Here is a 115,343-nt window from a genome sequence, read left to right as displayed (position 1 = left end):
CAGATCGTCCACCTCGATGGTGCACAACCGGTCGAGGTCGTCGACCAGCGCGTCGTCGTGACCGTCCAGTTCCGCGGCGAAATCGGGATCGTCCAGCAGCACCCAGTCGGTCACCGGGCCGTCCGCCGCGGCCGCCCGCAGCTGCTCGGCGTGTGCGGCGACGGTGACACCGACCCAGCAGCCCGCGTCGGTGAGCATGTGCCGGATCCGGTCCGTCGGGTAGGTGGGGTCGACCGGCACGAACGCGGCACCGGTCTTGACCACCGCGAGCACCGTGAGCACCGACTCGATCGAGCGGGTGAGCCCGAGCGCGACCCGATCGCCCGAGCCGATGTCGCGCGCGATGAGGGCGCGCGCCAACCGGTTCGAGCGGCGGTCCACCTCGGCGTAGGTCAGCGTGGTGGTGCCCGAACGCAGGGCGGTGCGGTGCGGGTGCATGTGCGCGGTGGCCGTGAAGTACGCGGGCAGCGTGCACTGGGGCATGGTCGCGCCGCCGGTGGCCGGGGCGAACAGGCGCCGTTCGCGCTCGGTGCGCGTGTCGATGTCGCGCACCAGCACTCGCGGGTCGGCGGTGACCGCCGCGAGCACCCGCAGGAATCGGTCGGCCAGCGTGTGGATCGTCGCTTCGTCGAACAGCTCTGCGGCGTAGACGAATTCGAAGGCCTGACCGGGTTCGCCCGGCCCCGCGTCGCAGCCGATGTGGGCGACCCGCAGCTCCAGGTCGAACTTGGCCAGCGCGATGTCGAGTTCCTCGGCGCGCAATGCCAGACCGGGCAACTCCAGCGTCGGGACGGGTCCGTCCTGCACGCTCAGTGCCACCTGGAACAGCGGGTGCCGCCCGGAACTGCGTGCCTCGCCGCCCAACTCCTCCACGATGCGCTCGAACGGAATGTCGGCGTGCGCCATCGCGGCCAGCTCGGTGTCCCGATCGGCGCGCAGCAGGCCCGCGAAGGTGCGATCCGGGTCGACGTCGGAGCGCAATACCAGCGTGTTCACGAACATGCCGACCAACTCGTCGAGTTTGGTGTCGGTGCGCCCGGCGACCGGGGTGCCGATCACGATGTCACGGCCGCCGGTCACCGCGCGAAGCAGCACCGCGAGCGCCGAGCGCAGCACCATGAACATGCTGACGCCCTGATCCCTGCCCAGTTCGGCGAGGGCGCGCTGAACCGGTTCCGGCACGGTGAATTTCACCGCACCCGCCTGCTGGGTCGGCTCCGCGGGCCGCGGGCGGTCGTAGGGCAGCGGCAGTTCGGCGGGCAGCTCGGCGAGCGCGGTCCGCCAGTATTCGAGCTGGTTGCCCGCGAGGCTGCCCGGATCGTTCTCGTCGCCGAGGCAGGCGCGCTGCCACAGCCCGAAGTCCGCGTACTGCACCGGAAGTGGCGCCCACCCCGGCGCGGAGCCCTCGTGCCTGGCAACGTAGGCGGCCGCCAAATCCCTGGTCAGTGGGCCGAGCGACCAGCCGTCGGCGGCGATGTGATGCACCACGATGCCGAGCAGGTAACGCTCGGCGCCGGTGCGCAGCAACGTCGTTCGCAGCGGGGTGTCGCGGATCAGATCGAAGCCGGTGTGCGCGAGGGTGCGCAACGCGGCCACCGCGCCCGCGTCGTCGGTGTCGATCGGCTCGACCGTCGGCAGCGCGCGAGCGGTCGGCAGCACCGACTGGTGTGCCCCACCGTTGTCTTCCGGGAACACCGTGCGCAGCACCTCGTGCCGCTCCACCAGGTCGGTGAGCGCCGCACGCAGCGCGGGCACATCCAGATCACCGGAGATTCGGATAACGAAAGCGATGTTATATGCGCTCGATTCGGGAGAATATCGATTGAGGAACCACAGTCGCTGCTGCGGCAGCGACAATGGGATGCGTCCCGGACGCGTGGTCTGCACAGCCAGCGCCAACCGCTGCGTCCGGGGCGCTTCCGTGAGCCGCTCGGCGACACCGGCGACGGTCGGCGCCTCGAAGATCGCCCGCACCGGCAGGTCGACGTCGAACTCCGCGTGCAGTGCCGCGGCCAGTCGGGTGGCCAGCAGCGAGTTGCCGCCGACATCGAAGAAACTGTCCTCCGCGCCGGTGACCGGGCGGCCGAGAATGTCACCGAACACCGCCGCGACGCGCAACTCCAACTCCGTGCTCGGCGCGCGGGACGAGCCGAGCGCGGCGAAAACGGGTTCGGGGAGCGCTTTTCGGTCCAGCTTGCCCGCCGGGGTGACCGGCAGCTCGTCCAGCACGGTGACCGAGGCGGGCACCATGTATCCGGGCAACCGCTGGCGCGCGGTCTCGATCACCTCCGCCGCCGTCACCGGCTCGTCCGCGGTCACGTACGACGCGAGCCGCGGCTGACCCTGCTCGTCGGTGTGCACCACGGTGAGCGCGAAGCTCACCCCTGGACGGGCGCGCAGCACATGGTCGATCTCGCGCAGCTCGATGCGGAAGCCGCGGATCTTGATCTGGTCGTCGGCGCGACCGAGGAAGCGCAGCTGCCCACCCGGCTCGACGACCACCAGGTCACCGGTGCGGTACATGCGCTCGCCCCGCCTGCCGTGCGGGTTGGCCGGGAAGCGCTGCGCGGTCAGGCTGTAGCGGCCGTGGTAGCCGCGCGCCAGGCCGGGGCCGGACAGGTACAGCTCGCCCGGCGTCCCCGGTGGCACCGGGTGCAGGCGGCCGTCCAGCACGAACAACCGCATGCCGCGGATCGGCCTACCCAGCGGCACCGGACGGCCCGGCACCAGCGGCCCGGTCGCGGTGGCCGCGACGGTCGCCTCGGACGGCCCGTACATGTTGTGCATGCGGTGCTCGACCGACCACGTCTGCACCAGTTCCTCGGCGCAGGCCTCACCGCCGACGATGACCGCCTCGAGCTCGTCGAGCCCCTCGGTGGGCACGGTGGCCAGCGCGGCGGGGGTGATGAAGGCGTGGGTGACCCGCTCCGCTCGCAGGAACGCGGCGAGCTCGCTGCCGCCGTACAGGTCGGCCGGGGCGACGACGATGGTCGCGCCCGCGGCGAACCCGAGCAGCAGCTCCAGCACCGACGCGTCGAAGCTCGGCGAGGAGAAGTGCAGTGTCCGTGCCGAATCCGAGACGCCGAACAGATGCCTCTGCTCGTGCGCCAGCGAGGCGAGCCCGGCGTGGGTGATCACCACCGCCTTCGGCGTGCCGGTCGAGCCCGAGGTGTAGATCAGGTAGGCCGGATGCACCGTGCACAGCGGGAGGTGCCGATCGGCGTCGGTGATCGGCGCGCTGGTGTAGTTCAGGGATTCCTCGGCCAGCTCCGCGGAGCCGAGCACCAGCCAGTCGACCGAGTGCTTGCGGTGCTTACCGCGCGGCGCGGGCCATTCGGGCATGGCCGCAAGGCATTTCGCGTCGGTCAGGCCGAGCATGGCGCCGGAGTCGCTGATCATGTGCGCGATCCGCTCGCCGGGGTAGCCCGGATCGATCGGCACATAGGCCGCACCGGTTTTCGCGACGGCCCACACCGCGGTGATGGCGTCCACGCCGCGCGGCAGCGCGATCGCGACGACCACCTCGGGCCCGGCGCCGTGCTCGATCAGGGCGCGCGCCAGCGTGTTCGACGCCTCGTCGAGCTCGCGGTAGGTGGTGTCGGTGCCGAGGTAGCGCACCGCCACCGCGTCGGGCAGCCGCTCGGCGGTGTCGGTGAGCAGCTGGGCGAGCGTGCTGAACGGCTCGGCGGGCGAGCCCGCGATCGGCACCAGGTTGGCGAGTTCGCGCCGGTCCAGGATGGTCAGGTCACCGATCGGCAGGCTCGGCGCCGCGACCACCGCGTTGAGCACGGCGACGAAGCGGCGGGCGAAGGACTCGACCGTCGACTTGTCGAAAATATCGGTGGCATAGCCGAATTCGGCGGTGAGCGGCCCGTCGGAGATGTCGTCGTGCACCACCAGTTGCAGGTCGAACTTGGCGATGTCGGAGACGATGGGCAGCACCTCGGCGCGCAGGCCGGACAGCTCGACGCGCAGGTCCGGTGCGCGGTCGTAGGACAGCATCACCTGGAACAGCGGGTGCCTGGCGGCGGAGCGCTCCGGGTTGACGACCTCGACCAGCCGCTCGAACGGCACGTCGGCGTTGGCGAAGGCGTTGAGGTCGGCCTCGCGCACCACGTCGAGCATGCGGTCGAAGCCCGCGGCGGGGTCCACCTCGGTGCGCAGCACCAGCGTGTTGACGAACATGCCGACCAGCTCGTCGAGCGCCGGATCGGAGCGGCCCGCGATCGGTGTGCCGATGGCGATGTCGGTGCTAGCGCACAGCCGCGCGAGCAGCGTCGCCAGCGCGGCGTGCAACACCATGAACATGCTCACGCCGCGCGAGGCCGCGAGTTCGCCTGCGGCACGCCGGATTTCCGGGGCGATGGTGAACTCGACCCTGGCGCCGGTGGTGGCGCGGCGGAGCGGGCGCGGGCGGTCCAGTGGCAGGTCGAGCTGGTCGGGCAGTCCGGCCAGGGCCGAACGCCAGTGGGTCAGTTGGGCACTGAGCGCACTGGCCGGATCGGCCTCGTTGCCGAGCAGTTCGCGCTGCCACAGCGCGAAGTCGGCGTACTGCACGGGCAGCGGTGCCCACCGCGGCGCGGCGCCCTCGGTGCGGGCCGAGACCGCGGTCATCAGATCCCGGGCCAGCGGCGCGATCGACCAGCCGTCGCCGCAGATGTGGTGCAGCACAAGCAGAAACACCCACTGGTCCGGCCCGGTGGTGTAGAGCGCCACCCGGATCGGCGCCTGGATGCGCAGATCGAAGCCGTAGCCGGCGAACTCGGTGGCCAGCGCCGCGACGTCGGCGCCGGTGGCGTCGATCGGGTCGAGGGTGAGCGGGATCTCGGCGGCCGGATGGATCAGCTGGCACGGTCCGTCCGCCGCCTCCGGGAAGGTGGTGCGCAGGCTCTCGTGCCGCTCGATCACGTCGATCAGCGCGGCGCGCAGCGCGTCGACGTCGAGGGCGCCCTCGATCCGGACGGCCAGCGGCATGTTGTATGCCGCGGCGTGTTCGGCGAACCGGTTCAGGATCCACAGTCGCTGCTGAGCGAGCGACAGCGGAATCCGGTCCGGCCGTTCGCCGGCAACCAGTTTCGGCGAGGCGACGTCGGTGGTGTGCGTGGCGAAGCACTCGGTGAGCGCGGCGATGGTCGAGGCCTCGAACAGGTCGCGGATGGTGAGTCCGGTGCCGAGGGCGGCGTTGATCCGTGCCACCGCGCGGGCGGCGATCAGCGAGTTGCCGCCGAGGTCGAAGAAACTGTCCTCGACGCCGAAGTCGTCGGTGCCGAGCACCTCGGCGAAGATGCCGGCGAGTACCCGCTCCACCTCGGTGCGTGGCTCGGCGGTGGACCTGCTCGCCGAGCGCGATCCGAGCACCGGGGCGGGCAGCGCTTTGCGGTCGATCTTGCCGTTGGCGCTGAGCGGCAGCTCGTCGAGCTCCATCAGCGCGGACGGCACCATGTACGCGGGCAGGGTGCGGCGCAGCGCGGTCAGCAGCGCGGCCGTGTCGATCCGGGACACCGGATGCGGGGCGCTGGCGGCCGGGGTCGGCGGCCGGTACTCCTCGGCGTCCGGGGTCGCGACGACATAGGCGACGAGTTCGTCGCCGTTGCGCCCGGTATGTGCCACGCAGACCGCCCTGGCCACCCGGTCGTCGGCGAGCAGTGCCGCCTCGATCTCGCCGAGCTCGATGCGCAGGCCGCGGATCTTCACCTGGAAGTCGCTGCGGCCCATGTACTCCAGCACGCCGGGGCGCTCGGCCGAGAGCTGCCAGCGGGCCAGGTCGCCGGTGCGATACATCCGGGCACCCGGGGTGAACGGATTGGCCACGAAGCGGTCGGCGGTGAGTCGTGGCTGGCCGAGGTAGCCGCGGGCCAGTTGCACGCCGGCCAGGTACAGCTCGCCGACGACGCCGGGTGGCACCGGCCGCAGCCTGGCGTCCAGTACGTAGGTCTGGGTGTTCCAGACCGGCGAGCCGATCGGCACGCTCGCCGGGTCGGCCGGGCAGGGCCAGTAGGTGACGTCGACCGCGGCTTCGGTCGGGCCGTAGAGGTTGTGCAGCGCGGGGTGGTGCTTGGGAGTGGCTGCAGCGTGCTGCGAAGCAACGATGGGTGAGCGCAGTGCGGCGTAGAAGTCGCGGACCGTCGCGGCGGGCAGGGCCTCGCCGCTACAGAACACCTGACGCAGCGCCGTGCAGCCGCGCACATCGGTGTCGGTGACGAACACCGACAGCATGGACGGCACGAAATGCGCTGTAGTGATGCGCTTTTCGGTGATGAGCCGGGCCAGGTAGCCGGGGTCCCGGTGCCCGTCGTGCTCGGCGACGACGAGCCGCGCGCCGATCTGCAAGGGCCAGAAGAACTCCCACACCGAGACGTCGAAAGTGGCCGGGGTCTTCTGCAATACCGCGTCGGTGTGGTCGAGCGGGTACTCGTGCTGCATCCAGCGCAGCCGGTTGACGATCGCCGCGTGGGTCACGCCGACGCCCTTGGGTTTTCCGGTCGACCCTGAGGTGAAGATGACGTAGGCCAGGTGGTCGGCCCGCAGAGCGGCGACGCGGTCCGCGTCGGTGATCGGGGCACCGTCGAAGCACGACAGGTCGACCGCGTCGATGGCGAGGCTGCTTACGGACAGGGTCAGCGCGTCCCGGTCCGCGGTGAGCACGCAGACGGGTGCGGCCTGCCGCACGATCTGCTCGACGCGCTCGGCCGGGTGCTCGGGGTCCAGCGGCAGGTAGGCCGCGCCCGCCTTGACGATCGCGTACACGCCGACGACGAGCTCGATGCTGCGCCGCAGGCACAGCGCGACCACCGTCTCGGGGCCCGCGCCGCGGGTGATGAGCAGCCGGGCCAGCCGGTTGGCGCGATCGTCGAGTTCGGCGTATGTCACCGACTCGTCGCCGAATTCGAGGGCGACGGCGTCGGGGCAGCGCGCGGCCCGTTCGGCGAACAGGCTCGCGAGCGTGCCGAGGTGCGGCGGGGTCTCGGTCGCGTTCCAGTCGTAGAGGACCCGGCTGCGTTCGGCCGCGGTGATCGCGGTGAGCGTCTCCGCGCGGGTGTCCGGCGCGGCGGTCAGGAAGCGGGTGAGGAAATCGAGGTAGCGGTCGTGGTGGGTGGCCACCTCGGTCTCGCTGTAGAGCCGCGCGTTGGCCTCGAAGTCGACGTGGATGCGGTTGCCGACACCGTTGTACAGGTTGATCGACAGGTCCTCGACCGGGCCGGTGGCCAGCACGTTCAGCGAGCCGACCAGGCTGCCGAACTTCAGCTCGTTGTGGAACAACATGATGTTGACCATCGGGCCGAAGAAGCCGCGCGCGTCGCGGGAGTAACCGCAGTCGCGGCGGATGTCGTCGTGACGGTAGCGCTGATGTCTCAACGCGCCGGTGATCTGCAGTTCGCAGGCCTTCGCCACCTCGGCGACGGTGGTGTCGGCGGTGAACTTCACCCGGATCGGCACCACATTGGACACCACGCCGGCCGAGCGCCGCAGCGACACGGTGGTGCGCGCGGATACCGGCAGGCTCAGCACCACATCCGGATTGCCGGTCACCGACCGCACATACGCGGCCAGGGCGGCGACGAACAGCGCCGAGTTGGCGGTGCCGAAGGCGGCGGTCGCCTCGTCCATCGCGGACTGGCACCGGTCGTCGAGCACACCGGTGGCGGTGCGCCTGCCCGCGTCGTGCGCCGCGGCGGTGACGGTGGCGCCGCTGAGGCTCATCGGCTCGCCCGCGCCCGCCAGCTGCTCGAGCCAGTAGTCCCGGTCGGCGCGGAACCGGCTGGAGTCCCGGTAGCGCAGCTCGTCGGCGTACATCTCGACCAGCGGGGTGGCCCGCGACGCCACCGGCTCGGTGTGGTTCTCCACCGCGGTGTAGATCTCGGCGGTGCGGGTGAGCGCGTTCATCGCGCCGTAGCCGTCGATCACGATGTGATGGGCACGCGCGTACCAGATGTAGTCCGAATCTCCGGTCCGCAGCACCACATTCGTGGTGAGCGGATCGTGCTCCAGATCGATCGGCGAGCTGGCGTGCTCGTTCATCCAGCGCAGCGCCGCCGCCTTCGGATCGGCCTCGGCCCGCAGGTCGAGCCGGGCCCAGCCCGGACGCCGGGTGGTATCGATGCGCTGATGCGGGATGCCATCGATCTCCAGCAGCCGCACCTGGCCCACCTGGGTCTCGGCACCGAAGCGCTCGACCGCGTAGAGCAGCCGCCCGACATCCAGGTCACCGTGGATCTCCACATACTGGGCGATGGTCAACGGCACATCCGGGCGGATTCGCTGCGCGTACCAGAGCGCCGTTTGCGCCGGCGACAAAGCGAACGGTTGTGCCGAAAATTCGCCGGATGAACATTGGTCGACGCGGTCCGTGGCCAATGAACTCATCAATCACTCCGTTCTGCCTCTGTTGACGCAACTCCCCGAGCAACCGCCGCACGGCAGGCGCGCAGGCGCCGATCATGGACGGGATCCACGACAGATGATTCGGAGCGTCGGAACGGGCGGATTGCCGCCGTGTTGGATTTGTTTCACATCCAACGCCGTTGGCACACCGTGACTTTGACTAGCTACATCCTCGCGAACCGGGCGATTGGGGCATGCGGCTCGGAAAAAGGCCAGGAAGATACGTGACGCGACAAGAAAACGGCCGCGTACCCCACCGGTTTCGGCGAATCATGCGCTACATCACAATATGGCTACAGCTACCACAGAAAATACCGAGTGTTCGGTCTGCATTCGGGTCGGTCAGGAGACGGGTTGTCCGATCTCGTTCCGTCCGGCAGCCGCCGTGCGCGCCCGCCGCCGACGGACCACCGCGGCCACGAGGGCGGCGGCGGTCAGCGCGACGAAGACGACCTCCGGTGCGGGACCGACGCGAGTCGCGAGTGTGTTGCTGGTTCGCAACGGTAGATCGGCGACCAAGGCGGCGGGCACGAACTGCGCGGTCTCCTGCCGCACACTGCCGTCCGCGGCGATGATCGCGCTGACCCCCGAGGTTGCCGCGACAACAAGGGCGCGGCCGTGCTCCACGGCGCGAATGCGCGACATGGCCAGCTGCTGGTAGGTCATCTCACTGTCGCCGAAGGTCGCGTTGTTCGTCGGCACCGTGAGCAACTGGGCGCCCGCGCGCATCGCGTCCTCGAAGGCGCGGTCGAAGGCGACCTCGTAGCAGGTCGCGACGCCGATATCGATGCCAGCGGCGTGCACAACGCCGTCGCCGTGGCCCGGCACGAAATATCCGGCGCGGTCGGCATATTCGGAGAACAGGCGGAAGAACGAGCGCATCGGCAGGTACTCGCCGAACGGCTGGATGATCTTCTTGTCGTGCCGCTCCCCCGGGCCCGCCACCCCGTTCCACACGATCACCGAGTTGGTCGTGGTGCGATCGCCGTTCACCAGCACCGCGCCGACCAGGATCGGCGCGCCGATCTGCTCGGACGCCTCGGTGATCAGTGTCGCGGCGTCGGCATTGCGCAGCGGATCGATATCGGAGGAGTTCTCCGGCCAGATCACCACATCCGGCCGCTTCGCCTGCCCCGCCTCGACCGCGCGCGCCAGTTCTTTCGTGCGGCGGACGTGGTTGTCCAGGACGGCGCGGCGTTGTGCGTTGAAGTCAAGTCCCAGGCGCGGGACGCTGCCCTGGATCGCAGCCACCGTGATGGTGCGATCGCCGCGATCCGGGTCGGGTAGCACCCCGTGAACCACCAGCCCCAGCACAGGCATGACAACCAAACCCACCACCGCAGCCACCAAACCGGCCCGCGAAGCAGTAGCGCCGCACACCTTTTGACTTCCCGAAGCCGGAATCGCATGCGATTCGGTGTGCGGGAGATCGGAAAGTGTGCGGCTGCCCTGGCCGACTTCGGTGGGCGGGTGGACAAGTCGAGATGGTCGCAGTCGCAGGATCAAGGCCGCGGCGCTGGTTCCGGTGAGGGCTACCGCGAAGCTGACCAGCGGTGCGCCACCGAGCGAGGCGAGCGACAGGAACCATCCGTCGGCCTGCCCGAATGCCAAACGGCCCCACGGGAACCCGCCGAACGGGAAGCTCGACCGAGCCCACTCCGCGGTCGCCCACGCCAGCGCCACCCACAGCGGCCAGCCCGGCAGGCTGCCCACAAGCCGCGCCGTCAGCCCGAACAACCCGATGTACACCGCGCATACCGCCGAAAGCGCCAGCCACGGCAGCGGTCCGACGTAGATCCCGGTCCACGGCAACAGCGGTACGAAGAACGCGAGGCCGGCCAGCAGCCCGTAGCCGAACCCACCGCGCAGCCGCCCGCTGCCCCGCACGGTCAACGTGAGCACCGTAATGCCGAGCGGCGCAAGGAACCACCACGGTCGGGGCGGAAAGCTGCCGAACAGCAACAGTCCGGCCAGCAGCGCCGCCACCGACCGCCACAGCACGGGGTACCGGTCCAGCGCGGCCGATAGTCGTTCACGCACCACGGGTGGTTACCTTTCGCCGCGGAGCACCGGAGGACAGCCCCGCGGCGTCAGCTCGATGGTCTGGTGTCCTGGGCATGCGGGAGGGGGTCGTTCCCACCGACCGCCGCAAGATCAGCGCTGCGAGTTCACGGTTCGTCCCAGACCCACGAGACGTGGGGGTCCCACGCTGCGGCACGGACATCATCGCATCGCGTTCACGCTTGATGCCATAACTCCACGGGGCGACGGCACAAGGCCACGGCGCCGAAACCTTCGCGGTGCGTTCACGCCTCGTGCAGGACCCGCACCCGGCAATCGCCCGACACCACGGCGGCGAAACCGGCACGGCGCGTTCACGCCTCATGGATGACGACTCCGCGGTGCACGGTGCGCAGGCAGTTCGGCAGCGGCGCGTCCGGTGCCAGCGAGGGCAGGCCGGGGACGCGGGATCTGGGATCGGTGGACCAGCGTTGGACGGTGTCGGCGGCGGCCGCGACGACGAGTTCGTCGGCGTCCCATACCGCGTAGGAGGCGGGCGCGCCGGGGACGAGGGTGCCTGCGATGCCGTCGCGGACGCCGCCCGCGCGCCAGGCTCCCCTGGTGGCGGCGGCGAAGGCGGCGCGGGGGGACAGCGCGTGGCCGGGGGTGCGGTGGTTGACCGCGGCGCGGATGGCGGACCAGGGATCCAGGGCGGTGACAGGGGCGTCCGAGCCGATGGCCAGGGAGATGCCCGCGGCGGCCATGGCGGCGAACGGATTCAGAGTGGCGGCGCGTTCGACACCGAGGCGGGCGGCGTACATGCCGTCGGTGCCGCCCCAGGCCGCGTCGAATCCTGGCTGCACGCTGGCGATTACGCCCCAGGAGGCGAGCTTGGCGATCTGGTCGGCGTCGAGAAGTTCGGCGTGCTCGACGCGGTGGCCGCGGGCAGCGACGGCGGGGCCGCCGAATTCGCTGACCACACGGTCGAATCCGGTGATGATCGCGTCCATGGCGGCGTCGCCGATCACGTGGAACCCGGCTTGGATGCCCGCCTCGGTGCAGGCGCGCAGGTGGGCGGTGATGGTGTCGGCGTCGAGGTAGGCGCGGCCGGTGCCCGGGTCGTCGGCGTAGGGGTCACGCAGCCGGGCGGTGTGGGATCCGAAAGAACCGTCTACGAACAGATCTCCGCCGAGGGCGTGCACACCGAGTTCGGCGACCAGAGCGCGCGCCTCGTCCGCGCCGGCGACAGCTTCACCCCAGTACGCCCGCACTTCCACACCGTGCTGGAAGTCGAGCAGTTCGCGAATGTCGGTGCGGCCCGCGATGTCCGGTCCCCCGCATTCGTGCACCGCGACGATGCCGTGCGCGGCCGCATGGTCCAGTGCTGCGGTTCTGGCCCGATCTCGTTGTGCCCGATCGAGTTCGGCCAGTACCGCGGTGCGCACGAGGTGGTGGGCGGTAGCCCGCACCGGCTCGCCGCGGGTGAAGCCGTCGGCTGCGGTGACCTGCGGCAAGGTGTCGAGCAAGGCGGAGGACACCACGGCCGAGTGCGCGTCCACTCTGGACAGGTACACGGGTCGTGCGCCCGCGGCCGCATCGATCTCCGCGATGGTGGGCGGTCGCCCCTCCGGCCAGGTGGTTTCGTCCCAGCCGTCGCCGAGGATCGCACCGGTGGGGTGCGCGGCGGCGAAGTCGCGCAGCAGCGTCAGGCAGTGCTCGAGGGAGCGGGCCGCGGACAGGTCGAGTCCGGTGAGCTTCAGTCCCAGCGCGGTGACGTGCACATGCGGATCGACGAAGGCAGGCGCCACGAACGCGCCGTCCAGGTCGATGACCTCCGCGTCCGGGTGCAGTGCGCGGCCCGGTTGCTCGGCGCCCAGCCAGACCACGGTTCCGTCGGTGACCGCCATCGCGGTCGCGTCCGGGGAACTGGAGCTGTAGAAGCGGCCGCCGATCAGCAACTGGGTATGCACGAGGCACCAGTCTGCCGTATGCCTGTTTCAGGCGTTCCGGTCAGCCGTTCAGTACGGGGTGCGGCACCGTGTCCTCGGGGCACGCCAGCACCGTCATCACCTCGGCGAAGCGCGACGACCCGGGATTCGGGCCGGGTCGACACCCCGCTTCGATGGCGATCAGTTCCAGCCGCAGCGCGGCGGCGGTGAATCCGGAGATCGACTGTCCGGCAGCAGCCGCAGCTTTCTTGACCGCTGCGGCTAGCTCCTCGCTCACCGTGATGGTGAGTTGCTCGGTGGCCATCGCGCCACCATAGCCCTGTTTCGCGCGGATCCCTAGCGCGCTGGCGTGCCTTTACTACCCGTTGGTAATAGGGAGACTAGGACTTGGTAATCGCGCGGTGCGCGTTGCCTTGCCCGTCGTCGTACCACTGCTGCACCACGACACCCTCGACCACCTGATCACCGTCGATCACCACGCCGCGGTACGGAGCCGCGGCCGCCAGCTTGCCGAACCGGCGCGCGGCGAACGCGGTGAGCAGCGGACGCACCAGCATCCGGGTCGGCGGCAACAGCAGCAGCAAGCCGAACAGCGAGGTGACCAGTCCGGGCACGAACATCAGCACCCCGCCCGCCGCGACGAGCGCGCCGTCGGCGACCGCGGTGCCCGGCGCGATCTCACCACGCCCGGCCCGGCGGAACTGTTCGAACACCCGCCGTCCCTGCGCGCCGACGAGCAGCATGCCCGCCGTCGAACCGGCGATCAGCAGCAGGATGGCGGGAAGCACGCCGAGCCACTGGCCGACGGCGACCAGCGCGGCGATCTCGGTGACCACGTAGAGCACGAATACCAGGACGGGCATGGCGATCCTTTCGGACGATCTACTGGATGCAACGTCCGGCGGCGCCATTTTTCTCCCGAATCCGCCTGAGAGCCCGCTGAGATCCGGTCCGGGTCACCCCGGGCCGACCGTCGACTTGCCCATCCCCGTGTCGAAGATGTCGTTGGCGATGTCGAGTCCGAGGGCCAGCCCACCGATGCCGAACAGCCGCGGCGCGAAGTCGAATTCCCAGTGCACGCCGAGCCACACCCGGCTGCGCCCGTTCTCCACGATCATCTGCCAGAGCCCCTCGGGGAAGCTGCGGACGTGACGTGGGCGCACGGTGCCGGTGTTGTCGGCGGTGACGCCGTTCAATTCGTCGGACACGAACGTGAGCCCGGCGGCGAGATCGTCCGGATTCCGGTCGTCCTCGGCGATGCCGTAGAACCGCCGGGTGATGTGCAGGGCGGCCGCGCCGAATGTCGCGTGCCCGGAGGGATACGCGGGGAAATTCGGTGTGAAATTCCTATTGGTCGAATTCGACGCCGGTGCGCCCATCGGCAACCAATCCAGCTGGGTATCGGTCCCGATGCCGTTGTCGCCTTCGACCGCACCCGGCCCCATCGCCGGCGCGTGTTCCCGAATACCGACCACCGGACGCCACAGGTCGTGCAGGTATTTCTGCTCCCAGGAAAGGATTCCCGCGTCGGCCATGGCGACATTGATCAGCGCGAACAATCGCGCGTTCTCCTGCGTCGAATTGTTCCGGGCTGCGGCGACGGTGCGCACGATCTGGTTGTAGAGACGCGGCGGTGTGCCGATGCCGTTCGCTCCGTCGTAGGCCCAGAAGAGGCCGATCAGCGTCCGTTCCTCGGTGCGGCGCCGACGGTCCGGCGGGAGGCCCTCGATGAGGAACGAGGGCAGCGTGCCCAGCAGGTCGGGGGCGATCCCGGTGACCCGGACGATCCGTTGCGTCTCGAGGTACTCCGCGCCGTCGCCGTCGGGTGGCGGCGCGTTCCGATGCCGTTCGGTGGCGGAGAACAGCTTGGATCGTGCGCCATAGAACGGACCGTGGAAGCCCTGACCAGGATTGAACGGGTCCACCCTGTGGTGGAAGCGCTCGGGCGAGGGCTGATATCCGGTGCCGCTCGCATCGGGGTCGTCGGCGCGGTCGGCCAGGATCCGTTCGGCGACGAGCCTGCCGAACGCCAGTCCTTCGGAGACGCCTGGCCCGCTGAGTCCCGCGTCGTCCAGCGCCTGATCGAGCGCCGTCCGCTGACTCGGGAACAACGACGTCAGCGTGGCATGCGCGCCACCGGCCACCGCCGCGTCGGCATTCGCACCGGGCGGCGCGGGCGGCAGATCGGGGAGGTACGGCGGGTATTGCGCGCTGTCGCCGAGCACACCGATGTAGCCGTCGTACATCGCCAGGTGCGCGATGCCCAACGCCCGCGCACTGAGCGGCGGGCCGGTCTGTTCGCCCGCGCCATTGCTGTGGCTGATGCGATTCGCTTCCAGCGCGACGGCATTCCAATAGAAAATAGAATCCATGATTTCCCCCTGAAGTTCGTACTGTTCAGTCCAGCACTCGGATACCTCAGGAGACAGCCCGAAATGGTCGGGGCATCGTGCGTTTTGCTACGGAGTTGACCGCGTCAGCCGCCGGGGCGGACCAATCCGGTCTCATAAGCCAGCACCACGGCCTGAACGCGGTCGCGCAGACCGAGTTTCGTAAGCACCCGGCCCACATGAGTTTTCACGGTGGCCTCGGAGAGAAAAAGTTGCTCGGCGATTTCGGCATTCGAGCGGCCCGCGGCGATCTGCTCGAGCACCTCGCGTTCCCGCGCGGTGAGCACCTCCAGGACACCGGGGTCGCGCATGCGCGCCGGGTCCTCGGCGATGAGCCGATCCAGCAGGCGCTTGGTCACTTTCGGCGACACCACCGCGTCACCCGCGGCGACACTGCGGATGGCGGAGATGAGGTCCTCCGGCGGCGTGTCTTTCAACAGGAACCCGCTGGCGCCCGCGCGCAACGCGCCGAGAGCGTGTTCGTCGAGATCGAAGGTGGTCATCACCAGCACCCGGCAGCCGTGGCCCGCGTCGACGATCCGCGCGGTCGCGGTCACCCCGTCCACCACGGGCATCCGCACGTCCATCAACACCACATCGGGGCGCAGCTCCGCCGCCCGGCTCACCGCGGCCGCGCCGTTGGCCGCCTCCCCGATCACCTCGATGTCGGGGTGCGCACCGAGCACCATCTTCAGCCCCATACGCATGAGTTCCTGGTCATCCACAACGAGAACGGTGATCGGCACGCCCCCCAATCTAACGTGCCCACCGCCGCGCGCCGTTTCGTGGCGCAACTACTCCGGAAGGCCGGGTTCGAGCGGAATGGTCGCATGCACCCGCCAGGCACCGTCGGCGGCGCGGCCGGTTTCCAGGGTGCCGCCGAGCACCGCGATGCGTTCGCGCATGCCGACCAACCCCATGCCGCCGCCTTTGATCCTGATGGACGGCTCGTCGAGCGGGACACCGCCGGTGTCGCTGATGTCGATGGTCACATCGGTGTCGCGGCGGCGAATCTGCACCCAGGCCTTGGGGTGCGGGCCCGCGTGCCGCAGTGTGTTGGTGAGTGACTCCTGCACGATGCGATGGACGCCGAGGCTCACCTCGGGTGCGATGTCGTCGAGTTCACCGGTCAGCTCGAGTTCCACGGCCAGGCCGGTGCCGCGCATCATCTCGACCACGCGCGCCAGCCCCGCGGTCCCGTGCTGCGGCAGCTGGTCGGGGGCGTGTTCGGTGCGCAAAAGCGCGACGGTTCTGCGTAATTCGCGCAGCGCCTCCCGCCCGGTGCTCGCGATGGTGCTGAGCGCCTGCTCGGCCGCGTCGGGATCGCGGCGCAACGCGTAGCGCGCCCCGTCCGCCTGCACGATGATCACGCTCACCGCGTGTGCGACCACATCGTGCAGTTCCCGCGCGATCCGGGTGCGTTCGGCGGAGACGGCGTCGTGCGCGCGACGCTCCTTGTCGTAGTCGGCGACCGCCAGCCGCGCCGCGACCTCGGTGTCGTAGGCGTGCCTGGCCCCGATGAACTCGGCCAGCGTCCAGCACAGCGCGAAGAACATGATCGTGAAGATGACGTCGCTGGCAGGCTTGAGAATGTCGGCCGAGTACGACAGCACCGTGTCCGCGACCAGACCCGCCGCAAACCACAGACCCTCTCGCCGCCCGACATAGGCGACCAGCGTGTACAGCATGATGCCGAGGCTGAACAACGTGATGTGCTCGACCTTTTCGTCGCCCACCACGTACTGCACGGCGCTCGCGGTGAACGACAGCAGCAACGACGCCACCGCCATCGCCCGCGGGTACACCCGCCGGAACACCACCGGAATCGGCAAGAACAACCCGATGGCGAGCGAGGCGACCTTGTGCTCCGCATTAGCGGCCCCCAGGATCTCGAGCACCAACAGGACAATCGCCAGCATCGAATCCGCAACGATGGGCTTCCCACGAAGCCACAGACTGAACCGGCGCACGCCCTCAGCCTAGGTCGACCGAGCGGTTTCGCCTGGCACCCGCCCCGCGCGACCCGACGCGAACCGGGCTTGCCGCTCGAGTCCGGCCGGAACCTCACCTCGAGCGATACGGCCGATCCGGGTCCGCCGCCACACCGGCCGCGCACTGGACTGCTCACTGGTCTTGGATATCCGATCTGGTTGGCTCGCGGACGTGCAGATCGGTGATTGGGCAGTTCTTTTGACCGCGGCGACGGCCGCGGGCTGGGTGGACGCGGTGGTCGGTGGCGGCGGATTGATCATCCTGCCGACGCTGTTCCTGGTCGCGCCGACCATCACACCGCAGACCGCGCTCGGCACCAACAAGCTGGCGGCGGTCGCGGGCACCGGTGCCTCGGTGGTGACGTTCGCCAGGAAAGTGCCGCTGCGCTGGCGGGTGCTGCTGCCCGCGGCCGTCATCGCCGCGGTCACCGCGGCGATCGGCGCCGCCGCGGTGTCGCTGATCGACCGTGAGCTGTTCATCCCCATCGTGATGGCGGTGCTCGTCGCCGTCGCCGTGTTCGTCACGCTGCGCCCGTCGATCGGCGTCACCCTCGCCACGCACCCGCCGACGCGTCGCAAGTTCATCCTCACCATCGCGCTGGCCGCCGGCCTGGTCGGCCTCTACGACGGCCTGCTCGGCCCCGGCACCGGCACCTTCCTCATCATCACCTTCGCCACCCTGCTCGGCACCGAGTTCGTCCGGGCCGCCGCGATGGCGAAGGTGATCAACTGCGGTTCCAACGTCGGCGCGCTGATCTTCTTCGGCGCCACCGGCAACATCCTGTGGGCGCTCGGCGCGGCCATGGCCGTCGGCAATGTGGCGGGCGCGATCGTCGGCTCGCACATGGCGTTGCGCAACGGCGCGAAGTTCGTCCGCGTCGTACTGCTCGTCGTGGTCGTCGGAATGGTGATCCGATTGGGCTGGCAGCAGTTCGGCTGAGCGATCGCGGGTTTCGACCTGTTGGGCCCGCCGATCAGCTCCGGGTCTCGACCTGGGAGGCGAGCCAAGGCTTGAGCACCCGCGAGGTCGTCTCGTGGATGCGCCGGTGCAGCCGCTCGCCGTCCTCCGCGCCGTTCAACGGCTGCTGGAACAGCACGGTGAGCGCGCCCGACACGGCACCGACGACCGCGCCGACCAGCGCGGCGGCGCCGACCTCGTCCAGCTCGCCAGGGAACGCGATGTGTAGCTGACGGGCGATCTCGCGCTGGGCGACCAGCTGCGCGTGCGCGGCCCGCCCGCTCACCGAGGGCACCGTGCGCGACACCTGCGCGCGCAGCGCGGCGATCCGGGCGTTGAGATCGTCGACGAGATGCTCGCCGGGATTGTCACCGGCCGCGCGCAGCGCACGCAGCAACACCTCGACCGGTCGCTCCCCCGGCCGCCTGCTGCCGATCGCGGCCACCGCGGCCCGCACCCGCTCGTCCGTCTCCGGGAAAAGTAGCTCTTCCTTGCTGGCGAAGTAGTTGAAGAAGGTGCGGGTCCCGACATCGGCTACCGCGGCGATGTCGGCCACCGTGGTTTCTTCATAGCCTCTCGTCTCGAACAGCTGTACGGCTGCCTCGAGCAGCGCTCGGCGGGTACGTTCGCGTTTACGGTCACGAAGGGCGGATGGCGGCACGCGGGCACAGTACGGCATTTCGCGAGGCAGGCGCGGTAGGCGCTGGTTTCGCGCGTGCCGTTCCCGGCGCCAACCCTCCGTTCTTGCACGCCGCGCCACCATGCATCACGTGCCGGTTTGCACGCGCTGCAAACTCGCACGGCGTGTAATCCCCGCAGGCGCAAGCCCTCTCGGAGGGAACCGACTAGGTTGGACCGGGTGAGCATCGCGACTTCCAAGGATGTGGACGCCGAGTTCCTCGACCTCCCACTGGCCGCGCTCGCCGAGGCCGCGTTGACCGCGGCGAAGGCGGCCGGCGCCCACCATGCCGACCTGCGGGTGCACCGGCTGGTCACCCAGTCGATCCGGCTGCGCGACGGGCGGGTCGAGTCGATCATCGACAACGCCGAGCTCGGCTTGGCGGTCCGGGTGATCGTCGACGGTACGTGGGGCTTCGCCTCGCATGCCGCGCTGACCCCCGCGACGGCGGTGGAGGTGGCCCGCCGCGCGGTCACGGTCGCGACGACATTGCGCGCGCTCAACCGCGAGCGCGTCGAGCTGGCCGACGAGCCGATCTACGACAACGTGCGCTGGGTATCGGCCTACGACCTGGACCCGTTCACGGTGCCGACGGCCGAGAAGGTCGATCTGCTGCAAGACTATTCGGGCCGACTGTCCAGCGCGGACGGCGTCGACCACGTCACCGCGTCGGTGCTGCAGGTGAAGGAGCAGACCTTCTACGCCGACACCGCGGGCTCGTCCATCACCCAGCAACGGGTCCGGCTGCACCCGCAGTTGGAGGCGACCACCGTCGACTCCTCGGCGGGCGTGTTCGAGACCATGCGCACGCTGGCCGCACCGGTGGGCCGCGGCTGGGAGTACGTCACCGGCGCCGACGGCACCTGGGACTGGGCGGACGAACTCGCGCACATCCCGCAGTGGCTCGCCGAGAAGGTGAAGGCGCCGACGGTCACCCCCGGCCCCACCGATCTCGTGATCGACCCGACCAACCTGTGGCTGACCATTCACGAATCCATCGGCCACGCCACCGAATACGACCGGGCCATCGGCTACGAAGCCGCCTACGCGGGCACCTCGTTCGCGACGCCGGACCAGCTCGGCAAGCTCCGATACGGCACGCCGATCATGCACGTCACCGGCGACCGCACCGAGGCGAACGGCCTGGCCAGCATCGGCTACGACGACGAGGGTGTCGCCGCGCAGCGCTGGGACCTGGTGCGCGACGGCATCCTGGTCGGCTACCAGCTGGACCGCGTCTTCGCACCGCGCCTCGGCCTGGACCGCTCCAACGGCTGCTCCTACGCCGACTCCGCGCACCACGTGCCGATCCAGCGGATGGCGAACGTCTCGCTGCAACCCGACCCCGAACGCGACACCAGCACCGCCGAACTCATCTCCCGGGTCGACAACGGCATCTACATCGTCGGCGACAAGTCCTGGTCGATCGACATGCAGCGCTACAACTTCCAGTTCACCGGCCAGCGCTTCTTCCGCATCCGCGACGGCAAGCTGGACGGTCAGCTGCGCGACGTCGCCTACCAGGCCACCACCACCGACTTCTGGGGTGCCATGGAAGCCGTCGGCGGACCGTCCACCTGGCAGCTCGGCGGCGCGGCCAACTGCGGTAAGGCCCAACCCGGCCAGGTCGCGGCGGTGAGCCACGGCTGCCCGTCGGTGCTGGTGCGCGGCATCAACATTCTCAATACCCGGACGGAGGCGGGACAATGACCGCGCAGACCACCCTTATCCCGGCGGGCGAGGTCGTCGAACGCGCGCTCGCCCTGTCCCAGGCCGACGAGGCGATCGTACTCGTCACCGACGCGCACGACGCGTCGCTGCGCTGGGCCGGAAACTCGATGACCACCAACGGATCCTCGGTTTCGCGTGGGTGGTCCGTTGTCTCGATCTTCCGCGACGAGGCAGGCGCGGCCCGCGTCGGCACCATCGGCTCGACCAGCGTCGACCCGGCCGAGATCGAAGCGGTGGTACGCAAGAGCGAGGCGGCGGCACGCACCGCCGAACCCGCCCGCGACGCGATGCCGCTGCTGGACTCGGACGTCCCCGCCGACGACTGGGCCGCCGCCCCCGGCAGCACCGACATCGAGGTGTTCACCGATCTCGCCCGCGACCTGTCCACCGGCTTCGACGGCGGCGACCGCCTCTACGGTTTCGCCCACCACACCGTGCAGACGATCTGGCTCGGTTCCTCGACCGGTCTCCGGCGTCGTTTCGTGCAGCCGACCGGTTCGGTGGAGATCAACGGAAAGCGCGGCACGGGAAACGATCTCGCCAGCGCGTGGGTCGGCGTCGGCACCCCGGACTTCACCGATGTCGACGTGCCGGGCCTGCTCACCGAACTGTCCCGGCGACTGGACTGGGCCAAGCGCAAGGTCGAACTGCCCGCGGGCCGCTACGAGACCTTGCTGCCGCCCTCGGCCGTCGCCGACCTGATGATCTATATGAACTGGGAGATGGAGGGTCGCGGCGCGCACGAAGGCCACACCGCGTTCTCCCGGGCCGGCGGCACCCGAATCGGCGAGCGGCTCACCGACATTCCGCTGACGCTGTACTCCGACCCGAAAGCCCCCGGACTCGAGTACTGCCCGTTCGTCGCGACATCGTCGTCCTCCCAAGCGGTGTCGGTATTCGACAACGGGCTGTCCGCCGACCGGGTCGACTGGGTGCGCGAGGGCGTCATCGAGTCGCTGGTCTACCCGCGCGCCGCCGCTGCCGAATTCGGTACCGCCCCTACGGTTCCCGGCGACAACCTGCTGCTCACCGGCGGCTCCGGCACCACGCTCGACGAGATGATCGCCCGCACCGAGCGCGGCTTGCTGCTCACCACGCTCTGGTACATCCGCGAGGTCGACCCGGCCAGCCTGCTGCTCACCGGGCTGACCCGCGACGGCGTCTACCTCGTCGAGAACGGTGCGGTGACCGCCGCGGTCAACAACTTCCGGTTCAACGAGAGTCCGCTGGATCTGCTGCGCCGGGTTACCGAGGCGGGCGCCACCGAGGTCACGCTGCCACGCGAGTGGAAGGACTGGTTCACCCGAACGGCCATGCCGCCCTTGCGGATTCCCGACTTCCACATGTCCTCGGTGAGCCAGGCGACCTGACGATCAACCGGGGAAGGTGATCTCGACGGCGACGGTGCCCTTCTTGCCGCGGCGCAGAGTGCTGCCGAGGATGGTGATCGGACCCATCATCCAGTACTTGCGCATGAGCAACTTGCGCACGCGATCGGTGCCGTCCTGGTCGAGGATGCGCCCGGTGCCCGCGACCACCGCGCCGTGCGGCTTGCCGCGCACGCTGCACGGCTGCACGGTGACATCGGGGTTGCGGCGCAGGCGCTTGACCTTCCAGCTGTCGGTGACCGTCCAGACGTAGAGCTTGTCGCCGTCGGCGACCGCCCACACCGGCGTGCCGACGGGCGAGCCGTCCTTGCGGAACGTGGTCAGCAGAACGTAATCGGATGCGCCGACGGCCCCGAGCGTGTTGGTCATGCACGCAGCGTAGGCGGTCTATTCCGACATTCGGTACTCGCCCGATTCCAGGCGGGCCAGTACACCGTCGGTCCAGCCCGCGAGGTTGCCGAAGACGCTGCTCCACAGTTCGAGTAGGTCCGTCGCGTGCGGCGGCTCGCCGCGGGCTGGGAAGTCGGGGATCATCTCGAGCAGGCCGGTGCGGACCTCCTCGCTGCGGCGGCGCTGTTCGCGCAGCTTCTCGATGACGTGCGCGCGGGGCAGCGCGTCCATGAACGCGATGCCCGCGCCGAGTTCCTCCATATCGATGCTGATCAACGCCTCGTCCATCAGCTTGCGGAACTCCGCTTCGCCCTCGTCGGTCAGCTGGAACAGCGTGCGGCCAGGGCCCTGGTTGCTGCCCTCGGTGCCATAGGCGCTCAGCTTTCCCTCCTGGGTCAGCTGTTTCAGCGCGTGATAGATCGAGCCCGGCTTCACGTTCGTCCACGTTTCCGCGCGCCAAGACAGCAATTCGCGCCGCACGGCGTAGCCGTAGGTGGGCTGACGCAGGCGCATCACCCCCAGCACCAACAGGCGCACAGCCGACATCGGCGACCTCCTTCAGATAGCAATTTTCTACAGTAGTCAAAGTTGACTTCCGGCTCGCGACGACCCTAACCTTGAGTAGTCAAAATTGATTACCGCAGGTAGTGGGAGGCTTTCATGGGCGACACGGCAGTACCGGTGATGTGGGGCGGCAACTTGGCCGAGACGCTCGCGTTCTATCAAGTCCTGGGATACAAGGTGACCTACGAGCAGACCAAGCCCTACGCCTACGGCTCGGTGGAGCGCAATGGCTACGGACTGGACTTCTACTGCGACGCCAGGGACACGCGCAGTGTGGCGGACATCGATGCGGGCTGCCTGGTCAGGGTCGACGAGGTAGCGCCCCTGCACAAGCAGTTCAGTGCCGCGCTGCGTGCGCACCTCGGCCGCATTCCGGTCAAGGGCGTGCCGCGCATCAGCCGGTTCCGGGCCGGCCAGACGCGCTTCACCGTCACCGACCCGGGCGGCAACAGCGTCACCTATCTGCAACGCGACGAACCCGACTTCGAGTACGGCGGATCACGGGAACTACAAGGGCTGCAACGAGTTCTGGACAACGCGCGGATCCTGCGGTTCTCCAAGGAAGACGACGAGGCGGCCCGCAAGACACTCGAATCCGGACTGCGCCGCTTCGCCGCCACCGCTTCGGTGCTCGACAAGGCGCACGCGTTGGCCGAACTCACCGAACTGGCGGTGGCGATGGGCAATCCGGAGCGGGCGACCGAATTGCGTAGCGAGATAGCGGGACTGGAGTTGTCCGACGCGGAGCGTGCTGAAATCGCGGAGCATCTCCAGATCGCGGCCGACTTGGAGCAGTGGTTGGCCGACGCCGAGTAATCGCGTCGACCGGTGGTCGGCACATACCCTGCCGACCACCGCGGGCCTCCATCGTCACCTCGCCGAAGTAAGTACCTCCGGACCGCTTTCGGTGATTGCGATGGTGTGTTCGGAGTGGGCGGTGCGGGAGCCGTCGGCGGAGCGCAGGGTCCAGCCGTCGGGGTCGGTGACGATGCGGTCGGTGGTGCGGGCGAACCAGGGTTCGATGGCGATAGTGAGGCCGGGGCGCAGACGGTAGCCGCGACCCGGCTTGCCGGAGTTGGGGATGTGCGGGTCCTCATGCATGGTGCGGCCGAGGCCGTGGCCGCCGAACTCGGTGTTGACCGGGTAGCCGTAGTCGCGTGCCACGGCGGAGATCGCGGCGGAGATGTCGCCGATACGGTTGCCCGGCAGCGCGACGGCGATCGCGGCGGCGAGGGCCTCCTCCGTTGCGCGGATCAGGCGGAGGTCTTCCGGGGCGGGCGTGCCGACCACGATGGTGGTCGCCGCGTCCGCCACCCAGCCGTCGATGCCGACGGCGAGATCCATGGTCAGCACGTCGCCGTCGCGCAGCGCGTAGTCGAACGGGAGTCCGTGCAGCACAGCATCGTTGACCGAGAGACAGACGGTGTTGCGGAACGGGCCGCGGCCGAAGGACGGCGCGTAGTCCCAGTAGCAGGACTGCGCGCCGCGCTGCCGAATCTTCTCGCGCACATGGGCTTCCAGCTCCAGCAGGTTCACGCCGACGCGGGCGCGCTCCCGCAACTCCCCCAGCACCTCGGCCACGAACTGGCCGGTCACCAACATGCGTTCGATCTCACCTGGCGTCTTCAACTCCACCATCGACAAACCCCTAATCTTGGTATTTTAATACCACCCTAACCTAGACGGTATTTTAATACCAACCCCTCCGTCCTGGCCGTTGTTGACCCTCTCGAACTGACGCACCCCACCCGCTGAGGCAACATTGATAGATGCGCATATCTACGTAGGAACATGTTGATTTGAAACTTGCGGTATTTAAATACCGCCCCTACCCTGTCCACATGGTCCGCCTTCCGTTGACACCGGCTCAAATCGACGCCGGACGCCGCCTCGGCATCGCCCTGCGCGCAGCCCGCGCCGAGCGCGATCTCACCGAAGTCGCCCGCGCGGCAGGCATTTCACCGGAAACCCTCCGCAAGATCGAGACGGGTCGCCTCCCCTCCCCCGCTTTCGGCACCGTCGTCGCTTTGAGCCTCGTCCTCGATCTCCCCCTCCAAGACCTGGCCGATACCTGGCGCGCCGCGGGACTAGCCGAGTCCGCCTGAACCATGTCCCGCCTCCGGGCGGGCTTCATGATCGACGGGGCACGGTAACGACGATCGCGCCACGGTGACGGGTCGAGCACTACTCGTCGGCGACGGGCCGCTGGGTGATGGCGAGACCAACGGAGCCCTCGGCGCCGCGGAACAGCTTGTGCGACTTGATGGCCACCGTGCCGATGACGCCGTACTTGCGGGAGACCAGGTCACGCACGCGTTGCGTGCCCTCGGCGTCCAAGATCGTCGCGGTCCCCGGGAATATCTCGTCGCCTTTCGGACGACCACGGCCATCGGACCGCTGCAACGTCACCTCGGCATTGCGCCTGATGCGCTTGACCTTCCACGTCTTCGAGTTGGTCCATACGACGATCCGGTCACCGTCCGGCGCCACCCACACCGGCGTCCCCACCGGCGTGCCGTCCTTCTTATAGGTGGTCAGCAGCGCGAACCTGCTCGCCCCCAGCTCATTCCATGTCATAGCGCATACGGTAGGCCGCCGCGCCCCGCCCGGCATCCGCTCACAGACACAATTCCGGCGTACGCGCGGCGACGTATCGGTGCGCCAGCAGCCCAACACAACCACCACCGCCCGAGCAGCCTTATCGCCCTTTCGGCCACCCGCCGCGGCGGGCTGACGCCGTTCGACGGTGGAGTGCGCCGGTCCGCGCACCCCACCCGCGCGATTCACCCTCGATGCTTGCGGAAGAACGTCCGCACATCTTCGAGGAACAGCTTCGGCTGTTCCAACGCCGCGAAATGTCCGCCCTCGGCGTACTCGGTGAAGTGCTCGATGGTGCCGTACGGGTTCATGACTCGGCGCATCAGGGGGCTCGTGTTGAATACCGCCATCCCCTGCGGGACGCCGGACGGCATCACCCAGCCCATGCCGGAATGCGCTGTCTCCCACAGGAACTGGGCGGCCGATGCACCGCTTCGGGTGAACCAGTAGATGCTGATGTTGGTCAGCAGGACATCCCGGTCGACCGCTTCGCCTGCGGGGCGCGCCGGATCGGTCCATACCTGGAATTTCTCGGCGATCCACGCCAATTGCGCGATCGGCGAGTCGGTCAATGCGGCGGCGATGGCATTGGGCTGGGTCGATTGCAGCACCAGGTAGCCCTTCTGCTCCGCCCACTGCGCCTGAGCGCCTTGGATGGCCGTCAGTTCCTCGTCGGTCAGGCCGTCCGGGATCGGCAGCTGCTCGCCGACCAACCCGAGCGAACCCTGATCGCTGTTGACGTGTGTGGCAATCACCCGCTCCGGGTAGAGCGCGGCCAGCCGCCCGGTCACCCCGGCACCCACATCCCCACCCTGGGCGACGAATTTCTCGTATCCGAGCCGAGTCATCAACTCCGCGAACGCTTCCGTGGTCCGCGCCAACTCCCACCCGGTCGCGGCCAGCGGCGTCGAGAAGCCGAACCCCGGCAGCGACGGAATCACCACGTGGAATGCATCCGCCGAATCACCGCCGTGCGCAACCGGATCCGTCAACGGCCCGATCAGATCGAGGAACTCGACCACCGATCCCGGGTATCCGTGCGTGAGCAGCAGCGGCACCGCTCCCGCCTCCGCTGATCGCACGTGAATGAAATGAATTGTCTGCCCGTCGATCTCGGTCGTGAACTGGTCATGCGCGTTCAGCTTCGCCTCCTGCGCCCGCCAGTCGAAGCCGTCGCGCCAATACTGCGCCAACTCCGCGAGGTAGGCGGGCGCGATGCCGCGGCGCCAATCGTTCTCGGTCCCCGGCACCGGATGCGGAATCCGAGCGTGCGCCAGCCGGTCGCGCAGCTCATCGAGGTCGGTCTGCGGGATGTCGATACGGAAGGGGCGGATGTCTGTGTTCGTCATGGGAACAACTCTCGCGGGCATTGCGGAAGACTTGCTTCCGCAATCCGAGTTCTCGTTCAAATTTTTCTGGATTCGATTCCACAGCTCTGCCCGGCTGGTAGCAGCCAGGTACCTGGCGCACGGTTCCGCAACAAACGGCGGTATTCGGCTGCCGCGTACCGGCCACGATGTGCTGACGAGCCGCGCCGACGACGTTCGTCTCGCGTGACCTGCTGCGCGTCAGTCAGTCCGGCAGCCAGTGCAGTTCGTACGCCAGGGTTTTGGCGGCGGCACGGATGCGGCGGTGTAGTGGTGACTGCTCGCGTGGGAGGACCAGATGGATCGTCAGGCTGGGTGCGCCATGCAGCGGCCGCCAGGTGAGACCGGCCGATTGTGTCGCGAGCGCGGCTTCACCGGCCGGGGCGAGGGTGAGTCCGTCGCGTAGGTCGCGCTGGGACATGTCGAAAGATACTGGGGGCGTGTTGAATCGGGGGTACGGCCGGATGTCGCGGAACAGGTCGGACAGCTGATCGTGGATCACGGGGTTGGCCGTACGGTCGGGAAGTCGCAGCGGATACGCGGCCGCATCGGCGACCGTGATCTCCGGGTGCTCGGCCAGCGGATGATGCTGTGCCAATTGGACCCCGACGCGCATTCGTCGCAGCAGGAACCGGCGCACGCCACGACCCGGTTGTTCGCCGCGCGTGATCCCCGCATCGATGCGACCGTCAGCGACCGCGGGGTTTATCTCCGGTGTCGCCATGGGGACCGCGCCGACCTCGAGTCCCGGACTGCTGCGAATGAGCCTGTCCACCACGGCCGGTACCGTCTCGGCCCCGGTGCTGAGGCTGTATCCGATGCGCAGCGTGCCCAGTTCACCGGCCGCCGCGCTCCGGGCGGTGTCCCATGCCCGATCCAGCGCCGCCAGCGCGGGCGGCGCGGACTCCGCCAAAGCCGCACCGGCCGTGGTCAATACGACGTTACGCGTGTTGCGGACCAGCAGGGCCGTGCCGAGTTCCGCCTCCAATCGGCGCATCCGGGCACTGAGTGCGGGCTGCGCGATACCGATCCGTGCGGCCGCGCGGGTGAAGTTCAACTCCTGTGCCAGCACCAGAAAGTACCGCAGACTCAGCGTATCCGGCGCCACCTGCCCTCCCCCTCGATTGATAACGATCCGTTCTGAGTCTATCCCGTATCGGTCTTTCCCTCGACCGCACATCCAGCCCTAACCTGCGCATATGACGATTCAACCGACCGAATCCCCATGTGCCGCACCTAGCGCTGCCGGAGGCAGCCATGCATAAGTTATTGGTTCTGTATCCCCAGCCCGCCGATCCCGACCACTTCCGCGACTACTACGTGACCACCCACCTTCCACTGGCCATACAGATGCCCGGCCTGCTTGCCTGGCGCTACAGCTTCGACGTGGCGGCCACCGACGGAGAAGCGCCGTATTTCGCGGTCTTCGAAGCCGACTTCGCGGACGCCGCCGCCGAGTCCGCGGCACGGTCGTCGCCGCAAGGCCAGCGGGCGGCCGCCGATGTCGTCAACTACGCCACCGGCGGTGTGGTCGTCATCCACTATCCGGTGCAGGACGGCATCGGCTAGGTCCAGTGGATCGCCCCGAGGCGGCGCGTGGCTACGCCGCTGAGTCCGAAACTCTCGACGCTATCGGCGATCTCGGTCTCGGTGAACAAATGCGCGCCGCCTGCACCGGGTGCGCAGCGGCCGATCAGTGCGAGCGGGCCGCTGCGCACGGTGGGCGCCACCACCGCGCGACAGCCGCCCGGTCGTAGCACGCGGATCGTCTCGGCGAGCGCGGTGCCCGGGTCGGGGATGAGCCGACGTTGACTGCGAGTATCGCGACAAGCACTGAGAGCTGCTGGCGCTCAGCCGAATTCAGGACACTGACCTCGGCCCGATCGGGTCTCGCATCAGTCACGGCGGCGGCAAGAGCTGTGCTACCTGCATCCGGTCGGCGTCGAAGTGTGTCGTCATTTCCAGGCCGCGCGCATCGATGATGCTGATCGTGTTGTTTCCTGTGAAGGACACCTGCGTCGGACATTGCTGACCGCGACCTTCACGCGCCGGCCACACATCGGTCTGTCTGCTGAAGAGGCCGCGACGCTCCCGCAGCCTGACGGCGCACAGGGTATCGATCCCGAAGTCCACATACTGCGTGACGGCATCGTGGCGACCGTCCGAGCTCACCTCGACGGCCACGACCTTGCTGTCACCCGAAGCGATTGCCGACAACATCATCAGTGGGAGGACGGGTAACACCGCTAGCGCCAGGACGGCGGCGGGCACCAGCCAGGCTCGCGTGCGCCGCCAACCCAGCTTCGGTACGAGGACAAGCAGCGCCGCCGTCGCGATCCAGCACAAAGGCGGAGCCCATAGGGGGATCTCCTGAAACCGATAGAAGCGCTCCGACAGGTAGAGCGCGGGTACTGCCGCGAGGGCCGCCATCAACAGCGCGGCGACCGTGAGCAGCCAGACGATCCGCCATCGGCGCGGCACCCTATCCGTCGCGCTCCCTTGTCCACTCGGCTTCGGAGTCGTCTCGTCAGTCGTCTGTTCCGTCAACAATCGGCCTAACTGGTGCAATCCGTGTGCGGCCTCCGGTAGCCGAACTCAACGCCAGCCTATCGGCGTTGTCCGCCCTCCCCGATCTCGTTGAACTGTCATCTGTTCGCGATTAGTTTCGGCACTGGCCGAACCGAAGCTCCCGACGCCCTGTCATTGCCGCGGAGCGCGCAGACAGCGGCCGACTCGGACCGGTCGGTCACCGACGCCCTTAGAACATCCGCAACTGCCGAATCGAGTGCGTTCGGCTGGTCCATCGTCCGAGACGGGCCAGTTAGTCGCAAATGCCCGAAGCCCGCGACGTCCAGTACACGTGAGGTCGATCAGCGGAACCGGGACTCCTCAGCCCGGCCAACTCCTGTTATGCGCGGACCTGAACTTTCACAGCCAGGCGCTGGCAGTTCGACGCCTGCCGACGGCGACACGACAGCACCCCCGCTTGATGAGGCGGGGCGCGGGTTCGAAACGCAAATATTCGTGCAGCCTGGGCCTCAACGCTGCCCGGCTCGGCGCGTGGTGTGCGGCGGTTACGGGCGCATTCACACCTGCGCGTATCCCGTCGGCGAAGAACTCGGCACCGTTGACGTAACTCGACGCGTCCGAGGCGAGGAACGTCGTGACAGCGGCGATCTCTTCAGGCTCGGCGAGCCGGCCAAGAGGGACGGCACCTTCGGCCTGCTCGAGCATCTCGGGCGTGATCAGCTCGAGCAGGCCGGGGGTACGTGTACCGCCTGGGGACACGACGTTGACCCGGAACCCGTGCGCGCGCGAGCTGAGTGCCCAACCGCGGGCGAGGGTGCGGACCGCGGCCTTCGACGCCGCGTAGACCTCGAGTCCCTGGTTGGGCCGTGTCGCGGCGGTTGAACCCGTCAGGATCACCGAGGCGTTTGTGCTGAGGAATGGCAGCGCTTGCTGCAGGGTGAAGATCGTTCCCTTGACGTTGGTGGCGAATACAGAGTCGATCAGATCCTCGGTCACCTCGCCGAACGGAGCCGCGGTGCCGACGCCGGCGTTCGCGACCAGCACATCGATGCGCCCGGCCCGATCGTGCACGGCCCCGTAGAACGCGTCGAGCTGCGAGGGCACCGAAGCATCACAGACCACGCCGGTCACGTCGGGTCCGAGCTCGGCGACCGCGGCGTCGAGCGCGTCCTTGCGGCGACCGGTGATGAACACCTTGGCACCCTCGTCGCGGAACGCGCGTGCGGTCGCGAACCCAATGCCGCTGCTGGCTCCCGTGACCACGGCGACCTTGTCTGCCAAGACGGCCATGCCGCCCTCCCTCCATGTTATGGACTATCCGGTCCATAACCTTCCCGGTTATGGACCGGATAGTCAAGATTCTTTCGACGGCAGGGATGGACCCCCGAGGTCGGTCGGTGAGTTGTTGCTACTGCGGCGGGTTGGGCAGCAACCGCGCCAGGGTGGACCGGGCCACCGTGGTGAGCACGTCGATGTCCATCCCGGTGCGCCCGAGCGCGATGACGCCGAGTTGGGCGACAAGGACCGCGCGGGCGGTCTCGGCGGGGTCGACGCCGGGGTCGATGTCGCCTTCGCGCTGGGCGCGCTCCAGCGCGGCGGCGAGGATGGTGGTGATCGCGTCGTAGCTACGGCGGGCCTCCGCAGCCACATCAGGCGTGCTGGTGGCGAGCTCGGCGTTGCTATTGGCCAGCAGGCAGCCCCGACGCGCAGTTGCTCCGGTCGGGTCGCCGGTCGAGCCGAGCACGAACTCACGGACCAGGTCGATCCCCCGCGCCGCGGACGCCAGGCGCTCGCGCAGCATCAGCAGGTTCGCGTCGTCGTAGGCGCGCAACACCCGCAGGAACAGGCTGCGTTTGTCCCCGAACGCGCCATAAAGGCTGCCTTTGCCCAGCCCGCTCACGCGCAGCAGGTCGTCCATCGACGTCGCCGCGTAGCCCTTGTCCCAGAACTCGTCGCGGATGGCGAGGACCACGCGATCTTCGTCGAACTCACGAGGGCGGGGCATACCTCTACGGTACTAGTTCTGGACCGCACGGGCCATAATGGGCGTCGACGACGCGATCGAACTCACCGCTATGCGACGTTGCACGCATAGAGTACTGCCTCCCACGTGACTCGAGCTGCGGCGAGAGAAGCGCGGAAACAGCGTGAACAGGGTGGCGCCGGAACAGAAAGTGATCGAACTCGGATACCGAGCGAGGAAAGGTGGCAGTCGTGACCTGGGAACTGCCGGAATCGGTGCAGGTCGACGGGGGCGCGGTGCGCTGGGCCCGACTCGGAGCCGGGCAGCGGTCGATAGTGCTGGTCCACGGCACGCCCTACTCCTCGTTCCTGTGGCGGGAGATCGCTCCAGCTCTGGCCGAGCGTTACACCGTGTACGCGTTCGATCTGCTCGGCTACGGATGTTCCGAGCAGGCCGACGGCCAAGACCTGACCCTGGCCGCGCAGGCACGCCGGTTCGCCGGGCTGCTGCGCTACTGGGAACTCGACACCGCCGAGTCGGCCCCGACCGTGGTGGCCAACGATATCGGCGGCGCGGTGGTGTTGCGTGCGCTACTGCTCGAGGGCGCACGCTACCGCGATCTGACCCTGTTCGACTGCGTCAGCGGCGGGCAGTGGGAGCGGGGATTGTTCGCGCTGATGCGTACCCACCACGAGGTGTTCGAGCGGTTGCCCGGATATGCCCATGAGGCCCTGGTTACCGCGCATCTGCGCAACGCCACCCACGCCGGGTTCCGGCCAGGGGTCCTGGAGTCCTTCCTGCAACCCTGGCTCGGTCCGGCGGGGCAGGCCGCCTACTATCGCCAATACCGTCAGCTGACCCAGTCGGACACCGAACCGTTCGAGGCGCTGCTGCCCGGCATCGACATTCCGGTCCGGCTGCTGTGGGGCCGGCAAGACCGGATCCTGCCCCCGGAGTACGGCCACTGGCTGCACGAGCACATCCCGCAGGCGCCGCTGCATTGGATCGAGGACGCCGGGCACCTGCTACAAGAAGACGCTCCCGCCCGTCTGCTCGCCCACCTACTCAGCTGATCGGTGCGTCGAGGTCCGTGACCAACTCATGGCCCGGAAGTCGGTTCCTCAGGTTCGCGATCAGCAAAGGTGCGGGCGGTATATGGGACCTATCGGGTTTCGGTCGCGGCTGTTGACTCCTGGAAGTCGACGAGCGCTTCTCCGTGCACCTGTGCCCACCGCGTCAACATCGCTATCGGCTCTCGGAGCGTCTCGCCGAGCGGAGTCAGGCTGTACTCCACCCGCGGGGGCGCTTCGGCGTAGCGCCGTCGATCGACGAGGCCGTTGCTCTGCAGGCGGCGCAGGGTCTGAGTCAGCACCTTGTGGGAGATACCGCCGGACAAGGCCACGAGTTCACTGTGCCGCTTGGGGCCGTCTGCCAGCGCGTACAGGGTGACTACCGACCACTTGTTCGCGATGACCTCCATCGCTGTGCGCGCGGGACAGTCGGTCATGAACATGATTCCGGCGGGGGGACGCACGACCCGAAGGTTACCAAAAGGTACCTATCGGATTTCTAGCGTTGCCATCATGCACATCACAGCCTTGATCTTGTCCGTCCTGCTCGCCGTGGCGATGCTGCAGTCCGGCGTGATGAAGTTCGTCCGCCCCGCGTGGATACGCCAATTCGCCGAAGCGGTTCACCTCACCACCGCCCAGCTCACCGCCCTCGGGAGCCTGCAGATCGCCGCGACGATCGGTCTCGTCGGGGGAATCCGGTTCCCGCCCTTCGCGATCGCCGCCGCGATCGGGCTGGTGCTCTACTTCGCCGGCGCGATCCTCGTCCACATCCGCACCGGCGACCGAAACATGATGGGCGCCATGGTCTTCCTCGCGTTCTCGATCGCGACATCAGTCGTGCTCGTTCTCGACGTTCGCCTCGCCTGAGCTCGCGTTCTCACCTCACCCAAGTCGATAGGGTCACCGCGCGTCGGCCCGAAACGCACTGCGGGGGCCTCAGCACATCGCTGAGGCCCCTGCGGTCGTGCCGACCGGTGTCCGAGTGATTTCCTCTGGGCCCCGGCCTCGATACATGAGGCTCTCATACTTGCGGGCATTCGGCGCACCGAGCGAGTCCGTGACCGGTGCGGATGCGTGCCCGTGCAGGTGTACGAGCAGGATGGCGCCGTGCTTGCACCCGAATCACCGCACGAAAGTCGTTCGCAGATAACGAAATAGCAACGCCGCCCGGTAATCGTGCTCGAACTGTTCCGCTGGCCGTTACCCGCTGCCCCTCGAGAATTCGCCGGGGAGTCGCCCTGCGGCCATGGTCCGCCCGCCGGTACCGAAAGCCCGCTCGGATAACCTGACCCGATGTTCCTGGCCCAGATCGTCGCCGCTCGGGTACCGAGCCGGATGCTGTCCACGTTCGTCCGCAACGCCGAGTTGCTGAAGTTCCTGACCGTCGGTGCGATCGCCTTCGTCACCACTTCGGTGCTCTTCTTCGGCTTGAAATGGACTGTGCTGGAAGGCAAGCCGGTCACCGCGAACGTGGTCGCCGTGCTGATCGCGACCGTGGTCTCCTACGTGTTGAACAGCGAGTGGGCGTTCACCGCGCGCGGCGGACATGCGCGCCGGCACGAAGCTACCCTGTTCTTCCTGGTGGCCAGCGTCGGCATGGTGATCAACCAGCTGCCGTTGGCGGTGTCGAGCTACCTCTTCCAGCTCCGCACGCCGCACGTCTCGATCCTGGTGGAGAACATCGCCGACTTCGTCAGCGCGACCATCATCGGCACCCTGCTCGCCACGGTCTTCCGCTGGTGGGCCATGCGCAAATTCGTGTTCCCCGACCCGGCCCGACCCGACCTGGAACTGGACGAGCCGCTGTCCGAGACGCGAGCCTGACTGTGCTGGTCGCTATTCCGGCGGGCACGGTGACGCTGTCGGATCGGCGAACCCAGCGCAGCTGGCCGGTCGAGGTCGCGCCGTTCCAGCTGGCGGCGGTCCCGGTCACCCAGGCGGAGTACGAGCAGGTCACCGGGCAGCGATCGAGTAGCGGCGACCGACGGCCGGTGGACAGCGTCTCGTGGTGGGACGCGCTGCGGTACTGCAACGCACGGTCGATCCAGGACGGGCTGACACCCGCGTACCGGATCGATGCCGAGAACGTCGACTGGGACATCGACGCCGACGGCTATCGACTGCCGACCGAGGCCGAATGGGAGCACGCGTGCCGCGCGGGCAGCACCGGCCCGCGCTACGGCGAACTCGACGAAATCGCCTGGTACCGAGGCAATTCAGCCGAGCACATGCACGACGTCGGCGGTAAGCGGCCCAACGCGTGGGGCCTGTACGACATGCTCGGCAATGCCTGGGACTGGTGCTGGGACATCTACGACGCGGAGATCTACGGCTCCTACCGGGTGCTGCGCGGCGGCGGTTGGTTCGACGAACACTGGAGCTGCCGGGCCTCCGTGCGCCGTCGCAGCCATCCATCTGTGCGCTTGGACGACGTAGGTTTCCGCGTCGCGCGCACACCGCGTTCCTGATTTCCGCGCAGTCGCCGGGCCGCCGGGCCGTTGCACCTCCGGATCGCCGGACCGACGAGCCGCACCATCCAATACCGACGGCACCGTCCACACACATCGAGATCTGGCCCCGGCGCGCTCGACGTCTATGAGATACCGCCGATTGGTCGGCAGCGATTCGCCCCGTTCCCAGCGGCCTTCGCCAGCAGCACTACCCCTCCGTGCAACGAGGCACAGGGCGGTCTCTCGCTGCGCTCCCCCGCAATGCACTCCCTGGCACCTGGGCGAGCTCGCCATCCGAGACGACAGCATCGTCCGGGCTACCGCTCGACGGAGTAGATCCGACCCACGAGAACGGCAGCATGGCCTTCGAGGTGAATGTGCGTCCCGTGCCCAATGTTCCGCAAGATTTCGAAATGGGAGCGGTTCCCTTCCTGCTCGCGCGCCTTTTCGAGCCCGGCGCGCCGGACATACCCCGATCCGCGGCAGTACACCCGCATCACTGATCGGACATTTCGGACAGGTTCTTCCGTATGCTCCACGAAATCGTCAGCGCCGCACATACTGTCCGGTACAAGCATGGCTATCACCCAGACAACGCGCCCGTGGCGCCAAGGTAGGTGCCACGCCGACCCCGAAGCGAGCGTATCCATGGTCATCATCGCTGTGCACGACGCCCTCCTCGCGCAGATCGGCAATCCGACCCCGGAACCGCCGCCGGTCTCGGACAAGATTTTGCAGATGGTCCGCTACCTCACCTGGCTGGTGCTGCTGTCCGGGGTCTGCGGGATCACCTTCGCGGGTGGACGATTCGCCTGGGAGAAATGGCAGGGCGGTCCGCTCGACTCGCCCAAGATGATCGCGGGCGGCATGATCGGCGGCGTTGTCGCCACGAGTGCGGGCACCATCATGAACGCGGTGATCGGCTGAGCGGACGCCGCTGGATCCGGAGTCGTTCGCTCGATCGCGGAAGATAACCTTCCGCGATTCCTGCGATGATCGACCCATGTTGGAGACCTCCGCGCGGCTACTTCGCCTGCTGTCGCTGCTACAACTGCACCGGGATTGGACCGGGCCGGTGCTCGCCGAGCGACTCGGGGTGTCCACGCGCACGGTGCGCACCGACATCGAGCGACTGCGGACCCTCGGCTATCCGGTGCACGCCACGCCGGGTGTCGCGGGCGGCTACCGACTGGGCGCGGGTTCCGCGCTGCCGCCGCTGCTGCTCGACGACGAGGAGGCGGTGGCGGTCGCGGTCGGCTTGGCCACCGCGGCCAACGGGGCGGTCACCGGCATCGAGGAGACCTCCGTGCGGGCGCTGGCGAAGCTACAGCAGGTGCTGCCCGCGCGGCTACGCGCCCGAGTGGCGGCGCTGACCTCGGCCACCGTGCACGCGCCGGACATCGGCCGGAGCACGGTCGACGCCGAGGTGCTCACCGCGGTGGCGGGCGCGATCCGGGCGAGCGAGCGGTTGCGCTTCGACTACGCGGCGCATTCCGGCGCGCCGTCGCGTCGCGACGTCGAGCCGCACCGGCTGGTGCACTGGCGCGGGCGCTGGTATCTGGTCGCGTGGGATCCGGACCGGGACGACTGGCGCACCTTCCGGGTCGATCGCATAGTGCCGAAGACACCGAACGGCCCGCGGTTCACTCCGCGCGAGGTGTCCGAGGCAGACATCGCCGAGCGGGTGCGGCGCGGTGTCGGCGCGGCGACCTGGCGTTACCGCGCGACGGTGCGCATGGCCGCGCCGGCCGAGCGAATGCGGGCCCAACTGCCGCCCGCCGTGTCGGTCGAGGCGGACGGGCCGGAGCACTGTGTGGTGCGGGCGGGTTCGGATTCACCGCGGATGCTCGCGTTCTATCTCGGTTCCGTCGACGTGGATTTCGAGATACTCGAGGGCGCCGAGCTCGCGGAGCAGCTGCTGGCGACCGCCGAGCGATTCCGCAGGGCGGCCGGTCACCGCTAAACGATTACGTACCGGAATTAGCGATAAACGGGCGAGCCCAGCCGGACCGGCATAAACACCGAACAGGCTGGGCTGCCACTGTTCTCGATTTCCTGTCAGGGCTGGTTGGCGCCCGCGATGCCACCGATGATTCCACCGATGATGCAGCCGGGGATGGCACCGATAATCGCGAAGATCAGGCCGATCAAGAAGCCGATGGCGCACCCGATCAATACACCGGCGACGGTGGTGCCCGCATCACCGATGAACTGCGGCGCCCCCGCCTCCGGGACCGCGGCCCCGACCGGTGTCAACGTCAAAGTGGTTGCGGCGGCGTCGACTTGCGGAGCGACCCGCACTTGCTGACCCGCCACCGACTGCAAAGTCGTCGGCACGCTTGCGATCACCGATCCGTCCGGTGCCAGCACGGAGATGCCCTGATCGGGCGTCAGCACGAACTTGCCGGAGGCGAGGGTGACCGTCGCGTTCGAGCGGTCCGGCGCGACGGCGGCCGTGTAGGCGACGCCCCGATCGACACCGCTGATCGCATCGGCCACTTGCACTTCACCGTGTGCGGTCGCCGCGGCGACACCGGTCGCGGCCACGGTGAGCGCGGCGGTAGCGAGCATTTTCCTGATATTCATAAGGCTTTCCAATCATCTAGCCGATTCGATTGGCGTTTCCCGGAAACGGCCGTGGAACACCATCGATCATGCTCTCTCGACAACGGGATTGTCGAGAGAAACGGGCAGATTGAATTACCTTGCAAGATCACACATTTCGCGCTTCCCCATGAAATTGGGGGGTTGATTTTCGCGCTATTCCAATTCCCCTTCGGTCTCCAAGTAGACCTGGCGCAGTCGATCAAGTGTGGCCTGCTCGGGGTGCTCCCACAAGTCCCGCTCGGCGGCTTCCAGCAGCCGCTCGGCAATGCCGTGCAGCGCCCATGGGTTGGACTGCTCCATGAACTTGCGGTTCACGTCATCGAAAACGTAGCTCTCGGCGAGCTTCTCGTACATCCAGTCGGCGACGACGTTCGTGGTGGCGTCGTAGCCGAACAGGTAGTCGACGGTCGCCGCCATCTCGAACGCGCCCTTGTAACCGTGCCTGCGCATCGCCTCGAGCCAGCGCGGGTTCACCACGCGGGCCCGGAACACCCGCGAGGTCTCCTCGGAGAGCGTGCGGGTGCGCACCGCGTCCGGTCGGGTGCTGTCGCCGATGTAGGCCTCGGGGTTCTTGCCGGTGAGCGCGCGCACGGTGGCGACCATGCCGCCGTGGAACTGGAAGTAGTCGTCCGAGTCCGCGATGTCGTGCTCGCGGGTGTCGGTGTTCTTGGCCGCCACCGCGATTCGGCGGTACGCGGTGCGCATGTCGTCGGCGGCGGGCGCGCCGTCGAGATCGCGACCGTAGGCGTAGCCACCCCAGGTGGTGTACACCTGCGCGAGGTCGTCGTCGGTGCGCCAGCTCTTCGAATCGATCAGTTGCAGCAGGCCGGCGCCGTAGGTGCCGGGCTTGGAACCGAAGATCCGGGTGGTGGCGCGGCGGGCATCACCGTGCTCGGCCAGGTCGGCTTCGGCATGCGCGCGAACGTAATTCGACTCCGTCGGCTCGTCGAGTTCGGCGACCATCCGCACCGCGTCGTCGAGCAGCGCGAGCACATGCGGGAAGGCATCTCGGAAGAAGCCACTGATGCGCACCGTCACATCGACACGGGGACGCGACAATTCGTCGAGCGAGATCACCTCGAGGGTGGTGACGCGGCGGCTCGCCTCGTCCCACACGGGCCGGACACCGAGCAGGGCAAGGACTTCGGCGATATCGTCGCCGGAGGTGCGCATGGCCGAGGTGCCCCACACCGACAGGCCCACCGAACGCGGGTACTCGCCGTGATCGGCCAGGTACCGCGCCAGCAGCGAATCCGCCATAGCCTGACCGGTTTCCCAGGCCAGCCGGGACGGGACGGCCTTCGGGTCGACGGAGTAGAAGTTGCGGCCGGTCGGCAGCACGTTGATCAGGCCGCGCAGCGGTGAACCGCTGGGGCCCGCCGGAATGAAGCCGCCGTTGAGGGCGTGCAGGACGCGATCGATCTCGACGCCGGTTTGCCGCAGGCGCGGAACGACTTCGGTCGCGGCGAAGCGGAGCACGGAACGCACAGCGGTGAGCTGGGTGTCGGCGGCCGGTACCGGGTGCGACTCGGTCGCGGCGAGCGAGGCGGCGAACTGGTCGACCAGCCTGTCGACCGCGTCCGCGGACCAGTCGGCGGCCTGCAACGCGGCGACCAAGCCGCGCGCCTGCTCCTCCACCACGTCGACCCGGCCCCGCGCCTCGGTGCCGGATTCGTCCAGCCCCAGAGCTTCCCGCAGCCCGGGCACGTTCCGCTCCCCGCCCCAGAGCTGGCGGGCACGCAGCATCGCCAGCACCAGGTCGACCTCGCTCTCCCCCGCGGGCGCCTGGCCGAGGATGTGCAGGCCGTCGCGGATCTGCACGTCCTTGATCTCGCACAGCCAGCCGTCGACGTGCAGCAGCATGTCGTCGAAGACGTCCTCGTCGGGGCGTTCGGCGAGGCCGAGATCGTGGTCCATCTTGGCCGCGCGCATCAACGTCCAGATCTGCTGGCGGATGGCGGGTAGTTTGGCCGGGTCGAGGGTAGAGATATTGGCGTGCTCGTCGAGCAGCTGCTCCAAACGCGAGATATCGCCGTAGCTTTCGGCGCGCGCCATCGGCGGGATCAGATGATCGACCAGGGTCGCGTGCGCGCGCCGCTTGGCCTGGGTGCCTTCACCCGGATCGTTGACGAGGAACGGGTAGATCAGCGGCAGGTCGCCGAGGGCGGCGTCGGTGCCGCAGGAGGCGGACATGCCGAGGGTCTTGCCGGGCAGCCACTCCAGGTTGCCGTGCTTGCCGAGGTGCACCATCGCATCGGCGCCGAAACCCTCGGCGGAGCTGAGCCATCGGTACGCGGCGAGATAGTGGTGACTAGGCGGCAGGTCGGGGTCGTGGTAGATGGCGACCGGGTTCTCACCGAAGCCGCGGGGCGGCTGCACCATCAGCACGACATTGCCGAAACGCAAGGCGGCGATGACGATCTCACCGTTCGGGTCGGCGGAGCGGTCGACGTACAGCTCGCCGGGCGGCGGGCCCCACGCCTCGACGATGGCCTCGCGCAGGTCTGCCGGGAGCGTGTCGAACCACGCGGTGTACGCGGCCGCGCCGATCCGAATCGGGTTGCCCTCCAGCTGTTCCGCGGTGAGCCAGTCCGGATCCTGGCCACCCGCCGCGATCAGGGCGTGGATGAGCGTGTCGCCGTCTTGCTCGTCGAGGCCGGGAACCGCGCCCGGCTCGCCGAGATCGTATCCGGCGCTGCGCATCTCGGTGAGCAGGCGAATCGCGCTCGCGGGTGTGTCGAGGCCGACCGCGTTGCCGATGCGGGCGTGCTTGGTCGGGTAGGCGGACAGCATCAGCGCGACGCGCTTGCGCTCGGCCGGGATGTGCCGCAGCCGCGCGTAACGCACCGCGATGCCCGCGACCCTGGCCGCGCGTTCGGCGTCCGGCACGTAGGTGGACAGGCCGTCGGCGTCGAACTCCTTGAAGGAGAACGGAACCGTGATGATCCGGCCATCGAACTCGGGGACGGCGACCTGGGTGGCGACGTCCAGCGGCGAGAGCCCGTCGTCGTTGGCCGCCCACTGGGCCCGGCCGCTGGTCAGGCACAAGCCTTGCAGGATCGGCACATCCAGGTCGGCGAGCGCGCCGACGTCCCAGGCCTCGTCCTCGCCACCGGCCGACGCGGTGGCGGGTTTCGTGCCACCGGCGGCGAGCACGGTGACCACCAGGGTGTCTGCCTGTCGCAGTGTCGCGAGCAGTTCGGGCTCGGCGGTGCGCAGCGAGGCACAGTACAGCGGCAGCGCGCGGGCGCCCGCGTCTTCGATGGCCCGGCAGAGTGCGTCGATATAACCGGTGTTTCCGGCGAGATGCTGTGCGCGGTAATAGATCACCGCTACCGTGGGCTGCTCGGCACCGGCGTCCGCGGTCGAATCCCGTTCCAGCACACCCCAGCTGGGCAGCTGTACCGGCGGCTCGAAGCCGTGGCCGGTGAGCAGCACCGTGTCGGACAGGAAGTTGTGCAGCTGCCGCAGGTTCTCCGACCCGCCCGCGGCCAGGTAGTTGTGCGCGTCGGCGGCGACACCGCCCGGCACGGTCGAGCACTCCATCAACTCGGCGTCCGGCGCGATCTCGCCGCCGAGCGCCACCATCGGCACGCCGCTGGCCCGGATCGCGTCGAGGCCGTCCTCCCAGGCGCGCTTACCGCCGAGGATGCGCACGATGACCAGATCGGCGCCGTCGAGCAGCGCGGGCAGGTCCTCGACCAGCAGCCGAGCGGGGTTGCCCCACCGGTACTCGGCGCCGCTCGCGCGGGCGCTCAGCAGATCGGTGTCGGACGTGGACAGCAGCAGAATCACAGGTGACGGCCTTCCTCGGGTTACGCGCCCATCGGTTGCTGCTCGCCGCCGGGGTCGGCGGCCAGCGGGGCCGGCGGGGTGGGTGAGCCCAGAGGGTCTGGCTATTCACAGTGGCGCGACCGCACCGGATTTCCACCGGTTTCCTCGTCACCCGCCGAGCACGGCAGATGCTACCTGCCCTAGCGCTGGGTTCGGCTCGGCGGTCGCCGTCAGCTCGCCGCGCGGGCGGCGAGGAAGTCGTCCACGATGCGCGCACTCGGCCGGCGTGGCGCGCCGATGGCCACCAATCACCTGTGAGCGATACCCGCTGCTTCGGCTAGGTCAGATCGGCGTTTCCGTCGACGACTTTGAGGTGGTAGTGGAATCGGTTGACTCGCCAGCCATCCGGGGTCCGTTCGGCGCCGAGGGCGTAGCTGCCCACGAAGGTACGGGTCTTGCCGTTGGTCGCGGAGTTCTTCACGTGCACCGCGATCGCATCGGCATGCACGGTCGCCGAATCGCCCGCCAGCTCGATCAAATGATTACCGGACTGATGATGGACCGCGTCCAGGTCGGCCAGCCCCACCCGCCAGTCCTCGACGATGTCCGTCGCCGCGCGCTCACCGACCGGGCCGCCGAAACCCCCATCGAAGTCCACCTTCGGCGCGAAGACGACAGTGGCAAGATCATCCCACCGTCCCTGATCGGTGTAGACGAACAACCGGGTGACCACGTCGACGATCGCGAGTCGGTCTGCAAGGGTAGAGATTTCGGACATATGCCCCACCCTAGCGATCCCTGGGATCAATTGCGCGATGACCGTCAGCCGTGACGTCGCGGCGCGGCCGTGGCGTGCGCGAGAGCCAGACGCCGGTGCGCAACCCGGCAGCTCTGGAAGTAGAAAGATCCAGCCCATCGAGACGGCGGATCAGACCAGGCCGTGACCGTCCAGCTGGGCCAACCAGCCGGACGGTCAGGACGCTCGCGGCCGGCTAAGGCAGGGCGCGAGGCGGGGCGAGGGGGCAACGCGAGGCCGGGCAGGCAGGCGAGGCGAGGATGTGCGGGCGCAGTGGCGCCGAACGTACCGCGGCGAAGATGCGCGAGCTCGGCACCACTGCGGCGGTCCGGCGTCTCGACCTGGGCGATCCGCCCACGGGGCCGGGCGAGGCCAGGCGGGCAAGTCAAGGCGAGACCGGGCCGGGACGATCCAGCTGGGCCAACCAGCCGGACGGACACTCGCGGACAGCCAAGGCAGGGCGGGCGGAGGCGTGACCAAGCGGGCAACGCGAGGCAGGACGGGCGACAGCGTGGCCAAGCGGGCAACGCGAGGCCGGGCTGGGCTGGGCTGGGCTGGGCTGGGCTGGGCTGGACGAGGCGGGCACGCGGTGAGGCGTAGCAAGACGGGCGGGCGTCGCGAGGCTGAGCGGACGCGGCGAGGCTGAGCGGACGGCGCGGCGAGGCTGGGCGGGCACGGCTAGGCGGGCGCGGCACGGCTAGGCGGGCGCGGCGAGCCGAGGCTGGGCACGGTACTGCGGCTCGGTGGAGCAGGGGGGGACGTCTCCTCCCTGGTAGGCCGGGCGGCGCGGGTACGTACGCTGGGTGGACTATGACTCGAGGTGTTCCGGATTCATGTCCCGGTGTGCTGCGGCTGCATGAGGCGGCCGATGGGCCGTTGGCGCGGGTGAGGCTGCCCGGTGGGCGGGTGGAGGCGGGGCAGTTGCAGGTGTTGGCGGAGGCGGCGCGGGAGCTGGGGGATGGGAATATCGAGCTGACGTCGCGGGGGAATGTGCAGTTGCGGCGGGTGCGGGATGCGGGAGAGCTGACCGGGCGGCTGGCGGCGGCGGGGTTGTTGCCGAGCCGGACGCATGAGCGGGTGCGCAATATTCTCGCTTCGCCGCTGTCCGGCCGGATCGGTGGTATCGCGGATGTGCACGCACTGGTTCCGGCGCTCGACGCCGGGCTGCTTGCCGCGCCGCGGCTCGCCGAACTCCCTGGGCGCGTGCTGTTCACGCTGGACGACGGGCGTGGCGATGTCAGCGTGCTGGGTGGCGATATCGGCGTACACGCCACGGGCAGTGCGGAATTCGCGCTGCTGCTGGCGGGACGCGACACCGGCATCCGGATCTCGGCCGCCGACGCGGTGGATGTCATGCTCGCCGCCGCCCACGGGTTTCTCGACCTGCGCGGCGGTGAGGCGGGGCGGTGGCGGCTATACGAGATCGACAACGGTGCCGAGCGGGTAGCCGACCTACTCGCCCTCGAGCGCGGCACCGATCGAGTAGAACTCGGTGCGGCTCAGGATGTTCCGATCGGCTGGCTGGACCAGGACGACGGATCGGTCAGCCTCGGCGCCGGTGTCCGTCTCGGTTCGCTGCCCGCCCGTACCGCCGAATTCATCGCCGCCGTCGAGCATCCCGTGTTCGTCACTCCGTGGCGCAGCCTCGTCATCACCGACTTGACGGAATGGGCCGCCGAGCAAGTGGTCCGCGTCCTGGCCCCGATGGACCTCATCTTCGACGCCAACTCCCCCTGGCTCCAGGTCAGCGCCTGCGCGGGCCGGCCAGGGTGTGCGAAGTCACGCACCGACGTCCGGGCCGATGTGACGGCCGCGGTCGAGTCCGATCGGGTGCTACCGGCGGAGTCGAATCAGCCTGTGCACCAAGACCTGCCGGTAGTCGATGCCGACAAGGTAACTGTCGCGGGCCGTCAGCACTGGTCCGGCTGCGACCGGCGCTGTGGCCGCCCACGCGGCACGGTCACCGACATCGTCGCCACCGACACCGGCTACCGAATCGACTGACCGCTCGATGCCCGGGGCGCTGCTATCCCGACAGGAATCGAACTTCCTGATCAACGGCGCCGGCGGTATCGCCTGAAGCACCAGCGCCGTTGATCCCGAAGCGGCCGTCTACTCGTGAATCTCCAACGTGCAGCACTTGACGCTGCCGCCGGCCTTGAGCAGCTCCGACATGTCGATGCCGATCGGGTGGTAACCGCGGGCGCGCAGCGCTTCGCTGAGCGCGACGGCCTTGTCGCTGAGGAAAACGTTCAATCCGTCGGAGACACCGTTCAACCCGAGGACTTCGGCGTCCGCGTCGGTGGCGACGATGGCGTCGGGGAACAGCTCGGCGAGCACCGCCTGGCTTTCCGCGCTGAAGGCGGGCGGGAAGTAGGCGATGGTGTTGTCATCGAGCGGCAGCAGCACGGTGTCGAGGTGGTAGAAGCGCGGATCGACCAGCTCGAGCGAGAGCACGGGCCGCGAAAAGTGCTGTGCCACTTCCCGATGCGCCGCGAGCGAGCTGCGGAAGCCCATGCCGGCGAGCATGCGGTCACCGACCAGCAGGAAATCGCCCTCGCCCTCGTTGATCTCCTTGGCGTCGACCAGTCCGGCGAGGCCGTGCTTGGCGAACCAGTTGTGGTACGCGGGGCCCTCGGCGGCCCGCTGGACGTGGGTGAACCGGGCCGACATCGCCCGATCGCCGACCACGAGGCCGCCGTTGGCCGCGAACACCATGTCGGGCAGGCCGGGCACGCCGGGAACCACGTCGACCTTGTGGCCGTACTCCTCGTAGGTGGCGCGCAGGGTCTCCCATTGGAGCAGGGCGAGGGCGCGGTCGACCGGGGCCTCGGGGTCCATCCAGGGATTGATGCAGTAGGTGACGTCGAAGTAGTCGGGACGGCACATGACGAACCGTCGCGGCGACGGCTTACGAACGGTGGTCTCGGCACGGAGGGTGGCAACAGAGGTCAACGTGTCTCCCGGAGTCGGCGCGATCTTGCGGCTCACACGACCGTAATTCGCCTACTATTGCGCCAGGAACATCGAATCGTTGCGCATTTCGGCCCTAGAACATCGAATAATTGCGCAATACCGAGAGGGCTGTGACGTGGACGACATCGATCGGCGGATATTGGAGCACCTGCTCAGACAGGCCCGCGCCTCGTTCCAGGAAATCGGCAGCGCGGTCGGCCTGACCGCGCCCGCGGTGAAGCGGCGCGTCGACAAGATGGTCGCGACCAAACAGATCACCGGTTTCACGGCGTTGGTGAACCCGGCCGCGATGGGCTGGAAGACCGAGGCCTACGTCGAGGTGTACTACCGCGACAACATCTCCCCGGCCGAGCTGCGCCGCAGCCTCGAACCCATTCCGCAGGTCGTCGGCGTGTGGACCATCGCCGGTGAGGCCGACGCGCTGGTCCACGTGATGGCCACCGACATGGCCGAGATCGAGGTGACCGTCGAACGCATCCGGGAGAACGCCCGCGTCGGGCGCACCCGCAGCTCCATCGTGATGTCCCGCATTCTCGAACGTCCCCGCACCTGACTACCCGCGCCGACCTGGCCGGGAAGCCACCTCTTAGGGTGGACGCCATGTCCGACTTGCGTGCCAGCTACCTCACCGACGGGGCCGAGATCTATCGGCGGTCGTTCGCGATGATCCGCGCGGAGGCGGACCTCGATCGGTTCCCACCGGAGCTGGCGCAGGTGGTGGTGCGCATGATCCACGGGTGCGGTCAGGTGGATCTGGCCGGGGATGTGGCGTTCTCGCCAGGCGTGGTGGCCGCGGCCCGAGCCGCGCTGCGGGCGGGGGCACCGATTCTGTGTGATGCGAACATGGTCGCCTCCGGCGTGACGCGCAAGCGGCTGCCCGCCGACAACGCGGTGATCTGCACGCTCACCGACCCGCGGGTGCCGGAACTCGCTGCGCGCATGGGTAATACGCGCTCCGCCGCCGCGCTGGAGCTGTGGCGTGAGCACCTCGACGGCGCGGTCGTCGCCATCGGAAACGCGCCGACCGCCCTGTTCCACCTGCTCGACCTGCTCGACGCGGGCGCGCCGAGGCCCGCCGCCGTCATCGGCATTCCCGTCGGCTTCATCGGCGCCGCCGAATCCAAGGAGGCGCTGATCGAGTTCGGCGGCGTCGAATATCTCACCGTCCGCGGTCGACGCGGTGGCAGTGCCATCACCGCATCCGCGTTGAATGCGATTGCGAGCGAACAGGAATGACGGACGACATGGGGGCTGGTGCCGAACACAAAGCGCGGACCGCTGCCCAGCAACGCGACACCGGCGCTGCGGCGCACACTACCGCCGGAGCTGAATCGCCTACCGCGCCAGGCAAGTTGTGGGGTGTCGGACTCGGCCCCGGCGATCCCGAGCTCGTCACGGTGAAGGCGGCGCGGGTGATCGCCGAGGCCGATGTGATCGCGTTCCACAGCGCACGCCACGGGCGCAGCATCTCCAGAGGTATTGCCGCGCCGTATATGCGAGCGGGGCAGCTCGAGGAGCATCTCGTCTATCCGGTGACCACCGAGACCACCGATCATCCCGGTGGATATCAGGGTGCGATCGATGAGTTCTATGAGCAGGCCGCACAGCTGCTCGCTGGGCATTTGGCGGCGGGCCGGTCGGTCGCGTTGCTCGCCGCGGGCGACCCGCTGTTCTACAGCTCCTACATGCATATGCACCGGCGGCTGGCCGATCGGTTCGAGGCGGAGGTCATCCCGGGCATCACCTCGGTGAGTGCCGCGTCGGCGGCGCTGGGCACCCCGCTGGTCGAGGGCGAGCAGGTGCTGACCGTGCTGCCCGGCACCATGCCCGTCGAGGAGCTCACCCGACGCCTCCGTGATACCGAGGCCGCCGCCATCATGAAACTCGGCCGCACCTACCCCACTGTGCGCCAGGCTCTTTCGGACTCCGGTCGGCTCGCCGACGCCTACTACGTCGAACGTGCCAGCAGCACCCGTCAGCGAGTGCTCCGCGCCGCCGAGGTGGCCGACGCGGACGTGCCCTACTTCTCCATCACGCTGGTGCCGGGCCCGACACCGACCACGCCGCTCCCCCACGCGAAACCTGCTGCGGCACGGCACGAATCACCGGATACGCACTCTTTTGTATCCGCTGGGCAGGCCGACGAAGGCATCGCCGACCGGCCCGGCCAGGTCGTTGTCGTCGGCCTGGGGCCCGGTGCCGCCGAGTGGACGACCACCGAGGTGCACGAAGCCCTCGCCGACGCAACGGATCTCGTCGGCTACACCACCTACCTGAACCGAGTCCCGGTACGCCCCGGCCAGCGCAGGCACGCCAGCGACAACCGCGTCGAGTCGGAGCGCGCCGCCATGGCGCTGGATTTGGCCCGGCGGGGTGCGCGCGTCGCGGTGGTGTCGTCGGGCGACCCGGGCGTGTTCGCGATGGCCGCCGCGGTACTGGAGGAAGCCGCAGATCCCCAGTGGCGGGATGTACCGGTCCGGGTGCTCCCCGGACTCACCGCCGCCAACGCGGTGGCCAGCCGGGTCGGCGCGCCGCTCGGGCACGACTACGCGATGATCTCGCTCTCCGATCGCCTCAAGCCGTGGGAGGTTGTCGCCCAACGGCTTTCCGCGGTCGCCGCCGCCGACATGGCGATCGCGGTGTACAACCCGGCCTCATCGCAGCGCACCTGGCAGGTCGGCGCCATGCGCGACCTGCTGCTGGAACACCGCAAGCCGGACACGCCCGTGGTGCTCGGCCGCGATGTGGGCGGACCGACGGAGTCGGTACGGGTGGTGTCGCTCGGCGATCTCGACCCGGCCGAGGTCGACATGCGCACCCTGTTGATCATCGGCGCGTCGACCACCACGGCCCAAGAAACCGACCAGGGGGTCCGCGTTTACACCTCGCGACGCTACGCCCGCAGCGGCGACGCGGCCGCCCCCGACGCGTAAGATCTGCTGACGCACCGACGAATGGAGGGATCTTGGCCGCGACACTGTCGGAGCTGACGCTGCGCGCCCGAGCCCTGGAGGCCCGAGCCACCGCGAGCGAACAAGCACTCGACGAGCAGGGCGACGTCCTCAGCGAGCTCGCGGCTCTCACCCGAAAGGCGCTCGACGGTATCGACCGGATCGAGGGTCGCGCCGAGAAGATCGAGGAAGACCTCGTCGAACTGCGCCTCGGCCAGGCGCGGCTGGAGGAGGGTATGGCGCTGGTGCTCGCCAGGCTCGATCAGCTGGCCGGCAAATAGGTGACACCGCCGGTCCGGCGCACGTTCGTATAACATTCCATTATGGAAGGTTGAGAGCGAAGGGAGCAGTCGGTTGACGAAGACCGCGACCAGCCGCAAGCCGTTGAACTCCACGGCCGCGTCGCTGCTCGGATTTCTGCACGAAGGACCCATGTCGGGCTGGGATCTGGTGGCCAAGGCCCAGGACCGCATCGGTGACTTCTGGACGATCACGCAGAGCCAGGTCTACCGGGAACTGGCCGCGATGGACACGGCGGGTCTGGTGGAGAAGGGCGCACCGGGCGCACGAGACCGCACTCCCTACGTCATCACCGACGCGGGCCGGGAAGCCTTCCTGGAGTGGATCGCTCGCGACCCCGGCGGCGAAAACATCCGCTTCCCACTGTTGCTCACGCTGTCCTTCGGTCACCATCTCGACCGCGCGCACCTGGACCGAATAATCGCCGCCAACAGGGAGATTCACCAGACGCGGCTCACCAAGTATCTCGGCGAGGACCCGACCGATCTGCCGCCCTATGCCCGTGCCACGCTGGATTTCGGCATCGGATACGAACGCGCGGTGCTCGATTGGTTCGATCGCCTGCCCCAACTACTGGGCCGCTGACCGGAGCCAATCCCATACTTGGGCAACGTTTTCCATGACCACCGCGCCTGCGGGCAGCGCAGGTCGATCGATCATCACCACCGGCAACCCCGCCGCACGGGCGGCAGCCAGCTTCGCATCCGTCTGATCGCCGCCACTGTCCTTGGTAACGAGCACATCGATGCGCCGATCCGCCAGCAACCGGGATTCGTCCTCGACCGTGAAAGGACCACGGGCGAGCAGTAGTTCGTGCCGCGGCGGGAGCGCGCCTTCGGGTGGATCGATAGCGCGGATCAGAAACCAGGGCTCGGTCAGTCCGGCAAAGGCGCCGACACCCTGACGGCCGATGGTCAGGAAGACGCGTTCGCCCAGCTCGCCGACGGTCTTCGCCGCAGCGGCGAGATCCGGCACCCGAAGCCACCTGTCGCCATGCTGTGCGGTCCAGCCGGGTCGCCGCAGATGCACAAGTGGCAGCCCGAGATCGGTTGCTGCCGCAGCGGCATGCGCACTGATCAGATCCGCGAACGGATGCGTGGCATCGACCACGGTGTCGATCTCGTTGGCCGACAACCATTCCCGCAGGCCGTCGACCCCGCCGAACCCACCGACGCGCACTGCGCCGACCGGCAACAGCGGGTCACGAACGCGACCGGCGAGCGAGGAGACGATATCGAATCCTCGCTCGCCGGAAGCGATGTCGGCGATCTCCCTGGCTTCCCGGGTGCCGCCTAAAATAAGGGTTTTCAGGGCTGGCCGCTGAAGTAGGCGATGCCCGCGTTCAGCAGCGAAGGTCCGCCCGCAACGGCAAGACCGATGAGCGCGCCGAGCACGGCACCGGGCAGGATCCCGACACCGAAGAACAGGAAACCGATAGCGGCACCGATCAACCCGCCAACGGCGGCACCGAGCGACGCACGCTGCAGTTCGGCGAAGAACCACTCCTGCGCGCCGATGAACTCGGCGGCGACCGGCGCGTTCGCGGACGGCGCGACCTTCGGAGTCAGCGTGAGCTGCTTGGCGTCGTCGGCGATGGCCGCGGCGATCTCCACCTGCTCGCCCTTGGCGGTCGCGGTGAGCGGAATGGTGGTGACGGCCTCGCCCGCGGCGTTGGTCAGGGTCACCGACTGCTTGTCGGCGGCCAGGCTGAACGCACCGCCGGTGACGCTGGTGACGACGGACTTGCCCGCGTCGGCCAGCTGCAGCGCGTAGCTGACACCCTGGTCGGTGCCCTTGACGGGCTGCGCGGCGGTGGTCTGATCCTGCACCGCGGGCGGTACCGGCGCGGCATACGCGGTGCCCGCGGTGATGCCGGTGGCGGCGATGGCCAAAAGCGCGGTGGCGGCAAACTTCTTGTATTTCATCTATCTCCCCATCAGGAACCGGATTTCCGATCATGATCGGATCTCGGCCCCGACCCTACCCGCCGACCAGAACTCGTTTCCGCCGCGGACCTCATTTCACGGCTCCGCATTGTGCGATTTCACAACGAACCACTGCGTTACCGGGAGCTGCGGGCGCCAAGTCGTGAACGATCCCAGTGACTCCGCGCGGTAGATCTGAAACTTCCGCAATGCGCCGCCGTGCCTGGACACCCAGCTGAGCAGCATCGACTCCGACTCCGCGGTCACCGCGTTCACGACGAGCCTGCCGCCCTGTCGCAGCTGCGACCAGCATGTCTCGAACAGGCCATGCTGGGTGAGTCCGCCGCCGATGAAAATGGCGTCCGGCGCGGTGGATTCGGCGCGGTGGCGCAATTCCTCGAGTACTTCACCGCGTACGTCGATATACGGTACGCCGAGAGCCGCAGCGTTATCGGCGATCTGCCGTCGCCGGTGCTCGAGCCGCTCGAAAGTGACTGCGCGGCACGTGGGATGCGTGCGGCACCATTCGATCGCGATGCTGCCCGAGCCACCGCCGATGTCCCACAGCAGTTCGCCGGGGGCGGGCGCCAGCGCGGTCAGCGTCAGGGCCCGCACCTCGTTCTTGGTGAGTTGCCCATCGCCGCTGAACAGTTCGTCCGGTAGGCCGGGCAGTCGCGTCGCTCGAATATGCGCGGGGTCGGCGACGCATTCGATGGCGACGATGTTCAGTGGATCCCCGGCGGACCGTTGCCACTGTTTCGCGACACCGGTCTCGACCCGCTCGGCCGGGCCGCCCAGCTGCTCGAGCACCGTCAGCGTGGAATCACCGAAACCGTTGCGCCCCAATAGCTCGGCAAGCCGCGCCGGCGTCTCCGCGTCGGCGCTGAGTACCAGCACTCGCCGCCCGTTCACCAGCTCGGGCAGCACCGTCTCGAGCGCACGGCCGACCACGCTGACCACGGGCGTCTCGGCCAACCCCCACCCGAGCCGGGCACACGCCAACGACGCGGACGACGGCTGCGGCAGCACCCGAAGCGCGTTCGCCCCCAGTAACCGCGCCAACGTCACCCCGATCCCGTAGAACATCGGATCGCCGCTGGCCAGTACGCAGATCCGGGCGCCGGCGTACCGCTCGAACAGGCCGGGCAGTGCGGGCAGCAAAGGCGACGGCCACTCAACCCGCTCCCCCGTCGAATCCTCTTCCGGCACAAGAGAAAGCTGGCGCGACGAACCGAAGAGCACCTCGGCGGTCGCTATCGCCTCGCGCGCCGGACGCCCCAGCCCGTCCCAGCCGTCGGCACCGATCCCCGCCACGACGACCGGTGGGCCGGTCCAGTTCGCGGTCATCGACGCCCGCTCACCGCGGCATCCGGCGCCAGATCGCTTGGGGCAGCAGGCGCATCGCGAAGAAGACAGGACGCAGGATCAGGGGCGTCCAGACGACGCCGGTGCGCTTGTGCAGTCCCTTGACCACGGCGGCGGCCACCTGGTCCGGAGTGCTGGAGAAAGGCGCCGGTTCCATGCCCTCGGTCATCCGTCCGATGACGAAGCCGGTGCGCACCAGCAACAGGTGAACGCCGGTGCCGTGCAAGGCATCGGCGAGTCCGCTGGCGAAGCCGTCGAGTCCAGCCTTGGCCGATCCGTACACGTAGTTGGCGCGGCGGACCCGCACACCGGCCACCGAGCTGAACACGACGAGCTGCCCTTCCCCTTGCGCGCGAAGCAGATTCGCGAGCGTGGTGAGCACGCTGACCTGGGCGACGTAGTCGGTGTGCACCACGGCGATCGCATGCGCCGGATCCCGTTCCGCTCGGGCCTGATCGCCGAGCACACCGAACGCGACCACCGCCACCCCGATCTGCCCGTACTCGGCCGCGAGCTTCTCCAGGAAGGCCGGATGGTTCGCCGTGTCGTCGGCGTCGAATTCCACGCAGTGCACGGCCGCCGCGCCGGCGTCGGTCAGCGCCGCGATCTGCTCCGCCAGGTCGTCGCTGCGCCGCGCCGCGAGGATCACCACCTGCCCCGGTGCCAGTCGCCGTGCCACCTCGAGCCCGATCTCGCTGCGCCCGCCGAGCAGCAGCACCGTCCCCTCGGCAATCCCTCGCATTCCCATGCGCACAGTCTGTCATTGCGTCCCCACCCACCCGCGCAACGGGACATACCGAGCTATATCCCCTGTGCGGGACGACAAGGCGACACCGCTACGGTCTGGTTATGCCCACGCAGACCGCAGAACTCTCGCCCGCCGCGCTCGAATTCGTCACCGAGCGGCATCTGGCGACATTGACCACGTTGCGGGCCAACGGGACACCGCATGTCGTGGCGGTGGGCTTCACCTGGGATCCGGAGGCCAGGATCGCCAGGGTGATCACCGATGGCGCCTCGGCGAAGGTGCGAAACGTGCGGCGGGGCGGGTACGCGGCGGTGAGCCAGGTCGAGGGCCGACGCTGGCTCACGCTCGAAGGCCCGGCGACGGTGCTCGACGAGCCGGCCGCCGTCGCCGACGCGGAGCGACGCTACGCAGGCCGCTACCGAGTCCCCCGGGTAAACCCGACCCGCGTGGTCATCGCGATCCAGGTCGAGCGCGTGCTGTCCAGCTCCACCCTGATCAGCGCCCAACCGCAGTAGTAGCGCCGCCGGGCGGGCAGCGAATCGGCCCGCCCGAGCGCTACCCGTCGGCTACAGGACCGTCAATCCGTGCGGCCGCTGGTTCATCGACTCGCAGCCGTCAGCGGTGACCACGACGATGTCTTCGATGCGGGCGCCCCAGTCGCCACGGAAGTAGATGCCGGGCTCGATGCTGAAGGCCATGCCCTGCTGGAGGACGAGGTCGTTGCCTTCGACGATGTAGGGCTCCTCGTGCACCGAGAGGCCGATACCGTGACCGGTGCGGTGCACGAAGGCGTCGCCGAAACCGGCTTCGACCAACGGGTTTCGCGCGGCGGCGTCGACGGATTCGGCGGTGACGCCGGGGCGGACGGCGGCGACGGCGGCGGCTTGCGCGCGTTCCAGCGCGGCGAAGCGGGCGGCGATCTTGGGGTCCGGCTCGCCGAGCACGTAGGTGCGGGTGGAGTCGGAGTAGTAGCCGGGGTCGACCGGGCCGCCGATGTCGATGACCACCACGTCGCCGGTCTCGATGCGGCGCTCGGAGACCCCGTGGTGCGGGTCCGCGCCGTGCGGGCCGCTGCCGACGATGACGAACGCGGCCTCGGTATGCCCCTCCTCGATGATGGCGGCGGAGATATCGGCGCCGACCTCGGCTTCGGTGCGGCCGACCTGAAGGAATTCGCCCATCCGCGCGTGCACCCGGTCGATGGCCGCGCCTGCCCGGCGCAGCGCGTCGATCTCGGCGGCATCCTTGACCATGCGCAGTTCGCGCAGCACCGGGGTGGCGGAGGCGGGCAGGCCGGTGAACGACGCGGCCAGCGGGATGAGGTGCAGTGCGGGCATGGCGTCGGCGACGGCGACCCGGGAGCCGACGTGCAGCGCCGACTTCACCAGTCCGTACGGATCGGTCCCATCGACCCAGTCCAGCACCCGCAGGCCCAGTTCGCCTGCCGCGGAACCTTCCAGCGAGGCCAGTTCCAGCTTCGGGATGACCACCGAAGGGGTTGCGCCGTCGGCGGGGATGACCAGGCAGGTCAAGCGTTCGAACGATTCGGCTGCGGACCCGATCAGATACCGCAGATCCGGGCCGGGAGTGATCAACAAGGCGTCCAGATGAGCGGCCCGCATCAGCTCGACCGCCCGCTCCAACCGCTCACCGTAAATGTCCGCCGCGAACCTGGAATCCGTATGCGAGCTCATTCATCCGACGTTACCCGCCGCGCCCGCCCCCGCGAACCCGAACTCCCCGCTCCACCGCCCCCGTGCGCATCGGATGACCGCTCGCCGACACTGCTGTTGCCCGTCGCTGCTGGATCGTCCGGGTTTGTCGGGCCTGCGAGGTAGCCTCAGCGCGTGACTTCTGCTGCGACTTCCGGTGGACCGCTGCTGCTCCTTGACGGTGCCAGCCTGTGGTTCCGTGCCTTTCACGCGATCCCCGAGAAGATCACCGCGCCGGACGGGCGGTCGGTCAACGCGTTGCGTGGGTTCACCGACATGGTCGCGTCGCTGATCACCAAGCATGCGCCGAGCCGTCTGGTGGTGTGTCTCGACCTGAACTGGCGTCCGACGTTCCGCGTCGACCTGGTGCCGTCCTACAAGGCGCACCGGCTCGACACCTCCGCCGACGCGGGCCCCGGCGCCGAAGTAGTCCCGGACACGCTCACCCCGCAGGTCGACATGATCCTCGAGGTGCTCGAAGCGGCAGGCATCGCGACCGGCGGCGCCGACGGGCTGGAGGCCGACGACGTGCTCGGCACGCTCGCCACCCGCGAGACCACCGACGAGGTCGTGGTCGTCAGCGGCGACCGAGATCTGCTGCAACTCGTCCGGGATACCCCGCTGCCACCCGTGCGGGTGCTCTACGCGGGGCGCGGCCTGGCCAAGGCCGAGCTGTACGGCCCGGCCGAGGTTTCCGCCAAATACGGTGTGCCGCTGGAGAACGCGGGCCGCGCCTACGCCGACCTCGCCACCCTGCGCGGCGACGCCTCGGACGGCCTGCCCGGCGTAGCGGGCATCGGCGAGAAGTCCGCGTCGATGCTGATCACCCGCTTCGGCTCGCTGGAGGCCTTGGTCGCGGCCGTCGAAGACCCCGAAGCCGACCTCGCCCAGGGCATCCGCGCCAAACTCCGTGCGGCAGAAGAGTATTTGAAAGCAGCGGCCCCCGTCGTCCGAGTGGTCTGCGACGCCGACGTCGAACTCTCCCGCCCCGACACCCTCCCCGCCGCCCCCGCCGACCTCGACCGCCTCCGCGAACTGGCCACCGCCTACAACGCCGAGAGCCCGGTCACCCGCCTCATCAAGGCCCTGGCGGCCCGCACCGCCTAACTCTCGAATCCCCAACGGGCCGACAGGAAAACGCCAACGGTCGGCCCACCGAAGTGGGCCGACCGGGAGGCTACTTGCGGGCGAGACCTAGTTCGGGCGGCCGACCTCGTAGGTTCCGTCTTCCTTGGTGATCTTGATGGTCACCTTCTTGCCCTCGCCGCTGACCTTCAGGTTGCAGTCGAAGGTGGCGTCGACCTTGACTTCCTGGCCGGACGGGCAGGAGACGTCGCTGACGTCCTGGATGCCGTAGGAGTCGGTCAGCACCTTCTTGACGCCGTCCTGGACGGCGGCTTGGTCCAGCTTGTCCTTGGAGGTCAGCACGAGGACGAGTGCGACGATGGCGCCGATGACCACGACACCGAGCACGACCAGGCCGATGACCAGGCCTTTTCCTTTGCTCTGCGGCGGGGGCTGCTGCTGGCCACCCCACTGCGGCTGCGGCTGCTGCTGGCCACCCCACTGCGGCTGGCCCTGCTGCCAGTCCTGCGGCTGGGTCTGGCCCCACGGCTGACTCTGCTGGCCGGGCTGACCCCACTGCGGGTTCGGCTGCTGCCCCCACTGCTGCTGTCCGGGCTGCTGCGGCGGCTGACCCCACGGCTGCTGCGGCGGCGACTGGTCACCGCCCCACTGCTGGGTCGGCTGGGCCGAGGCCGGAGTCTGCGGCTGGCCGCCCCACTGGTGGGTGGGTCCTGCCCCGCCGGGTGCCTGCTGTCCACCCCACTGCTGGGTGGGGTCGTTGTTGCGCCCCTCCCCGGGTTCGCTGGGTCCAAACGGGCCGCTCATCTGGTTGCCTCCACTCGCATCGTTGTACACACGGTAGCCCCCCGCGTGAGAACGGTCCGATATCTCTAGTCCTCCGCCACGGTCGGTACGCGAAAGAAATCAAATCACAATCGAATCCGCTACGCGGCGTCCACCGCGACGACACCCCGCCGGATCGCGCGCACCGCCTTCGCGGCGGTCGCGGCGACCTCCTCGTCGTCGGCGGTGTTGTGGATCTGGTCGAGCAGGTCGATCACCTGCCTGCACCAGCGCACGAAATCGCCCGCGGACAGCGGCGTGGCCTGATCACCGCTGGCGAGCAACGACTCGGCCAACCCGTCGCCGCGCGCCCACTTGTGCACGCCGGTGACGAAGCCGAGGTCCGGCTCCCTGGTCGGCGGCAGCTTGTGCCTCGCCTCGTCGGAGCGCAGTTCGGACCACACGCGGATGGTCTCGCCGATCGCCCGCCGGATCGGTGCCGTCGGCCCGGTCACACCGAGATATCCACCGTCCTGGCGGGATTCGAACACCAGAATGGACACCACGCCGGCCAATTCGGCCGGGCCGAGCCCGCGCCACAGCCCCTGCCGCAGGCATTCGGCGACCAGCAGGTCGCTTTCGGAGTAGATCCTGGCCAGCCTGCGACCGTCCGCGGTCACCTCGGATTCGTGCACGAACCCGCGTTCTTCCAGCAATCCGAGGATCCGATCGAAGGTGCGGGCCAGCGAGTTGGTCGTTGCGGCAACCTTCTGGCGCATGGTCTCGGTTTCCCTGGCCAGCTTGTTGTAGCGCTCGCCGATGCGCGACATCTGCTCCCGATCCGCGCGGGTGTGCGCCGGATGGGCGCGCAGAGTGCGCCGCAGAGTCGACAATTCCCGGTCGTCGGCCGCCGACGCGCGTTTGCCGCGACGCGGCCGGCCCGGCGCGGAGATCCCGGTGCTGCGCAGCGCCGACGCCAGATCGCGACGGGCCTGCGCGGTCCGGTGATCGACCCGGCGCGGCAACCGCATGTGCCCCAAGGCCTCTGCGGGCACCGGGAAGTCGGCCACCGACACCCGTCCGGCCCACTTGTCCTCGGTGAGCACCAGCGGACGCGGGTCACCCGGCGTCGCGTCGGGTTCCAGGATGACCGCGAGCCCGGCCCGCCGCCCGGACGGGATCGCCACCACGTCACCGCGGCGCAACGCCGTCAGCGCCGCGACCGCGACACCACGCCGGTCGGAACGCCCCTGCTGTTCGAGCTGGCGCTCCCGCTGCTTGATCCGTTCCCGCAGCGAAATGTATTCCAGGAAGTCACCATCGGCGCCGCCGAGCTGATCGCGCAGCTTGCGCAGCGTGGACTCGTTGCGTTCGATACCGCGCACCAGTCCGACCACCGAACGGTCGGCCTGGAACTGCGCGAACGAACGCTCCAGCAGCGTGCGCGCCTCGGCGGCGCCCATCCGGTCGATCAGGTTGATCGACATGTTGTAGCCGGGCTTGAACGAACTGCGCAGCGGATAGGTCCTGGTGGAGGCCAGACCGGCGACCGCACTCGTATCGACCTCCGGCTGCCACAGCACCACCGCGTGGCCTTCGACGTCGATGCCGCGCCGCCCGGCGCGACCGGTCAACTGCGTGTATTCACCGGGGGTGAGTTCGGCGTGCGACTCGCCGTTGTACTTGACCAACCGCTCCAGCACCACCGTGCGCGCGGGCATGTTGATGCCGAGAGCCAGTGTCTCGGTGGCGAATACGGCCCGCACCAGACCTTTGACGAACAGTTCCTCGACGGTATGCCGGAACGCGGGCAGCATCCCCGCGTGGTGCGCGGCCAGCCCGCGGTGCAGCGCCTCGCGCCACTCCCAGTACCCGAGCACCTCCAGGTCCGCCTTCGGCAGGTCACCGGTGTGCTTCTCGATGATGTCGTCGATCTGTTCGCGATCTTCCTCGCGGCTCAGGTCCAAACGGGAGCGCAGGCACTGAGCCAGCGCGCCATCGCAACCCGCGCGGCTGAAGATGAAGGTGATCGCGGGCAGCAGGCCCTCTTCGTCCAGCTTCGCGAGCACCTCCGGCCGCGGCAACGGCCGGAAGTCACGCCGCGGGCCGCCGCGCCCGTTGCGCGGACCATGCCAGCTGTTGGCCCGATCGGCCGCCTCGCGCTGCTTGATGAACCGGACCAGATCGCCGTCGACCAGCACCTTCTGGTCGGTGGAGTCGGTGTCGAACAGGTCGAACATCCGTCGCCCGACCATGACGTGCTGCCACAGCGGCACCGGCCTGGTCTCGTCGACCACCACCGCGGTGTCGCCGCGCACGGTCTCCATCCAGGCGCCGAACTCCTCGGCGTTGGAGACCGTGGCCGACAGGCTGACCAGCCGCACATCCGGCGGCAGATGCAGGATCACTTCCTCCCACACCGCGCCACGGAACCGGTCGGCCAGGTAGTGCACCTCGTCCATCACCACGAACGACAGCCCGCGCAACGCATCCGAGGACGCGTAGAGCATGTTGCGCAGCACCTCGGTGGTCATCACCACCACGGGTGCGCCGGGGTTGATCGACTGGTCGCCGGTGAGCAGGCCGACGCTGTCGCGGCCGTACCGCTCGGTGAGATCGGCGAACTTCTGGTTCGACAGGGCCTTGATCGGCGTGGTGTAGAAGCACTTTCCGCCCGCGGCGAGCGCCAGATGCACGGCGAACTCGCCGACGACGGTTTTACCCGCACCGGTCGGCGCGCAGACCAGGACGCTGTGCCCCTCTTCGAGTGCCGCGCAGGCGGTGCGCTGGAAAGGATCCAGGCTGAACTTCAGCTCGGTGGAAAACTTCGCTAGCTCGCCTGTATGCGACCGGTGATGTGTCACCGTCAGAGGGTATCGGAGTAGTCCGACATCGAGCGCCCGGTTTTATCCGGGGGTGTCATGATCGAGTCGGCCGGGTCGATCGGGTCGGGGCTGGGCAGCGTGGACGCCTCTTCGTCGGCCAGCGCGGCCAGGTTGTCGGCCTCCTTGCGCGCCTTGCGAATGTCGTTCAAGCGGGAGAACTGAATGGCGACCTCGAACAGCACCGTCAGCGCGAGCGCGAGCGCGAGCATGGAGAACGGGTCCTGCGGGGTGACGATGGCCGCGAAAACGAAGAGCCCGAAGGTGATTCCGCGCCGCCACGCCTTGAGCCGCGCGTAGGTGAGCACCCCGATGAGGTTCAAACCGATGATCAGCAGCGGGGTTTCGAAGCTGACGCCGAAGATCACCAGCAGCTGGATGATGAAGCCGAAGTACTGCGAACCGCTCAGCGCGGTGATCTGGACGTTGTTGCCGATCGTCAGCAGGAAGCTCAACGCGTGGGCGACCACGAGGTAGGCCAGTGCGGCGCCGGTCGCGAACAGCACGCTGCCCGCCGAGACGAAGCCGACCGCGTACTTGCGTTCCTTGGCGTACAGACCCGGCGTGATGAACGCCCACAACTGGTAGAGCCAGATCGGCGCGGCGAGCACGACGCCCGCGGTCATACCGACCTTCAAGCGCAGGGTGAACTGCTCGAACGGCGCGGTGGCCAGCAGCTTGCAGCTACCGTCCGGGCTGATCGCGGCGCGCGACGAATCCGGCAGCGCACAGTAGGGGCCGCGAAGAATATCGCCGAGGCTCTTGATGCCGAGGAACCCGTACTCGTACCAGATGAACCCCAGCACGGTGGTGAGGATGACCGCGGCGATCGAGACCAGCAATCGGTAGCGCAGTTCCTGCAAATGCTCGACCAACGACATGGTGCCGTCGGGATTGGTCCGGCGCTTGCTGTGCCGGGGATCGAACGGGATTCGCATGGTGGGTGATGGCCCCTGGGTTGAGAAGCTCGGCAACAGCGCACGGATCCCGGAATGAGTCGCTACTCACTCCGGGGCGAACAGCCCGCTCAGAGCTTCTTCGGCTCGGCCTGGGGCTGCGGGGTGACCGACGGGGTGACCTGCTGCGCGGGCGGCAGTTGCTGAACGGGCGGCTGCTGCGCCGGCGCCTGCGCGTCGGAGGAGTCCTTGCCCTCGTTCTGCATCTGGCTGACCTCGCTCTTGAAGATGCGCAACGACCGACCCAGGCTGCGGGCCGCGTCGGGCATCCGCTTGGCACCGAAGAACATCACGAAAACGACCGCAATGATCAGCCAGTGCCAGATGCTCAGACTGCCCATGATTTTTTACCTCCCAAGACTGGTGATGGTTCTGATGCTACCGGAGGGTGACGTGCGCGAACGCACCGTCCGGCCGCTCGGCGCACTGGGGAGTGCGAAGTCACGATGCCCTGTTTGCCCGGTGTTCACCCGAGCTGGGCGCGCTGTGTCAACGGGCGCTCGCCTGCGCGGCCCGTAGTTGTTCGAGCAGTTCCGCGCCGGTCCAGGTGCGCCGGTCGCCCTGCTCGGCGGCCACGACCAACTCGATCAGCCGCTGATTCACCGGCGTCGGCAGCCCGACCATCGTGCCCAGATCGACGATTTCGCCACAGAGCCAGGATATTTCGGTTTTGCGGCCGAGCTCGAGGTCGTCCGCCATGGACGAGCGCGCCATCGGATCGATGGCCAGCACCCGGCCGAACACGCGCCGGAAAACGCCGTCGGGGACGGTCAGCAGCCTGGCCATCAGCGCCGGCGGCACGGGTGTCAGCCGGGCGGGCGCAATTCGCGCCCTGTTCATCACCGTGAGCGCTTCCCGCTGGGTCAGCGCCAAGCAGCGCCGATAATTCCGGTCGCCGAGTTGCTCGCGCAGCGGCCGACCGGACAGCGCGTTGATCGGATTGTTCAGATTCAACAGCAGTTTCGCCCACTGCACCGAGCGCAGCTCGGGGTAGCGGCGCAACGCCAGCCCGGCCTGCTGGAAAACGTCGAGGAACTGTGCCAGCGCCGGATCGTCCTGCACGGCGAGTCCGCCCTCGGTGCCGCGATGGAAGCGGCCGCCCGGGTGGTGCACCACGTTGAACAGCACCATGCCGGCCAGCACCACGCAGTTGGGCAGGATCTCCCTGATCACCGTGTCGTTGCCGATGCCGTTCTGCAGGCTCAGCACCACCGTGCCCGGCCGGATCTTGCCGGTGAGCTCGCGCACCGCATCCGCGGTCGCCGCCGATTTCACGGTGACCAGCACCAGGTCGGCCGAGCCGATGTCGTCCGGCTCGGTGGCCACCCGGAAACGATCGGGAGTCAGGGTGTCGTCGCCGCCGTCGAGGTCGGTGAGCCGGACACCGGACGCGGTGATCTCGTCGAGCAGCCGGGGCCGGCCGACGAACGTGACATCGGCGCCCGCCACGGCCAGTTTGCCGCCGACGAAGATGCCGATGCTGCCCGCACCGATCACCATCACCCGGCTCGCCGCGCCGGTGCTCATGCCAGCTCCTCGAATCCGGCGGCCGCGTAGGCGGCCAGCGCGGCATTCGAGCGTTCACGCACCGCCGCGACCAATTCCGGCGGCCCGAGCACGGTGACGCTCGCCCCGAAGCCGAGCAGCAGACGCGCCATCCAGTCCAGCGTGGCGAACCGCATGGTCGCCTCCAGGCTGCCGTCGGGGTGCACGGCGAGCCGATGCATGGGGTACTGATCGAGCACCCAGGCGTAGTCGCCGTGAATACGCAAGCGCGCCAACGGAACCGCGGGATCGTCCTGGAACAGGTCGAGCGCGGCGGACTCCTCGGTGGCGTGGCTCGGCGGCCTGGCCGGCTCGTCCAGTTCGGTGGCGTCCTCGATCCGGTCGAACCGGAACAGGCGGACGCCCTCGGCCTGCCTGCACCAGGCTTGCAGATAACTGTTGTTGTCGACGAGGACGATCCGGATCGGATCGACGACGCGTTCGGTGACGACATCGCGGCTGGCCGAGTAGTAGACCAACCGCAACGCACGCTGTCTGGCCAGCGCCGACCGCACGGTGGCGACGGCGGGTGCCTCGGTCGGCGGGGTGCGGACGTCGTCCGGCTCGGTGCCCGAACCGCCTGCGATCGCCGATTCGATCTTGGCGATGGCGGCGTGCGCCGCGGTCGGGTCGACCATGCCCGGCATGTCCACGATCGAGCGCAGCGCCACCAGCAGCGCGGTCGCCTCGGTCGAGGTGAGCCGCAGCGGGCGATCGATGCCCGCGGAGAAGGTGACCTCGATGCTCTCCTCGGAGAACGACAGATCGATCAGGTCACCGGGGCCGTAACCGGGCAGGCCGCACATCCACAGCTGGTTGAGATCGCTCATCAGCTGCTTGGTGGTCACGCCCAGATCCGCCGCCGCCTCCGCCGCGCTGATACCGGGGTGCGCGATGAAGTACGGGATCATGTTCAGCAGTCGCGAAAGTCGAACCGAAAGTCGAGAAGAACTCACGACTCCACCTCGCTAACGCTCGGCTCCGTCGTGCGTTCAAACGCGCTGTGTCCTTGGTTCGCTCGCTGACGCTCCCTCACGACTCCACCTCGCTAACGCTCGGCTCCGTCGTGCGTTCAAACGCGCTGTGTCCTTGGTTCGCTCGCTGACGCTCCCTCACGCTCTGACCTCCGTGCGATCGAAAACCGAACGCAACCGCGCGACCACATCGGTGCGCAGGTCCTCCGGCGCGAGCACGACCGCGTCCGGGCCAAGGCCGGTGATCAGGCGGGCAATCCAGTCGCGCGACCGGACCGGTAGCTCGACCACCGTGCCGACGCGACCGCCGATGGTGCGTTCGCCGGTCACCTGGCCGATCCGGCGGAGTTCGCGCCCGCGCCCCTCGGCCACCCACACCGTCGCCGTGAAACTGACCGGCGCCGAGCTGGTGACGCGGTCGACGATGGTGCGCAGGTCGATACCGTCCGGTTTGCGCACGGCGTTCTCCGGCCCGTAGGCGGTGACGTCGTCGCCGATCCTGGACAACCGGAAGCTGCGGACCGCGTCGCGCTGCCGGTCGTGGCCGACGAGATACCAGCGACCGTGCCGGGTCACCACACCCCACGGCTCCACGTCGCGCATCAGATAGGGCGCGTTGATCGCGCCACGATGCTCGAAGCGCACGGCTTGGCCCGCGTCGATCGCGGCGAGCAGTTTGCCGAGCACCGGTTCCGAGCCGCGGGTCCGCGCGGGTACGGCGGGCACCGAGGCCACCGCGGCGTCGGTCTCCACGTGGATACCGGCGGCACGCAGTTTGAGCAGCGCTCCGTCCGCCGCGGCGGCCAGTTCGGGCGATTCCCACATCTGCACGGCGACCGCGACGGCGGCGGCCTCCTCGTCGGACAGGTCGATCTCGGGCAGCTCGTAGGCGTCCCGGTTGATCCGGTAGCCCTCCACCGACGTGTACCGGCCGACCGGTCCGATCTCCAGGGGTATGCCGAGGTCACGCAGCTCGTTCTTGTCCCGCTCGAACATTCGGCTGAACGCCTCGTCGCTGGCGGACTCCTCGTAACCGGCGACGCTGTCCCGGATCCGCTCCGCGGTCAGGAACTGCCGGGTCGACAGCAGCGCGATGACCAAATTCATCAGCCGCTCGACCTTCGATATCGCCACCCGATAGAGGGTAATCTGCCCCGCACCGCGCGTGCGCGTCGGCGCGCGATTCCCTCGATCACAGGTCGCCGCGCGGGGAGAATCGAGGGCATGATCATCGCTTTCTCTGTGACCCCGCTCGGCACCGGCGTCGATGTCGGGCGTGCCGTGGCCGAGGCCGTGCGGGTCGTGCGCGCCAGCGGGCTGCCGAACCGGACCGATGCCATGTTCACCACCGTCGAGGGCGAATGGGACGAGGTGATGGGCGTGGTGAAGCAGGCCACCGACGCCGTGCTCGCCGCCGCCCCGCGCTGCAGTCTGGTGTTGAAGGCCGACATCCGGCCCGGCGTCACCGACGGGATGACCTCGAAGGTCGAGTCGGTCGAGCGCTACCTCGCCGAGGATTAGTCCGGAATCGGCGTCTGCTGATACAGCACCAACTTCCACTCGCCGCCCGCGCGCAGATAGACACTCGACATCAGCGCGCGGAAGGCGGGTGCATCGCCCTCGCGATACGCGACGCCGGTGTACACCAGCACCTTGCTGTCCACTCCACCGTCGACCACCCGCGGCCCGAGAATTTCGTATGTCCGCCACGGCGGTGAATCATTCAGCGCGGCAATAACTTCCGCCCGCCCCAACACCGTCCCGTGCGCGAGCACCATCACCGCATCCCCGGTCATCAGCAGCCCGTAGAAGTCGGCCCCGGTGCCATCACACAGCGAGTCCCAGCCCCGCCGCTCCACCTCGAGCAGCTCATTGAGAAGTTCCGTGTCCGCCATACCCCCACGGTAGGCACAGTCACGGCAACCGACATCCACCCAGGTAGGGATTCGCCGAAAAAGTCCGACGGCGACCGATACCCGATTGCTCGGGTCCGGTCGCCCCGTCACTACATGGAGGCGATGAGGCGGTCCACGCGTTCGTCCACCGAGCGGAACGGGTCCTTGCACAGGACCGTGCGCTGGGCCTGGTCGTTCAGCTTCAGGTGGACCCAGTCGACGGTGAAGTCGCGGCCGGCTTCCTGGGCTGCGGTGATGAAGTCGCCGCGCAGTTTGGCCCTGGTGGTTTGCGGCGGGGTGTCGACCGCAGCGTCCACGGCCTCGTCCTCGGTGATCCGCTTGGCCAGCCCCTTGCGCTGCAGCAGGTCGAAGACGCCGCGGCCGCGCTTGATGTCGTGGTAGGCGAGGTCGAGCTGGGCGATCTTCGGGTCGGACAGCTCCATGCTGTAGCGATCCTGGTAGCGCTGGAACAGCTTGCGCTTGATCACCCAGTCGATCTCGGTGTCCACCTTGGCGAAGTCCTGCGCCTCGACGGCGTCGAGGGTGCGGCCCCACAGGTCGACGACCTGGTCGATCTGCGGGTCACGGTCCCGGTTGCGCAGGTGCTCGACCGCGCGGGCGTAGTACTCGCGCTGGATGTCCAGGGCGCTGGCCTGCCGCCCGCCGGCGAGCCGAACCGGGCGGCGACCGGTCAGGTCGTGGCTGACCTCGCGAATGGCGCGAATCGGATTGTCAAGGGCGAAATCTCGGAAGGAGACGCCCGCCTCGATCATCTCCAGCACCAGCGCGGCCGTGCCGACCTTGAGCATGGTGGTCGGCTCGGCCATGTTCGAGTCGCCGACGATGACGTGCAGGCGCCGGTACTTCTCCGCGTCCGCGTGCGGCTCGTCGCGGGTGTTGATGATCGGCCGCGAACGGGTGGTCGCCGACGAGACGCCCTCCCAGATGTGCTCGGCACGCTGGGACAGGCAGAACGTGGCCGCCTTCGGCGTCTGCAAGATCTTGCCGGCGCCGCAGATCAGCTGACGGGTCACCAGGAAGGGCAACAGCACGTCGGAGATCCTGGAGAACTCGCCCGCACGCACCACGAGGAAGTTCTCGTGGCAGCCGTAGGAGTTGCCCGCGGAATCGGTGTTGTTCTTGAACAGATAGATATCACCGCCGATGCCTTCTTCGGCAAGCCGCTGCTCGGCATCGATCAGCAATTCTTCGAGGACCCGCTCGCCCGCTCGGTCGTGGGTCACCAATTGGTGCAGGCTGTCGCATTCGGCAGTCGCGTACTCCGGATGGGAACCGACATCGAGGTAGAGCCGAGCACCGTTGCGGAGGAACACGTTCGAGCTGCGGCCCCAGGACACCACCCGGCGGAACAGGTACCGGGCTACCTCGTCGGGGGACAGCCGACGGTGACCGTGGAAGGTGCATGTCACACCGAACTCGGTCTCGATCCCCATGATTCGTCGCTGCACACTATCGACATTACAGCCATGTCATGCGCCCGCGTGGGGCTGCGGACAACACGATCGCATACGTCTTCACAACGATTCGGTCCGGTTTGCCCTGATTCGGCGCCCCGCACCACCCTGGACACCCTTTTCGCAATCCCCGAGCCACCGCGCTGTCGCCGCAGATCCCATTCGATACTCCCCCGTGTGTCCCGACCTCGGTAGGCACCGGCTCGCAGCATCATGGCTACCGCTTCAGCGAAGTTCGTTTGTCCCGATATCGACGACGAAGGTAGGCCGAATGCGGAAATGGATCAGGGTGGCGGCGGTCGCGGTAATGTGCGCCGTCGTTTCACAGGGTGTGGTGGCCGCCGAATTCGACGACGCCCCGCCGAGCACGCTGATCGCGGTGGACGGCGGGCACCTCGACTGGCCGACCATGCTCCGGCTGCTACGCGAGGACAACCTCACCATTCGGCTGGCCGACTCGGCCCGGCAGCGCATGAACACCACCCGGCAGGGCGCCCTGGATTCCATCGAGGCCGGTCAGCGGGTGTACGGCTGGAATCAGGCGCTCGGCCCGCTGAAGGACCGCCCGCTCGAACCGGACCAGCAGCGCGAATTCCAGCGGCGCATGCTGCGCTCGCACGCCGCGGGCGTCGGGCCCATGCTGGCGCCGGGTGTGGTGCGGCTGGCCCTGGTACTGCGCGCCAACTCGATGGCCAGGGCCGCGATGGGGGTGCGCCCGGAGGTGGTGGACCGGATGCTGTCGATGGTCGAGGCGGGCGTGCTGCCGATGATGCCGGAGATCGGTTCGCTGGGCACCGGCGATCTGCAACCGATGGCGGCGGCCGGGTTGAGCATGATCGGCGAACACAATCCGGTCCTGTTCCGCGGCACCCGGACGGCGGCGAGCATGGCGTTTCGCGCGGCGGGCCTGCCGGAGCAGTTCACCCTGGAGTCCGGCGAGGCGCTGCCGCTGATCAGCGGCGGCAGCGTGGTCACGGCCCGTTTCGTGGAGGCGATCGACCGCGCCGAGCACGACCTGCACGGCTTCGCCGCCGCCTTCGCGCTGTTCCTGGAGGCGACCAGGGCCGAGCAGGGCGCCTTCGACGAGCGCACGCACAACGAGCGCAACCTCGATCACGATATCGACGGAGCAGGCGACATTCGCTCGATGGTGTGCGGCACCGAATGGATGACCGACCGAGGACGCGAACGTTCCGGCGACGCGCATCCGCGCATCCAGGACGCCACCTCGGTCCGCTCGACCCCGCACGTGATCGGCGGACTGCGGCACAGCCTGGAGACGGCGCGCGACACGGCCCTGCGCGAGGCGAACGCCTCCACCTCCAACCCGCTGATCTTCGAAAAGGACGGTGGCGGATACGAATTCGTGATGGGCGGCAACTGGGCGGTGACCAGGATCGGCGCCCAGATCGACGCGTTGAACGCGCAGATCGCGAACCTGGCGATCCTGTCCGAGGGGTTGTCCGGCCGGCTGCTGGAACCGAAATGGAGCTACGGGGTGCCCGCGAATCTCGCGGGCGGGGAGATCGGGCTGAACTCCGGCATGGTGCAGGCGCAGACCGTTGCCGCCGCCTTGATTCCGGAGATCCAGGTCAGAGCTCATCCCGCGAGCACCATGTCCAGGCCGGTGAAGGGTGGTCAGGAGGATCTCAACACGATGGCGATGGCGTCGATGCGCAACCTCGCGGACAACCTGGATCGGCTGGATATCGTGCTCGGCGTGCAGATCCTGATGGGCGCGCAGGCGGTCGATTTGATGCGCGACCGGATGGGCGAGTTGCGCCTCGGTTCGGGTACCGAGGCGGTGCACGCCGTAGTTCGTCAGCGCATCCCGATGCTCCATGACGACCGCTATCTCAGCCCCGACGTCGACGCGGCCATCGCCCTGGTTCGCGAGGACGCCTTCACCCCCGCCTTCCGCGCCGCCGACGAAACACGCTGCGCCGCATAGCCGGAACGAGCCATGGCTACCAGGACGATGCCGCCATGCCTCGCAGAAAAGAAAGCGGGCCCGTGCGATAGCCGCCACTGGGACGGCACCGCACGGGCCCAAACTTCTGAACGGCGTTACTCGGCTTCGGGAGTCTCCGCCGGTTCCGCCTTGGCCTTGCCCTTCTTGGCCGGGTTCAGCAACTGCTCGAGCGTGGAGTTGGTGACCCGCCGGAAGGCCCGTCGCGGTCGCGCCTGCTCCAGCGTGGCGACCTCGAGCGAACTGACGCCGAGCACCCGCTTCTCCTTCTCCGCACCCTCGGGGACGCCCGCCTGCAGCGCCTCGACCGCGACCTTGATCGCGGCACCCAGGTCGAGACCCGGCTTGTAGGACGCCTTCAACGCGGTCAGGATCGGCTCGGTCGTGCCGCCCATCACCACGTATTCGCGCTCGTCCACGATCGACCCGTCGAAGGTGATCCGATACAGCACCGTCATCGGCGACTGCTCCGGATAGCCCACCTCCGCCACGCAGATCTCCACCTCGTAGGGCTTGAGCTGATCGGTGAAGATCGACCCGAGCACCTGGGCGTAGGCGTTGGCCAGTGCGCGGCCGGTCACGTCGCGGCGGTCGTACTGGTAACCGCGAATGTCGGCCTGCAGGATTCCGCTGCGGCGCAGATTCTCGAACTCGTTGTATTTGCCGACCGCGGCGAACCCGACCCGGTCGTAGAGCTCACTCACCTTGTGCAGCGTCGCGGACGGGTTCTCCGCGACGAACAGCACACCCTTGTCGTACACCAGGACCACGACACTGCGACCCCGACCGATGCCCTTGCGCGCGAGCTCGGTCTTGTCGCGCATGATCTGCTCGGCCGACGCGTAGTACGGCAGTGTCATGCGCGAACACCCCCTTCTTCGGCAGCCTCGCGATCGGCCACGATCCCGCGAGCGATCGCTTCGAGGCGGTCCTCGGTCACCTCGACCGCACCTTCCTCATCGATGACGATCGCCGTCGGATAGATCCCGCGCATCAGATCGGGACCGCCCGTCGCGGTGTCGTCGTCGGCCGCGTCGAACAGCGCCTCGACGGCGATGCGCAAGGCGCGCTCCTGATCAATTCCCTTGGCGTACAGCTTCTTCAGCGACCCCTTGGCGAAGACCGAACCCGATCCCACCGCGGCGTAACCGAACCGCTCCTCGCTACGTCCACCCACCACGTCGTACGAGACGATGCGGCCGACCCGGTCCGGGTCGGTGGCATTGACGTCGTACCCGACCAAAATCGGAACCACCGCCAGCCCCTGCAGGGCGGCGGGCAAGTTCTCGCGCACCATCTTCGACAGCTTGTTGGACTTGCCGTCGAAGGTCAGGGATACGCCCTCGAGCTTCTCGTAATGCTCCAGCTCCACCGCGAAGATCCGCACCATCTCGACGGCCATGCCCGCGGTGCCTGCGATGCCCGCCGCGGAGTAGCTGTCGGTGATGTAGACCTTCTCGATGTCCCTGCTGGCCAACAGGTTTCCCTGGGTGGCCCGCCGGTCACCGGCGATGAGCACGCCGCCGCGGTAACTGATCGCGACGATGGTGGTGCCGTGCGGCGCGATGTCCTTGGCACCGGTGGCGCTCGTCATCGCGCCATCGACCATCCCGAACTTGTTGCCTGGCAACATGTCCGGTGCGTGCATGCGGAGGTATTCGGAGAAGGACGAGAGGGCGTACCCCAGGTGGAGACGCGAGGGGTCACCTACTGTCACTGGCCGCCTTTCTGAACGTACGCACGGACGAAGTCTTCGGCGTTCTCCTCGAGCACATCATCGATCTCGTCGAGCAGGTCGTCGGTCTCCTCCGCCAGCTTTTCGCGGCGCTCCTGACCGGCGGCGTCCGCACCCTCTGGGCCATCATCCTCGTCGCCGCCCCCGGCGCGCTTGGTCTGCTCTTGTGCCATGGCAGCCGACCTCCTCTGTCCTCATCATGATCGGAGCTCGATGTCGAGCACGGCTCCGATCATGAGCAAATGTCCGTGCTCGTCCTTCAACACTACCCAGCCGAACCGACACGATGTCGTATTCCGTCCCGATGTACGTCGAGTCGGTAGCGGTCCCGTGATCAGGTTGTGAGCTGTTCCACAAGATCGGCGGCCGAGCTCACCCCGTCGAGCAGCTTGCCGACGTGCGCCTTTGTGCCGCGGCGCGGCTCCAGGGTCGGGATGCGGACCAGCGAATCGCCGCCGAGGTCGAAGATCACCGAATCCCAGCTCGCCGCGGCGATGTCGGCGCCGAACCGGCGCAGGCACTCGCCGCGGAAGTAGGCGCGAGTGTCGGTGGGCGGGTTGGTCATCGCGTCCATCACCTGCTGCTCGGTGACCAGCCGTTTCATCGAACCGCGGGCAACCAGGCGGTTGTACAGGCCCTTGTCCAGGCGCACGTCGGAGTACTGCAGATCCATCAGGTGCAGCTTCGGGGCCGCCCAGCCCAGTCCCTCACGCTGGCGCATGCCCTCGAGCAGGCGCAGCTTGGCGGGCCAGTCGAGCAGGCTCGCGCACTCCATCGGGTCGCGCTCGAGCAGATCGAGCACCATGGCCCAGTTGTCGATGATGTCCTGCACGCGCTTGTCGTCGTTGCCGGTGCGATCCACGAACTTGATCACGCGGTCCAGGTACACCCGCTGCAGCGCGAGCCCGGTGAGCTCACGGCCGTCGGCGAGCGCGACGGTGGCGCGCAGCGTCGGGTCGTGGCTGATCGTGTGCACGGCGGTGACCGGGCGGGCCAGCTGCAGATCGGTCAGGTCCTCGCCCGCCTCGATCAGGTCGAGCACCAGCGCGGTGGTGCCGACCTTGAGGTAGGTGGACATCTCGGCCAGGTTGGCGTCGCCGATGATGACGTGCAGCCTGCGGTACTTGTCCGCGTCGGCGTGCGGCTCGTCGCGGGTGTTGATGATGCCGCGCTTGAGGGTGGTCTCCAGGCCGACCTCGACCTCGATGTAGTCCGCGCGCTGGGACAGCTGGAAGCCCGCGGTGTCGCCGGACTGCCCGATGCCGACCCGGCCGGAGCCGGTGATCACCTGACGGGACACGAAGAACGGGGTCAGGCCGAGGATGATCTGGTTGAAGGGGGTGTCGCGGCTCATCAGGTAGTTCTCGTGGGTGCCGTAGGAGGCGCCCTTGCCGTCGACGTTGTTCTTGTACAGCTGCAGGCGCGGGGCGCCGGGCACGCTCGACGCGTGCCGTGCGGCGGCCTCCATCACGCGCTCGCCCGCCTTGTCCCAGATGACCGCGTCCAGCGGATCGGTGACCTCGGGTGCGGAGTACTCGGGGTGGGCGTGGTCGACGTAGAGCCGGGCGCCGTTGGTGAGAATCATGTTCGCCGCGCCGACCTCGTCGGCGTCGATCACGGGCGCCGGTCCGTTCATCCGGCTCAGGTCGAAGCCGCGCGCGTCGCGCAGCGGCGACTCCACCTCGTAGTCCCAGCGGGTGCGTTTCGCACGCGGCACACCCTCGGCGGCGGCGTAGGCGAGGACGGCCTGCGTTGAGGTGAGGATCGGGTTGGCCGACGGCTCGGTTGGGGTCGAAATGCCGTACTCGACCTCGATTCCGATGATGCGCTGCATAGGTCGAGCCTAACGGGCACCGCCCGGCGAAGTCCGTCGGCAGCCTGCGCCGAGCCGGGGACGACGGCGGCGGAGGTCGATCTCATACCGCGCGTCGTACTTCCGGAGGATTCTCGCGGGCCCAGGTCAGCGCGATAGTCGGTGCATGACCGAATCTCTCGCCACACCGCACGCCGATGCGGGACGCCACCGCGCGGCAGCCGCGCAGGCACCGGCCGGGCGCTCGCGCTTGGTCGCCTTGGACGTGCTGCGCGGTATCGCGATTCTCGGCACCCTCGGCACCAACATCTGGATCATGACCAACCCCGAAGGTCTCATCGGCTACGTCGATCAGTTGACTGAACCCGCGAGCGGCTGGATCTGGGCCGAACGGGTGCTGCAACAACTGGCGCAGGGCAAGTTCCTCGGGCTGCTCACCATCATGTTCGGCATCGGGCTCGCGATTCAGCAGGCTTCGGCGCAGCGCGGCGGGCGGCGCTGGCCGGGCAAGTATCCGGTGCGCGCCGGGCTGCTGTTCCTGGACGGCCTGCTGAACTTCCTGTTCATCGCGGAATTCGACGTCTTGATGGGGTACGCGCTCACCGGTTTGGTCGTCGCCTACGTCCTCGCGACAAGTGAACGCGCGCAACGGCGTTGGCTGATCATCGCGGCGAGCATCCACGTCGGCATGCTCACGTTGATCGCGCTGGCGATAGCGTTCGCGCCGGAGCAGAGCTCCGAGCCACGCGCACCGTTGGACCCGAATCCCTATGCCGACGGGTCGTTCTGGGACCTGGTGGTGTTCCGGGTGCAGCACGCGGGCGAGTTCCGGGTGGAGACGGTGTTCGTGTTCGCCATGTCGATCGCGCTGTTCCTGGTGGGCGCCCGGCTGTTCCGGGCCGGAGTGTTCCGGCCGGAGGGCGCGACGCTGCGTAAACGGTTGATGATCATCGGCTTCGGTGTCGCGGCGCCGCTCGACCTGGTCGCCGGCGTCGCGGGCGGCGGTGACCTGTTCCTGTTCACCCGCTACGGCACCGCGCCTTTCGTCTCGCTCGGCATCCTCGCGCTGGTCGCGCACTTCTATCTGCGCAGGCCACACGTCGGATTCGTGGGTAGGCGGCTCACCGAGGTGGGCCGTACCGCGCTCAGCTGCTACATCTTGCAGAACCTGGTGGCGTCGATCCTGTGCTACGGCTGGGGTTTCGGCCTCGCGGCCCGCGTCTCGGCCGACGCGCGGGTGCCCTTCACGGTGGGCATCTACCTGCTGGTCTCGCTGATCATCGTGACCGGTGCGCACCTGTGGTTGCGCCGGTTCGAGCGCGGGCCGGTCGAGTGGGCTTGGCACCACAGTTTCCAGTTGCTGACCGCCGGAAAAGCCTGACCGAATCGGGAGGGGAGACGTCCGGCCTGCGGCGCCACGCGGGCCGGACGCCCTTGCGTCGTCACAATGAGTTGGCGGACTGGGCTTTCGGCGCCGACGGCAGCTCGATGTGGTCCACGACCACCCCGACGTCGAGGTTCGTGACGAGCCCGGCGTCGTCGAATTCGATGGTCCCCGCCACACCGGCGCCGCTGAATTCGAGTAACCGATAATCCTCGAGAAATCCGGTGACCATCCCCCGCCTGCTCAGGTAGCTCTGCGTGGCCCGACGATGGTCGACCAGCGGCAATGCGTTGATGCCGTGGGCGAGTACGCGCGCCATGCCCGCCGCGCTGGGCGGCGGTAACTCGAACGCCGGATGCTCCACCAGAAACGCAACGCAGGTGCCGTCGGTAACCCCGCAGTACGAACTCCAATGCCCGGAAATCACTTTCGCGGCGTCCAGCAGCAGGGTCGCCACCTGGTGCGGCTCCGGTGTGGCGCGGCCGAGCGCGACCGGCATTTCCGCGGCGCACAATTCGGCGACGCCGTAGCGGACACCGAACTCGCGCACCATGCGCGCGACCGCGATGAGTGGCCGCGCGAAACCCCACGGATTAGCCCACGCCCACAGCCACGTCTCGGCGTCGGTGGTGCCGAGCAGGTGAAAGTTCGTGCACACGAATGTCTGGTCTTCGCCGATGAATTCGAGCCGCCGCTCCTCCATATCGGCCTGCCACCGGTGCGGGCCGAGCAGTTCCTCGACGTGTAGGCGATGCTCGAGCGACAGTAATCCCGCGTCGTCGAGCAGCCTCGTCAGGGGCACAGGTTCGGACACCGGCATGAGCGTAGTCAACGCAGTCCCCCTCGTAGGTATCCTCGCCTACCGCTAGTTTCGTGTCGTGAGCTTGGCCGACCGTTATCCGTTGCTGCACACCCCGACCCACTGGGCGTGGGGCGATCTGGACGTCCGGTTCGCCACCGAAGCACCACCCGACGAACTGGTCACCAACGTCCATGTCGTCTGCTTCGTCGGCGACGATATCGTGCTGTGCCGCGACGACCGCGACGTGTGGCTACTTCCCGGCGGCACGCGCGAGCAGCACGAATCCATCGAGGAATGCGTTCGCCGCGAGCTCCGCGAAGAAGCGGGCGCATACCCTACCGGCCCGGTCCGCTGGCTCGGTGCCCACTACGCCACCAGCAATCGGGCTGCCCCCTATCGCGATTGGCAGCCGCATCCGCACAAGGCCTGGCTCTGGTGCGCCGCCGATGTCGTCCTCGACTCGGCGCCGACCAACCCCGACGGTGCCGAACAAATCCGCGAGGTCCGCGCCGTGCCGCTCGCTGCAGCGCTGGAACTGGCCCGCACCGACGGCGACTACGTGGCCGAATTGATCGCCCTCGCAGTCGAACTGCATCGGCCCTGATCGCCGGGCCGGAAATTACTCGGCGCGCAAGGCTTCCGGGCGGGCCAGCAGATCGCCGACGACGACGTCACGCTCGAGTGGCACGCCGAGGCTGCGGGCGTTGCCCTCGAAGAGCGCGAGCACCGATTCGGTGAGGATGCCCTCGACCTGATCGGAGGCGAGGGTGCTGTTCGGGTCGGCGCGCCAGCTGTTCACCACGCCGTCGACGAAACCGATGATGCCGAACGCCATCGGACGTGCGCGTCCGGGGTCGATGCCGAAGCGGGACAGCCAGAGGGCGAACAGGTCGGCCAGCCGGCCGCCGATCCGGTCCTTGGCGCCGGCCAGCGACGAATCACCTTGCGGCGCCGCGCCGCCGATGAAGCGGTGCAGGTTCGGGTGGCGTTCCACCCAGCGGACGTAGGTGCCGACGGCGCCGCGCACCGCATCGCGCACGGTCCCGTCGGGGTGCAGCTTCGGCATGATCTGCGCCAGCAGCGATTCCAGGATCTGGCGGCGGATCTGCTCGTCCAGATCGGTGCGTCCGTCGAAGTGCCGGTAGACGACGGGGCGGGGCAGGTTGAGGCGGTCGGCGATCTGCTGCACCGACACCTCGACGCCGTGCTCCTCGATGACGGTGATGGCGGCGTCGATCACGTCGGCGCGGCGCTGGGCCTTATGACCGTTCCAGCGGGTCGCGCGTCCGTCGGAGACGGGAGGCTCGAGGTTTCCGCTGGTCGTGGTCACAGAATCACGATACCCGCACGACGGTTGACTGCGACAGAGTGTCTCACTAATCTGAGTGTGACAGCTTGTATCGGTTAGTCGACATGTTGGAGAGCAGTCATGGGCAACGAGGCCGCACTGATCCCCCAAGAATCCTTCGCGCAGCGCCTGCTGACCGGATCGGTCAAGAAGTCCTACGACCCGGTGGTCGACATGGACTGGGACGCGCCGCTCGATCCGGACAAACTCTTCCTCCCAGCGGCGGTCGTCTCGCTGTACGGCACCGAGCTGTGGGAGTCGATGACGCCGCAGCAACAGCGCGAACTGTCCCGCCAGGAACTGGCGAACGTGCTCTCGGTCGGTATCTGGTTCGAGAACCTGCTCAACCGGTTGCTGTTACGCGAGTTGCTCGCCGACGACCCGACCAGCAGGCATTCGCATTACACGCTCGTCGAGATGGGTGACGAGTGCAGGCACATGATGATGTTCGGCAAGCTCATCGACCGCATCGAGGCCCGCCCGTACTGGCCGCGGCGCGCGGGCAGGCTGGTGATCGGCGTGCTTCCGCTGTTCCTGCGCGGTTCGATGACCTGGGTCGGCGCGCTGGTCGGCGAGGAGATCTTCGACGCCATCCAGCGGCGCACGCTCGACGATCCGCAGTTGCAGCCCTTGGTGTCGCGCGCGATGCGCATCCACGTCACCGAGGAGGCGCGCCACATCGGCTTCGCCAGGGACGCACTGGCCCGCATGGTGCCCACCATGTCGCGCGCCGAACTCGCCTACACCAGGCTGTGTGTCGCGATCGCCGCACCGCTGTTCGTCTACCTGCTGACCAACCGGCACATGTACACCCGCGCGGGTTTGGACGGGCGCGCGGCCCGGCGGATCGCCACCAAGAACCCGGACGCCAAGAAGGCGCTCGGCATCGGCGCCGCGAATCTCGGTGTCTTCCTGCAGAAGCAGGGCCTCATCGGCCCGGTCGGCGAGTGGATCTGGCGGCGGCAGGGGCTGCTCGCATGATCGAGAACCCCGAAATAGTCATTGTCGGTGCCGGTTTCGGCGGAATCGGCATGGCCATCGAGTTGCGCGAGGCGGGCATCGACGATTTCGTCGTGCTGGAGAAGGCCGGCGAGATCGGCGGCACCTGGCGGGAGAACACCTATCCCGGCGCGGGCTGCGATGTGATGTCGCTGATGTATTCGTACTCCTTCGAGCCGAACAAGCGGTGGACGCGGATGTTCGCCCGTCAGCCGGAGATCCTGGACTATCTGCGCCGCACCGTGGACAAGTACGACCTGCGCAGGCACCTTCGCCTGCACGCCGAGGTGGTGACGCTCGACTTCGACGACACGGCCGATCGCTGGGACGTCGGCCTCGCGGACGGACGGCACTTCCGCCCACGGATGGTCGTGATGGCGCCAGGCCCGCTGCACGAGCCGTCGGTGCCGGACTTTCCCGGCCGGGATACCTTCCGCGGCAAGAGTTTCCACTCGGCCGAGTGGGATCACGGCTTCGACCTCGGCGGCAAGCGGGTCGCGGTGATCGGCACCGGTGCCAGCGCGGTGCAATTCGTGCCGCAGATCGCCAAAGAAGCTGGGCACGTGACGGTGTTCCAGCGCACGCCGCACTGGATCGTGCCGAAGCCGGACCGCCCGCTCTCGCCGGTGGAGCACCGGATGTTCCGGTATCTGCCCGGCGCGCAACGGCTCTACCGCTGGGCGATCTACTGGGGTTACGAGTCGCTGATTCCCGCGTTCATGAACCCTGAGCTGATGCGCCGGGTGGAGACGGTCGCGCGCGGTCACCTGCACCGCCAGGTCCGCGATCCGGAGCTGCGCGCGCGGCTCACCCCGGACTACCGGCTGGGCTGTAAGCGAATCCTGGTGTCCAACAACTTCTACCCCGCGTTGCAGCGCGACAACGTCGAGCTGGAAACCACGCCGATCGCGAGCATCACCGAATCCGGCGTAACCACCGTCGACGGTGCCGAGAAGCCCTTCGACGCGATCATCTACGGCACCGGCTTCAAGATCTCCGACCGATTCGCCGACCAGCACATCGTCGGCGCCAACGGCCTTACCCTGCAACATGCTTGGCGCAACGGGGTGGAGGGGTTCCTCGGTGTTGCGGTCAACGGGTTCCCCAACCTGTTCCTCATCGTCGGCCCGAACTCCGGCGGCGGGCACCAGTCGATCGTGTTCATGATCGAGGCGCAGGCCCGCTACATCCGGCAGTGCATCGAGTTGCAGCGCAAGACCTCCACCACCCGGATGGAGGTGCGGGCGGCGACCCAACACGAGTTCAACCGCCGCACCCAGGCGAAACTGGCCGGGACCGTGTGGAATTCGGGCGGCTGCCAGAGCTGGTATCTGGACGAGCACGGCGTCAACCGTGCCGCATGGCCGGGCTCCAGCGTGTCCTACTGGCGCACCATGCGCCACCCGAACCCCGGCCACTACGACCTCACCGTGGCCGCGGATCGCGAACCGGCACACGAGTATTCCGGCCCCGCCATGCTCGACTCCCCCGGTTCGCTACTGCCGGTGACGGTGACGCTCAGCGGGCACGCCGACCCCATCGACGGCCGATACCACTGGTACGGCCGCATCCGCGCCACCGACGGCGCCGACCTCCCCGATCCCGGCCGCGCCGAGGTGCTCCTGACCCTCCCCGGCCGCTTCCCCACCGCGGGGCGACTACAGGAGCGCGACCCGTGGGGCAACCTGCGCATCGTCGGCGTCGGCGACCCGCCGTTCGCGCTCGAGCCCGCCGAAATCCACTGATCGGGTCGATTTCCCGCCGCACGGCCCATTGGTGCGGGTACCCATCTCTGCGATCGGCTCGACGCAGCGACTCGACCGCCTGCTGAGGCACAGGCCACCATTCGACCCCGGGATTCGGGCAGAATCGAAGCATGGCAACGGCAACCTGGCAGGGTCGTGTGCTCGCGAGCAGCGACGACACGATCATCGTCGAAGGCAACCACTACTTCCCACCGGACTCCGTGCACACCGAGTTCTTCCAGCCCTCCGATACCCACACGTTCTGCCCGTGGAAGGGCACCGCCAGCTACTACACCCTCGTCGTCGACGGCGAAACCAACGAGGACGCCGCCTGGTACTACCCCGAACCCAAGCCAAAGGCCGCGGAGATCAAGGACTACGTCGCCTTCTGGCGGGGCGTCGACGTCGACTGACCGACGCACACACAGCCGCACGCGTATCAGCGCGACGACTCGTCGTGCGGCTGGAATTCGCCCTCACACGTCGAAGTACAGCTCGAACTCGAATGGGTGGGGGCGGACGTTGATTTCGGCTATTTCGGTGTCGCGCTTGAGGCGGATCCAGGTTTCGAGGAGGTCGTCGGTGAAGACGTTGCCTTCGGTGAGGTAGTCGTGGTCGGCCTCGAGGCGGTCGATGACGCTGGCGAGGCTGGGTGGGGTCTGGGTGACCTCGGCGGATTCCTCGGGGCTCAGTTCGTAGAGGTCCTTGTCGATGGGGGCGGCGGGCTCGATCTTGCGGCGGATGCCGTCGAGGCCGGCCATCAGCATGGCGGCGAAGGAGAGGTAGGGGTTGCCGGAGGAGTCGGGGCAGCGGAACTCGAGCCGCTTGGCCTTCGGACTGGCTCCGGTGACCGGAATGCGCACGGCCGCAGAACGATTGCGCTGGCTGTAGACGAGGTTGACCGGAGCCTCGTAGCCGGGGACGAGCCGCTTGTAGGAGTTCACGGTGGGGTTGGTGAAGGCCAGCAGTGAGGGCGCGTGCCGCAGCAGTCCGCCGATGTAGTGCCGTGCCAGGTCGGAGAGCCCGGCGTAGCCCACCTCGTCGTAGAACAGCGGATCGCCGTTCTGCCAGAGGGATTGGTGGACGTGCATGCCCGAACCGTTGTCGCCGAAGAGCGGCTTGGGCATGAAGGTGACGGTCTTGCCCTCGGCCCACGCGGTGTTCTTGATGATGTACTTGTACAGCTGCAGATCGTCGGCGGCGGCGAGCAACGTGTTGAACTTGTAGTTGATCTCGGCTTGGCCCGCGGTGCCGACCTCGTGGTGCCCCTTCTCCAACTCGAAGCCCGCGTTCTGCAGATTGCCGCACATGCGGTCGCGCAGATCGACCTCGGCGTCGTAGGGCGCCACGGGGAAGTAGCCGCCCTTGGGGCGCACCTTGTAGCCGCGGTTGAGCGTGCCGTCGGGGTTGTACTTCATGCCGGTGTTCCAGCTCGCCGACCCCGAATCCACCTCGTAGAAGGCGCCGTTCATGGTCGTGTCGTAGCGGACCGCGTCGAAGATGTAGAACTCGGCCTCCGGGCCGAAGTACGCCGTGTCGGCGATCCCGGTGCTGCGCAGGTACTCCTCGGCCTTGCGCGCGACATTGCGCGGGTCGCGACTGTAGGCCTCGCGGGTGTGCGGGTCATGCACGAAGCAGTTCATGTTCAACGTTTTCGCCGCGCGGAACGGATCCAGGCGCGCGGTCCGCAGATCCGGGATCAGCAACATGTCGGACTCGTGGATCGACTGGAAGCCGCGCACCGACGAGCCGTCGAACGCGATTCCGTGCTCCACCAGGTCCTCGCCGAAGGCGACGGCCGGGATCGAGAAGTGCTGCTGCACACCGGGTACATCGCAGAATCGGATGTCGACATAGGCGACTTCCTCCGCGCAGATGTACTCGAGCACTCCCTCGGTAGTCGGCTTCATCACGACTCACTCCTCGCACGCGCGGCATCCGCGGATCGGCGAGGCGGGCCCATTCCCTCGCGCTCGACAGGTCGCGGCAGGTCCGGCTCGCCGAATCCACCATACGACGCCACACTCGGCGCCGGAGGTGATTCGCTCGGGCACGCCATGATTCGGCCGGACCCGCGAGTCGGCACCGGGCAGCGGCACAAAGAACGACCGTCAGGTTCGGCATTCTGCCGATACCACCCGGTCGGGTGATGGGGTGGGCTGGACCACACGACGGTGCAAGGCACCGTCAGGTCGATCCGGAAGGCCCCGATGAAACTGTCTCCGCCGCAGCTCGCCGCGGCGAGCGTGCTGTGCTGCGCGCTCACCCTCACCACGGCACCGATGCACGCGTCCGCCGATCCGGGCCGGATTTGGTACGTGAGCGCGACGGGTTCGGCAGGCGGGAACGGCACGGAGGCAATGCCTTTCACTACCTTGCAGGCGGTCCAGCAGGCCGCGGGTGACGGCGACACGATCGTCGTTCTTGCCGCGCCACTCGGCACCCCACCGCTCGATGGCGGGATCGCGCTCCGGCCGGGCCAGCGGCTACTCGGCCGTCAGGGTCCCGGCGGCGTTGCGGCCGTCACCAACACGACCACCGCGAACGACGGTGACGCGGTCCGCCTGGCCCCGAACACCGAAGTCCGCGACCTCACCATCACCGGCGCCCAGCGCGGCGGCATCTACGGCCGCGATGTCGGCACCGCGGTCGTCGCGGGCAACACCATCGCCGCCACCAATCGCGCCTGCCACGACGGGTTCCTGGTGCAGCCCTTCCCGCCGATGCTCGGCGTTCCGTTCGGCACACCGCTGCCCGTCGCGCCGAACGTGGTCGCGTTGAACAACGGCTGGGCCGGGATCATGATCGACGCCGAGGCAGGCACCAGCGCCCTGACCATCGACCGAAACATCGTGCGCGACACCGCCTGCGGCGACGGCATCGACGTGCGCACTACCGGCACCGCGCAGGTCACCGCCGCCATCACCGACAACCTGACCGAGAACATCAATCAGGGTCTCGCCAAACTCTCCGTCCTCGCCGTCGGCCTGCAGAGCACCGGAACCTCCGCCCTGACCGCCACGCTGCGCGGCAACACCCAGCGCAATATCGCGGTGCCCGCCAACGACCCACTCAACGCCGCCGCCGACAGCGAGGGCATTTTCGTCAACGCGGCGGAGCGGGCCCGTATGCGAATCACCATCGACCGCAACAGTTATCGTCACGGTGGCGGCCATTTCTCCGCCAACGGGATCGAGTTCGTCACCAGCAACGGCACCCCCGACAGCGAAGTGACTCTCACCAATAGCGAATTCATCGACGTCCCTGGCGATATCGTGGAGAACCTGAACCTGAGCGCCGAGGGTGCCCGCCACGTGATGACCATCGACGGCCTCACCGCGTCGCGCTCCAGCTTCGTCGCCGCCCTGCTGAACCCGTACGTGCCGGGCAATCTCGGCAGCTGCCTGTTCTCGGCCAGCTTCGGCCGGGACAACACCACCGCGCTGACGCTGCGCAACGCCCACCTCAGCCAGTGCAGCGCCGACGGCATCGGCATCTACGCCTACTCCCCCAGCGGTCCGGCCCCCGCGACGGCGACCATGCGTTTCGACATCGCCGACACCACCGTCACCGAGGCCGCGGTGGCCGACCTGCAGGTGCACACCGTCGGTGATCTGGCCGAGCTGACCGGCAAGGTGGAACGGTCTCGTTTCAGTGGCGACATCGTGCTGAGCCAGCGCAACAGCACCCTCGGTCCGGGCTCGGTGGTCGACTTCGGCGGCGGCCGCCTCGGCAGCGCCGGAGACAACTGCTTCGCACCCACCACGGAGGCCGCCCTGGCGGCGCCGAACCTTCCCCTGGACCATCCGGGCTCCTGGCCGATCTGCGGCTGACCCTGCCATCGAGGCGGGTCGAATGGCCGTTGCCCGAGAGCACCCGGCTCCGCCGATCTTGCGCACTTCGCCACCGGGGGTGGCTCAACTCGGTGTGGCAGAGACGCCAGAGCCGAAATTTGGTCGAGTGCACAATCTCGTGCGTCACACTCTGCGCGTTTGTCGCTAGCGCGCACACTCGCTCATGCGTTCTGCTGATAGATGACGATGAGGTCATCCGCGTCCACCAGACGATTCGGGATGACCTCAGCCCTTCGCTAGCAGAGGTTAGGTTCTTGGTTTCATCGACAGTCCCGGCGGCCGCCCGCCCGGACACGCTGTGTGCGGCGTTCCAGTCAAACGTCGCGAAGTACCCGGACGCGGTCGCGCTGCGCACCCTCGGCGGTGCCGTCTCCATCACCTGGCGCGAGTACGGCGAACGGGTGCGAGCCATCGCCACGGGACTCGCCGCGCTCGGCATCGGATCCGGCGACACGGTCGCGATCATGCTGACCAACCGCCCCGAGTTCCACCTCTGCGACACCGCCATCCTGCACGCAGGCGCGACACCGTTCTCGGTGTACAACACCAACCCGGTCGACCTGCTCGTCTACCAGTTCGGCAACGCCCGCAACAAGGCCGTCGTCTGCGAGCGCCAGTTCGCCCCCAAGATCCTGGAGGCGGTCGCCAAGGCGGCCGCCGAAGGCATCCACGTCGAGCACGTGATCTGCGTGGACGAGGCGCCCGACGGCACGCTCGCGCTGTCCGACCTGGAGCAGCGCACCGCCGAGGGCTTCGATTTCGAGGCCGCCTGGCGCAGCGTGCGGCCCGACGATCTGCTCACCGTCGTCTACACCTCCGGCACCACCGGCCCGCCGAAGGGTGTGGAGCTCACGCACACCAACTTCATCGAAAACGCCCGTGTCCTGGAGACATTCGGCGGTGGCGGCCCCGAGGACCGGGTGATCTCCTACCTGCCCGACGCACACGCCGCCAACCGCTGGTTCGCGCATTACCTGACGCTGCTCGAGGGCTGCCAGATCACCACCGTTCCCGACTTCAAGCAGGTGGCAACGGCTTTGGCCGAGGTGCACCCGAGCGTGTTCCTCGGTGTCCCCCGGGTGTGGGTGAAAGTCAAAGGCGCACTGGAGGAACGGTTTGCCACCGAGTCGCCGGTCAAGCGCCGCCTGATCCATTGGGCGGTCGACGTCGGCCGCAAGAAGGCCCGCGCCACCTCCGACGCCCGCCCCCTCGGCGCCCTGGACAAGCTTCAGTACGCGCTCGCCGATCGCCTGGTGCTCAGCTCCATCCGCGTCGGACTCGGCCTCGATCAGGTCCGCATCGCGGTCACCGGCTCGAACGCCATCCCGCCGGAGGTACACGAGTTCTTCCTCGGGCTCGGCATCCCACTATGCGAGGGCTACGGCATGAGCGAGTGCACCGCGGGCGCCACGCTCAACCCGCCCGAGCGGGTCAAGATCGGCACGGTCGGCACCCCGCTGCCCGGCGCCGAGGTCAAGCTCGCCGACGACGGCGAGGTGCTGGTGCGCGGCAAGATGGTCATGCGCGGCTACCGCGGCGACCCGGCCAAGACCGCGGAGACGATCGACAGCGACGGCTGGCTGCACACCGGCGACATCGGCAGCATCGACAGCGACGGCTACCTCTCGATCATCGACCGCAAAAAAGAGCTGATCATCAACGCGTCCGGCAAGAACATGTCGCCGGCCAACATCGAGAACACGGTCACCGACAACTGTTCGCTGATCGGCACGGTGGTGGTGATCGGCGAGCAGCGGCCGTTCAACACCGCGCTGCTGATGCTCGACCCCGACCTGGCCGCCGCCTACGCGCAGCGGCACAACCTGGCGGGCAGCACCGTCGCCGAGCTCGCGAAGGACCCGCAGATCCTGACCGCGATCGACGAGGGCATCGCCGCGGCGAACAGCAAACTGTCCAGGGTGGAGCAGATCAGGAAGTACATCGTGCTCCCCGAGGTCTGGGAGAACGGCAGCGACTACCTGACCGCTACTGGCAAACTCAAGCGCAAGCCCATTTCCAGCGGCTACACAGATACCATCGAGGCCTTGTACTCGACTTAAGTCCGGGAAGAAGAACCAGCATGATGCCATCGCGGACTCGGGTGTTCGACGATCTTCATCGGCGGACCACGTCGACTCTCGAAGCGTTCTACGCCGCGCTGCCGCCGTACCAACGGCTGCCGCAATCCATGGTGGAGACCGACTTCGCCCGGGGGACCAAGCTCAACGTGGACCTGTTCTTCGAGTACCTGCGCCGCGGCGAGGAGCCGACGGAGGAGGACACCAGGGAACTCGTCGAGCTCGCGATGGACCGGCTGCGCGACGGCACCCCGCTGCCCGAGGTACTGGAGCGTTACCGGTTCGGCGCGGCGTTCATCTGGGAGCGGTTGCGCGCCTCGGCCAGCCCGGCCGAGCGCGAGCTGCTCTTCGATGCCTCGCTCGCGCTGCTGCAGTACGTCACGCTGGTCACCTCCCGGATCGCCACCGCGGCCACTCAGCGCGTGCACGACCCGCGCTGGGAGCTGCTGGAACGCAGGCGCGGCATCGCCGACGCGCTGCTCACCGGCCGTGACCCGGTCGAGTGGGCGAACGATCCGGTGATCCCGGTGGCCGACGCGTTCCTCGTCGCGGTGTTCCGCCTGTGCGGCACCCGCGGCGGGCCCGCGTCGGCGCTGCGGCACCGGGTCGAGGCGATTCCCGGGGTCTTCCTGCGGCTGGACGCGGGCGGTTGGACCGCACTGATCCCCTTGCAGGCGGGTGATGACGGCTCGGCCACCGTCTCCGGGCTCACCGCGCGGCTGCCCGCGCAGGAACCGGCCGAACCGCCGCCGTACTGGGTGGGGGTCGGCGCGGCCCGCACCAAGGACGCGATCCCGCCGATGTACGCGGAGGCGCGGGTACTCGCCGAGCTCGGCCGCTGCCTCACCCGGCGCGAAATCCTGTGCCGCAGACAGGATTTACAGTTCGAATACACGGTCGCGGTGAGCGACGCGGCCCGCCCCGGACTCGCGTCGGTACTCGCACCGCTCGACCCGCAGCCCATGCTCGCCGAAACACTCGAGGTATTCGTCGACAGCGGTTTCAACCAGCTGGCGACGGCCAGGCAGCTCAATGTGCACCGAAATACGGTGACCTACCGGCTTTCTCGGGTACACGAACTGACCGGCCTCGACCCGCACCGCCCCGCCGACGCCATGACACTGTCCGCCGCGCGGTTGGCTCGCCGACTCGAATCCGCCTCATTCGCACCATAATTCGCTACGTCCACACCGAACAGCGCGACCCAATTCCTCGAGCACCCCTGCGAAACGGCTACACAGCGCCGGTTGCGCGGCCATCGCGCGTAATCTTCGGCGCGGCACCGCAATCCGCGCGGCGACACAACAATCGTCGCAGTACGCCGCAATCCCCGACATGACGCCGCAATCTCCGACATCGCCCACTATCCCGGCGACGCACCGCAAACGGCCACATCGCGGACGAATCCCGCTCGCGTCGTGCCATACCCGGTCACGTCGGCCCCCGGACCCACTACAGCATCACAAATTTAGGCACTTTCCCAAAGACTCGTCGTTTCCTCTTGCGAATTGCCAGTGTTGCGACACCCCCTCTATGCATTGTGCTGAAGGACGACGATGAGGTCAGGCGTAGCCACCGCACCTCCGGACACAATCCGGGATCGGTCGGCCCGACTCGGCGCTCGAACCGCGGTACCGGCCCGCGGACGGGTAGCTGGCCGCCCGGCTTCCACCACCGCCAGCAAAGGTTCAGGTAGTTGAGAATTGCATTCCGGGCGCGGGCCTTCCGCCGCTCCGTGCCGGTCGCCGCCATCACCGCCGTCGGCCTGATCATCCAGCTCGCGCCCGCCGCGAACGCGGTGCCCACCGCGGGCCCGGTCCCGAACGCGCCAGCGAACTTCGGCCTGCCCGCCGACTATCAGCCGACGCCCGAGCGTTACGGCATCGCGTACGAACTGGGACACATCGTTCCGCTCGCGGACGGCACCCAGTTGCAGACCGAGGTGCGCTACCCCACCGACCCCGCCACCGGGCAGCGCGCGGCGGGCGAGTTCCCGGTGGTCGTCAACTTCACCACCTACGGCGCGGTGTCCAGCGCGCTCGCCGCCGCGGTGACCAGCGTGATCGACACGCTGCACATCCCGCTGCCCGATCAGCTGAAGGACGCGCGCCGAATCATCAACCAGGCCACCAGCGCTCAGGACATGCTGGTGCGGCGCGGCTACATCGAGGTGATCGCCGACGTGCGCGGCACCGGCGGCTCAACCGGCGCGTGGAACCCCGCGTCCCAGCAGGACGGCCTCGACGGCGCCCAACTGGTCGATTGGGCCGCGAAGCTGCCCGGCTCCAACGGCAAGGTCGGCATGTTCGGGTACTCGTTCCCGGCGCTGTCCGCACTGCGCACGGCCGAATCCGTCTCGCCAGGTTCGCCGTTGAAGGCGATCGTGCCGATGGCCATGCCGAACAACATCTTCAACGAGGTGCTCGGCCACGACGGCATGATGAGCCCGATCCTGCTCACCGCCATCTCGGTGCTTGTGCCGTACCTGAGCCTGATCGGCCCATTCATGACCGCGGTGGTTTCACCGCAGATGTTCATCAAGACTCTCGTCGACCATCTCCAGGCGGTCGTCTCCGCGGACAGCACGATCAAGCTGCTGCTCGAGGCGTACGGCGGCGGCCCGCTGGCCTACGACGGTCAGTGGTGGCAGGACCGCCGCTTCGAGACCGACCTGAACAAGGTCGTCGAGAACGGCATCGCCATGTACCAGGTCGGCGGCCTGTGGGACCTGTACCAGGAAGGCCCGTGGCGCAACTACTCCCAGCTGCAGAACCTGGCTGCGGGCCGCGACCAGTTCGCGCCGATGGCACCGGATCAGACGCCCGACGGACGATTCCAGCTGCTGATGGGCCCGTGGTACCACGTCGGCCTCGGCTTCGGGCCCGGCTCCCGGCTGGACACCGACATGATCACCGTCGCCTGGTTCGACCGGTGGTTGAAGGACATTCCGAATGGAATAGACAAAACAGACAAAACACTTCATGTGATCGACCCGAACAATACGGCGGTCAGCGCCGCGCGTTATCCGTTCGAGCAGGCCGCCATTCAACAGCGGTATTTCGACGGCGATCGCCTCGTCGCGCAACCACCCACGGTCGAGGACGCGTCGGATCGCCTCGACTACACCGGCATCGACTCTATCTGTAACCGGCAGAGCCTCGGCCAGTACAGCGCAGGCCTGTTCGACTTCCTGTTCCGCCTGTTCAACGCCTACAACCCCTGCACGGAGTGGGTGCAGGAACCGGTCGCCGGTCGCCGCTACACGATGGACCCGGTGACCGAGCCGACCGTGCTGGCCGGCCCGAGCAGCGTCACCCTGTACGCGTCCTCGACCAGCACCGACGCCGCGTTCCAGGTGTGGCTCGACGACGTCGCGCCGGACGGCTCGGCGGTCAACATCACCGGCGGCTCCCAGTTGGCCAGCCAGCGTACGCTGAACGATGAAAAGACTTGGCGCGCAACCGATGGCACGATCTACGCACCGGAACACGTGGTCCGCAAGGACGCCGAACAGCTACTGACCCCCGGCGAGGTGACCAAGCTGGAGATCAAGATCCGCCCCACCTTCTACCGATTGGCACCCGGCCATGCCCTGCGGCTGCGGATCACCAGCGGCACCTTCCCGTCGACCATGCCCATTCCGACCGATGTGCCGCGTTTGCTCGGTTCGTCCCAGCAGCTCCATCGGGACGCGGCCCGGCCGTCCAGCCTGGTCGTACCCCTGGCACCCGAGTCGGCGTTCGGCGGCTGAGACAGGCGCGGAAGGCGGGCCGAAAACGGACGAACCAGGCGTGACCCAGGTTACGTTTAGCCCGCCTTCGCGGTTGGTACCTGTAAAGATCATGCAAACCTGGGATGAATTCCAGGTGCATTGAGACACATTGCCCGGCAATCTCTCAGCTACCTGAACATTGAGTGTTTAACATTGTCGCTGGCAGCGGCGTTGCACTCCCCTATTGCGTCGCCCGCAACGCCGTTGTCCGCGATATGGGGGCAAATATCGGTGATCAGGCTCACCCGCGCATTCACCAAGAATTTCTTCTACAGTTTGTCTCGTTCCGGTCCGACGATGACGTCCCGGAACCGTACGGACAAAGTTCTCGGATGCAGGCCGAAATTCTTGTCACTATTCGGATCGGCAATTCCCTTACCGCGCACGGGGAACGGCCGATGGGCAGCTGAAGGTGTGTCATGGAATTCATCGAACTGGCCGATTATCCGTTGCCTAGCGGCCGTGTGATCGAGTGGCTCCCGACAGCCACGTCACACTGGGCCGACTGGCCGCGAGATACTCGCGCCGTTTCCTACAATCACGAACATCATCTTCGAGATGCGGTGGAACACAGTCGAATACGAGATCGCCGCCACTACTGGCTCGGGCACGCGTACCGGATCGACGGGCCGCTCGACCCGCAGGCCTGGCGTACCGCCTTCGATGCCTGGATCGACCGGCACGAGGGTCTGCGCTCGCACGTCGCCATCGAGGGCGGCCAGCCGGCCAGGTACACCTTGCCGCCCGGTGACATCCGGGTCCAACCGGTCGACGCGGGTGCGCCGACCTCGACGATGGCGACATATCGCCTGGTACACGGGCTACTCGACGACGGAACCTCGCCGCTGCGCTGGCCCTCCTACGTCGCCGTGACCATCGCGGGCCGCGACAGCTTCACCGTCGTGTTCGCCGCCGATCACTCGATCATGGACGGCTACTCCACCGTCTCCACCGGCGGCGAGCTGCACGCGCTCTACAACGCGGTCCGCGCTGGCAAGTCCGCGCAGCTCTGCGATACCGGCAGCTACGTCGACTTCTGCCATGACGAACGCGTCCGCGCCACGGCGGCCACCGCCGACCACCCGGCCGTGCAGACCTGGCGGACGTTCTTCCCGGAGAACACCGAGAACACCCTGCCCTGCGGCACGTTGAGCAAGGTGGCCGCGGCTCCGATCGAGTTCACCGGCCCCGCGCAGGCCTCGTCGCGTCGGGTGCCGCAGCGCAATCTGTCGGTCGAGGTGCTCGACGCCGACGCGGCCGACGCGGCGGCCTCGGTCGCCAGGGAACAGGGCCAGGGGCTGTTCGCGGCCCTGCTCGCCGCGTTCGCGGTGACCACCACCGAGCTCGGCGCCGGACGGGATTTCCGCACGGTGATCCCGCTGCACACGCGCACCGAGGCGCAGTGGGCGGACACGCTCGGCTGGTTCGTCGGGCTCGCGCCGTTCCAACTGGACTGCGGTCCGGCGCGCAACCTCGCCGAGCTCATCCAGCCCGCGGGCGAAGAACTGCGGCGCACCCGTGGCGCGGCGACGGTGCCGTTCGGCCGGGTCTGCGAACTGCTCGGCACCCGGCCGCGCATCTCGTTCATGGTGTCCTACATGGACGTACGCGGCGCCCAGTCGGCCCCCACCTGGGTCGATACCAACACCCGCTGGCTGCGCAGTCGCAACGTCTCGGCCGACGAGTTCTTCTTCTGGTTCGTCCGCACGCAGCAGGGCGTGACGCTCAACATGCGCTACCCCGGCACCACCAAGGCGACCCGCGACATCCATCGGCATGTGCTGCGGATGCGCGATCTGCTCGCCGAGTTCACCCGCTACGGGGACGCCCGAATCCGTCCGATCGAAGGAGCGCCGCTGTCATGGTAGAGATGACCCTCACCGAACACTGGCAGCCGAAACCCGGCGTGCTACTCGAGTTCACCACAACGGCGGCGAGCCAGGCCGCCACCGAAACCACCGCGCCCTCCGACATTCCCGCGACGTACCTGCAGGAATCGCACATCCGCCGCTGGTCGGCGCGCAGGCAGACCAACGACCCGCTCGCTTCCGAGCTCTCGTTCTGCTTCTCGATCGCGCGACCGCTCGACGCGGAGGCGCTGCGCCGGACCTACATCGCGTTCCTGCAGCGCCACGAGACCTTGCGTTCGTGGTTCCGGATCAACGAGTCCGACGGCGGATTCGCGCTGACCAGATACCTGCTCGACCCGGCGGCGGTCGATCTGGAGACCCATACCCTGGCCACCTTCACCGACAGCGGCGAGCTCCGCGACACCCTGGTGGCGAAGTTCAAGGCCAACGCCGATCCGACGCGCTGGCCCGCGATCGTCTGCTGCGCGATCGACCACGGTGCGGACGGATTCACCATCGTCTACAGCGCCGACCACGCGTTCACCGACGGCATGTCGGTGCTCACGTCGACCTACGAATTCCACGCGCTCTACACGGCTTTCAGTACCGGCCAGGAGCCGGTGCTGCCGCCGGTCGGCAGCTACGTCGAGTTCGCCAGGACCGAGCGCGCCGCCGTCGCCGCGCGGCCGCCGGAGTTGGAGCAGCTGGCAGGGTTGCTTGCCGAGAAGGCCCATCAGGTCCGCCCGCTGCCGATCGAGCTCGGCCTCGCGCCCGGCGAGGTGGCCGACAGTTTCGGCACCAAGGTCGACATGCTCGACGCGGCCGAGATCGACGCGTTCGCCGCGGCGTGCAAGAACGCGGGCGGTTCGTTCTCCGCGGGCCTGTACGCCGCGGTCGCGCTGGCCGAGCTCGAATTCGCGGGCCGGACAAGCTATCTGGGCATGAACGTGGTCGGCACCCGAAACGAGCCGCAGTACCAGCTCGCGCAGGGGTGGTTCATCAACCTGATGCCGATCGCGTTCGATCTCGACGGGGCGCAGCGGTTCACCGAGCTGATCGGTCGCGCCGGTGTCGCACTGGACTGGACCAAGCCGCTGTCGAACGTCCCGATCCATGCCGCGCTCGAGCGGGCGGCCGAACTCACCGGAGCGCCGCTGCCTGCCACGACGGACTGGCCGTGGGTGTCCTACCTGGACATGCGCGCGGTGTCCGGTCCGGCGCTGGAGGCCGCACTGCCCGGCGTCTCCGGCATCAACGGTCTCGGCTCGCGCAGCAAGATCGGGCAGACCTCGCCGATCTGGTTCAACAGGGAGCTGGAGCGGCTGCACGTCACGATGATGTATCCGGACACGCCGGTCGCGCACAAGTCGGCCGCCGAGTATCTGGAGCAGATCCGCACCACCTTGCGCGCCATCGCCGCGACCGGCGATTTCGCGGTCACCGCACCAGCTCTCGCGAGGTCATGATGCAGTTGCTTTTTCTCGACCAACTGAATGCACCACCGGGCACCCTGCTCGAATGGACCGCGGTCGCCGAGCCCGGCCCGACCCCCGACGCGACACCACCATCGGCCAACCAGGCGATCCACCTGGCCTCGGGCGGGCCGACCACCTGGCTCGCCGCGACCTTCGACGTGGCTGGCCCGATCGACGAATCCGCTTTGCAGACGGCGTTTTCGGCGTGGCTACCGCGCCACGACGCCCTGCACTGCAGCTTCGAACGCCCTGCGGAGGGCAAGCCCGCCTCGGTGCACGTGGTGGTGGACAGCGACATCCGGCTCGTCCCCCAGCCCGCCGTCGAGACCGCGACCACCGAGGACCTGCGCACCGTCCTCGGCGGCAGGCTCGATCAGGCATGCTCGCCGTTCACCTTCGCGCCGTACTTCCTAGGTGCCGTCAGCAGGTCCGAAACCTCCACCATCGTCTGCGGATTCGACCACGCGGTGTGCGACGCCTGGTCGATCACCATCGCGGTGGCGGAGTTGGACGAGCTGTACCGGGCCGCCTGCGAGGACGGCCCCGACGGTGCCGCGGCGGCCGCCGACCGGCTGCCCGAGCCGGGCAGTTTCCTGTCCTATTCGACCAGGGAAGCCGCCATTCCGGCGGCGGCCACCGCGCCATTGATCCGCTCGTGGCGGGACTTCCTGCACGCGGCGGGCAACGACCTGCCGCACTTCCCGCTGGATCTCGGCCTGCCCGTCGGGTCGGTGGCGCCGTTCGGCAGCGATGTCCGGCTGCTGCTCGGTGCCATGGCCACCGACGCGCTGCACCGCAAGTCGCGCGCCGACGGGTATTCGATGTTCGCGGCGCTACTCGCGGGGGTGGCCATGGCGGCCGCCGAACTCGGCGGCCGCACCGGCATCGACCTGGTGTTCCCCGTGCACACCCGGCGCGAACCACGACACCACAACACCTTCGGCTGGCTGGTGTCGAACGCACCCGCGCATGTGCCGGTGGCGCACGACTTCTGCGCCACCGCGCAGGCCGCCGACGATGCGATCCGGTCTGGGCAGCGGTTGGCGCAGGTGCCCGCCAACCGCGTGCTCGCCGAAATGGGCAGTGACCTGCGCCGGACCAGGCAGGATCTGTTCAGCGTCTCCTACACCGACTACCGGCGCCTACCCGGCGGTTCGCGCAGCGACACGACCCGCACGGTGCCGCGCAATCCGGCACAACTCAGCCGCAGCGCACCGCTGGACGACGTGCAGCTGTGGTTCACCCGCACCGATGACGGGCTCGCCCTGCGCACCCGCTTCCCCGCGACGCCCACGGCGGCACCGTTGATCGGTGAGTTTCTCGACAAGGTCGCCGCGAACCTGTCCGCGGCGATCTCGGTTCGGGTATGACCGATCGCTACTCGCACCGCGTCCACCCCGCTAGACCCGCAGGCTCGGCGACCCCGGCAACGGGGGCGTCGAGTCGCGGGATCGCGGCCTCGTTCGGGCCGCCACCATCGACAAAGCACGACTGCCGGGTAGCCGAACCCGATAGTCTCAGCACAGGATCCAGCGAGAGAAATCTCGTGAAAGCCGGGAGCGTCCGACGATGAAGGCTCTGGTCAGCAACGAATCAACGACGTCACCGGACGCCGAAGCGCAGTGGCGGGGCACCGCGCTACTACGACCCGGCATCCTGGCTTTCGAAGGCGAGGTCCTACCGACCGAACTGCACGCCCATCACGCCGTGCAGATCATGGCCTCGTGTACCCCCGTCATGGTCGTGGACGGCAGCGGGGTGCGGCGCGAAGGCAGCCACCTCATCGTGCCGACCGACTCGCCGCACCGGGTCTGCGGCGGGGCCGCGCACGGTCTCGCCGTCTACCTCGATCCGGAGACCGTGGCCGGTTCGGCCGCCGATCGGCGAGCGCATCTGCACGGTTGGGTGCAGAGCCTCAACGTGGATCCGGGGCAGGGCAGGCTGGCCGAGCACGTGTCGGACATCCTCACGGATCTGCTGCGCGACAACAAGGCAGCCGAGCGCGACGATCGGCACGGCGTGGTGACCGCGGCGTTGCAGCTGCTGCCCGACATGGTCAAGGACGGCTCGGTCCGCGGCTCCGACGTGGCCAGGCAGCTGGGGATCTCGGCGACGCGGCTCACCCATCTGTTCACCGAGCAGGTCGGTATTCCGTTGCGGCGCTACATCCTCTGGCTGCGGCTCTACATCGCGATGAACGGCGTGATGGCCGGTGCCGACATGACGACGGCGTCCGCGTCGGCCGGGTTCACCGACAGCGCCCACCTCACCCGCACCTGCCGACGCACCTTCGGGCTGCCGCCGTCGATGATGAGTCCCGACATCGACTGGGACATCAGCCTTTGACGGGCAGTATGCTCGGAGCATGATCTCGCGGGCCAGGCTGACGGCGTATGCGGTTTTCGCATGCGTTCTGCCCGCGTTGCTGCTCTTCGTGATTCCGGCGGGTGAGCCGGGTTCGGTGGCCGCCGTCGGCCTCGTCGCCGCCTCGCTGTTCGTCGCGCTCGCCGCGGTGCATCCGCAGGCTCGACTGCCGCTCCCGCTGGTCGGTTCCGGCCCGCCGCCGTCCGCGCAACGCCGCCGACGCGGCTCTTTCCTGCGCCAGAGCAATCCTGACACCCCAGGGCGTCCGCGCCCACGAGCGCCAGGGTGCGCGACCGCCTGACGTTCACTCCGCACCGGGTGCGGGGTGGGCGTCGGCGTTGTCGTCGACCCCTTCCGTTCTCGTGCGCCTACGCACGCCCACAGTCAGGTGCTCTCATGCTCGACTTCGTCTACTACCCTGTGTCCGCCATTCTGTGGCTCTGGCACTACGTCTTCGCCGCGGCTTTCGGTCCGGCGAGCGCACTCGCCTGGGTGCTTTCGGTGATTTTCCTGGTGCTCACCCTGCGCGCCGTCCTTTTTGTGCCATTTCTCAAACAGGCGCGCAGCCAAGCCATTGTCAAAAAATTGCAGCCCAAGGTTGCCGCTTTGAAACAAAAATACGCGAGCGATCGCAGGCAACAGGCTCTAGAGGTACAGAAACTCTATAAAGACAATGGCATCAATAGCTTCGCGACACTGATTCCGCTCATCGGTCAGCTTTTGGCATTCCTCGGCCTGTTTCATGTGCTGCGTTCGTTCGACCGCACCGGGGCCCTCGCGCATCTGCCCTTTCAGGCCATCGCAACCCCGATGACGCCGGAGCAGAACGCCGCGACGCCCAATTACGTTTTCAGCGCCACCGATGTGCAGTCGTTCCTGCAGGCGAAGATTTTCGGCGCCCCGCTGTCGGCCATCCTGGCCGGCACCGGCGATCTCCTGGCAACGGTGGCCGTCGTCGCCGTCCCGCTGATGCTGATCGCCGCTGTCGCAACGCATTTCACCGCACGCGCGTCGCTGTCCCGGCAGGACACCACCGTCGCACTCCCCATGATGCGCCCGCTCACCCTGTGGGCCTTCCCCGCGTTCGCCCTGATCGGCGGGGCGCTGGTGCCGGTGGCGATCCTGCTGTACTTCGTCACCAACAACGCGTGCACCCTCGCCCAGCAGCATCTCGTCTATCGCCGGCTCGACGCGGAGGCCGCCGCCGAGGCCGCGCGGACTGCGGCCGTCCGCGCGCAGTCGGCTCCGAAACCAGGTGCCAAACCCATCCGGCACCGATGAGCACCGGGGGTGGGTGCACCGACGCACTCGCCCCCGGTCACACCGCGTCGAGCGCTTGCCGTCGTTGCGCGGTCTGCCTCGGGAACGAGTTGCGCGATCCGCCCTCGGAACCGTACGGGATCAGGACGACTGCTCGGGCTATCCGCGGACGGGCCTGGCTTCCAGGTAGTACTCGGCCGACAGTGCCTTGACCCATTGACGGACCACCGGAGGTGCCCACCGCACCGAGGGGTCGTGCCGCACGGCCGGGTCGATCAGCTCGATCGCCCGGCCGCGCGTGTGCAACGTGAAAGCGCCTGCGGCGGTGATGTTTTTGACCCAGTCGGTGTCGCGGCCATAGGTCAGGGCTATGCGGTAGACGCCGTCGCGCTCGAACACCGAGACCGGAGTCCGGTAGTCGCGCCCGGACTTGCGGCCTTTGTGTTGCACCAGGGCGAAGCCGGGGACGCGGTCGGCGACAAGGCTCGCCGCGCGATTGGTCGCATGCCGGTTGAACTTCGCCAGTGCGCGGGGTAGCACCATCGGCGCGGTCCTCTCTCGAGTCGGCGTGCGACCTCACGTTACTCTCGAGCGGTGTCAGCGCAGCCGGAACGCGTCCAGCAGAAGTCCGAGATGATCGCCGTCTACGACGCGGCGGGGCGGGTGACCGGCGCGGCCGATCGGGCCGAGGTCTACCGCGCGGGAATCTGGCATGCGAGCGCCGGTGTGCTGGTTCGTTCCGGCGACGGCGAGCGGATCTACGTGCATCGCCGCACCGACACCAAGATGGTGTTCGCGGGCATGCACGATTGTTTGGCAGGCGGGGTGATCGGGCCGGGTGAGACCCCGGAGGAGACCGCGGTCCGGGAACTCGCCGAAGAACTCGGCATCATACTGTCCGGGACCGAACCGCGGCCGCTGGCGCGGGTGGCCTGGGATGGCGAGTGGCAGGGAAAACCTATGCGCTGCCACCTTTTTGCCTACGAAGTGCGCTACGACGGACCGATCCGCCACCAGCCCGAGGAGATCGCCGACGGCTGGTGGTGGACCGACGCGGAACTGCGCGCCCACCTGGCCGACCCGGACTGGCCGTTCGTGCCGGACACCCGGGTACTCGTCGGCGATCTGCTCATCTGAGCGAGGTCAGGACGCGCTGCCGCTACCCAGCGACAGGAAGGCGGCGAACAGGTTGGCGACAACTTCGAGCAGTTCCATAAATTCTCCGTTTGTTTGGCTATACCGATGAAGCACCGGAGCTTCGACGACCGACATGGCCGATGCCAGAACACCGGGGGAACACCGATGATCGCCGCGCCGGATTACCCGGAGGAGGCTACCGAACTAGCCCACGCAGCGAAAGCGCCAGGATTCCGCGTCTGCAGCAGCACCCGCCCCGGGCCCACGAAATCGAAGACGAAGCCCTCACCGGACTTCAGCGACTGGATGGACCGCCCGACCACCGCCCGCCGGATGGTGAAGTTCATCGCCAGGTCGTAGGCGACCACATGCCCGGTGTCGATGGTGATCGGCTCGCCCGGCTGCAGATCGATGACGTCGATGGCGCCGAACACACCGACGACGACCTCGCCCTCGCCGTGTGCGCGCAGGCCGAACCCGCCCTCGCCGCCGAACAGGTTGGCGAAGCCGCCCCACTTGCCTTCCACTTGCACCCCATGGGAATTCGCGATCCAGCCGCCGCGGCTGATGAAGAACGGGCGGTCCTGGGTGATCTGCAAATTCAGCATGTCGCCGGGCAGGGCGGGCGCCACGTCCACCCAGCCGCCCTGCTGCGGCGCGGTGAACGTCGAGACGAAGAACGATTCCCCGGCGAGCACCGAGCGCTTGAGCCCGGCCAGGATGCCGCCTTCGGCCTTGGCCGCCAACGTGACTCCCGCCGAGTGCGCGACCATGGCGCCGCTCTCGACCCGCATCGGCTCGCCGCCCGCGAGGAAGCACCGCGCGATGGCCGATGCGGGGTTATGGCGCAGTTGTACCTTCATATTCGCCGACCCTACCGCCTGATTCGCGGTGGCAGGGACACCATTTGCCGGGGTTACTCGGCACCATGTGCCTGCCCGCTCACTTCCCCAGGTCGCGCAAGGCCGCATCGTCGCGGGCGACCACCGCGCCGCCGTCCGCGGTGAGCACGATGGGCCGCTGAATCAGCTTCGGGTGCTCGGCCAGCGCCGCGATCCATCGGTCCCGGTCGGCGGGGGTGCGACCCCATCCGGACATGCCGAGATCCTTGGCGATCTGCTCGCCGGTGCGGGTGATGTCCCACGGCTCGGCGCCGAGCCTGCGCAGCACGGCGCGCAGCTCGTCGACCGTCGGCGGCTCGTCGAGGTAGCGCCGCACCGAGTATTCGACGCCCGCCTCGTCCAGGTACGCGGTGGCGTTGCGGCTCTTGGTGCACCGCGGGTTGTGCCAGATCTCGGTCTGCCCAGATGTCATGCAGGCAGGGTACCGAGCCACGCCGACATCACCGTCGAGACACCGTTTGAGCGCCCGCTACCTGGATAAGCTCGACTCGATGCGTAAACGAATGAACTCGATCAACACCCTGGATCGCCGCCTGGTGCAGCGCACCGCGCACTGGCGCGCCTCGCCCGCCGATCAGGCGCTGCGGTCACTCAGTATGAGCGCCAACCACAGTCGCCTCTGGATGGCCATCGCCGCCGGACTCTTCGTGGCGGGCGGGCGGTCCCAGCGCCGCGGTGCGGTGCGCGGCCTGGCCGCGGTGGGCATGGCGAGCGGGCTGGCCAACGGCGTCGCCAAGCCGCTGTTCCCGCGGCGCAGGCCGCCGGTGCAGGCGGTGCCGCTGCTGCGGCGGTTGGTCAAGCCGCCGGTCTCCTCCTCGTTCCCGTCCGGCCACGCGGCCTCCGCGGCGGCGTTCACGACCGCGGTGGCGCTCGAGTCGCCGGGGACGGCCGCGGTGCTCGCGCCCCTGGCCGTCGCGGTGGCCTATTCCCGGGTGCACATCGGCGTGCACTGGCCCTCGGACGTGGTGGTCGGTGCCGCGCTCGGCTCCGGCGTCGCGCTGGGCACCCGGCGGTGGTGGGCGGTGCGCGACGACGAGCCCGCCGCCCTCGGTCCGGCCAAGCGGACCGAACCGCTACCCGAGGGGCGCGGCATGCTGCTGGTGGTCAACCCCTCGTCGGGCCCCGGCGACGGCGCCGAACAGGTTGCGCTGCTTCGCAACCGGTTGCCCGCGGCGCAGCTGCTCGAACTGAACGGTGACATCGACCTCGACGCCGAGATCGATCAGCGGGTCCGGCGCGACGACATCGCGGCGCTCGGCGTGCTCGGCGGCGACGGCACGGTGTCGGCCGTGGCCGAAGCCGCTGTGCGACACAGTCTTCCGCTGGCGGTCTTCGCAGGCGGCACGCTCAACCACTTCGCGCGCGATATCGGCGTCGAGGAGCCCGCGACGACCTTCGCCGCGCTCGACGCGGGTCAGCTCATGCTCGTCGACACCGCCCAGGTGACGTTGGACGACGGGGAGAAGCGCACCTTCGTCAACACCGCGAGCCTCGGCGGCTACCCCGACTTCGTCCGGCTGCGGGAGCGCTGGGAACGACGCATCGGCAAGTGGCCCGCGGCCGGGATCGCCATGCTGTGCGTGCTGTTCCGAGCCGAGCCACTGCGCGCGATCGTCGACGGTGAACACAACGACCTCTGGATGCTGTTCGTCGGCAACGGGGCCTACGACCCGGCGGACCAGATCCCCATGTCGCGTCCCCGACTGAGCGACGGCACCCTCGATATCCGGTATCTGCGTGCGGACCTTCGCTTTTCGCGGCTGCGCCTGATCTTCGCCACCTTCACCGGCACCCTGAATCGCTCGGACACCTACGTGCATCGGCGCGTCGGCCGCCTGAACGTTCAGGTCGAGGGCGCTCCGGTCTCGCTGGCCACCGACGGCGAGGTCGCGCACCAGGCCGAGAGGCTCGACTTCACCAGCCAGCCGGCCGCTTTGGCCGTGTTCCGGGAAGCGCAGCCCGACGACGTAGGGTGATCGATCCGTAGCAGCAGGGTGGCGGCAGCACGCTCACGCCACCCTGCTGCGTCGGATCAGCTCACGTAGCCGTCGGCGACCTCCAGTACCTCGTCGACGATCTCCAGGCCGACGCGCAGGTCGTCCGCCGACGTGGTGAGCGGCGGCGCGATCTGGAAACGGTTGCCCACGCTGAACGGCCACAGACCGCGGGCCTTCGCGGCGGCGGTCACCTTCGCCATCGGCTCGGCGGCGGCACCGGCGGCGGCGAACGGGACCAGCGGTGTCCTGGCCTCCGGATCGCGCACCAGCTCGAGCGCCCAGAAGAACCCGAGCCCGCGCACCTCCCCGACGCTCGGATGCCGGGCGGCCAACTCCTGCAAGCCTTTTCCGAGCACGTCGGCGCCCACCGACCGCACGTGGTCGAGAATGCCGTCGCGCTCGTAGATGCCGATCGAGGCGACACCCGCCGCGCAGGCCAGTGGGTGCCCGGCATAGGTGAGGCCGCCGGGATAGACGGTGTGGTCGTAGCGCTGCGCGATCCGTTCGGCGATGAGCACGCCGCCGAGCGGCACGTAACCCGAGTTCACGCCCTTGGCGAAGGCGATGAGATCCGGTGCGACGTCGAAGGCCTGCACCGCGAACCACTGCCCGACCCGGCCGAAGCCGACCATCACCTCGTCGGCGATGTAGACGATGCCGAACTCGTCGCAGAGCGCGCGCACGCCCGCGAGATAGCCCGGCGGCGGGATCAGCACACCGTTGGTCCCGACGACCGTCTCCAGGATCAGGCCCGCGATGTTCTGCGGGCCCTCCAGCTCGATCACCTGCCGCAGGTGGGTCAGCGCCGCCGCCGTCTCCTCCTCGGGAGTGCTTGTGCCCCAGGGGGATCGATACGGGTACGCGCCGAAGAAGCGCACCACGTCGACGTTGGTCGGCTCGGCGGCCCAGCGGCGCGGTTCACCGCTGAGCCCGATCGCCACACCGGTGCCGCCGTGATAGGAACGGTAAGCGGCCAGCATTTTGGTGCGGCCGGTGAAGCTGCGCGCCAGCCGCACCGCGTGCTCCACCGCCTCCGCGCCGCCGGTGGTGAACAGGATGCGGTTCAGCTCGCCGGGCGCGCGCTCGACGATCAGCCTGGCCAGTTCGCTGCGGGCCTCGTTGCCGACGGTCGGCGAGATGGTGGCCAGCTGCTCGGCCTGGGCGATGATCGCGGCGATCATGTCCGGATGCTGGTGTCCGAGATTGACATTCACCAGCTGCGAGGAGAAGTCGAGGTACCGGTTGCCGCTGTCGTCCCAGAAGTGCGAGCCGGACGCGCCGACGATCGTCGCCGGGTTCAGCTCGGCCTGCGCGGCCCACGGATAGAAGACGTGATCGGTCAACTCACTTACCCCCTTCGGTCAGCGTGACCTGGCTCGGGGCGAAGCCCGCTCCGGTCACCTCGGTTCCACCGGACTTCAGCAATTCCAGTGCCTTCGTGACGTATTCGCTCGTGTAAGCGCTCGCGTCTGGGTCTTTCTTCAGGACGGTGACGCCCTCTTGGTTCTTGGTGTTCTTGGCGATCTGCACGGTCCGCGCCCAGGCGGCCGGGTCGACCATGCCGATCCCGGCGGGTGAGGGCCAGATCAGCTTGTTCACCTCGTTGATCTGCCACTGCTGATGGCTCGCGCCGAGCGTGGAGCCCGCGGCAACGGTGATGTCCCGGCATTTGTCCAGGTTGTCGCGGCAGAACACCCAGCCTTTCAGTGAGGCCGCGATGAATTTCACGGTCTGCTCCTGATATTGGGTGTCCTTCAGCTTCTCCGAGTTGGCCCAGATCGCGTCCTGCAACATGGCGACGCCTTCGTCGTTCCAGTCGATGGTGGCGAAATCGTCTGCGGTGTAGAGCTTTCCGGTGGCCGGGTTCTTGGTCTCCAGCAGCTGTGCGTACTCGTTGTAGGACATGGCCTGGGCGGCGGCGATGTCCTTGGCCAGGAAGGCGTTCATGTCGAACTGCTGCTGCACCAGCTTGACGTCCCTGGCGGGATCGATGCCCGCCTTGGTCATGCCCGCGAACAGCTCGAATTCGTTACCGTAGCCCCAGTTTCCGACGGTCTTGCCGCGCAGCGCGGCCGGACCGGTGATGTTGTCGGACTTGAACGACACCTGCTTGGTGCCGGAACGCTGGAAGATCTGCGCGACATCGGTGATGCCCGCGCCCGCCTCACGCGAGGCCAGCGCCTTGGGCACCCAGGCGATGGCGTAGTCGGCCTGCCCCTGCGCCAGCACCGTCTGCGGGACGATATCCGTTCCGCCGTCCAGGATTTCGACCGATAAGCCCTGCTCCTTGTAGAAGCCCTGATCGACCGCGGCCAGGTAGCCCGCGAACTGCCCCTGCTTGAACCACTGCAGTTGCAGGCGCACCTTGGTGAGGCCGTCGGCTGTGGAGGTGGAGCCGCCGTCGGTGGTGCTACAACCGGTCAGCGCGGTCGCGACCAGCGCGGCGAGCGCAAGGCCGATCCGGAATCGCTTGGGGGACTTCGTCATCTAGATCTCCAGAGGGTGGTGCGTGGTCTACGGGTGAGCAGTTCGAGAAGTAGGACAGCGGCCAGGAAGAGCAGACCGACGAGCACAGCGCCCGCCACGTACGCCCACGCCCTGGGGTAAGCGGTATTCGCCGCTGCGGAGGTGATGCGACTGCCGAGCCCGTTCTGCAGGCCGCCGAAGTATTCGGCGATGACGGCCGCGATCACCGCACCGGGGGCCGCGATGCGCAGACCGGTGAACAGGTACGGCAGTGCCGCGGGCAACCGGACGGTGCGGGTGATCTGCCAGCCGCCCGCCGCGTACGACGTCATCAGATCCGTATGGACCTGCGGCACCTGGCGCAGGCCCCTGGCCGTGCTCACGAACATCGGGAAGAACACGACGATGGTGACGACCATGCGGCGCGGGGTGTCCGTGGTGGTCGAGTACATCGAGTTCAGCAAGGGCGCGAGGGCGACGATCGGCACCGCCGCCGCGCCGGCGGCGAGCGGGCTGAGCAGGCCGTCGACCAGATGGAACCGGACGGCGAGCATCGCGGCGACGATGCCGAGCACCGCACCGACAAGCAGGCCGATCAGGGCGTTGGTTCCGGTCGCGGTCGCGGCGTCGGCGATGCGATCGAAGTTCTCGGCGAACTCGCTCGCGATGGCCGTCGGCGCGGGCAGCAGGAACGACGGGACACCGGCGGCGACGGTCAGCACCTGCCACAGCGCCAGACCACCCACGCCGAACAGCAACGGCGGCAGCACCGTTCGCCACGGCAGCACCGGCTTCCGCGGCGAGGTCATCGCAGCTCCCGCCCTGCCGCCGCGGCACCGTCCCCGTCGCGCAGCGCCGCGCGCACGGCGGCCACCGCCGCGAAGAAGGCCGGGCTGGAACGCACTTCGTCGCCCGCCTCGGCCGCGTCGCGCCGACCCCAGTCGCCCGTCGGCACGATCTCGGTGATGCGGCCGGGGCGCGGCGACATCACCACGACCCGGTCGGACAGGAACACCGCCTCCGGAATCGAGTGGGTCACGAACACCACCGCCGCCTCGGTCTCGCCCGCGATCCGCAGCAACTCGCCCTGCATCCGCTCGCGAGTCATCTCGTCGAGCGCGCCGAACGGTTCGTCCATCAGCAGCAGCGAGGGTTTCGGGGCCAGCGCCCGGACGATCGCCACCCGCTGCTGCATGCCGCCGGACAGCTCGGCCGGATAGCGCTTGGCGAAATCGGCCAGCCCCGCCATCTCCAGCAATTCCGCACTGCGCGAGCGCCGTTCGCTCTTGGGCACCTTGTGCAGTTCGAGCGGCAGCTCGACGTTGGCCTGCACGGTGCGCCAATCCAGCAGGCCGGACTGCTGGAACGCGATCCCGTAGTCCTGGTCGATCCTGGCCTGCCGCGCGGTTTTACCGTGCACGGTCACCGTGCCCGCGGTCGGCTGCTCCAGATCCGCGATAATGCGAAGCAGGGTGGACTTGCCGCAGCCGGACGGGCCGATCAAGGAGACGAATTCGCGCGGTGCGACGGTGAGAGATACGTCCGAGAGGGCGGTGACCGAGCCCGCGGTGTAGACCTTGTCGACGCCGGTCAGTTGGACAGCCGCAATCTGTTCGGCGGTCGCTGTGCTGTCGGTGCGGGTGTCTCCGGCCCTGGCTTGCCCAGTCGCGCGGGCCTCCCCGGTCACGCTCTCCTGCCCGGCGGCGCCTGACTGCCCGTCACTTGAAATCCCCTTTTCGGTCGTGGCGACGACTGGTCGTCCTTTGAGGGTCAACGGGTACCTCCTGATGAGCTGCCGCGGTGGTGGCGGCGGTAGTAACTGAGCGCGGATTTGGGGTCGCCGCTCCGCATGGGCGGTGCGCCGCACATCGCGGCGCATTCGGCGATGGCTCGAGCCCCATCAGCGCGCGAACGGGCACTCACCGGTCGGCTCCTGGGGGCCGAGTGGCCCCGACCGGCCTGCTGTAGCGACGCAGCGCCAGCTCGGCCATACCGACAACCGCGGTGACGACGACACCGAGCAGAGCGGCGGCCAGGACCGCCGCGTAGAGGCGGGAGGCGTCGCCGGTGGCCTGCTGGGAGAAGACGATGATCTGGCGGCCGATGCCACCCGCGGTACCGGTGGAGATCTCCGCGACGACGGCCCCGATCACCGAGGCCGCGGCGGCCAACCGCAGGGCGGGCAGCAGATGCGGGACGGCGGCCGGAAGTCGTAAGTGCAGCAGGGTCTCCCACCAGCTGGCCGAATAACTGTGCAGCAGTTCGACCGACGCCTTCGACGGTGACTGGAGTCCGCGCAGCATGCCGACCGCGACCGGGAAGAAAGCCAGGTACGAGGCGATGACCGCGATGCTCATCCACGGTCGCCACGGCTCGCCCGCGATCACGATCTTGCCGCCCCACCCGGCGACCAGCGGAGCAAGCGCGATCAGCGGAACGGTTTGCGACACAATGATGTACGGCAGCAGGCCACGTTCGACGAAGGCGAAGCGCTGCATCACCACGGCGAGCAGTACACCGATTACGGTGCCGATCAACAGCGCGAGCAACGCCAGCCCGAGGGTGAATCCGGCGGTCCGCACCAAGGTGAGGCCCACCGTCGCGTTGCCGTCCCGCTCGCCGAGCACCGTCACGACCGCCCACACGTGCGGCAGCGCTCCGTCCCCGGTGCGTGGCAGGATCCGTTGGTCCCCGATGCTCACTCCGCTCTCGGGGACAACGAGTTTCACCAATTCCCAGCAGCCGAGCACCAATACCAGCACGACGACCGCGTACACGGCCCGTGCCGTACGCAATCTCATCTGTACTCCGCACCCAGCTCAGCCACACCGGTACGTACCACGGCCATCAGACCACCTCCGTGGCGGTCACCGGATGCGCGAGCCGCGGCAACACCGACTCGCCGTACGCCTCCAACGTCGCGGTTTTCGCGTCGTGCTGCAGGTACACCGCGAACTGGTCGACGCCGAGTTTCTCCAGCTCTCGCAGCCGCGCCAGGTGATCATCCGGTGTGCCGAGCAGGCAGAAGCGGTCCACGATGGTGTCCGGCACGAACTCCGCGTGCGTATTTCCCGCGCGCCCGTGCTGGTTGTAGTCGTAGCCCTGCCTCCCCGCGATGTACTCGGTCAGCGCGGCCGGAACATCGCTGCCCGCACCATATTTCGCCACGATGTCGGCCACATGGTTGCCGACCATGCCGCCGAACCACCGGCACTGTTCGCGAGCGTGCGCCAGACCCGCGTCCGACCCGTCGGTGACGTACGCCGGTGCCGCGACACAGATTTTCACCGCGCCGGGGTCGCGACCGGCCCGCTCGGCGGCGGCCCGCACCCGCGCGATGGTCCACGCGGTGATGTCCGGGTCGGCGAGTTGCAGGATGAACCCGTCGGCGACCTCGCCGGTGAGATCCAGTGCGCGCGGGCCGTATCCGGCCATCCAGACCTCGAGCCGGGAGTCGCCCGCCCACGGGAACCGCACGATCGTGTCCCCGACCCGGGCGCTGCGCCCGTTGCCGAGCTCCCGGATCACCCCGATGGCCTCCCGCAGCGTGGCCAACGTGGTGGGTTTGCCGCCGAGCGTGCGCACCGCCGAGTCGCCGCGGCCGATGCCGCAGACGGTGCGGTTGCCGAACATGTCGTTCAGCGTGGCGAAGGTCGACGCGGTCACCGTCCAGTCCCGGGTGGCCGGGTTGGTCACCATGGGGCCGACCACGACCTTCCGGGTGGCGGCGAGGATCTGGCTGTAGATGACGTAGGGCTCCTGCCACAGCAGGTGCGAGTCGAACGTCCAGACGTGCGAGAACCCGTGCGTCTCGGCCTGTCTGGCCAGTTCGACCACCCGGGAGGCGGGGGGTGTGCATTGCAGCACCACACCGATGTCCATGCGGCACTCTCCGTTTCGAAGTCGGAGACAGCTGTGCTGTCAGATGAGGTTCTGCGACAGTGCGCGTTTGACGAACCGGCCGTGCCCGGCGCTGCCCAGGTAGCTGCCGTCGTCGATGATCACCCGGCCGCGGGAGAGCACGGTGTCGACGTGGCCGTCGATCTCGAAGCCCTCGTAGGCCGAGTAGTCCATGTTCATGTGGTGGGTCTTGCCGAGCCCGATGCTGGTGTGCCCGTTGGGGTCGTAGATCACCAGGTCGGCGTCCGCGCCCGGACTGATCACGCCCTTGCGCGGGTACATGCCGAACATCCGGGCCGGCGTGGTGCAGCACACCTCGACCCAGCGCTCCAGCGAGATCTTGCCGCTCTTGACGCCCTGGAACATCAGGTCCATCCGGTGCTCGACGCCGCCGATCCCGTTCGGGATCTTGCTGAAATCGCCTACGCCCATCTCCTTCTGGTCCTTCATGCAGAAGGGACAGTGATCGGTGCTGACCGTGGTGACGTCGCCGGTGCGCAGATAGCGCCACAGCTCGTCCTGGTGACCCTCGGCCCTGGACCGCAGCGGCGTTGAGCACACCCACTTGGCGCCCTCGAAACCTGGCGCGCCCAGCTGTTCTTCGAGCGAGAGGTACAGGTACTGCGGGCAGGTCTCGCCGAAGACGTTCTGCCCGTTGCCCCGCGCGGTGGCGATCTGTTCCAGCGCCTGCTTCGCCGATACGTGCACCACGTACAGCGGCGCACCGGTCAACTGCGCCAACATGATCGCGCGGTGCGTGGCCTCCTCTTCCATCTGCCACGGGCGGCTGGTGCCGTGGAAGTACGGCGCGGTGTCGCCGCGGGCGATGGCCTGCTCGACGAGCACGTCGATGGCGATCCCGTTCTCCGCGTGCATCATCAGCAGTGCGCCCAGTTCACCCGCCGCCTGCATGGCGCGCAGGATCTGGCCGTCGGTGGAGTAGAAGACCCCCGGGTAGGCCATGAACAGCTTGAAGCTGGTCACGCCCTCGGACACCAATTCGCTCATCCCCTTCAGGGATTCGTCGTTGACCTCACCGATGATCTGATGGAAGCCGTAGTCGACGGCGCACTTGCCCGCCGCCTTCTGATGCCACGCGCCGAGCGTGTCCTGCAGCCGCTCCCCCGGCGTCTGCACCACGAAATCGACGATGGTCGTGGTGCCGCCCCAGGCGGCGGCGCGGGTTCCGGTCTCGAAGGTGTCGGACGCCTCGGTGCCGCCGAACGGCATCTGCATGTGCGTATGCCCGTCCACCCCACCGGGAATCACATATTTCCCGGTCGCGTCGAGCACGGTCTCGGCGGTCGCGGCCAGGTCCGCCCCGAGGGCGGTGGCGCCGGGTTGCAGGACGGCGACGATGGTCTCGCCGTCCACCAGCACATCGAGCAGTTGCGATCCGGTGGCCGAGACCACCGTGCCGCCGTGGATGAAGGTCAGTGCCATCTGATCCGCCCCGCGCTCAGGGTGCTACCAGCGGGCCGTAGGCGTCCGGCCTGCGGTCACGGTAGAAGGCCCATCGGTCGCGGACCACTTTGATCAGATCCAGATCGAGGTCGCGGATCACCAGCTCGGGATCGGTGTCCGAGGCGACCTCGCCGACGAACTTGCCCTCGGGGTCGACGAAGTAGCTGGTTCCGTAGAAGTCGTCGTCGCCGTACTCCTCGATGCCGACCCGGTTGATCGCGCCGATGTAGTACTCGTTGGCCACCGCGGAGGCCGGCTGTTCAAGCTTCCACAGATAGCCCGACAGGCCACGCGAGGTCGCGGACGGGTTGAACACGATCTCCGCGCCCGCCAGGCCGAGCGCGCGCCAGCCCTCCGGGAAATGCCGGTCGTAACAGATGTAGACGCCGACCTTGCCGACCGCGGTGTCGAAAACCGGCCAGCCCAGATTGCCCGGCCGGAAGTAGAATTTCTCCCAGAAGCCGTTGACGTGCGGAATGTGGTGTTTTCGGTACTTGCCGAGATAACTGCCGTCGGCGTCGATCACCGCCGCGGTGTTGTAGAGCAGGCCCGGCTGCTCCTGCTCGTACACGGGCAGGACCATCACCATGCCCAATTCCCTTGCCAGCGCGGCGAATCGCTCCGTCGTCGGACCCGGCACCGACTCCGCGTACTCGTAGAACTTCGCGTCCTGCAGTTGGCAGAAGTACGGGCCGTAGAACAACTCCTGGAAGCAGATCACCTTCGCGCCCTGCGCGGCCGCCTGGCGGGCGTAATCCTCATGCGCTTTGATCATGGACTCTTTGTCGCCGGTCCAGTTCGTCTGGACGAGCGCCGCTCGAACGATTCCCATGCTTTGTTATACTTCACGCCGAACCAATTCGGTTGTGTTACAAGATTGCGGAAACAGTTTCGTAGCCGTAAACCTCGAGCCTGGTCGTAGTTCCGGCAACGCCCCCGACGCAGAATGACGGTGTGAGCGAGCGAATCGGCGAGGTTACGGCCTCCACGAACGGGTCGGGGCGGTTCATCGCGGACCTGGCCGACCGGACGCCCGCGGGGATCGCGGCGGCGGTCGGCAGGCTGATCCGTTCGGGGACGTTGACACCGGGCTCGCGGCTGCCCACCGTCCGCGAGGTCGCCCGCGAATTGAAGGTCTCGCCCGCGACGGTGAATCAGGCGTGGCGGGCGCTCGCCGCCGCAGGCGCGATCGTCGCGCGCGGCCGGGCAGGCACCTTCGTCGGCGCCGCCGCAGGCAACGGGTCCGGCACCGCCGTCGGCCGCTACCAACGGCTGCACCCGCCCTCGTCGAGTGGGTTCCGGATAGATCTGTCCCGTGGCACACCCGACCCGGAACTGCTGCCCGATCTGGGCGCCGCGCTGCGCGACCTCACCACAGACGGCGCCGGCGACCTCGCCGCCGACTATCTCGGCGAGGCGGTGTTGCCCGAGCTCGCCGCGAAAGTCCGGGCGGACTGGCCGTTTCGCGCGGAACGGCTCGCCGTCCTCGACGGCGCGTTGGACGCAGTGGACCGGTTGCTGTCCGCGCACGTCCGGCTCGGCGACGCGGTAGCGGTCGAAGACCCGTGCTTCCCACCGTTTCTCGACCTGCTCGCCGGTCTCGGCGCCCGGCCCGTTCCCGTCCGGATGGACGAATCCGGTTTGCTGCCCGATGAACTCGCCCGCGCCGTCACGGTGCACGGCGCCACCGCGCTGATCCTGCAACCGCGCGCCCAGAACCCCACCGGCGTCTCACTCACCGCCGCCCGCCTCCGCGAACTCGCCGAGATGCTGCGGGACGCGGGCACTCTCGTCATCGAGGACGATCACTCCGCCGGAATCGCCGCCGCCGCACTGCGTTCTCTCGGCAGCCGACTTCCGCAGCGCACCGTCCATATTCGCTCGTACTCCAAATCGCATGGCGCGGACCTGCGTTTGGCCGTCGCGGGCGGACCCGCGGACCTGCTCGACCCGGTCATCGAACGCCGCATGCTCGGCGCGGGCTGGACCAGCAGGCTGCTCCAGCGCGTCCTGCTGAGCATGCTCGACGACCCGACGGCGATTCAGGCCGTCACCGCCGCACGTAGCGAATATCGCAGGCGCTCAACGGAACTCCGTCGCGCTCTGGCGCGCCGGGGCGTCGCCGTCGCGCGTGGGGACGGCATCAATCTCTGGCTGCCGGTCGCCGACGAGAACGCCGCCATGATCTCGCTCGCCGCGGCGGGCATCAAGACGGCGCCAGGCGGGCCGTTCACCGTCGGCGACCACCCACCCACCGATCACCTCCGGATCACCGTCTCAGCGCTCACCGACGTCGACCTGGATTGGCTCGCCACCGAACTCGCGGCAGCCACCACCGCGGCACCCACCTACCGCCGCGTCCGCCGCGCCGGAGGTCCTTCACATAGCCCATAGACATGCATCGGGTTTGCGAAGAACCTGCTGGTTATGCGAGGCCCCCAGGGGCGTGTGAATTCGGCAGCGATCGAGGCGGTCCCGGCACGCTATCGGCGGCGAGATGCAATGATTCGGCACGGCATCGTCCGGTGCGCAATCCGAATGAAGGAGATTCCTAGCGGTGAGCAGCGAAGTGCAGGGGCGGCATTTAAGCAACAAGTGGCGGTTCGGGGTACCGCGCGGGGTGCTGCGGGTGGTCGGCGTCGCGGCGGTCGCCGCGGCGCTGGCGGCGTTCGCATCCGGCGGCGTCTCGGCCGATACCTGGAGCGTGCGCACCCAGCAGCCCGCCCAGTGCAATGCGCCCGCGGAAGGCGCCGTGACCGCGCGCACCTACCCGGCGCCCGGACCGGCCACCGAGCCCGGCGCCAGCTACGCCGCGACGCTCGACACCACCTGCGGGACAATCCAGATCGACCTCGATCCGGCGGCACCGCAGACGGTCAACTCGTTCGCGTTCCTGTCCAACGAGCAGTACTTCAACCACACCAAGTGCCACCGGATCACCACCCAGGGCATCTACGTGCTGCAATGCGGTGACCCGACGGCCACCGGCACCGGCGGCCCCGGCTATCAGATCCCGGACGAGAATCTGACCGACGCCAAGTACCCGGCGGGCACCGTAGCCATGGCGAACGCAGGCCCGAACACCAATGGCAGCCAGTTCTTCCTGGTCTACCGGGACAGCCAGCTGCCCCCGAGCTACACCCCGTTCGGGCGCATCAGCGGCGGCCTGGACGTGCTCCAGTCCGTCGCCGCGCTGGGCACCCGAGACGGCGGGCCCGACGGCGCTCCGCGCGATGATGTCGTCCTCAACAAGGTCGAGATCGCCAAGAAGTAGCACCCATCGACAAATGGCGGCGTCTTCGGACGCCGCCATTGTCATGTCCCTCGCCGCTACTTGTGCGGAGTGAGCGGGAAGGTGGTCGCGCCGTCGTTGCCTGCCGGGATGATCGGGAGGACCACCGACGACGGGTGTTCGGGGTCCTTGTAGATGGTCTGGGTGGCCAGTTCGGTGCGGGTGCTTTCGCCGAAGGGTTCGCCGGTGTTCGGGTTCGGTGCGTACTGGGGGTAGTCGCTGCTGGAGATGGCGAGGCGGATCCGGTCGCCTGCCTTGAATTGGTAACTGGTCGGCCAGATCTTGATGGTGAACTCGTAGGGCCTGCCCGGCACGATCGGCGTGGGGTCGGTGAGCGAGTCACGGAAGGCGGCGCGGATGATGCCGTTGTTGAGGTTCACCGAGGAGCCGTCCGGTCCGAGCACCTCCAGGCGCGCAACGAAATCGGTGTCGGGCGCGGTCGAGGAGGCCCAGAGCTTCACCGTGATCGGCCCGGTGATCTCGGTGGCGGTGTCCAGCGGGGCGGTGTCGTAGGTGAGCACGTCGGTCCGCTGTTCCACCGCGGCCTGATCGAACGGCCCCTGCGGCGTATTGCCGACGCCGCAGCAGGAGTGCCCGCCCACACTGGGCGCCGGATCGGTCGGGTCGTAGAGGTAGCGATCGCCTTCGGCCGGTCCGGTCGGCGCCTGCTCGACCAGTTTGCCGGTGCGACCGGACGAACCGTTCTCGCCGTCACCGCTGAAATAGTAAGTCTTCCATTGGGTTTGCGGCAGCGGCCAGCTCGGTGCCGACTTCCACCGGTTGGCGCCCATCACGTAGTAGTCGACCCGTGGCGTGCCCGCGACGCCGTTGTCCACGCCCTTGAGGAAGTGGTCGTACCAGGCGAGCATCAGCTCGTTGATCGGGCTGTTGCCCACCGGTCCGAGCTGATCGAGCAGCGGCGCGATGTTCGACGTCGGCCGCCCCCACCCGACGTGGTCCCACGGGCCGATGACCAGCCGCTGGTTCTGTCGCGCCTCCGGCGTGCCACCCTTGTCGACCATGCCGGTGAAGTTCTCGATGCCACCGGCCAGGAACGAGTCGTACCAGCCCTCCATGTTCAGCACCGGCACCTTCACGTTCTGGTAGCGCTCGCGGATGCTCCACTTCTTCCAGTAGTCGTTGTAGGTCGAGTTGCGGATCCAGTCGAAATACCAGGGTGCGACCGCCGGATTACCCGGTTGCAGCGGCGGAAAATCCTTGTACGGACGGAAATTCATCCACTGGGTGGCGTTGTCCATGGCCGCGCGGATCTGCTCGATCGCGGCGGTGTCCTTGCGCTGCTCGGCGGCGGCCAGGCCGATCGTGCTCACCGCCCACGGTTCGACGAAGCCGAGGCGGAACTGCCCGCCCTCATAGGTCCAGCCGTCGTAGTAGTCCGAGGAGGTGTTGGCGGGCACGATGGCGGCCAGGTGCGGCGGCGTCTCGACGGCGGCGAGCCACTGCGTCGCACCGATGTAGGACGACCCGTACATGCCCACTTTGCCGTTGGTGCCGGGCAATTGGGCCGCCCACTCGACGCTGTCGTATCCGTCGCGCAGGTCGTTGTCGAACTCGGTGAACGTCCCGTCCGACTTCCCGACGCCTCGAATGTCTTGGATCACCACGAGATAGCAGTGCGAGGCGAACCAGTCCGGCGTCTGATAGCGCGAAGAGCTCACTTGCGCATAGGATTTCCCGTACTGCGTCCGCATCAGGATCACCGGCACCGGATCGCTGGTCTGCGGGCGATACACATCCGCCCGCAAGATCGTCCCGTCCCGCATCGCCCCCGGCACATCGGTTTCCTTGTCGACGGCGCATTTTCCCCGCCCCGTGTTGGGCGGCCAGGCCCCCGCCTGTCCCGGCGCCCCCGTCTGTGTAGTCGCCGGATCATCGCTGTCCGAGCCCGACGTGCACCCCCCGACCAAAACCCCTACGCACACCAGCGCGGTCAGCAACCGCCCGACGCCAATACCGTGACCGGACACCCGGATACACCTCCCGTGAGGCGCCGACCGGACACTCGACGCGTGCCCCTCAACAGTGAGAACGCCTCCGTCGAGCCGATGCTATCAAGATCCAGTACCAAACGTCCTACGATTGCGTTTCCGCGACGGAACGTCGCCGACCGGGTGAATATCGTTGCCACACAGCATTTCCCAGGCCTGTGCGGCGTCGGCTTTGCTGACAAGTCAACTGACGCACCCGGCAGCCTCACGCGCGGCTGGCGACGGTGATGATCTCTGGGCTGGTCGGCGTCAGCGGGCTGCGATCCCAGTCGCCGAACTGTTCGGCGACGACCAGCCCCGCGCCGGACAGGAAGGTAGCGAGAGTGGGCGCGTCGAGGAATCGGAGCGTGCTGTGGCTGACCTCGGGCCAGGCCCATCCGTCGCTGGTGAACGTGTGGGTGAACGAGACGAGGTCACCCTCGACCGGTTCGGTGACGTGACAGACGCACCGCACCACCGCACCCGTCTCATCCGACACCGCACCCGAGTATCGCCGATGCCACGACTCCCATTCCCGCGCAAGCGGATTGCGCGTTTCGAAGACGAAGCGACCGGTATCGGTCAGTGTCGCGGCGAGCACGGCCAGCGTGGACCGGAGTTCGTCGTCACCCAGCAGCACTTGGAACGCATGCCCGGTCATCACCACCAGATCGAATCGATCATCCCGGCCGCACAGCGCGCTCGCGTCCCCGAGCACCCACTCGATATCATCGTGCGTCCGCGCCACTTCGAGCATGCCCGGCGCGGGATCCACACCGCACAGCCGACCGGTATGACCCTCCACGCGGGCGCGGCGCAGGAGCGCTCCCGTTCCGCAGCCCACGTCCAGGACCGAGAACGCGGCCATAACCAGCGGCAGGTAGAACCGGAAGTCCTCCCGTGCGCCCTCCGGGCTGAACCTGTCATACAGCGCGGCGAGCCGAGTATCGGTGAACACCTTGTCGACCATGATCGAAGGGTCGCAGAAACGAGCGACCCGCCGCGACCAGTTTTCCTGGTTCACGAGCGGCGAGATCGTGCGGTTTCGCCCCCGCGCCGACGGTTCAGTCCAAGCGGAGTAGGTCGGGCCAGTTCGGGACCATGACGCCCTCGATGGCCGATCATCGAACGACGTATCCATGCCGCCGAAAATAGACAGTGACGAATCATGCTGGGGCGCTGGGGGTGTGCCACCGCAAACGGCAGCTTGTACTCGAAGGGTCCACTGGGGTTCCCCAGTTGCGCTCACCGATGACGGAAACAGAAACGCGTGACACCCTGATCGTAGGTCAGCAATGAACTGGCAATTGGATACAGGGGGGCGAGGATGAAACATTCATCGGTGTCGACGTCGAGGCGGCAACGTGCCTGGCGTCGGGTTTCACTGCGGACCGGCCTGATAGGTATCACAGCGCTGTTGATCGCGGCCGGAGCTCAAATCGCGGCCGCAGAGCCGACAACGAGCGTGCCGCCACCGGCGTCGGTGACAACAGCACCTAGCACCCCGCCGGTGGCACCCACCGGTTCGGCCCCACCGCCGTCGCAGTCCAGCAAGACGCCAACGCCGACAACCCCTGCTACACAGTCGTCTTCGCCCCCGCAACCGACCGCGCCGCCGGCGACGACCACCGCGCCGTCAGGTCCCGTGTGCGCTCCGGGTGCTCGCTCCCGGGCTCCCGAAAAGTGGAAACCGACCCGAAGTCCCCAGTCGAGTGTGGTGCCGGGCCGGATGCGTTCGGACTGCCAGGACATCCCCGGTGGATTCACCAAGGAGCAGGCCGACAGGGCCGAGACGATGGAAGCCACAGTCGCGGCGCGTCCGCCACAGCGTTCGGCGTCGGCCCCAGACGGATGTCAGGTGTACTGGCCGGCACCGTACGAGGTGTGCGGCGCGATCCGTGACAAGTACAACGAGTTGGGTGGACCGAACAGCTTCCTGCTGTTCCCCACCTCCAACGAGCTGACCAACCCCGACGGCGTCGGCAAACGTTCCACCTTCCAGAACGGGCCCATCTACTGGTCGCCGGCCGGCGGCGCACACCCGGTAGCCAACCACTTCTTCGCCGCCTGGCAACGCAACGGCTGGGAAGGCGGCGTGCTCGGCTACCCGACCTCCGACGAGATCGTCAACCCCGACAACATCGGCCGCCGCCAGTACTTCCAGGGCGGCACCATCTACTGGAAACTCAACGAGGCCTACTACGTCGCGGGAGCGATCCGTGACAAGTGGGGCGAGACCGGCTGGGAGGGCGGCTATCTGGGTTATCCCATCAGTGATGAAACCGGGACTCCGGATGGAGTCGGGCGATTCAACCGGTTCGAGCGCGGCGTCATCTTCTGGTCACCCAGCGGTGGGGTACATCCGGTATCGGGTGGCATTTTGACGAAATGGTCCTGGACGAACTACGAACGAGGTCCATACGGGTATCCGGTTTCTGATCAACGCAAGCGTGGGCAGGCGTTCGACCAGGATTTCCAGTTCGGCACGATCGGCTGGCCGACCTCGGCGGTCGAGGGTGAGGACGTCGACTGGCAAGAGGACTACATCGACGAGAACAACTGCAACGACTGCGGGGATGACGAGCGTATCCGCGTCACCGGCCCGGCACATTTGGATGTACCGCAACCCGACCCACTGTCCGCGCCGCCGAGCGCAGAACGCGCGAGCAATCACCTACCCGACTGCGGCGCCGTCTCCGGTGACCCCGCCGCGCCGGAGGGCGAACTGGGCTTCTGCGCAGGGGCGCAGGAAGGGAACTCCGCGCGGACCGGGGACACCTGGCAGACGGCGCTGCAGCCCTACTGCAACGATTTGCCCGAACGGCAGTGGGCCGGCGACCGCAAGTATCAGTGCATGTGGCGACGGGATGTCGCCTACCTTTACAGCAAACGCGACGGCAGCCGGATCGGGGAGATCCAGTATGTGCAAGAACACGAGTTACGTACCGCTTGGAACAGCCCGACGTGGCAGGGGCGCTCGGCCATCCACATCCTGCACGCCTTCGGCGCCGCGACTCAGGCGCGCTATGACGGTGCAATCCTCTGTCTGTCCGGCGGAAGTTGTTCGCTCGGCGGGAATTACGGCTTCCACGATATCGAGGTGGTCACTACTCAGGACTACATCATGGACTACACCGCCACCGTCGCCTTGACCCCCGGTGCGATCATCAACAGCACGCTCAATGGGGTGTTCACCTTCAAACACGACGGCGCTAAACCTCCGACCTACAACGCCCCGACCGGGGTGTTTCCCGTCGTGCGCTGCGATCATGTAACCGGCTTCCGGGACAAGGCCGGCTGTGTCGTGCCAGCGGCCCAGCCGATCCTGGACCTCACCACTCGTGGCGTGGCTGCGCATGCCGGTCACATCGGCTATGCCCAGTCCAGCGGACTTCCGGGCAAACCCAACGGGACCCCCCTGACCCGCACCACCGACGCCGCCACCATCCAGAACAACCGCAACATCTCCTGCAACCGGGTTCCCGGGCCGCGACCATCAGGACAGCAATGCGACGAATATCCCTTCGCCTCCACCAAGCAGGGAGGCGGCGCCAACGGGCCCGCTCGCACCTACAGCAACAGCCCATGCGAACAGACCATGCCAGGCTGGGTGAATCGTAGGACGATACCCGTGTCCTTCTACGACGCTGCGGGAATCAGCATGTGCATGATGCCGGGCCGTGACAATCTGCGGGGTGGTGGGATTCTGAGCTGGTTCTATGTGAAGAACCGGGTCCACGACGGCGAAGCCTTCTATGTGAAGGGTTCATGATCACGCGAGGAGAGCTAGTTCTATGACCGAAACCGGGGCCGTTCGGGTCGATCACCACCAGTTCCTGCTGGCCGCAGCCGACGCGGACACCACCGACACGACTGCCGGAGGAAGTTTGATCTGGACCGGCCCCGGGTTCGTCACGGTGCTCACCGGAATCGCTTACGGTCCCGCCACTCTCATCGTCGACCGCACCGGCCTTGTGCCGAGGCTGGAGGACTGGGACACGGTGGAGGAAACCGTCATCGACACCGGCACCGAGCTGCGGGTGATGAGCCTCGACGGTGAACTGAGCGCGGAGTTCACCGTCGTCCCGGCTGGGCGATACCGGATACGGGTGCATGCGCGCGGCCGAGACGATCATTGGGATCTGGAGGTGGCCGAGCCCACCGAAACCTATCTGCTCACGGTGACCGCGACCAGTGATCCGGTCGCGACAGTCACCACGCTGCGCAAAACCGACACCGCCTATGACCCGCCGGCCAAACAGGTTCCCGTTATCGACTACGACCATATCTATGCGACCGGCTCCGACGGGCGACCGATCAAGGTAGGCGCGAACAGTCCCGAAGCCCACGCCCTCTACGCCCGCCGCAACCAGTGGGGCGGGCGCCCACCCACCGGACGCATCGGCACCGACGCCGACCTCAGGGAATCCGCAGCCGCGGTCGCCGACCTCGACCGGGACCTGGTGGACGAGATCGACGCCCTCTCCGCACAGCGGCAACGCGAACTCGTACGCTGGTGTGCGCGTTGCGCATTCGAACGCGCCGGGCTCACCGAGCACGCCGATTTCCGCGACGCGTTGGACGCCATCGACAGCGGCCGCACACCACCACCGGACC

General features: G+C 68.1%; 103 protein-coding genes (2 of these 103 running past the window's edge). 44 read left to right on the top strand and 59 right to left on the bottom strand.

Features of this window, described 5'->3' with window-relative positions; translation table 11 throughout:
• The 8 genes from ACIHA7_RS22620 to ACIHA7_RS22585 all read right to left on the bottom strand — a co-directional run.
• Positions 1-8,295: the 5' portion of an amino acid adenylation domain-containing protein gene (locus ACIHA7_RS22620; protein ID WP_397292893.1), read on the bottom strand. It extends 5,472 nt beyond the left edge of the window; 8,295 of the gene's 13,767 nt are visible here — the first part of the coding sequence; its start codon is at positions 8,293-8,295; the stop codon falls past the left edge of the window.
• A 429-nt stretch (positions 8,296-8,724) separates the two neighbouring features.
• Entirely contained in the window at positions 8,725-10,425 is a 1,701-nt protein-coding gene (lnt, locus tag ACIHA7_RS22615) for an apolipoprotein N-acyltransferase (protein ID WP_397292889.1), read from the bottom strand.
• Between the two features lie 332 nt (positions 10,426-10,757).
• Entirely contained in the window at positions 10,758-12,353 is a 1,596-nt protein-coding gene (locus ACIHA7_RS22610) for an amidohydrolase (RefSeq protein ID WP_397292886.1), read from the bottom strand.
• A gap of 40 nt (positions 12,354-12,393) precedes the next feature.
• Positions 12,394-12,636 (bottom strand): hypothetical protein, encoded by a 243-nt coding sequence (locus ACIHA7_RS22605; protein ID WP_397292884.1) that lies wholly within the window; start codon positions 12,634-12,636, stop codon positions 12,394-12,396.
• Positions 12,637-12,712: 76 nt separating this feature from the next.
• Complete coding sequence (locus ACIHA7_RS22600) at positions 12,713-13,195, bottom strand: FxsA family protein (RefSeq protein WP_397292882.1); 483 nt, start codon at positions 13,193-13,195, stop codon at positions 12,713-12,715.
• Positions 13,196-13,288: 93 nt separating this feature from the next.
• A complete protein-coding gene (locus ACIHA7_RS22595) occupies positions 13,289-14,704 on the bottom strand; it encodes a hypothetical protein (protein ID WP_397292877.1) in 1,416 nt (471 codons plus the stop codon).
• 104 nt (positions 14,705-14,808) lie between these two features.
• Entirely contained in the window at positions 14,809-15,468 is a 660-nt protein-coding gene (locus ACIHA7_RS22590) for a response regulator transcription factor (protein WP_107657642.1), read from the bottom strand.
• Between the two features lie 48 nt (positions 15,469-15,516).
• A complete protein-coding gene (locus ACIHA7_RS22585; protein ID WP_397292871.1) occupies positions 15,517-16,641 on the bottom strand; it encodes a sensor histidine kinase in 1,125 nt (374 codons plus the stop codon).
• 244 nt (positions 16,642-16,885) lie between these two features.
• Here ACIHA7_RS22585 and ACIHA7_RS22580 point away from each other — a divergent pair, with 244 nt between their 5' ends.
• Positions 16,886-17,653 (top strand): TSUP family transporter, encoded by a 768-nt coding sequence (locus tag ACIHA7_RS22580; protein WP_397292867.1) that lies wholly within the window; start codon positions 16,886-16,888, stop codon positions 17,651-17,653.
• A gap of 34 nt (positions 17,654-17,687) precedes the next feature.
• On the opposite strand, the gene ACIHA7_RS22575 is transcribed toward ACIHA7_RS22580, so the two are convergent.
• Positions 17,688-18,332 carry a TetR/AcrR family transcriptional regulator gene (locus ACIHA7_RS22575; RefSeq protein WP_397292864.1) on the bottom strand — a complete coding sequence of 215 codons (645 nt, stop codon included), beginning with the start codon at positions 18,330-18,332 and terminating at the stop codon, positions 17,688-17,690.
• Positions 18,333-18,530: 198 nt separating this feature from the next.
• Here ACIHA7_RS22575 and ACIHA7_RS22570 point away from each other — a divergent pair, with 198 nt between their 5' ends.
• Positions 18,531-20,060, top strand: coding sequence for a TldD/PmbA family protein (locus ACIHA7_RS22570; RefSeq protein ID WP_397292860.1), 1,530 nt, complete (start codon positions 18,531-18,533; stop codon positions 20,058-20,060).
• Positions 20,057-21,451 carry a metallopeptidase TldD-related protein gene (locus ACIHA7_RS22565; RefSeq protein ID WP_397292858.1) on the top strand — a complete coding sequence of 465 codons (1,395 nt, stop codon included), beginning with the start codon at positions 20,057-20,059 and terminating at the stop codon, positions 21,449-21,451. Before ACIHA7_RS22570 ends, ACIHA7_RS22565 begins: the two co-directional genes overlap by 4 nt.
• 3 nt (positions 21,452-21,454) lie before the next feature.
• Here ACIHA7_RS22565 and ACIHA7_RS22560 read toward each other — a convergent pair whose 3' ends face one another.
• Complete coding sequence (locus tag ACIHA7_RS22560) at positions 21,455-21,838, bottom strand: PPOX class F420-dependent oxidoreductase (protein ID WP_397292855.1); 384 nt, start codon at positions 21,836-21,838, stop codon at positions 21,455-21,457.
• 18 nt (positions 21,839-21,856) lie between these two features.
• Complete coding sequence (locus tag ACIHA7_RS22555) at positions 21,857-22,405, bottom strand: PadR family transcriptional regulator (RefSeq protein ID WP_397292851.1); 549 nt, start codon at positions 22,403-22,405, stop codon at positions 21,857-21,859.
• Between the two features lie 114 nt (positions 22,406-22,519).
• Between ACIHA7_RS22555 and ACIHA7_RS22550 the strand changes: the two genes are divergently transcribed.
• Positions 22,520-23,239 carry a glyoxalase gene (locus ACIHA7_RS22550; protein ID WP_397292847.1) on the top strand — a complete coding sequence of 240 codons (720 nt, stop codon included), beginning with the start codon at positions 22,520-22,522 and terminating at the stop codon, positions 23,237-23,239.
• Between the two features lie 54 nt (positions 23,240-23,293).
• Here the strand turns inward: ACIHA7_RS22550 and map are convergent, their stop codons facing one another.
• Positions 23,294-24,061, bottom strand: a complete 768-nt coding sequence (gene map / locus ACIHA7_RS22545; protein WP_397292843.1) for a type I methionyl aminopeptidase — start codon at positions 24,059-24,061, stop codon at positions 23,294-23,296.
• A 203-nt stretch (positions 24,062-24,264) separates the two neighbouring features.
• Between map and ACIHA7_RS22540 the strand changes: the two genes are divergently transcribed.
• On the top strand, positions 24,265-24,528 hold the full coding sequence (locus ACIHA7_RS22540; RefSeq protein ID WP_397292839.1) for a helix-turn-helix transcriptional regulator: 264 nt from the start codon (positions 24,265-24,267) through the stop codon (positions 24,526-24,528).
• 79 nt (positions 24,529-24,607) lie between these two features.
• Here the strand turns inward: ACIHA7_RS22540 and ACIHA7_RS22535 are convergent, their stop codons facing one another.
• Positions 24,608-25,000, bottom strand: a complete 393-nt coding sequence (locus ACIHA7_RS22535; RefSeq protein WP_397292837.1) for a PPOX class F420-dependent oxidoreductase — start codon at positions 24,998-25,000, stop codon at positions 24,608-24,610.
• 206 nt (positions 25,001-25,206) lie between these two features.
• Positions 25,207-26,370, bottom strand: a complete 1,164-nt coding sequence (locus tag ACIHA7_RS22530; RefSeq protein ID WP_397292835.1) for an epoxide hydrolase family protein — start codon at positions 26,368-26,370, stop codon at positions 25,207-25,209.
• Here ACIHA7_RS22530 and ACIHA7_RS22525 point away from each other — a divergent pair.
• Positions 26,354-26,578 (top strand): hypothetical protein, encoded by a 225-nt coding sequence (locus tag ACIHA7_RS22525; RefSeq protein WP_397292833.1) that lies wholly within the window; start codon positions 26,354-26,356, stop codon positions 26,576-26,578. The two genes, ACIHA7_RS22530 and ACIHA7_RS22525, sit on opposite strands and share 17 nt — an antisense overlap.
• Before the next feature lie 15 nt (positions 26,579-26,593).
• Here the strand turns inward: ACIHA7_RS22525 and ACIHA7_RS22520 are convergent, their stop codons facing one another.
• The gene (locus tag ACIHA7_RS22520) at positions 26,594-27,496 is read right to left on the bottom strand and encodes a LysR family transcriptional regulator (RefSeq protein ID WP_397292831.1); all 903 of its coding nucleotides are present in this window, start codon (positions 27,494-27,496) and stop codon (positions 26,594-26,596) included.
• A gap of 149 nt (positions 27,497-27,645) precedes the next feature.
• Here ACIHA7_RS22520 and ACIHA7_RS22515 point away from each other — a divergent pair, with 149 nt between their 5' ends.
• Positions 27,646-27,957, top strand: a complete 312-nt coding sequence (locus tag ACIHA7_RS22515) for an EthD family reductase (protein ID WP_397292827.1) — start codon at positions 27,646-27,648, stop codon at positions 27,955-27,957.
• On the opposite strand, the gene ACIHA7_RS22510 is transcribed toward ACIHA7_RS22515, so the two are convergent.
• The 4 genes from ACIHA7_RS22510 to ACIHA7_RS22495 all read right to left on the bottom strand — a co-directional run bounded on the left by ACIHA7_RS22510 (position 27,954) and on the right by ACIHA7_RS22495 (position 30,922).
• The gene (locus ACIHA7_RS22510) at positions 27,954-28,148 is read right to left on the bottom strand and encodes a hypothetical protein (protein WP_397292823.1); all 195 of its coding nucleotides are present in this window, start codon (positions 28,146-28,148) and stop codon (positions 27,954-27,956) included. The two genes, ACIHA7_RS22515 and ACIHA7_RS22510, sit on opposite strands and share 4 nt — an antisense overlap.
• A gap of 139 nt (positions 28,149-28,287) precedes the next feature.
• Positions 28,288-28,869, bottom strand: a complete 582-nt coding sequence (locus ACIHA7_RS22505; RefSeq protein WP_397292819.1) for a hypothetical protein — start codon at positions 28,867-28,869, stop codon at positions 28,288-28,290.
• Positions 28,870-29,316: 447 nt separating this feature from the next.
• On the bottom strand, positions 29,317-30,207 hold the full coding sequence (locus ACIHA7_RS22500; RefSeq protein WP_397292815.1) for an SDR family NAD(P)-dependent oxidoreductase: 891 nt from the start codon (positions 30,205-30,207) through the stop codon (positions 29,317-29,319).
• A gap of 118 nt (positions 30,208-30,325) precedes the next feature.
• Positions 30,326-30,922: a TetR/AcrR family transcriptional regulator gene (locus tag ACIHA7_RS22495; RefSeq protein WP_397292811.1), complete on the bottom strand. Its 597-nt coding sequence runs from the start codon at positions 30,920-30,922 to the stop codon at positions 30,326-30,328.
• A gap of 209 nt (positions 30,923-31,131) precedes the next feature.
• On the opposite strand from ACIHA7_RS22495, the gene ACIHA7_RS22490 reads away from it, so the two are divergent.
• Positions 31,132-31,953: an alpha/beta fold hydrolase gene (locus tag ACIHA7_RS22490; RefSeq protein ID WP_397292808.1), complete on the top strand. Its 822-nt coding sequence runs from the start codon at positions 31,132-31,134 to the stop codon at positions 31,951-31,953.
• 89 nt (positions 31,954-32,042) lie between these two features.
• Here ACIHA7_RS22490 and ACIHA7_RS22485 read toward each other — a convergent pair whose 3' ends face one another.
• Positions 32,043-32,414 (bottom strand): winged helix-turn-helix transcriptional regulator, encoded by a 372-nt coding sequence (locus ACIHA7_RS22485; RefSeq protein WP_397292806.1) that lies wholly within the window; start codon positions 32,412-32,414, stop codon positions 32,043-32,045.
• A gap of 49 nt (positions 32,415-32,463) precedes the next feature.
• Here ACIHA7_RS22485 and ACIHA7_RS22480 point away from each other — a divergent pair, with 49 nt between their 5' ends.
• From ACIHA7_RS22480 to ACIHA7_RS22460, 5 genes are all read left to right on the top strand, one after another.
• Complete coding sequence (locus ACIHA7_RS22480) at positions 32,464-32,820, top strand: DoxX family protein (protein WP_397292803.1); 357 nt, start codon at positions 32,464-32,466, stop codon at positions 32,818-32,820.
• A gap of 426 nt (positions 32,821-33,246) precedes the next feature.
• Complete coding sequence (locus ACIHA7_RS22475; RefSeq protein WP_397292799.1) at positions 33,247-33,777, top strand: GtrA family protein; 531 nt, start codon at positions 33,247-33,249, stop codon at positions 33,775-33,777.
• A gap of 5 nt (positions 33,778-33,782) precedes the next feature.
• A complete protein-coding gene (locus ACIHA7_RS22470) occupies positions 33,783-34,421 on the top strand; it encodes a formylglycine-generating enzyme family protein (RefSeq protein WP_397293130.1) in 639 nt (212 codons plus the stop codon).
• A 630-nt stretch (positions 34,422-35,051) separates the two neighbouring features.
• Complete coding sequence (locus ACIHA7_RS22465; protein ID WP_107657651.1) at positions 35,052-35,330, top strand: hypothetical protein; 279 nt, start codon at positions 35,052-35,054, stop codon at positions 35,328-35,330.
• Between the two features lie 76 nt (positions 35,331-35,406).
• Entirely contained in the window at positions 35,407-36,366 is a 960-nt protein-coding gene (locus ACIHA7_RS22460) for a helix-turn-helix transcriptional regulator (RefSeq protein WP_397292792.1), read from the top strand.
• Positions 36,367-36,461: 95 nt separating this feature from the next.
• On the opposite strand, the gene ACIHA7_RS22455 is transcribed toward ACIHA7_RS22460, so the two are convergent.
• The 3 genes from ACIHA7_RS22455 to ACIHA7_RS22445 form a co-directional block, all read right to left on the bottom strand.
• On the bottom strand, positions 36,462-36,989 hold the full coding sequence (locus ACIHA7_RS22455) for a hypothetical protein (protein ID WP_397292788.1): 528 nt from the start codon (positions 36,987-36,989) through the stop codon (positions 36,462-36,464).
• Positions 36,990-37,163: 174 nt separating this feature from the next.
• The gene (gene cobN / locus ACIHA7_RS22450; protein WP_397292786.1) at positions 37,164-40,805 is read right to left on the bottom strand and encodes a cobaltochelatase subunit CobN; all 3,642 of its coding nucleotides are present in this window, start codon (positions 40,803-40,805) and stop codon (positions 37,164-37,166) included.
• A gap of 316 nt (positions 40,806-41,121) precedes the next feature.
• Positions 41,122-41,562 carry a nuclear transport factor 2 family protein gene (locus ACIHA7_RS22445; protein ID WP_397292783.1) on the bottom strand — a complete coding sequence of 147 codons (441 nt, stop codon included), beginning with the start codon at positions 41,560-41,562 and terminating at the stop codon, positions 41,122-41,124.
• Between the two features lie 828 nt (positions 41,563-42,390).
• Between ACIHA7_RS22445 and ACIHA7_RS22440 the strand changes: the two genes are divergently transcribed.
• Positions 42,391-43,584 (top strand): precorrin-3B synthase, encoded by a 1,194-nt coding sequence (locus tag ACIHA7_RS22440; RefSeq protein WP_397292780.1) that lies wholly within the window; start codon positions 42,391-42,393, stop codon positions 43,582-43,584.
• Between the two features lie 108 nt (positions 43,585-43,692).
• Here ACIHA7_RS22440 and ddaH read toward each other — a convergent pair whose 3' ends face one another.
• Positions 43,693-44,571, bottom strand: coding sequence for a dimethylargininase (ddaH, locus tag ACIHA7_RS22435; RefSeq protein WP_397292778.1), 879 nt, complete (start codon positions 44,569-44,571; stop codon positions 43,693-43,695).
• A 100-nt stretch (positions 44,572-44,671) separates the two neighbouring features.
• Between ddaH and ACIHA7_RS22430 the strand changes: the two genes are divergently transcribed.
• From ACIHA7_RS22430 to ACIHA7_RS22410, 5 genes are all read left to right on the top strand, one after another.
• A complete protein-coding gene (locus tag ACIHA7_RS22430) occupies positions 44,672-45,109 on the top strand; it encodes an Lrp/AsnC family transcriptional regulator (RefSeq protein WP_107657659.1) in 438 nt (145 codons plus the stop codon).
• A gap of 47 nt (positions 45,110-45,156) precedes the next feature.
• A complete protein-coding gene (locus ACIHA7_RS22425; RefSeq protein WP_397292775.1) occupies positions 45,157-45,792 on the top strand; it encodes a precorrin-8X methylmutase in 636 nt (211 codons plus the stop codon).
• Positions 45,789-47,489: a precorrin-2 C(20)-methyltransferase gene (locus tag ACIHA7_RS22420; protein WP_397292771.1), complete on the top strand. Its 1,701-nt coding sequence runs from the start codon at positions 45,789-45,791 to the stop codon at positions 47,487-47,489. Before ACIHA7_RS22425 ends, ACIHA7_RS22420 begins: the two co-directional genes overlap by 4 nt.
• 32 nt (positions 47,490-47,521) lie before the next feature.
• Complete coding sequence (locus ACIHA7_RS22415) at positions 47,522-47,788, top strand: hypothetical protein (protein WP_107657662.1); 267 nt, start codon at positions 47,522-47,524, stop codon at positions 47,786-47,788.
• A gap of 73 nt (positions 47,789-47,861) precedes the next feature.
• A complete protein-coding gene (locus ACIHA7_RS22410) occupies positions 47,862-48,392 on the top strand; it encodes a PadR family transcriptional regulator (protein ID WP_397292765.1) in 531 nt (176 codons plus the stop codon).
• Here the strand turns inward: ACIHA7_RS22410 and ACIHA7_RS22405 are convergent.
• From ACIHA7_RS22405 to ACIHA7_RS22390, 4 genes are all read right to left on the bottom strand, one after another.
• Complete coding sequence (locus ACIHA7_RS22405; protein WP_397293129.1) at positions 48,378-49,118, bottom strand: cobalt-precorrin-6A reductase; 741 nt, start codon at positions 49,116-49,118, stop codon at positions 48,378-48,380. The two genes, ACIHA7_RS22410 and ACIHA7_RS22405, sit on opposite strands and share 15 nt — an antisense overlap.
• Positions 49,115-49,732 (bottom strand): DUF6861 domain-containing protein, encoded by a 618-nt coding sequence (locus ACIHA7_RS22400; protein WP_397292761.1) that lies wholly within the window; start codon positions 49,730-49,732, stop codon positions 49,115-49,117. Before ACIHA7_RS22400 ends, ACIHA7_RS22405 begins: the two co-directional genes overlap by 4 nt.
• 96 nt (positions 49,733-49,828) lie before the next feature.
• Positions 49,829-51,079: a precorrin-6y C5,15-methyltransferase (decarboxylating) subunit CbiE gene (gene cbiE / locus ACIHA7_RS22395; protein ID WP_397292757.1), complete on the bottom strand. Its 1,251-nt coding sequence runs from the start codon at positions 51,077-51,079 to the stop codon at positions 49,829-49,831.
• A 10-nt stretch (positions 51,080-51,089) separates the two neighbouring features.
• Positions 51,090-51,839: an SDR family NAD(P)-dependent oxidoreductase gene (locus tag ACIHA7_RS22390; RefSeq protein WP_397293128.1), complete on the bottom strand. Its 750-nt coding sequence runs from the start codon at positions 51,837-51,839 to the stop codon at positions 51,090-51,092.
• Between the two features lie 107 nt (positions 51,840-51,946).
• Here ACIHA7_RS22390 and ACIHA7_RS22385 point away from each other — a divergent pair, with 107 nt between their 5' ends.
• On the top strand, positions 51,947-52,360 hold the full coding sequence (locus ACIHA7_RS22385; RefSeq protein WP_397292754.1) for a PPOX class F420-dependent oxidoreductase: 414 nt from the start codon (positions 51,947-51,949) through the stop codon (positions 52,358-52,360).
• A gap of 51 nt (positions 52,361-52,411) precedes the next feature.
• On the opposite strand, the gene ACIHA7_RS22380 is transcribed toward ACIHA7_RS22385, so the two are convergent.
• A complete protein-coding gene (locus ACIHA7_RS22380) occupies positions 52,412-53,539 on the bottom strand; it encodes a M24 family metallopeptidase (RefSeq protein WP_397292750.1) in 1,128 nt (375 codons plus the stop codon).
• A 153-nt stretch (positions 53,540-53,692) separates the two neighbouring features.
• Between ACIHA7_RS22380 and ACIHA7_RS22375 the strand changes: the two genes are divergently transcribed.
• Entirely contained in the window at positions 53,693-54,664 is a 972-nt protein-coding gene (locus tag ACIHA7_RS22375) for a 5'-3' exonuclease H3TH domain-containing protein (protein ID WP_397292746.1), read from the top strand.
• Positions 54,665-54,751: 87 nt separating this feature from the next.
• On the opposite strand, the gene ACIHA7_RS22370 is transcribed toward ACIHA7_RS22375, so the two are convergent.
• From ACIHA7_RS22370 to ACIHA7_RS22340, 7 genes are all read right to left on the bottom strand, one after another.
• On the bottom strand, positions 54,752-55,447 hold the full coding sequence (locus ACIHA7_RS22370) for a DUF4333 domain-containing protein (protein ID WP_397292744.1): 696 nt from the start codon (positions 55,445-55,447) through the stop codon (positions 54,752-54,754).
• 119 nt (positions 55,448-55,566) lie between these two features.
• Complete coding sequence (locus ACIHA7_RS22365; protein ID WP_397292742.1) at positions 55,567-58,269, bottom strand: DEAD/DEAH box helicase; 2,703 nt, start codon at positions 58,267-58,269, stop codon at positions 55,567-55,569.
• A 2-nt stretch (positions 58,270-58,271) separates the two neighbouring features.
• Entirely contained in the window at positions 58,272-59,225 is a 954-nt protein-coding gene (gene tatC / locus ACIHA7_RS22360) for a twin-arginine translocase subunit TatC (RefSeq protein WP_397292738.1), read from the bottom strand.
• Between the two features lie 89 nt (positions 59,226-59,314).
• Positions 59,315-59,584 (bottom strand): Sec-independent protein translocase subunit TatA, encoded by a 270-nt coding sequence (gene tatA, locus ACIHA7_RS22355; protein WP_397292734.1) that lies wholly within the window; start codon positions 59,582-59,584, stop codon positions 59,315-59,317.
• Between the two features lie 148 nt (positions 59,585-59,732).
• Entirely contained in the window at positions 59,733-60,770 is a 1,038-nt protein-coding gene (locus tag ACIHA7_RS22350; RefSeq protein WP_397292732.1) for a 2-dehydropantoate 2-reductase, read from the bottom strand.
• The gene (locus tag ACIHA7_RS22345; protein WP_397293127.1) at positions 60,767-61,699 is read right to left on the bottom strand and encodes a helix-turn-helix transcriptional regulator; all 933 of its coding nucleotides are present in this window, start codon (positions 61,697-61,699) and stop codon (positions 60,767-60,769) included. The genes ACIHA7_RS22350 and ACIHA7_RS22345 overlap by 4 nt, the downstream gene beginning before the upstream one ends.
• Before the next feature lie 201 nt (positions 61,700-61,900).
• A complete protein-coding gene (locus ACIHA7_RS22340) occupies positions 61,901-62,896 on the bottom strand; it encodes a helix-turn-helix transcriptional regulator (protein WP_397292729.1) in 996 nt (331 codons plus the stop codon).
• A gap of 90 nt (positions 62,897-62,986) precedes the next feature.
• Here ACIHA7_RS22340 and ACIHA7_RS22335 point away from each other — a divergent pair, with 90 nt between their 5' ends.
• On the top strand, positions 62,987-63,283 hold the full coding sequence (locus tag ACIHA7_RS22335; RefSeq protein WP_397292727.1) for an MTH1187 family thiamine-binding protein: 297 nt from the start codon (positions 62,987-62,989) through the stop codon (positions 63,281-63,283).
• Here ACIHA7_RS22335 and ACIHA7_RS22330 read toward each other — a convergent pair.
• Both ACIHA7_RS22330 and pafA read right to left on the bottom strand, forming a co-directional pair.
• A complete protein-coding gene (locus ACIHA7_RS22330; RefSeq protein WP_397292725.1) occupies positions 63,280-63,657 on the bottom strand; it encodes a nuclear transport factor 2 family protein in 378 nt (125 codons plus the stop codon). The two genes, ACIHA7_RS22335 and ACIHA7_RS22330, sit on opposite strands and share 4 nt — an antisense overlap.
• A gap of 110 nt (positions 63,658-63,767) precedes the next feature.
• Positions 63,768-65,126, bottom strand: a complete 1,359-nt coding sequence (gene pafA, locus ACIHA7_RS22325) for a Pup--protein ligase (protein ID WP_186818252.1) — start codon at positions 65,124-65,126, stop codon at positions 63,768-63,770.
• A gap of 277 nt (positions 65,127-65,403) precedes the next feature.
• Between pafA and hutH the strand changes: the two genes are divergently transcribed.
• Complete coding sequence (hutH, locus tag ACIHA7_RS22320) at positions 65,404-67,083, top strand: histidine ammonia-lyase (protein ID WP_397292722.1); 1,680 nt, start codon at positions 65,404-65,406, stop codon at positions 67,081-67,083.
• Positions 67,084-67,199: 116 nt separating this feature from the next.
• Here hutH and prcA read toward each other — a convergent pair whose 3' ends face one another.
• The 4 genes from prcA to dop form a co-directional block, all read right to left on the bottom strand.
• The gene (gene prcA / locus ACIHA7_RS22315; RefSeq protein WP_397292718.1) at positions 67,200-67,961 is read right to left on the bottom strand and encodes a proteasome subunit alpha; all 762 of its coding nucleotides are present in this window, start codon (positions 67,959-67,961) and stop codon (positions 67,200-67,202) included.
• Positions 67,958-68,749, bottom strand: coding sequence for a proteasome subunit beta (prcB, locus tag ACIHA7_RS22310; protein ID WP_397293126.1), 792 nt, complete (start codon positions 68,747-68,749; stop codon positions 67,958-67,960). The genes prcA and prcB overlap by 4 nt, the downstream gene beginning before the upstream one ends.
• 65 nt (positions 68,750-68,814) lie before the next feature.
• Complete coding sequence (locus ACIHA7_RS22305) at positions 68,815-69,009, bottom strand: ubiquitin-like protein Pup (RefSeq protein ID WP_107657679.1); 195 nt, start codon at positions 69,007-69,009, stop codon at positions 68,815-68,817.
• Between the two features lie 161 nt (positions 69,010-69,170).
• Positions 69,171-70,670: a depupylase/deamidase Dop gene (gene dop, locus ACIHA7_RS22300; protein WP_397292716.1), complete on the bottom strand. Its 1,500-nt coding sequence runs from the start codon at positions 70,668-70,670 to the stop codon at positions 69,171-69,173.
• A gap of 145 nt (positions 70,671-70,815) precedes the next feature.
• Between dop and ACIHA7_RS22295 the strand changes: the two genes are divergently transcribed.
• The gene (locus ACIHA7_RS22295; protein ID WP_397292712.1) at positions 70,816-72,030 is read left to right on the top strand and encodes a DUF418 domain-containing protein; all 1,215 of its coding nucleotides are present in this window, start codon (positions 70,816-70,818) and stop codon (positions 72,028-72,030) included.
• A gap of 61 nt (positions 72,031-72,091) precedes the next feature.
• Here the strand turns inward: ACIHA7_RS22295 and ACIHA7_RS22290 are convergent, their stop codons facing one another.
• The gene (locus tag ACIHA7_RS22290; protein ID WP_397292708.1) at positions 72,092-72,847 is read right to left on the bottom strand and encodes a DUF6882 domain-containing protein; all 756 of its coding nucleotides are present in this window, start codon (positions 72,845-72,847) and stop codon (positions 72,092-72,094) included.
• A gap of 64 nt (positions 72,848-72,911) precedes the next feature.
• Here ACIHA7_RS22290 and ACIHA7_RS22285 point away from each other — a divergent pair, with 64 nt between their 5' ends.
• Complete coding sequence (locus ACIHA7_RS22285) at positions 72,912-73,439, top strand: NUDIX domain-containing protein (protein ID WP_397292704.1); 528 nt, start codon at positions 72,912-72,914, stop codon at positions 73,437-73,439.
• Between the two features lie 15 nt (positions 73,440-73,454).
• Here the strand turns inward: ACIHA7_RS22285 and ACIHA7_RS22280 are convergent, their stop codons facing one another.
• Positions 73,455-74,165, bottom strand: a complete 711-nt coding sequence (locus tag ACIHA7_RS22280; protein ID WP_107657683.1) for a TetR/AcrR family transcriptional regulator — start codon at positions 74,163-74,165, stop codon at positions 73,455-73,457.
• Between the two features lie 99 nt (positions 74,166-74,264).
• Between ACIHA7_RS22280 and ACIHA7_RS22275 the strand changes: the two genes are divergently transcribed.
• The 3 genes from ACIHA7_RS22275 (at position 74,265) to ACIHA7_RS22265 (ending at position 77,340) form a co-directional block, all read left to right on the top strand.
• Entirely contained in the window at positions 74,265-75,164 is a 900-nt protein-coding gene (locus ACIHA7_RS22275; protein ID WP_397292700.1) for a diiron oxygenase, read from the top strand.
• Entirely contained in the window at positions 75,161-76,927 is a 1,767-nt protein-coding gene (locus ACIHA7_RS22270; RefSeq protein ID WP_397292698.1) for a DUF4873 domain-containing protein, read from the top strand. The genes ACIHA7_RS22275 and ACIHA7_RS22270 overlap by 4 nt, the downstream gene beginning before the upstream one ends.
• A gap of 131 nt (positions 76,928-77,058) precedes the next feature.
• Positions 77,059-77,340, top strand: coding sequence for a DUF427 domain-containing protein (locus tag ACIHA7_RS22265; RefSeq protein WP_397292695.1), 282 nt, complete (start codon positions 77,059-77,061; stop codon positions 77,338-77,340).
• A gap of 63 nt (positions 77,341-77,403) precedes the next feature.
• Here ACIHA7_RS22265 and glnA read toward each other — a convergent pair whose 3' ends face one another.
• Positions 77,404-78,837 carry a type I glutamate--ammonia ligase gene (gene glnA, locus ACIHA7_RS22260; protein WP_397293125.1) on the bottom strand — a complete coding sequence of 478 codons (1,434 nt, stop codon included), beginning with the start codon at positions 78,835-78,837 and terminating at the stop codon, positions 77,404-77,406.
• 300 nt (positions 78,838-79,137) lie between these two features.
• Between glnA and ACIHA7_RS22255 the strand changes: the two genes are divergently transcribed.
• The 10 genes from ACIHA7_RS22255 (at position 79,138) to yidC (ending at position 93,601) form a co-directional block, all read left to right on the top strand.
• A complete protein-coding gene (locus ACIHA7_RS22255) occupies positions 79,138-80,760 on the top strand; it encodes a hypothetical protein (protein WP_397292692.1) in 1,623 nt (540 codons plus the stop codon).
• Positions 80,761-81,035: 275 nt separating this feature from the next.
• Positions 81,036-82,841, top strand: a complete 1,806-nt coding sequence (locus tag ACIHA7_RS22250) for an AMP-dependent synthetase/ligase (RefSeq protein WP_397292688.1) — start codon at positions 81,036-81,038, stop codon at positions 82,839-82,841.
• A gap of 20 nt (positions 82,842-82,861) precedes the next feature.
• Positions 82,862-84,034 (top strand): PucR family transcriptional regulator, encoded by a 1,173-nt coding sequence (locus tag ACIHA7_RS22245; RefSeq protein ID WP_397292684.1) that lies wholly within the window; start codon positions 82,862-82,864, stop codon positions 84,032-84,034.
• 521 nt (positions 84,035-84,555) lie between these two features.
• On the top strand, positions 84,556-86,610 hold the full coding sequence (locus ACIHA7_RS22240) for a CocE/NonD family hydrolase (RefSeq protein ID WP_397292680.1): 2,055 nt from the start codon (positions 84,556-84,558) through the stop codon (positions 86,608-86,610).
• A 584-nt stretch (positions 86,611-87,194) separates the two neighbouring features.
• The gene (locus ACIHA7_RS22235) at positions 87,195-88,499 is read left to right on the top strand and encodes a condensation domain-containing protein (RefSeq protein ID WP_397292678.1); all 1,305 of its coding nucleotides are present in this window, start codon (positions 87,195-87,197) and stop codon (positions 88,497-88,499) included.
• A complete protein-coding gene (locus ACIHA7_RS22230) occupies positions 88,493-89,947 on the top strand; it encodes a condensation domain-containing protein (protein WP_397292676.1) in 1,455 nt (484 codons plus the stop codon). Before ACIHA7_RS22235 ends, ACIHA7_RS22230 begins: the two co-directional genes overlap by 7 nt.
• Positions 89,944-91,326, top strand: a complete 1,383-nt coding sequence (locus ACIHA7_RS22225) for a condensation domain-containing protein (RefSeq protein ID WP_397292673.1) — start codon at positions 89,944-89,946, stop codon at positions 91,324-91,326. The genes ACIHA7_RS22230 and ACIHA7_RS22225 overlap by 4 nt, the downstream gene beginning before the upstream one ends.
• Before the next feature lie 199 nt (positions 91,327-91,525).
• Positions 91,526-92,302 carry a helix-turn-helix domain-containing protein gene (locus tag ACIHA7_RS22220; protein ID WP_397292669.1) on the top strand — a complete coding sequence of 259 codons (777 nt, stop codon included), beginning with the start codon at positions 91,526-91,528 and terminating at the stop codon, positions 92,300-92,302.
• 19 nt (positions 92,303-92,321) lie between these two features.
• Positions 92,322-92,621, top strand: coding sequence for a DUF6412 domain-containing protein (locus ACIHA7_RS22215; protein ID WP_397292666.1), 300 nt, complete (start codon positions 92,322-92,324; stop codon positions 92,619-92,621).
• Positions 92,622-92,716: 95 nt separating this feature from the next.
• Positions 92,717-93,601 carry a membrane protein insertase YidC gene (gene yidC, locus ACIHA7_RS22210; RefSeq protein ID WP_397292662.1) on the top strand — a complete coding sequence of 295 codons (885 nt, stop codon included), beginning with the start codon at positions 92,717-92,719 and terminating at the stop codon, positions 93,599-93,601.
• A gap of 138 nt (positions 93,602-93,739) precedes the next feature.
• On the opposite strand, the gene ACIHA7_RS22205 is transcribed toward yidC, so the two are convergent.
• Positions 93,740-94,123, bottom strand: coding sequence for a nitroreductase family deazaflavin-dependent oxidoreductase (locus tag ACIHA7_RS22205; RefSeq protein WP_397292659.1), 384 nt, complete (start codon positions 94,121-94,123; stop codon positions 93,740-93,742).
• A 90-nt stretch (positions 94,124-94,213) separates the two neighbouring features.
• On the opposite strand from ACIHA7_RS22205, the gene ACIHA7_RS22200 reads away from it, so the two are divergent.
• On the top strand, positions 94,214-94,717 hold the full coding sequence (locus ACIHA7_RS22200) for an NUDIX domain-containing protein (RefSeq protein WP_397293124.1): 504 nt from the start codon (positions 94,214-94,216) through the stop codon (positions 94,715-94,717).
• Positions 94,718-94,723: 6 nt separating this feature from the next.
• Here ACIHA7_RS22200 and ACIHA7_RS22195 read toward each other — a convergent pair whose 3' ends face one another.
• From ACIHA7_RS22195 to ACIHA7_RS22185, 3 genes are all read right to left on the bottom strand, one after another.
• Positions 94,724-94,852, bottom strand: coding sequence for a hypothetical protein (locus ACIHA7_RS22195; protein WP_397292657.1), 129 nt, complete (start codon positions 94,850-94,852; stop codon positions 94,724-94,726).
• Between the two features lie 47 nt (positions 94,853-94,899).
• Complete coding sequence (locus tag ACIHA7_RS22190; RefSeq protein ID WP_107657703.1) at positions 94,900-95,580, bottom strand: TIGR00266 family protein; 681 nt, start codon at positions 95,578-95,580, stop codon at positions 94,900-94,902.
• A 79-nt stretch (positions 95,581-95,659) separates the two neighbouring features.
• Positions 95,660-96,031 (bottom strand): arsenate reductase family protein, encoded by a 372-nt coding sequence (locus ACIHA7_RS22185; protein WP_397292652.1) that lies wholly within the window; start codon positions 96,029-96,031, stop codon positions 95,660-95,662.
• A 79-nt stretch (positions 96,032-96,110) separates the two neighbouring features.
• Here ACIHA7_RS22185 and ACIHA7_RS22180 point away from each other — a divergent pair, with 79 nt between their 5' ends.
• The gene (locus ACIHA7_RS22180; protein ID WP_397292650.1) at positions 96,111-97,595 is read left to right on the top strand and encodes a phosphatase PAP2 family protein; all 1,485 of its coding nucleotides are present in this window, start codon (positions 96,111-96,113) and stop codon (positions 97,593-97,595) included.
• 56 nt (positions 97,596-97,651) lie between these two features.
• Here ACIHA7_RS22180 and ACIHA7_RS22175 read toward each other — a convergent pair whose 3' ends face one another.
• From ACIHA7_RS22175 to ACIHA7_RS22140, 8 genes are all read right to left on the bottom strand, one after another.
• The gene (locus tag ACIHA7_RS22175; protein ID WP_397292647.1) at positions 97,652-98,959 is read right to left on the bottom strand and encodes an aspartate aminotransferase family protein; all 1,308 of its coding nucleotides are present in this window, start codon (positions 98,957-98,959) and stop codon (positions 97,652-97,654) included.
• 1 nt (position 98,960) lies between these two features.
• Complete coding sequence (locus tag ACIHA7_RS22170; protein WP_397292643.1) at positions 98,961-100,103, bottom strand: ABC transporter substrate-binding protein; 1,143 nt, start codon at positions 100,101-100,103, stop codon at positions 98,961-98,963.
• The gene (locus ACIHA7_RS22165) at positions 100,100-100,891 is read right to left on the bottom strand and encodes an ABC transporter permease (protein ID WP_397292639.1); all 792 of its coding nucleotides are present in this window, start codon (positions 100,889-100,891) and stop codon (positions 100,100-100,102) included. Before ACIHA7_RS22165 ends, ACIHA7_RS22170 begins: the two co-directional genes overlap by 4 nt.
• Positions 100,888-101,769 carry an ABC transporter ATP-binding protein gene (locus tag ACIHA7_RS22160; RefSeq protein WP_397292637.1) on the bottom strand — a complete coding sequence of 294 codons (882 nt, stop codon included), beginning with the start codon at positions 101,767-101,769 and terminating at the stop codon, positions 100,888-100,890. The genes ACIHA7_RS22165 and ACIHA7_RS22160 overlap by 4 nt, the downstream gene beginning before the upstream one ends.
• Positions 101,770-102,001: 232 nt before the next feature.
• Complete coding sequence (locus ACIHA7_RS22155; protein ID WP_397292635.1) at positions 102,002-102,883, bottom strand: ABC transporter permease; 882 nt, start codon at positions 102,881-102,883, stop codon at positions 102,002-102,004.
• Between the two features lie 46 nt (positions 102,884-102,929).
• The gene (locus tag ACIHA7_RS22150) at positions 102,930-103,964 is read right to left on the bottom strand and encodes a TIGR03842 family LLM class F420-dependent oxidoreductase (RefSeq protein WP_397292631.1); all 1,035 of its coding nucleotides are present in this window, start codon (positions 103,962-103,964) and stop codon (positions 102,930-102,932) included.
• 39 nt (positions 103,965-104,003) lie between these two features.
• Positions 104,004-105,425, bottom strand: coding sequence for a dihydropyrimidinase (gene hydA / locus ACIHA7_RS22145; protein WP_397292628.1), 1,422 nt, complete (start codon positions 105,423-105,425; stop codon positions 104,004-104,006).
• Positions 105,426-105,441: 16 nt separating this feature from the next.
• Positions 105,442-106,278, bottom strand: coding sequence for a nitrilase-related carbon-nitrogen hydrolase (locus tag ACIHA7_RS22140; protein ID WP_107657710.1), 837 nt, complete (start codon positions 106,276-106,278; stop codon positions 105,442-105,444).
• A 122-nt stretch (positions 106,279-106,400) separates the two neighbouring features.
• On the opposite strand from ACIHA7_RS22140, the gene ACIHA7_RS22135 reads away from it, so the two are divergent.
• Positions 106,401-107,840, top strand: coding sequence for a PLP-dependent aminotransferase family protein (locus ACIHA7_RS22135; RefSeq protein WP_397292625.1), 1,440 nt, complete (start codon positions 106,401-106,403; stop codon positions 107,838-107,840).
• 163 nt (positions 107,841-108,003) lie between these two features.
• Positions 108,004-108,720: a peptidylprolyl isomerase gene (locus tag ACIHA7_RS22130; RefSeq protein WP_397292621.1), complete on the top strand. Its 717-nt coding sequence runs from the start codon at positions 108,004-108,006 to the stop codon at positions 108,718-108,720.
• Positions 108,721-108,776: 56 nt separating this feature from the next.
• Here the strand turns inward: ACIHA7_RS22130 and ACIHA7_RS22125 are convergent, their stop codons facing one another.
• Positions 108,777-110,522: a CocE/NonD family hydrolase gene (locus ACIHA7_RS22125; RefSeq protein ID WP_397293123.1), complete on the bottom strand. Its 1,746-nt coding sequence runs from the start codon at positions 110,520-110,522 to the stop codon at positions 108,777-108,779.
• Between the two features lie 430 nt (positions 110,523-110,952).
• A complete protein-coding gene (locus ACIHA7_RS22120) occupies positions 110,953-111,696 on the bottom strand; it encodes a class I SAM-dependent methyltransferase (protein WP_397292617.1) in 744 nt (247 codons plus the stop codon).
• A 759-nt stretch (positions 111,697-112,455) separates the two neighbouring features.
• On the opposite strand from ACIHA7_RS22120, the gene ACIHA7_RS22115 reads away from it, so the two are divergent.
• Both ACIHA7_RS22115 and ACIHA7_RS22110 read left to right on the top strand, forming a co-directional pair.
• The gene (locus ACIHA7_RS22115; RefSeq protein ID WP_397292614.1) at positions 112,456-114,498 is read left to right on the top strand and encodes a hypothetical protein; all 2,043 of its coding nucleotides are present in this window, start codon (positions 112,456-112,458) and stop codon (positions 114,496-114,498) included.
• A gap of 22 nt (positions 114,499-114,520) precedes the next feature.
• A protein-coding gene (locus ACIHA7_RS22110) for a hypothetical protein (RefSeq protein ID WP_397292612.1) crosses the window boundary here: on the top strand, positions 114,521-115,343 show its 5' portion. 260 nt of this gene lie beyond the right edge of the window; only the first 823 of its 1,083 coding nucleotides appear in the window; it begins with the start codon at positions 114,521-114,523; its stop codon lies beyond the right edge, outside the window.

The organism is Nocardia sp. NPDC052316 (assembly GCF_044547795.1).
Lineage (GTDB): Bacteria > Actinomycetota > Actinomycetes > Mycobacteriales > Mycobacteriaceae > Nocardia.
The sequence above is the reverse complement of the archived record's forward strand: the minus strand, read 5'-3'. Positions and strand labels throughout refer to the sequence as shown.

Excerpts from the sequence above, each read along its gene's own strand:
- ACIHA7_RS22185 (WP_397292652.1), bottom strand. The coding sequence starts at position 96,031 with ATGACATCTGGGCAGACCGAGATCTGGCACAACCCGCGGTGCACCAAG.
- ACIHA7_RS22605 (WP_397292884.1), bottom strand. The coding sequence starts at position 12,636 with ATGGCCACCGAGCAACTCACCATCACGGTGAGCGAGGAGCTAGCCGCA.
- hydA (WP_397292628.1), bottom strand. The coding sequence starts at position 105,425 with ATGGCACTGACCTTCATCCACGGCGGCACGGTGGTCTCGGCCACCGGA.
- ACIHA7_RS22440 (WP_397292780.1), top strand. The coding sequence starts at position 42,391 with ATGACTCGAGGTGTTCCGGATTCATGTCCCGGTGTGCTGCGGCTGCAT.
- glnA (WP_397293125.1), bottom strand. The coding sequence starts at position 78,837 with ATGAAGCCGACTACCGAGGGAGTGCTCGAGTACATCTGCGCGGAGGAA.
- ACIHA7_RS22275 (WP_397292700.1), top strand. The coding sequence starts at position 74,265 with ATGGGCAACGAGGCCGCACTGATCCCCCAAGAATCCTTCGCGCAGCGC.
- ACIHA7_RS22195 (WP_397292657.1), bottom strand. The coding sequence starts at position 94,852 with ATGTCGGTCGTCGAAGCTCCGGTGCTTCATCGGTATAGCCAAACAAAC.
- ACIHA7_RS22420 (WP_397292771.1), top strand. The coding sequence starts at position 45,789 with ATGACGGACGACATGGGGGCTGGTGCCGAACACAAAGCGCGGACCGCT.
- cbiE (WP_397292757.1), bottom strand. The coding sequence starts at position 51,079 with ATGACCGCGAACTGGACCGGCCCACCGGTCGTCGTGGCGGGGATCGGT.
- ACIHA7_RS22295 (WP_397292712.1), top strand. The coding sequence starts at position 70,816 with ATGACCGAATCTCTCGCCACACCGCACGCCGATGCGGGACGCCACCGC.
- ACIHA7_RS22540 (WP_397292839.1), top strand. The coding sequence starts at position 24,265 with ATGGTCCGCCTTCCGTTGACACCGGCTCAAATCGACGCCGGACGCCGC.
- ACIHA7_RS22500 (WP_397292815.1), bottom strand. The coding sequence starts at position 30,207 with ATGGCCGTCTTGGCAGACAAGGTCGCCGTGGTCACGGGAGCCAGCAGC.
- yidC (WP_397292662.1), top strand. The coding sequence starts at position 92,717 with ATGCTCGACTTCGTCTACTACCCTGTGTCCGCCATTCTGTGGCTCTGG.
- ACIHA7_RS22155 (WP_397292635.1), bottom strand. The coding sequence starts at position 102,883 with ATGAGATTGCGTACGGCACGGGCCGTGTACGCGGTCGTCGTGCTGGTA.
- ACIHA7_RS22200 (WP_397293124.1), top strand. The coding sequence starts at position 94,214 with ATGATCGCCGTCTACGACGCGGCGGGGCGGGTGACCGGCGCGGCCGAT.
- ACIHA7_RS22205 (WP_397292659.1), bottom strand. The coding sequence starts at position 94,123 with ATGGTGCTACCCCGCGCACTGGCGAAGTTCAACCGGCATGCGACCAAT.
- ACIHA7_RS22460 (WP_397292792.1), top strand. The coding sequence starts at position 35,407 with ATGTTGGAGACCTCCGCGCGGCTACTTCGCCTGCTGTCGCTGCTACAA.
- ACIHA7_RS22265 (WP_397292695.1), top strand. The coding sequence starts at position 77,059 with ATGGCAACGGCAACCTGGCAGGGTCGTGTGCTCGCGAGCAGCGACGAC.
- ACIHA7_RS22425 (WP_397292775.1), top strand. The coding sequence starts at position 45,157 with ATGTCCGACTTGCGTGCCAGCTACCTCACCGACGGGGCCGAGATCTAT.
- ACIHA7_RS22385 (WP_397292754.1), top strand. The coding sequence starts at position 51,947 with ATGCCCACGCAGACCGCAGAACTCTCGCCCGCCGCGCTCGAATTCGTC.
- map (WP_397292843.1), bottom strand. The coding sequence starts at position 24,061 with ATGGTGGAGTTGAAGACGCCAGGTGAGATCGAACGCATGTTGGTGACC.
- ACIHA7_RS22190 (WP_107657703.1), bottom strand. The coding sequence starts at position 95,580 with ATGAAGGTACAACTGCGCCATAACCCCGCATCGGCCATCGCGCGGTGC.
- ACIHA7_RS22140 (WP_107657710.1), bottom strand. The coding sequence starts at position 106,278 with ATGGGAATCGTTCGAGCGGCGCTCGTCCAGACGAACTGGACCGGCGAC.
- ACIHA7_RS22225 (WP_397292673.1), top strand. The coding sequence starts at position 89,944 with ATGATGCAGTTGCTTTTTCTCGACCAACTGAATGCACCACCGGGCACC.
- hutH (WP_397292722.1), top strand. The coding sequence starts at position 65,404 with ATGCGGAAATGGATCAGGGTGGCGGCGGTCGCGGTAATGTGCGCCGTC.
- ACIHA7_RS22480 (WP_397292803.1), top strand. The coding sequence starts at position 32,464 with ATGCACATCACAGCCTTGATCTTGTCCGTCCTGCTCGCCGTGGCGATG.
- ACIHA7_RS22560 (WP_397292855.1), bottom strand. The coding sequence starts at position 21,838 with ATGACCAACACGCTCGGGGCCGTCGGCGCATCCGATTACGTTCTGCTG.
- ACIHA7_RS22600 (WP_397292882.1), bottom strand. The coding sequence starts at position 13,195 with ATGCCCGTCCTGGTATTCGTGCTCTACGTGGTCACCGAGATCGCCGCG.
- ACIHA7_RS22335 (WP_397292727.1), top strand. The coding sequence starts at position 62,987 with ATGATCATCGCTTTCTCTGTGACCCCGCTCGGCACCGGCGTCGATGTC.
- ACIHA7_RS22390 (WP_397293128.1), bottom strand. The coding sequence starts at position 51,839 with ATGCGAGGGATTGCCGAGGGGACGGTGCTGCTGCTCGGCGGGCGCAGC.
- ACIHA7_RS22350 (WP_397292732.1), bottom strand. The coding sequence starts at position 60,770 with ATGAGCACCGGCGCGGCGAGCCGGGTGATGGTGATCGGTGCGGGCAGC.
- tatC (WP_397292738.1), bottom strand. The coding sequence starts at position 59,225 with ATGCGAATCCCGTTCGATCCCCGGCACAGCAAGCGCCGGACCAATCCC.
- ACIHA7_RS22180 (WP_397292650.1), top strand. The coding sequence starts at position 96,111 with ATGCGTAAACGAATGAACTCGATCAACACCCTGGATCGCCGCCTGGTG.
- ACIHA7_RS22230 (WP_397292676.1), top strand. The coding sequence starts at position 88,493 with ATGGTAGAGATGACCCTCACCGAACACTGGCAGCCGAAACCCGGCGTG.
- ACIHA7_RS22305 (WP_107657679.1), bottom strand. The coding sequence starts at position 69,009 with ATGGCACAAGAGCAGACCAAGCGCGCCGGGGGCGGCGACGAGGATGAT.
- prcB (WP_397293126.1), bottom strand. The coding sequence starts at position 68,749 with ATGCACGCACCGGACATGTTGCCAGGCAACAAGTTCGGGATGGTCGAT.
- ACIHA7_RS22555 (WP_397292851.1), bottom strand. The coding sequence starts at position 22,405 with ATGTCGGCTGTGCGCCTGTTGGTGCTGGGGGTGATGCGCCTGCGTCAG.
- ACIHA7_RS22115 (WP_397292614.1), top strand. The coding sequence starts at position 112,456 with ATGCGTTCGGACTGCCAGGACATCCCCGGTGGATTCACCAAGGAGCAG.
- ACIHA7_RS22150 (WP_397292631.1), bottom strand. The coding sequence starts at position 103,964 with ATGGACATCGGTGTGGTGCTGCAATGCACACCCCCCGCCTCCCGGGTG.
- ACIHA7_RS22245 (WP_397292684.1), top strand. The coding sequence starts at position 82,862 with ATGATGCCATCGCGGACTCGGGTGTTCGACGATCTTCATCGGCGGACC.
- ACIHA7_RS22120 (WP_397292617.1), bottom strand. The coding sequence starts at position 111,696 with ATGGTCGACAAGGTGTTCACCGATACTCGGCTCGCCGCGCTGTATGAC.
- ACIHA7_RS22475 (WP_397292799.1), top strand. The coding sequence starts at position 33,247 with ATGTTCCTGGCCCAGATCGTCGCCGCTCGGGTACCGAGCCGGATGCTG.
- ACIHA7_RS22125 (WP_397293123.1), bottom strand. The coding sequence starts at position 110,522 with ATGCGGGACGGGACGATCTTGCGGGCGGATGTGTATCGCCCGCAGACC.
- ACIHA7_RS22530 (WP_397292835.1), bottom strand. The coding sequence starts at position 26,370 with ATGACGAACACAGACATCCGCCCCTTCCGTATCGACATCCCGCAGACC.
- tatA (WP_397292734.1), bottom strand. The coding sequence starts at position 59,584 with ATGGGCAGTCTGAGCATCTGGCACTGGCTGATCATTGCGGTCGTTTTC.
- ACIHA7_RS22370 (WP_397292744.1), bottom strand. The coding sequence starts at position 55,447 with ATGAGCGGCCCGTTTGGACCCAGCGAACCCGGGGAGGGGCGCAACAAC.
- ACIHA7_RS22165 (WP_397292639.1), bottom strand. The coding sequence starts at position 100,891 with ATGACCTCGCCGCGGAAGCCGGTGCTGCCGTGGCGAACGGTGCTGCCG.
- ACIHA7_RS22565 (WP_397292858.1), top strand. The coding sequence starts at position 20,057 with ATGACCGCGCAGACCACCCTTATCCCGGCGGGCGAGGTCGTCGAACGC.
- ACIHA7_RS22595 (WP_397292877.1), bottom strand. The coding sequence starts at position 14,704 with ATGGATTCTATTTTCTATTGGAATGCCGTCGCGCTGGAAGCGAATCGC.
- ACIHA7_RS22330 (WP_397292725.1), bottom strand. The coding sequence starts at position 63,657 with ATGGCGGACACGGAACTTCTCAATGAGCTGCTCGAGGTGGAGCGGCGG.
- ACIHA7_RS22465 (WP_107657651.1), top strand. The coding sequence starts at position 35,052 with ATGGTCATCATCGCTGTGCACGACGCCCTCCTCGCGCAGATCGGCAAT.
- ACIHA7_RS22170 (WP_397292643.1), bottom strand. The coding sequence starts at position 100,103 with ATGACGAAGTCCCCCAAGCGATTCCGGATCGGCCTTGCGCTCGCCGCG.
- ACIHA7_RS22215 (WP_397292666.1), top strand. The coding sequence starts at position 92,322 with ATGATCTCGCGGGCCAGGCTGACGGCGTATGCGGTTTTCGCATGCGTT.
- ACIHA7_RS22550 (WP_397292847.1), top strand. The coding sequence starts at position 22,520 with ATGGGCGACACGGCAGTACCGGTGATGTGGGGCGGCAACTTGGCCGAG.
- ACIHA7_RS22380 (WP_397292750.1), bottom strand. The coding sequence starts at position 53,539 with ATGAGCTCGCATACGGATTCCAGGTTCGCGGCGGACATTTACGGTGAG.
- ACIHA7_RS22455 (WP_397292788.1), bottom strand. The coding sequence starts at position 36,989 with ATGAATATCAGGAAAATGCTCGCTACCGCCGCGCTCACCGTGGCCGCG.
- ACIHA7_RS22345 (WP_397293127.1), bottom strand. The coding sequence starts at position 61,699 with ATGATCCCGTACTTCATCGCGCACCCCGGTATCAGCGCGGCGGAGGCG.
- ACIHA7_RS22270 (WP_397292698.1), top strand. The coding sequence starts at position 75,161 with ATGATCGAGAACCCCGAAATAGTCATTGTCGGTGCCGGTTTCGGCGGA.
- ACIHA7_RS22585 (WP_397292871.1), bottom strand. The coding sequence starts at position 16,641 with ATGCTGGCGATTGTCCTGTTGGTGCTCGAGATCCTGGGGGCCGCTAAT.
- ACIHA7_RS22445 (WP_397292783.1), bottom strand. The coding sequence starts at position 41,562 with ATGTCCGAAATCTCTACCCTTGCAGACCGACTCGCGATCGTCGACGTG.
- prcA (WP_397292718.1), bottom strand. The coding sequence starts at position 67,961 with ATGACACTGCCGTACTACGCGTCGGCCGAGCAGATCATGCGCGACAAG.
- ACIHA7_RS22220 (WP_397292669.1), top strand. The coding sequence starts at position 91,526 with ATGAAGGCTCTGGTCAGCAACGAATCAACGACGTCACCGGACGCCGAA.
- ACIHA7_RS22495 (WP_397292811.1), bottom strand. The coding sequence starts at position 30,922 with ATGCCCCGCCCTCGTGAGTTCGACGAAGATCGCGTGGTCCTCGCCATC.
- ACIHA7_RS22255 (WP_397292692.1), top strand. The coding sequence starts at position 79,138 with ATGAAACTGTCTCCGCCGCAGCTCGCCGCGGCGAGCGTGCTGTGCTGC.
- ACIHA7_RS22400 (WP_397292761.1), bottom strand. The coding sequence starts at position 49,732 with ATGAAATACAAGAAGTTTGCCGCCACCGCGCTTTTGGCCATCGCCGCC.
- ACIHA7_RS22535 (WP_397292837.1), bottom strand. The coding sequence starts at position 25,000 with ATGACATGGAATGAGCTGGGGGCGAGCAGGTTCGCGCTGCTGACCACC.
- dop (WP_397292716.1), bottom strand. The coding sequence starts at position 70,670 with ATGCAGCGCATCATCGGAATCGAGGTCGAGTACGGCATTTCGACCCCA.
- ACIHA7_RS22525 (WP_397292833.1), top strand. The coding sequence starts at position 26,354 with ATGTCTGTGTTCGTCATGGGAACAACTCTCGCGGGCATTGCGGAAGAC.
- ACIHA7_RS22515 (WP_397292827.1), top strand. The coding sequence starts at position 27,646 with ATGCATAAGTTATTGGTTCTGTATCCCCAGCCCGCCGATCCCGACCAC.